The 115,343-nt window shown below is 31.2% G+C and carries 119 protein-coding genes, 3 rRNA genes and 1 other annotated feature (1 of these 123 running past the window's edge); of the genes, 111 read left to right on the forward strand and 11 right to left on the reverse strand.

Going from position 1 to position 115,343, the window contains the following annotated elements; genetic code table 11:
* The first annotated feature begins 156 nt into the window (after positions 1-156).
* From KQI41_RS03590 to KQI41_RS03600, 3 genes are all read left to right on the forward strand, one after another.
* Positions 157-936 carry a short-chain-enoyl-CoA hydratase gene (locus tag KQI41_RS03590; protein ID WP_154439474.1) on the forward strand — a complete coding sequence of 260 codons (780 nt, stop codon included), beginning with the start codon at positions 157-159 and terminating at the stop codon, positions 934-936.
* Between the two features lie 15 nt (positions 937-951).
* A complete protein-coding gene (locus KQI41_RS03595) occupies positions 952-1,800 on the forward strand; it encodes a 3-hydroxybutyryl-CoA dehydrogenase (protein ID WP_154439473.1) in 849 nt (282 codons plus the stop codon).
* A 134-nt stretch (positions 1,801-1,934) separates the two neighbouring features.
* A complete protein-coding gene (locus KQI41_RS03600) occupies positions 1,935-2,930 on the forward strand; it encodes an LCP family protein (RefSeq protein ID WP_216584886.1) in 996 nt (331 codons plus the stop codon).
* A gap of 86 nt (positions 2,931-3,016) precedes the next feature.
* Here KQI41_RS03600 and murC read toward each other — a convergent pair whose 3' ends face one another.
* Positions 3,017-4,420: a UDP-N-acetylmuramate--L-alanine ligase gene (gene murC, locus KQI41_RS03605; RefSeq protein WP_154439471.1), complete on the reverse strand. Its 1,404-nt coding sequence runs from the start codon at positions 4,418-4,420 to the stop codon at positions 3,017-3,019.
* A gap of 283 nt (positions 4,421-4,703) precedes the next feature.
* Between murC and spoVG the strand changes: the two genes are divergently transcribed.
* The 48 genes from spoVG (at position 4,704) to KQI41_RS03845 (ending at position 58,704) form a co-directional block, all read left to right on the forward strand.
* On the forward strand, positions 4,704-4,967 hold the full coding sequence (spoVG, locus tag KQI41_RS03610) for a septation regulator SpoVG (protein WP_154439470.1): 264 nt from the start codon (positions 4,704-4,706) through the stop codon (positions 4,965-4,967).
* A 318-nt stretch (positions 4,968-5,285) separates the two neighbouring features.
* The gene (gene glmU / locus KQI41_RS03615; protein ID WP_154439469.1) at positions 5,286-6,671 is read left to right on the forward strand and encodes a bifunctional UDP-N-acetylglucosamine diphosphorylase/glucosamine-1-phosphate N-acetyltransferase GlmU; all 1,386 of its coding nucleotides are present in this window, start codon (positions 5,286-5,288) and stop codon (positions 6,669-6,671) included.
* 19 nt (positions 6,672-6,690) lie between these two features.
* Positions 6,691-7,638, forward strand: coding sequence for a ribose-phosphate diphosphokinase (locus KQI41_RS03620; protein ID WP_154439468.1), 948 nt, complete (start codon positions 6,691-6,693; stop codon positions 7,636-7,638).
* 19 nt (positions 7,639-7,657) lie between these two features.
* A complete protein-coding gene (gene pth / locus KQI41_RS03625; RefSeq protein WP_216584887.1) occupies positions 7,658-8,239 on the forward strand; it encodes an aminoacyl-tRNA hydrolase in 582 nt (193 codons plus the stop codon).
* Positions 8,240-8,275: 36 nt separating this feature from the next.
* Complete coding sequence (mfd, locus tag KQI41_RS03630; RefSeq protein ID WP_216584888.1) at positions 8,276-11,791, forward strand: transcription-repair coupling factor; 3,516 nt, start codon at positions 8,276-8,278, stop codon at positions 11,789-11,791.
* 37 nt (positions 11,792-11,828) lie between these two features.
* Positions 11,829-12,773 (forward strand): peptidylprolyl isomerase, encoded by a 945-nt coding sequence (locus KQI41_RS03635; RefSeq protein WP_195837931.1) that lies wholly within the window; start codon positions 11,829-11,831, stop codon positions 12,771-12,773.
* A gap of 194 nt (positions 12,774-12,967) precedes the next feature.
* A complete protein-coding gene (gene spoVT, locus KQI41_RS03640; protein WP_154439464.1) occupies positions 12,968-13,519 on the forward strand; it encodes a stage V sporulation protein T in 552 nt (183 codons plus the stop codon).
* Between the two features lie 97 nt (positions 13,520-13,616).
* Entirely contained in the window at positions 13,617-15,224 is a 1,608-nt protein-coding gene (locus KQI41_RS03645; protein ID WP_154439463.1) for a putative polysaccharide biosynthesis protein, read from the forward strand.
* 25 nt (positions 15,225-15,249) lie between these two features.
* Complete coding sequence (yabN, locus tag KQI41_RS03650) at positions 15,250-16,710, forward strand: bifunctional methyltransferase/pyrophosphohydrolase YabN (RefSeq protein ID WP_154439462.1); 1,461 nt, start codon at positions 15,250-15,252, stop codon at positions 16,708-16,710.
* Between the two features lie 88 nt (positions 16,711-16,798).
* Positions 16,799-17,077 (forward strand): HU family DNA-binding protein, encoded by a 279-nt coding sequence (locus KQI41_RS03655; protein WP_154439461.1) that lies wholly within the window; start codon positions 16,799-16,801, stop codon positions 17,075-17,077.
* Between the two features lie 43 nt (positions 17,078-17,120).
* On the forward strand, positions 17,121-17,363 hold the full coding sequence (locus KQI41_RS03660) for an RNA-binding S4 domain-containing protein (RefSeq protein WP_154439460.1): 243 nt from the start codon (positions 17,121-17,123) through the stop codon (positions 17,361-17,363).
* Between the two features lie 76 nt (positions 17,364-17,439).
* On the forward strand, positions 17,440-17,718 hold the full coding sequence (gene yabP, locus KQI41_RS03665; protein WP_154439459.1) for a sporulation protein YabP: 279 nt from the start codon (positions 17,440-17,442) through the stop codon (positions 17,716-17,718).
* 17 nt (positions 17,719-17,735) lie between these two features.
* Positions 17,736-18,203 (forward strand): spore cortex biosynthesis protein YabQ, encoded by a 468-nt coding sequence (gene yabQ / locus KQI41_RS03670; RefSeq protein ID WP_154439458.1) that lies wholly within the window; start codon positions 17,736-17,738, stop codon positions 18,201-18,203.
* 48 nt (positions 18,204-18,251) lie between these two features.
* Positions 18,252-18,578, forward strand: coding sequence for an FtsB family cell division protein (locus KQI41_RS03675; RefSeq protein ID WP_229768511.1), 327 nt, complete (start codon positions 18,252-18,254; stop codon positions 18,576-18,578).
* A gap of 68 nt (positions 18,579-18,646) precedes the next feature.
* The gene (locus KQI41_RS03680; RefSeq protein WP_154439456.1) at positions 18,647-19,063 is read left to right on the forward strand and encodes a S1 RNA-binding domain-containing protein; all 417 of its coding nucleotides are present in this window, start codon (positions 18,647-18,649) and stop codon (positions 19,061-19,063) included.
* A 355-nt stretch (positions 19,064-19,418) separates the two neighbouring features.
* A complete protein-coding gene (gene spoIIE, locus KQI41_RS03685; protein WP_154439455.1) occupies positions 19,419-21,746 on the forward strand; it encodes a stage II sporulation protein E in 2,328 nt (775 codons plus the stop codon).
* Between the two features lie 139 nt (positions 21,747-21,885).
* Positions 21,886-23,262, forward strand: a complete 1,377-nt coding sequence (gene tilS / locus KQI41_RS03690) for a tRNA lysidine(34) synthetase TilS (RefSeq protein ID WP_216584889.1) — start codon at positions 21,886-21,888, stop codon at positions 23,260-23,262.
* A gap of 28 nt (positions 23,263-23,290) precedes the next feature.
* On the forward strand, positions 23,291-23,830 hold the full coding sequence (hpt, locus tag KQI41_RS03695; protein WP_216584890.1) for a hypoxanthine phosphoribosyltransferase: 540 nt from the start codon (positions 23,291-23,293) through the stop codon (positions 23,828-23,830).
* A 75-nt stretch (positions 23,831-23,905) separates the two neighbouring features.
* A complete protein-coding gene (gene ftsH, locus KQI41_RS03700; protein ID WP_244971083.1) occupies positions 23,906-25,720 on the forward strand; it encodes an ATP-dependent zinc metalloprotease FtsH in 1,815 nt (604 codons plus the stop codon).
* Between the two features lie 200 nt (positions 25,721-25,920).
* On the forward strand, positions 25,921-27,600 hold the full coding sequence (locus KQI41_RS03705; RefSeq protein WP_244971084.1) for an acyl-CoA mutase large subunit family protein: 1,680 nt from the start codon (positions 25,921-25,923) through the stop codon (positions 27,598-27,600).
* A gap of 144 nt (positions 27,601-27,744) precedes the next feature.
* Positions 27,745-28,140 (forward strand): cobalamin B12-binding domain-containing protein, encoded by a 396-nt coding sequence (locus tag KQI41_RS03710; RefSeq protein ID WP_154439450.1) that lies wholly within the window; start codon positions 27,745-27,747, stop codon positions 28,138-28,140.
* 16 nt (positions 28,141-28,156) lie between these two features.
* The gene (gene meaB, locus KQI41_RS03715) at positions 28,157-29,092 is read left to right on the forward strand and encodes a methylmalonyl Co-A mutase-associated GTPase MeaB (RefSeq protein ID WP_154439449.1); all 936 of its coding nucleotides are present in this window, start codon (positions 28,157-28,159) and stop codon (positions 29,090-29,092) included.
* Positions 29,093-29,192: 100 nt separating this feature from the next.
* Entirely contained in the window at positions 29,193-29,594 is a 402-nt protein-coding gene (mce, locus tag KQI41_RS03720; RefSeq protein WP_154439448.1) for a methylmalonyl-CoA epimerase, read from the forward strand.
* Positions 29,595-29,618: 24 nt separating this feature from the next.
* Entirely contained in the window at positions 29,619-31,163 is a 1,545-nt protein-coding gene (locus KQI41_RS03725) for an acyl-CoA carboxylase subunit beta (RefSeq protein WP_216584891.1), read from the forward strand.
* Positions 31,164-31,177: 14 nt separating this feature from the next.
* On the forward strand, positions 31,178-31,558 hold the full coding sequence (locus KQI41_RS03730) for an OadG family protein (protein ID WP_216584892.1): 381 nt from the start codon (positions 31,178-31,180) through the stop codon (positions 31,556-31,558).
* Positions 31,559-31,580: 22 nt separating this feature from the next.
* The gene (locus tag KQI41_RS03735) at positions 31,581-31,973 is read left to right on the forward strand and encodes a DUF2118 domain-containing protein (protein WP_154439445.1); all 393 of its coding nucleotides are present in this window, start codon (positions 31,581-31,583) and stop codon (positions 31,971-31,973) included.
* 27 nt (positions 31,974-32,000) lie between these two features.
* The gene (locus KQI41_RS03740) at positions 32,001-33,185 is read left to right on the forward strand and encodes a sodium ion-translocating decarboxylase subunit beta (protein ID WP_216584893.1); all 1,185 of its coding nucleotides are present in this window, start codon (positions 32,001-32,003) and stop codon (positions 33,183-33,185) included.
* A 118-nt stretch (positions 33,186-33,303) separates the two neighbouring features.
* The gene (locus tag KQI41_RS03745; RefSeq protein WP_216584894.1) at positions 33,304-34,260 is read left to right on the forward strand and encodes a P1 family peptidase; all 957 of its coding nucleotides are present in this window, start codon (positions 33,304-33,306) and stop codon (positions 34,258-34,260) included.
* 160 nt (positions 34,261-34,420) lie between these two features.
* Positions 34,421-35,170, forward strand: a complete 750-nt coding sequence (locus KQI41_RS03750) for an ECF transporter S component (protein ID WP_216584895.1) — start codon at positions 34,421-34,423, stop codon at positions 35,168-35,170.
* A 19-nt stretch (positions 35,171-35,189) separates the two neighbouring features.
* Positions 35,190-35,963, forward strand: coding sequence for a type III pantothenate kinase (locus tag KQI41_RS03755; protein WP_216584896.1), 774 nt, complete (start codon positions 35,190-35,192; stop codon positions 35,961-35,963).
* 47 nt (positions 35,964-36,010) lie between these two features.
* Entirely contained in the window at positions 36,011-36,979 is a 969-nt protein-coding gene (gene dusB / locus KQI41_RS03760; protein ID WP_154439441.1) for a tRNA dihydrouridine synthase DusB, read from the forward strand.
* A 97-nt stretch (positions 36,980-37,076) separates the two neighbouring features.
* A complete protein-coding gene (locus KQI41_RS03765; protein ID WP_154439440.1) occupies positions 37,077-37,955 on the forward strand; it encodes a hypothetical protein in 879 nt (292 codons plus the stop codon).
* Positions 37,956-38,107: 152 nt separating this feature from the next.
* Positions 38,108-38,584 (forward strand): transcription elongation factor GreA, encoded by a 477-nt coding sequence (gene greA / locus KQI41_RS03770; RefSeq protein WP_154439439.1) that lies wholly within the window; start codon positions 38,108-38,110, stop codon positions 38,582-38,584.
* A gap of 58 nt (positions 38,585-38,642) precedes the next feature.
* The gene (gene lysS, locus KQI41_RS03775) at positions 38,643-40,091 is read left to right on the forward strand and encodes a lysine--tRNA ligase (protein WP_154439531.1); all 1,449 of its coding nucleotides are present in this window, start codon (positions 38,643-38,645) and stop codon (positions 40,089-40,091) included.
* A 453-nt stretch (positions 40,092-40,544) separates the two neighbouring features.
* Positions 40,545-42,074: ribosomal RNA gene (locus tag KQI41_RS03780) — 16S ribosomal RNA — on the forward strand.
* A gap of 89 nt (positions 42,075-42,163) precedes the next feature.
* A 23S ribosomal RNA gene (locus KQI41_RS03785) occupies positions 42,164-45,057 on the forward strand.
* A 112-nt stretch (positions 45,058-45,169) separates the two neighbouring features.
* Positions 45,170-45,286: ribosomal RNA gene (rrf, locus tag KQI41_RS03790) — 5S ribosomal RNA — on the forward strand.
* The 16S, 23S and 5S rRNA genes sit together here, the layout of an rRNA operon.
* A 266-nt stretch (positions 45,287-45,552) precedes the next feature.
* Positions 45,553-46,422, forward strand: coding sequence for a radical SAM protein (locus tag KQI41_RS03795; protein ID WP_154439337.1), 870 nt, complete (start codon positions 45,553-45,555; stop codon positions 46,420-46,422).
* 245 nt (positions 46,423-46,667) lie between these two features.
* Positions 46,668-47,930 carry a uracil-xanthine permease family protein gene (locus tag KQI41_RS03800; RefSeq protein ID WP_244971085.1) on the forward strand — a complete coding sequence of 421 codons (1,263 nt, stop codon included), beginning with the start codon at positions 46,668-46,670 and terminating at the stop codon, positions 47,928-47,930.
* A 109-nt stretch (positions 47,931-48,039) separates the two neighbouring features.
* Positions 48,040-50,748 (forward strand): sigma-54-dependent transcriptional regulator, encoded by a 2,709-nt coding sequence (locus KQI41_RS03805; protein WP_154439335.1) that lies wholly within the window; start codon positions 48,040-48,042, stop codon positions 50,746-50,748.
* 173 nt (positions 50,749-50,921) lie between these two features.
* Positions 50,922-51,233 (forward strand): PTS sugar transporter subunit IIB, encoded by a 312-nt coding sequence (locus KQI41_RS03810; RefSeq protein ID WP_195837924.1) that lies wholly within the window; start codon positions 50,922-50,924, stop codon positions 51,231-51,233.
* Positions 51,234-51,269: 36 nt separating this feature from the next.
* Entirely contained in the window at positions 51,270-52,553 is a 1,284-nt protein-coding gene (locus tag KQI41_RS03815) for a PTS sugar transporter subunit IIC (RefSeq protein ID WP_154439334.1), read from the forward strand.
* A gap of 85 nt (positions 52,554-52,638) precedes the next feature.
* Positions 52,639-52,971 (forward strand): PTS sugar transporter subunit IIA, encoded by a 333-nt coding sequence (locus tag KQI41_RS03820; RefSeq protein WP_154439333.1) that lies wholly within the window; start codon positions 52,639-52,641, stop codon positions 52,969-52,971.
* The gene (locus KQI41_RS03825; protein ID WP_154439332.1) at positions 52,964-54,052 is read left to right on the forward strand and encodes a DUF871 domain-containing protein; all 1,089 of its coding nucleotides are present in this window, start codon (positions 52,964-52,966) and stop codon (positions 54,050-54,052) included. The genes KQI41_RS03820 and KQI41_RS03825 overlap by 8 nt, the downstream gene beginning before the upstream one ends.
* A gap of 20 nt (positions 54,053-54,072) precedes the next feature.
* Positions 54,073-54,336, forward strand: coding sequence for an HPr family phosphocarrier protein (locus tag KQI41_RS03830; RefSeq protein WP_154439331.1), 264 nt, complete (start codon positions 54,073-54,075; stop codon positions 54,334-54,336).
* Between the two features lie 10 nt (positions 54,337-54,346).
* Positions 54,347-56,068 (forward strand): phosphoenolpyruvate--protein phosphotransferase, encoded by a 1,722-nt coding sequence (ptsP, locus tag KQI41_RS03835; protein ID WP_154439330.1) that lies wholly within the window; start codon positions 54,347-54,349, stop codon positions 56,066-56,068.
* Positions 56,069-56,167: 99 nt separating this feature from the next.
* Positions 56,168-57,394 (forward strand): BaiN/RdsA family NAD(P)/FAD-dependent oxidoreductase, encoded by a 1,227-nt coding sequence (locus KQI41_RS03840; protein ID WP_154439329.1) that lies wholly within the window; start codon positions 56,168-56,170, stop codon positions 57,392-57,394.
* 17 nt (positions 57,395-57,411) lie between these two features.
* Positions 57,412-58,704 carry an NAD(P)H-dependent oxidoreductase gene (locus KQI41_RS03845; RefSeq protein WP_154439328.1) on the forward strand — a complete coding sequence of 431 codons (1,293 nt, stop codon included), beginning with the start codon at positions 57,412-57,414 and terminating at the stop codon, positions 58,702-58,704.
* 34 nt (positions 58,705-58,738) lie between these two features.
* On the opposite strand, the gene folK is transcribed toward KQI41_RS03845, so the two are convergent.
* The 4 genes from folK to folE are packed head-to-tail and all read right to left on the reverse strand — an operon-like array spanning position 58,739 to position 61,444.
* Entirely contained in the window at positions 58,739-59,692 is a 954-nt protein-coding gene (folK, locus tag KQI41_RS03850; RefSeq protein ID WP_216584897.1) for a 2-amino-4-hydroxy-6-hydroxymethyldihydropteridine diphosphokinase, read from the reverse strand.
* The gene (folB, locus tag KQI41_RS03855; protein ID WP_154439327.1) at positions 59,682-60,056 is read right to left on the reverse strand and encodes a dihydroneopterin aldolase; all 375 of its coding nucleotides are present in this window, start codon (positions 60,054-60,056) and stop codon (positions 59,682-59,684) included. The genes folK and folB overlap by 11 nt, the downstream gene beginning before the upstream one ends.
* A complete protein-coding gene (folP, locus tag KQI41_RS03860; protein ID WP_154439326.1) occupies positions 60,049-60,864 on the reverse strand; it encodes a dihydropteroate synthase in 816 nt (271 codons plus the stop codon). Before folP ends, folB begins: the two co-directional genes overlap by 8 nt.
* Before the next feature lie 16 nt (positions 60,865-60,880).
* Positions 60,881-61,444, reverse strand: a complete 564-nt coding sequence (gene folE, locus KQI41_RS03865; protein WP_154439325.1) for a GTP cyclohydrolase I FolE — start codon at positions 61,442-61,444, stop codon at positions 60,881-60,883.
* 348 nt (positions 61,445-61,792) lie between these two features.
* Positions 61,793-62,007, forward strand: a binding site (T-box leader).
* Between the two features lie 252 nt (positions 62,008-62,259).
* Here folE and ileS point away from each other — a divergent pair.
* From ileS to KQI41_RS03890, 5 genes are all read left to right on the forward strand, one after another.
* Positions 62,260-65,364 carry an isoleucine--tRNA ligase gene (gene ileS, locus KQI41_RS03870; RefSeq protein WP_216584898.1) on the forward strand — a complete coding sequence of 1,035 codons (3,105 nt, stop codon included), beginning with the start codon at positions 62,260-62,262 and terminating at the stop codon, positions 65,362-65,364.
* A 194-nt stretch (positions 65,365-65,558) separates the two neighbouring features.
* Positions 65,559-66,326 carry a hypothetical protein gene (locus tag KQI41_RS03875; protein ID WP_216584899.1) on the forward strand — a complete coding sequence of 256 codons (768 nt, stop codon included), beginning with the start codon at positions 65,559-65,561 and terminating at the stop codon, positions 66,324-66,326.
* Positions 66,327-66,470: 144 nt separating this feature from the next.
* On the forward strand, positions 66,471-67,286 hold the full coding sequence (locus KQI41_RS03880) for a GNAT family N-acetyltransferase (protein ID WP_216584900.1): 816 nt from the start codon (positions 66,471-66,473) through the stop codon (positions 67,284-67,286).
* Positions 67,287-67,352: 66 nt separating this feature from the next.
* Complete coding sequence (locus KQI41_RS03885) at positions 67,353-68,108, forward strand: alpha/beta hydrolase (RefSeq protein WP_216584901.1); 756 nt, start codon at positions 67,353-67,355, stop codon at positions 68,106-68,108.
* A gap of 67 nt (positions 68,109-68,175) precedes the next feature.
* Complete coding sequence (locus tag KQI41_RS03890) at positions 68,176-68,541, forward strand: RidA family protein (protein WP_154439320.1); 366 nt, start codon at positions 68,176-68,178, stop codon at positions 68,539-68,541.
* Between the two features lie 324 nt (positions 68,542-68,865).
* Here the strand turns inward: KQI41_RS03890 and KQI41_RS03895 are convergent, their stop codons facing one another.
* On the reverse strand, positions 68,866-69,342 hold the full coding sequence (locus KQI41_RS03895; RefSeq protein ID WP_154439319.1) for a GyrI-like domain-containing protein: 477 nt from the start codon (positions 69,340-69,342) through the stop codon (positions 68,866-68,868).
* A gap of 336 nt (positions 69,343-69,678) precedes the next feature.
* On the opposite strand from KQI41_RS03895, the gene KQI41_RS03900 reads away from it, so the two are divergent.
* The 20 genes from KQI41_RS03900 (at position 69,679) to KQI41_RS03995 (ending at position 86,735) form a co-directional block, all read left to right on the forward strand.
* Positions 69,679-70,158: a GNAT family N-acetyltransferase gene (locus tag KQI41_RS03900; RefSeq protein WP_216584902.1), complete on the forward strand. Its 480-nt coding sequence runs from the start codon at positions 69,679-69,681 to the stop codon at positions 70,156-70,158.
* A gap of 249 nt (positions 70,159-70,407) precedes the next feature.
* Positions 70,408-70,734 carry a hypothetical protein gene (locus tag KQI41_RS03905; protein WP_216584903.1) on the forward strand — a complete coding sequence of 109 codons (327 nt, stop codon included), beginning with the start codon at positions 70,408-70,410 and terminating at the stop codon, positions 70,732-70,734.
* Between the two features lie 142 nt (positions 70,735-70,876).
* Positions 70,877-71,341 (forward strand): GNAT family N-acetyltransferase, encoded by a 465-nt coding sequence (locus KQI41_RS03910; protein ID WP_216584904.1) that lies wholly within the window; start codon positions 70,877-70,879, stop codon positions 71,339-71,341.
* 78 nt (positions 71,342-71,419) lie between these two features.
* Positions 71,420-72,088 carry a flavodoxin family protein gene (locus tag KQI41_RS03915; RefSeq protein ID WP_216584905.1) on the forward strand — a complete coding sequence of 223 codons (669 nt, stop codon included), beginning with the start codon at positions 71,420-71,422 and terminating at the stop codon, positions 72,086-72,088.
* Between the two features lie 95 nt (positions 72,089-72,183).
* Positions 72,184-73,053 (forward strand): alpha/beta hydrolase, encoded by an 870-nt coding sequence (locus tag KQI41_RS03920; protein ID WP_216584906.1) that lies wholly within the window; start codon positions 72,184-72,186, stop codon positions 73,051-73,053.
* Positions 73,054-73,098: 45 nt separating this feature from the next.
* Positions 73,099-73,356: a hypothetical protein gene (locus KQI41_RS03925; protein ID WP_216584907.1), complete on the forward strand. Its 258-nt coding sequence runs from the start codon at positions 73,099-73,101 to the stop codon at positions 73,354-73,356.
* A 37-nt stretch (positions 73,357-73,393) separates the two neighbouring features.
* The gene (locus tag KQI41_RS03930) at positions 73,394-73,897 is read left to right on the forward strand and encodes a GNAT family N-acetyltransferase (RefSeq protein ID WP_216584908.1); all 504 of its coding nucleotides are present in this window, start codon (positions 73,394-73,396) and stop codon (positions 73,895-73,897) included.
* A gap of 97 nt (positions 73,898-73,994) precedes the next feature.
* Positions 73,995-74,987, forward strand: a complete 993-nt coding sequence (locus KQI41_RS03935) for a MerR family transcriptional regulator (protein WP_216584909.1) — start codon at positions 73,995-73,997, stop codon at positions 74,985-74,987.
* A 67-nt stretch (positions 74,988-75,054) separates the two neighbouring features.
* The gene (locus tag KQI41_RS03940; RefSeq protein WP_216584910.1) at positions 75,055-75,732 is read left to right on the forward strand and encodes a DUF1905 domain-containing protein; all 678 of its coding nucleotides are present in this window, start codon (positions 75,055-75,057) and stop codon (positions 75,730-75,732) included.
* 266 nt (positions 75,733-75,998) lie between these two features.
* Positions 75,999-76,730, forward strand: coding sequence for an N-formylglutamate amidohydrolase (locus tag KQI41_RS03945; RefSeq protein ID WP_342366208.1), 732 nt, complete (start codon positions 75,999-76,001; stop codon positions 76,728-76,730).
* A gap of 85 nt (positions 76,731-76,815) precedes the next feature.
* The gene (locus KQI41_RS03950; protein WP_216584911.1) at positions 76,816-77,754 is read left to right on the forward strand and encodes a dipeptidase; all 939 of its coding nucleotides are present in this window, start codon (positions 76,816-76,818) and stop codon (positions 77,752-77,754) included.
* A gap of 70 nt (positions 77,755-77,824) precedes the next feature.
* Positions 77,825-79,102, forward strand: a complete 1,278-nt coding sequence (locus KQI41_RS03955) for an ATP-binding protein (RefSeq protein WP_154439309.1) — start codon at positions 77,825-77,827, stop codon at positions 79,100-79,102.
* Positions 79,099-79,938, forward strand: coding sequence for a response regulator (locus KQI41_RS03960; RefSeq protein ID WP_154439308.1), 840 nt, complete (start codon positions 79,099-79,101; stop codon positions 79,936-79,938). Before KQI41_RS03955 ends, KQI41_RS03960 begins: the two co-directional genes overlap by 4 nt.
* Before the next feature lie 215 nt (positions 79,939-80,153).
* A complete protein-coding gene (locus tag KQI41_RS03965) occupies positions 80,154-81,623 on the forward strand; it encodes an alanine/glycine:cation symporter family protein (protein ID WP_154439307.1) in 1,470 nt (489 codons plus the stop codon).
* Positions 81,624-81,759: 136 nt separating this feature from the next.
* Positions 81,760-82,509, forward strand: a complete 750-nt coding sequence (locus tag KQI41_RS03970) for a copper homeostasis protein CutC (protein ID WP_154439306.1) — start codon at positions 81,760-81,762, stop codon at positions 82,507-82,509.
* A 10-nt stretch (positions 82,510-82,519) separates the two neighbouring features.
* The gene (locus KQI41_RS03975) at positions 82,520-83,443 is read left to right on the forward strand and encodes an ROK family protein (protein ID WP_154439305.1); all 924 of its coding nucleotides are present in this window, start codon (positions 82,520-82,522) and stop codon (positions 83,441-83,443) included.
* A gap of 10 nt (positions 83,444-83,453) precedes the next feature.
* Positions 83,454-84,386: a glycosylasparaginase gene (locus tag KQI41_RS03980; protein ID WP_154439304.1), complete on the forward strand. Its 933-nt coding sequence runs from the start codon at positions 83,454-83,456 to the stop codon at positions 84,384-84,386.
* 112 nt (positions 84,387-84,498) lie between these two features.
* Positions 84,499-85,380 carry an AraC family transcriptional regulator gene (locus KQI41_RS03985; RefSeq protein WP_216584912.1) on the forward strand — a complete coding sequence of 294 codons (882 nt, stop codon included), beginning with the start codon at positions 84,499-84,501 and terminating at the stop codon, positions 85,378-85,380.
* Between the two features lie 60 nt (positions 85,381-85,440).
* Positions 85,441-86,415: an NAD-dependent epimerase/dehydratase family protein gene (locus KQI41_RS03990; protein ID WP_154439302.1), complete on the forward strand. Its 975-nt coding sequence runs from the start codon at positions 85,441-85,443 to the stop codon at positions 86,413-86,415.
* 17 nt (positions 86,416-86,432) lie between these two features.
* Positions 86,433-86,735 (forward strand): hypothetical protein, encoded by a 303-nt coding sequence (locus KQI41_RS03995; RefSeq protein ID WP_154439301.1) that lies wholly within the window; start codon positions 86,433-86,435, stop codon positions 86,733-86,735.
* A 298-nt stretch (positions 86,736-87,033) separates the two neighbouring features.
* Here the strand turns inward: KQI41_RS03995 and KQI41_RS19250 are convergent, their stop codons facing one another.
* From KQI41_RS19250 to KQI41_RS04005, 3 genes are read right to left on the reverse strand one after another with little or no spacing between them, the layout of a single operon-like run.
* The gene (locus tag KQI41_RS19250) at positions 87,034-87,345 is read right to left on the reverse strand and encodes a VOC family protein (RefSeq protein ID WP_342366209.1); all 312 of its coding nucleotides are present in this window, start codon (positions 87,343-87,345) and stop codon (positions 87,034-87,036) included.
* Positions 87,346-87,360: 15 nt separating this feature from the next.
* Entirely contained in the window at positions 87,361-87,462 is a 102-nt protein-coding gene (locus KQI41_RS19375) for a VOC family protein (RefSeq protein WP_412034776.1), read from the reverse strand.
* Between the two features lie 11 nt (positions 87,463-87,473).
* Positions 87,474-88,223 (reverse strand): DUF2087 domain-containing protein, encoded by a 750-nt coding sequence (locus tag KQI41_RS04005; RefSeq protein ID WP_154439300.1) that lies wholly within the window; start codon positions 88,221-88,223, stop codon positions 87,474-87,476.
* A 495-nt stretch (positions 88,224-88,718) separates the two neighbouring features.
* Between KQI41_RS04005 and KQI41_RS04010 the strand changes: the two genes are divergently transcribed.
* The 5 genes from KQI41_RS04010 (at position 88,719) to KQI41_RS04030 (ending at position 92,071) form a co-directional block, all read left to right on the forward strand.
* Complete coding sequence (locus KQI41_RS04010) at positions 88,719-88,997, forward strand: hypothetical protein (protein ID WP_154439299.1); 279 nt, start codon at positions 88,719-88,721, stop codon at positions 88,995-88,997.
* Positions 88,998-89,048: 51 nt separating this feature from the next.
* Positions 89,049-89,612 (forward strand): histidine phosphatase family protein, encoded by a 564-nt coding sequence (locus tag KQI41_RS04015; protein WP_195837923.1) that lies wholly within the window; start codon positions 89,049-89,051, stop codon positions 89,610-89,612.
* 43 nt (positions 89,613-89,655) lie between these two features.
* Positions 89,656-90,525 carry a phosphotransferase gene (locus KQI41_RS04020; protein ID WP_154439297.1) on the forward strand — a complete coding sequence of 290 codons (870 nt, stop codon included), beginning with the start codon at positions 89,656-89,658 and terminating at the stop codon, positions 90,523-90,525.
* Positions 90,526-90,622: 97 nt separating this feature from the next.
* On the forward strand, positions 90,623-91,390 hold the full coding sequence (locus tag KQI41_RS04025) for a Nif3-like dinuclear metal center hexameric protein (protein WP_154439296.1): 768 nt from the start codon (positions 90,623-90,625) through the stop codon (positions 91,388-91,390).
* 123 nt (positions 91,391-91,513) lie between these two features.
* Complete coding sequence (locus tag KQI41_RS04030) at positions 91,514-92,071, forward strand: signal peptidase II (RefSeq protein ID WP_154439295.1); 558 nt, start codon at positions 91,514-91,516, stop codon at positions 92,069-92,071.
* A gap of 84 nt (positions 92,072-92,155) precedes the next feature.
* On the opposite strand, the gene KQI41_RS04035 is transcribed toward KQI41_RS04030, so the two are convergent.
* The gene (locus KQI41_RS04035; protein ID WP_154439294.1) at positions 92,156-93,178 is read right to left on the reverse strand and encodes an alpha-hydroxy-acid oxidizing protein; all 1,023 of its coding nucleotides are present in this window, start codon (positions 93,176-93,178) and stop codon (positions 92,156-92,158) included.
* Between the two features lie 104 nt (positions 93,179-93,282).
* Positions 93,283-93,984 carry a DNA/RNA nuclease SfsA gene (gene sfsA, locus KQI41_RS04040; RefSeq protein WP_154439293.1) on the reverse strand — a complete coding sequence of 234 codons (702 nt, stop codon included), beginning with the start codon at positions 93,982-93,984 and terminating at the stop codon, positions 93,283-93,285.
* 359 nt (positions 93,985-94,343) lie between these two features.
* Here sfsA and KQI41_RS04045 point away from each other — a divergent pair, with 359 nt between their 5' ends.
* The 30 genes from KQI41_RS04045 to KQI41_RS04190 all read left to right on the forward strand — a co-directional run.
* Positions 94,344-95,084, forward strand: coding sequence for a SagB/ThcOx family dehydrogenase (locus KQI41_RS04045; RefSeq protein ID WP_154439292.1), 741 nt, complete (start codon positions 94,344-94,346; stop codon positions 95,082-95,084).
* A 181-nt stretch (positions 95,085-95,265) separates the two neighbouring features.
* Positions 95,266-96,303: a DmpA family aminopeptidase gene (locus KQI41_RS04050; protein ID WP_154439291.1), complete on the forward strand. Its 1,038-nt coding sequence runs from the start codon at positions 95,266-95,268 to the stop codon at positions 96,301-96,303.
* Positions 96,304-96,324: 21 nt separating this feature from the next.
* Entirely contained in the window at positions 96,325-96,828 is a 504-nt protein-coding gene (locus tag KQI41_RS04055) for a GNAT family N-acetyltransferase (RefSeq protein ID WP_154439290.1), read from the forward strand.
* A gap of 77 nt (positions 96,829-96,905) precedes the next feature.
* Positions 96,906-97,454: a GNAT family N-acetyltransferase gene (locus KQI41_RS04060; protein ID WP_154439289.1), complete on the forward strand. Its 549-nt coding sequence runs from the start codon at positions 96,906-96,908 to the stop codon at positions 97,452-97,454.
* 45 nt (positions 97,455-97,499) lie between these two features.
* Positions 97,500-98,069, forward strand: a complete 570-nt coding sequence (locus KQI41_RS04065; protein ID WP_154439288.1) for a class I SAM-dependent methyltransferase — start codon at positions 97,500-97,502, stop codon at positions 98,067-98,069.
* A gap of 42 nt (positions 98,070-98,111) precedes the next feature.
* Entirely contained in the window at positions 98,112-98,450 is a 339-nt protein-coding gene (gene mtnN, locus KQI41_RS19065) for a 5'-methylthioadenosine/S-adenosylhomocysteine nucleosidase (RefSeq protein WP_216584914.1), read from the forward strand.
* Complete coding sequence (gene mtnN / locus KQI41_RS19070; protein ID WP_216584915.1) at positions 98,428-98,799, forward strand: 5'-methylthioadenosine/S-adenosylhomocysteine nucleosidase; 372 nt, start codon at positions 98,428-98,430, stop codon at positions 98,797-98,799. Before mtnN (KQI41_RS19065) ends, mtnN (KQI41_RS19070) begins: the two co-directional genes overlap by 23 nt.
* A 51-nt stretch (positions 98,800-98,850) precedes the next feature.
* A complete protein-coding gene (locus KQI41_RS04080) occupies positions 98,851-99,387 on the forward strand; it encodes a GNAT family N-acetyltransferase (RefSeq protein ID WP_154439287.1) in 537 nt (178 codons plus the stop codon).
* 69 nt (positions 99,388-99,456) lie between these two features.
* A complete protein-coding gene (locus tag KQI41_RS04085; protein WP_154439286.1) occupies positions 99,457-99,873 on the forward strand; it encodes an NUDIX hydrolase in 417 nt (138 codons plus the stop codon).
* Positions 99,874-100,032: 159 nt separating this feature from the next.
* Entirely contained in the window at positions 100,033-100,884 is an 852-nt protein-coding gene (locus KQI41_RS04090; RefSeq protein WP_154439285.1) for an MBL fold metallo-hydrolase, read from the forward strand.
* A 40-nt stretch (positions 100,885-100,924) separates the two neighbouring features.
* Positions 100,925-101,485, forward strand: coding sequence for a DEAD/DEAH box helicase family protein (locus KQI41_RS04095; RefSeq protein WP_154439284.1), 561 nt, complete (start codon positions 100,925-100,927; stop codon positions 101,483-101,485).
* A 41-nt stretch (positions 101,486-101,526) separates the two neighbouring features.
* Positions 101,527-102,066, forward strand: coding sequence for a GNAT family N-acetyltransferase (locus KQI41_RS04100; protein ID WP_216584916.1), 540 nt, complete (start codon positions 101,527-101,529; stop codon positions 102,064-102,066).
* Between the two features lie 20 nt (positions 102,067-102,086).
* Positions 102,087-102,605, forward strand: a complete 519-nt coding sequence (locus KQI41_RS04105; RefSeq protein ID WP_154439282.1) for a GNAT family N-acetyltransferase — start codon at positions 102,087-102,089, stop codon at positions 102,603-102,605.
* 113 nt (positions 102,606-102,718) lie between these two features.
* Positions 102,719-104,287: a spore germination protein gene (locus tag KQI41_RS04110; RefSeq protein WP_154439281.1), complete on the forward strand. Its 1,569-nt coding sequence runs from the start codon at positions 102,719-102,721 to the stop codon at positions 104,285-104,287.
* A gap of 26 nt (positions 104,288-104,313) precedes the next feature.
* The gene (locus KQI41_RS04115) at positions 104,314-105,486 is read left to right on the forward strand and encodes a Ger(x)C family spore germination protein (RefSeq protein WP_154439280.1); all 1,173 of its coding nucleotides are present in this window, start codon (positions 104,314-104,316) and stop codon (positions 105,484-105,486) included.
* Positions 105,487-106,593 (forward strand): GerAB/ArcD/ProY family transporter, encoded by a 1,107-nt coding sequence (locus KQI41_RS04120; RefSeq protein ID WP_154439279.1) that lies wholly within the window; start codon positions 105,487-105,489, stop codon positions 106,591-106,593.
* A complete protein-coding gene (locus KQI41_RS04125; RefSeq protein WP_154439278.1) occupies positions 106,593-106,808 on the forward strand; it encodes a hypothetical protein in 216 nt (71 codons plus the stop codon). The genes KQI41_RS04120 and KQI41_RS04125 overlap by 1 nt, the downstream gene beginning before the upstream one ends.
* Before the next feature lie 137 nt (positions 106,809-106,945).
* The gene (locus KQI41_RS04130) at positions 106,946-107,731 is read left to right on the forward strand and encodes a GNAT family N-acetyltransferase (RefSeq protein WP_154439277.1); all 786 of its coding nucleotides are present in this window, start codon (positions 106,946-106,948) and stop codon (positions 107,729-107,731) included.
* Between the two features lie 32 nt (positions 107,732-107,763).
* A complete protein-coding gene (locus tag KQI41_RS04135) occupies positions 107,764-108,657 on the forward strand; it encodes an ABC transporter ATP-binding protein (RefSeq protein WP_154439276.1) in 894 nt (297 codons plus the stop codon).
* Positions 108,654-109,463, forward strand: a complete 810-nt coding sequence (locus tag KQI41_RS04140) for an ABC transporter permease (protein ID WP_154439275.1) — start codon at positions 108,654-108,656, stop codon at positions 109,461-109,463. The genes KQI41_RS04135 and KQI41_RS04140 overlap by 4 nt, the downstream gene beginning before the upstream one ends.
* A gap of 76 nt (positions 109,464-109,539) precedes the next feature.
* Positions 109,540-110,136, forward strand: coding sequence for a DEAD/DEAH box helicase family protein (locus KQI41_RS04145; protein WP_154439274.1), 597 nt, complete (start codon positions 109,540-109,542; stop codon positions 110,134-110,136).
* A 54-nt stretch (positions 110,137-110,190) separates the two neighbouring features.
* A complete protein-coding gene (locus KQI41_RS04150) occupies positions 110,191-110,577 on the forward strand; it encodes a TIR domain-containing protein (protein ID WP_154439273.1) in 387 nt (128 codons plus the stop codon).
* 47 nt (positions 110,578-110,624) lie between these two features.
* The gene (locus tag KQI41_RS04155; RefSeq protein WP_216584917.1) at positions 110,625-111,215 is read left to right on the forward strand and encodes a class I SAM-dependent methyltransferase; all 591 of its coding nucleotides are present in this window, start codon (positions 110,625-110,627) and stop codon (positions 111,213-111,215) included.
* A gap of 11 nt (positions 111,216-111,226) precedes the next feature.
* Entirely contained in the window at positions 111,227-111,829 is a 603-nt protein-coding gene (locus KQI41_RS04160) for a histidine phosphatase family protein (RefSeq protein ID WP_154439272.1), read from the forward strand.
* Positions 111,830-111,849: 20 nt separating this feature from the next.
* Complete coding sequence (locus KQI41_RS04165; protein ID WP_154439271.1) at positions 111,850-112,218, forward strand: zinc ribbon domain-containing protein; 369 nt, start codon at positions 111,850-111,852, stop codon at positions 112,216-112,218.
* An 18-nt stretch (positions 112,219-112,236) separates the two neighbouring features.
* Positions 112,237-112,443, forward strand: coding sequence for a cysteine-rich CWC family protein (locus tag KQI41_RS04170; RefSeq protein WP_154439270.1), 207 nt, complete (start codon positions 112,237-112,239; stop codon positions 112,441-112,443).
* Positions 112,436-113,167, forward strand: a complete 732-nt coding sequence (locus KQI41_RS04175) for an NAD-dependent protein deacylase (RefSeq protein WP_326828303.1) — start codon at positions 112,436-112,438, stop codon at positions 113,165-113,167. The genes KQI41_RS04170 and KQI41_RS04175 overlap by 8 nt, the downstream gene beginning before the upstream one ends.
* 221 nt (positions 113,168-113,388) lie before the next feature.
* Positions 113,389-113,562, forward strand: a complete 174-nt coding sequence (locus KQI41_RS04180; protein WP_154439268.1) for a hypothetical protein — start codon at positions 113,389-113,391, stop codon at positions 113,560-113,562.
* Between the two features lie 106 nt (positions 113,563-113,668).
* Positions 113,669-114,841, forward strand: coding sequence for a class I SAM-dependent methyltransferase (locus KQI41_RS04185; RefSeq protein ID WP_154439267.1), 1,173 nt, complete (start codon positions 113,669-113,671; stop codon positions 114,839-114,841).
* A gap of 75 nt (positions 114,842-114,916) precedes the next feature.
* On the forward strand, positions 114,917-115,343 hold the 5' end (the start) of the coding sequence (locus KQI41_RS04190; RefSeq protein WP_154439266.1) for a methyl-accepting chemotaxis protein. Its footprint extends 1,652 nt past the window's final position; only the first 427 of its 2,079 coding nucleotides appear in the window; it begins with the start codon at positions 114,917-114,919; its stop codon lies off the right edge, out of view.

Raw genomic sequence — 115,343 nt, forward strand, 5'->3', positions numbered from 1 at the left:
ATAGACTGAATAGCTTTGGCTATTTGGTCTTTTGTTATTTAATGATGTATTAATAGAACTAGTACCTACATAATATATAAAAGGTGTTGATTTATAAAAAAGAGTTTGATATGATATTGACAATAATAGCCGTGAATTTACTAAGGGGGGATAGGTTTGAATTGGAAAAGTCTATTATTTAAGAGAGAAGGAAACATTGGAATTTTATCAATCAATAGACCCGAGGCATTAAATGCTTTGAATGAAGCAGTATTAGATGAATTAAATGAAGCAATAGACATAATTAATAATGATGAAAATATTTATATACTTATACTAACTGGTGAGGGTAGGTCTTTTGTAGCTGGAGCAGATATAGGGGAAATGAAGGATATGAACTCTATGGAAGCTAGAAAATTTGCTGAAAAGGGATTATCTGTATTCAGGAAGATAGAGTTAATGGAAAAGCCAGTAATTGCCGCAGTAAATGGATTTGCATTAGGCGGTGGCTGTGAACTTTCTATGTGTTGTGATATAAGAATAGCTTCCGAAAAAGCTAAGTTTGGACAACCAGAAGTAGGACTTGGAATTATTCCAGGATTTGCTGGCACACAAAGATTAGCTAGATTAGTTGGAATAGGCAGGGCAAAAGAACTTATATTTACTTGTGACATAATTGGTGCAGAAGAAGCGGCTAGAATTGGATTAGTTAATAAGGTAGTAGCATCAGAAGATCTAATGAATTCAGCTATGGAAATGGCAAGTAAAATTATATCTAAAGGACAGGTTGCTGTAAGATATGCTAAAACTGCAATAAATAGAGGAATAGAAACAGATTTATCTACTGGAATGGTCATAGAAAAGGATTTATTTGGTTTATGTTTTTCCACAGAAGACCAAAAAGAAGGTATGAGGGCTTTTTTAGAAAAACGTATACCTAATTATAAATTAAAATAATTTCGGAGGTGCTTTATGAAAAATATAGGTATTTTAGGTAGAGGAACTATGGCTTGTGGAATTGTACAAATTTTTGCTCAGAAGGATTACAATGTAACTATGTGGGTTAGAGCCATAGATGAGGAAAATCCAAGAGGAAGCATCAAGTCTATAGAGAAAGGATTAAATAGACTAGTAGAAAAAGAAAAGATTACAAAAGAAAACATGGAAAATATATTAAACAATATTTCCATAACTACCTCCTATGAAGACTTAAAGGACTGCGACTTAGTTATTGAAGCCATATCTGAAGATATGGAACTGAAAAAAGAGATATTTGGTAGACTAGATAAGTTATGTAAGGAAGATACAATCCTTGCTACCAATACATCTTCTTTATCAATTACTGAAATTGCTAACTCAACTAATAGACCAGATAAAGTTATAGGAATGCACTTTTTTAATCCAGTTCCAATGATGAAATTAGTTGAGGTTATAAAAGGAATTGCTACTTCAGAAGAAACAAAAAATATAATTATAGAATTATCTAAAGAACTAGGAAAAACTCCAGTGGAAGTAGAAGAAGCACCAGGTTTTGTAGTAAATAGAATACTTATTCCTATGATAAATGAGGCTGTAGGTATTTTAGCCGATGGAGTAGCTACTGCAGAGGATATAGATGAAGCTATGAAATTAGGTGCAAATCATCCAATGGGACCTTTAGCTTTAGGGGATTTAGTAGGTCTTGATGTTTGTTTAGCAATAATGGATGTTTTATATGAGGAGTTTGGAGATCCTAAATATAGAGCACATCCACTACTAAGAAAAATGGTTAGAGGTGGCTTGTTAGGAAGAAAAACTAAAAAAGGTTTCTTTGAATATTAATTTTAAATAGAATATTAATTTTAAAATACTCTTCAGTTTACTGAAGGGTATTTTTTTCTGTAATTTTAAATTTAAAATTATTTTTTTTGGTTACAATATACTAATAAGAATCCACATTAGAAAGGTGGCATTATATGAGAACTTTTTCAAAGGTTTTTATTCTATCTTTTATATGTTTTTTAATGGCAATATCCATTGGTTCTTATTCCTATGTAAAAGAAAAAGATATTAAACTTGAAACCAATATAGATAATTCCATGAAAGAACAATTAGATATAAGCAAAAAGATTATGGAAAAGCTAGAGACGGAACCAAAGGAACCAGAAGTTTATTCGACTTTAAAGGAAGCAGTAGAAAAAAGTAACAGAATAAATTTTTTAGTAATGGGACTAGAAGATGTTAGAACAGATACTATTATTTTCGCCTCTTTTTGTCCAGATACTAAAAAAATGAATTTAATGAATATACCAAGAGATACTTATATTCATAGAAAAGGATATAATACTGCAGAACAAAGAAAAATAAATAGTATATATGAAAAACATGGCGTAACTGGAGTTAAAAAGACTGTATCTTATATTTTAGATAACGTACCAATACATCATTATGTTATGCTTGATTATGAAGGTGTGGAAAAAATAGTTGATAGTTTAGGTGGAGTAGAAGTCAATGTACCTATTCATATGAAGTATAAAGACCCTACAGGAAAACCACCCTTGCAAATTGATATACAACCAGGAAATCAGATACTAGACGGAAAGAAATCATTGGAATTTCTAAGGTATAGAAAAGGAAATAACAATAAAGGGGGATATAGAGATGGCGATTTGGGAAGAATAAAGGCTCAACAAGAGTTTATGAGTTCTTTTATAAGTAAAGCTTCAGATAATATGCTTACGGTGATTACAAAGGGATTTAAACATGTTAAAACAGATATAAGTTTGGTGGACTCTTTATCTTGGGGAAGAAAAGCCATAGGAATGACAAAGGAAGATTTTGAGATGATAACATTACCTGGCAAACCAGAGTTTAGGAGAATAAATAAAAAAGTTTTATCCTATTTTATTTATGATAAAAAAGAAGCAAGAAAATTATTGGAAGAAATATATAATGTAGACTATAATCGTTAATTAAAAAAGATTCTGTTTTTTGGTTACAATAACCAAAAAACAGAATCTTTTTTAATCTCTTAAATTAGAATTCAACATTCACAATTCTATACTGCTTCTTTTTCTTTGTTTTGGCTTATTATTGAATCTCCAACCATATAAACATTTCCAGCTCCCATAGTTACTATAATATCATTCTCTTTTATATTATCTAATAAATAGTTTTCTACTTCATTAAAGGAACCTAAATAAATGGCATCAGATCCTTTATCAATAATTGCATCTACTAAATCTTTAGAATGAATAAGTCCATTATCTTTTTCTCTAGCAGCGTAAATATCTGTAATTATAACTTTATTTGCATCTGTAAATGATTCTGCGAAGTTGTTTAGTAAAAGTTTTGTTCTAGTAAATGTATGAGGTTGAAATACACAATATATATTACCTTGAGTAGATTTTTTAATTGCATTTAGTGATGCCTTAATTTCTGTTGGATGATGAGCATAATCATCAATTATTTTTATATCGTTGAAATATCCTTTTAGTTCTAATCTTCTATGAACTCCAGAATAAAGAGAAATATTATTTTGAATATCTTCTATAGGCACACCATATATATGTGCTGCGGCAATACTGGCCAAAGAATTATATACATTATGCTCTCCCATTACATTTAGATGAATAGTATATAATCCTTCTCCCTTAATTCTAAGAGTATAGGATGGATACCCTTCTGGAGAAAAGTTAATATTTTCTGCAGTATAATCCCAATCACCATTTTTACCAAAAGTAATTACCTTGGCTTTTGTTTTTTCTATAACTTTTTTTGCGTTTCCATCATCTGCATTTATCAATAATCTACTATGGCTGGAAAGGTTCTCACCATATTGCACAAAAGTATCAAGTATGTGATCCATATTCTTGAAGAAATCTAAATGGTCTGCATCAATATTTAATATAATAGCCATTGTGGGAAAATATTTCAAAATATTTCCTTTATATTCACAAGCTTCTGTAAGAATAAAATCTTTAGATCCTAGTCTTACATTGCCATTGATTTCATCTAATTGTCCTCCTAAAAGAATAGTAGGATTAAGTGTTGAACGATTTAATATAGTAGACAACATACTAGTGGTTGTAGTTTTTCCATGAGTACCAGATACTGCAATAGAATTTTTATAATTCTTCATTAATGCACCTAAAAAAGTTGCCCTATCTATTACAGGTACTCCAATGCTGAAAGCCTTTGTAAGTTCTTCATTATCTTTAGATATGGCGTCAGTATATATTATTAAATCTGCATCATTTACATTATCTTCGTTATGATTTATGTAAATTTTGGCTCCCATATCTCTAAGTTTTTCAATTATTGGACTATCTTTAGCATCTGAGCCACTTACAGAATATCCTTCACTCAATAAAATTTCTGCTAAACCACTCATAGAAATACCACCTATTCCTATGAAATGAACCTTTGAATATTCCTTACTATCTATACAAAAATTGAACATAATATTTCCTCCTATTTAGATACTATATATGTATTATTACCATTCTTATATATATTAATATTATTTTATTCTAATATTATTAAATTGTCACTGATAGATTATATCATAAACCTAAGATATTTAAACATAAATTTAATAGATTATGTAAAGTATATGGTAATTTCATATAAAAAAGTAAAAAAATAAAAAAAATTTCAAAAAAAAGAAGGAGTTTTAAAACTTTTATAGAATATATAGAATATTCAATAGTTTCATGACTTAAATAAAGGGGGCTAAATACAAAATGAAAATCACAGATGTAAGATTAAGGAAAATAACAGAAGAAGGAAAGATGAAAGCAATAGTATCAGTAACTTTTGATGAAGAATTTGTAGTTCATGACATCAAAATAATAGAAGGTCAAAATGGACTTTTTGTTGCTATGCCAAGTAGAAAAATGGCAGATGGGGAATTTAGAGATATAGCACATCCTATAAATGCTGATACTAGACAGAAAATTCAAGAAGCCATATTTGAAGAATACGAGAAATCATTAGCTACAGTATAGCCAAAGCTTCTATATAGAAGCTTTTTGGTAACTTTTGTTTAAATTAATTGAAGTAAATTGAAAATTATTGATTTGAAAAATAAAAAGTAGAATTTTTCTATTTACTATAAAAAGAGTTAGAGGCTCTTTTTTATAAGGGATAGGAATGTTCTGCTTTTTTTATATTTTTAAATTAAAACTTGTTATAGTTTCAAAAAAAGACTTCCTTATATTTATAGGAAAAATATAAATTATATTAAATTTTATATTTTTTTGTAGACTTATATTTTAAATGGGTTAAAATAATAATGATAGACAATTGAAATCGAGGTGTAAAAAATGAATATTTCTATTATATTAGCAGCTGGCGAAGGTACTAGAATGAAATCAAAACTTCCTAAGGTATTACATAAGGTATGTGGAAAACCTATTTTACAATATGTAATAGATGCTAGTAAAGGTGCAAATGTTGAAAAGAATGTAGTTGTAGTGGGTTATGGCGGAGATATAACTAAGGAATATTTTAAAGAAGAACCTATAATCTTTAAAACACAGCCTATTGGAGAAGGAATTCCTTATGGCACTGGTTATGCTGTAATGCAGGCAATAGATCACATAGATGATAATAGTACAATAACAATACTATATGGAGATACACCACTTATTACAGAATCAACTATAAATAAATTGATTAATTACCATAATAAAAGTGGATTCCAAGCTACTGTACTAACAGCTATATTTGAGGAACCTACAGGATATGGAAGGATAATAAGAGAGGACTCAGGAAATATACTTAAAATTGTTGAGCAAAAAGATGCTTCAGAAGAAGAGAAAAAAATAAAAGAGATTAATTCAGGTATATATTGCTTTGATGGAAAGCTGTTAAAATATGCTTTAAGTAAGATTGATAACAATAATGCTCAAAATGAATACTATATTACTGATGTTATAGGTATATTAAAAGAAGAAGGGCATAGAGTAGGAGCCTATATAATTGAGGACTCTACAGAAATTCATGGAGTTAATTCTAGAGTACAACTTAGTTTTAGTGAAAAGATAATGAAAGATAGAATTAACGAAAGGCATATGGAAAATGGTGTAACCATAATAGACCCTTCTAACACTTATATTGAAGATACTGTAAAAATAGGTAGAGATACTATTATTTATCCTGGAGTGAGTTTAGAAGGAAGTACGGAAATAGGAGAAGATTGTATTATAAGGAATAATTCTAGAATTGTAAATAGTATAATATCCTCTAATGTAATTATTGAATCTTCAACTATAGAAGACAGTCAAGTTGGAGAAAATACCCATATAGGTCCCTTTGCTCATCTTAGACCAAATAGCAATATTGGTGAAAATGTTAAGATAGGTAATTTTGTTGAAGTGAAAAATTCAGTTATTAAGGATAATACAAAAGCTGGACATTTAGCATATATAGGAGATGCAGATGTTGGACATGATGTTAATATTGGTTGTGGAGTTATATTTGTAAATTATAATGGAAAAGAAAAGTTTAGAACAACAGTAGGAGATAATTCTTTTATTGGAAGTAATTCTAATTTAGTAGCTCCTGTAAAGGTTGAAGCACGGGGATATGTGGCAGCAGGTTCTACAATAGTAGAAGAAGTTCCAGAAGGTGCATTGTCTATAGCAAGGGCAGCACAAGTTAATAAGATAGGTTGGGTGGAAAAGAAAGACTTAATAAAAGATAAATAAACTTAGGAGGAATATGTAAATGAATTTAGGTAGAGGTGGCATGAAGGTTTTTTCAGGCAATGCAAATAGGGAATTAGCAGAAAAGATTTGTAAAGAATTAGGTATTCCATTAGGTACTTGTGATGTCAGTCAATTTAGTGACGGAGAAATAAATGTAAATATTGATGAAACTGTAAGAGGAATAGATGTATTTATAATACAACCAACTTGTTCTCCTGTAAACGATAATTTAATGGAAACATTAATACTTATAGATGCAGTAAAGAGAGCATCTGTAGGAAGAGTAAATGCTGTAATTCCATATTATGGTTATGCTAGACAAGATAGAAAAACTAAGGCTAGAGAGCCAATTACAGCAAAACTAGTAGCAAATCTATTTACTACAGCAGGTGCAGATAGAGTAATAAGCATGGATTTACATGCTGCACAGATTCAGGGATATTTTGATATTCCAGTAGACCATCTTTCAGGTGTACCTATACTGGCAGAATACTTTAAAGATTTTATAGAAGAGGAAACAGTAATAGTTTCTCCAGATTTAGGTGGAGTAAGTAGAGCCAGAGCTTTTGCTAATCACTTGGATTTACCTATAGCAATTATTGAAAAAAGAAGACCTAAGGCAAATGTATCAGAAGTAATGAACGTTATAGGAGATATTAATGGAAAAAATGTAATCATAGTAGATGATATTATAGATACAGCAGGAACCATAGCTAAAGCGGCATCAGTTCTTAAAAACTTTGGTGCTAAAAAGGTTTATGGATGTGCAACTCATGGAGTGCTATCAGGTCCTGCCATAGAAAGAATAAGAGATTCAGAATTAGAGAAGTTTATTATTACAGATACAATACCTCTTCCATCAGATAAGAAAATAGATAAAATAGAAATAGTATCTGTTGCTCCACTATTTGCTGAGGCCATAAGAAGAATTCATGATAATGAGTCTGTAAGCAAGTTATTTGAATAAAATAATGGGAGATGATTTTTTGTTTGTTGTAGTAGGTCTTGGTAATCCAGGGAAGGATTATACAAATACAAGACATAATGTAGGATTTGATACAATAGATATATTGGCAGAAAGAAATCATATTAATATAAATAAAATTAAATTTAAATCTGTATATGGGGAAGGAAATATAGGAGGCTCCAAAGTTCTACTTGTAAAGCCACAAACATATATGAATAATAGTGGAATTACAGTCAGAGAAATATCTAGTTTTTATAAGATTCCTCCAGAGAATATTATTGTTATAGTAGATGATATTGATATTGACTTCAGTGCTGTTAGAATAAAGAGAAGAGGAAGTGCTGGTTCTCATAATGGATTAAAATCCATAATATACCACCTGCAAAAAGATGATTTTCCTAGAATAAAATTAGGAATTGGAAGGAAAAGGGAGAATCAAGATTTAGCAGATTTTGTACTAAGTAGATTTTCTAAAGAAGAAAGAAAATTAATTGAGGAATCTATTTTAATTGGAGCAGAATCAGTAGAATCTATTATAAAAGATGGTATAGAAGAAGCAATGAATAAATTCAATAATAAAGGAAACAAGGCCCAGGATTAAACCTGGGCTTGAGGTATTTACCTAAGAGGTGAAAAAATGTCAAACTTTTTAATAGATCCGTTAAATAGCTTAGACTCATATAATAAATTAAAACTAGATATAGAAAGAAAAGTTAGTCCTATAGGTACTTATGGTATAATCGATGAAAGTATAGGACATATTATCTATGCCCTAAAAGAGCATACTAAAAAACAAATATTAGTTATTACCTATAATGAAGTAAAAAGTAAAAAAATATATGAAGATATAAAAAATATAGGTAACAATAATGTAGTTTTGTTACCAAAAAGAGAATTGGTTTTCTATGAAGTAGATGCCTTTAGTTATGAAAGGAATAATGAAAGAATAGGAATAGTTTCTAAACTTATGGAAGGTGAAGACTTACTTATAGTTACCTCAATAGAAGCAATACTTCATAAGCTAATGTCTAAAGATATATTTAAATCCTACTCGAAGAATATATCCCTTGGAGATGAGATAGATTTAGACAAGTTAATAAATCTTCTCATAAATGGAGGATATGAAAGAGTTAATATGGTAGAAGGTGTGGGACAATTTAGTATCAGAGGTGGAATTATAGATTTCTTTCCTCCTTATAGTTCAAATCCAATTAGAATTGAATTATTTGATGAAGAAGTGGATTCCATAAGAACTTTTGAAATTACAAACCAGAGGTCCTTGGATATAATGGATCATACACTTATATCTCCAGTAAAGGAAACTTTAATTTTAGAAGACTATAGAGAAAATATTATTGAGAATTTAGACAAGGATTTAAATAGGGCATTATCTAAGACTAAAATCAGTGGAATAGAGAAGGAAAACTTAGAAAATAAGTTCAACAAGTATAAAGAAAGTTTGGCAGAAAAATTGTTTATTTCCAACAGAGAAATGATAATTCCCTATATACCTAAAGAGAACCTATCTTCTATAATAGAGTATTTAAAAGAAGACGCATTAATTTATATGGACGAACCTAAAAGAATAGAAGAAAGTATAAAATTTATGGAGGAGAATTTTAGGTTAAAGCTTACAGACCTTTATGAAGTAGGAGAAATTTTACCTTCTCATTCCAATGTTTTATATGATTATACAGATGTCCTAAAAGAGATAAAGGAAAAAATATGTATTACAAATAGTGCATTATTAAGTGGTACTAATAGCTTTAATCCAAAATCAATTCATGATTTTTCCATTAAAAGTACTCACTCATATCACAATAAGATGGAAATCTTAAAAGAGGATATTAATCATTTCAAATATAGAGGCTATAAAGTAATAATACTTTCTGGAACAGAAGAAAGAGGAAAAAGACTTCAACACACCTTAGTAAATATGGATATAGAGTCTAGTTTTTTAATGGATAAAAATACAGAAATCAAATCTTCTCAAGTGTTTATTACCCCTGGAAGTATTGGAGGGGGATTTGAATACCCTCTTTTAAAATTCATAGTAATAAGTGATAAAGAAATATTCGGAGCAGGAAAGAAAAAATCTCGAAAAGTAAAAAATAAGGGTACTAAACAAGTTAACTTTTCCGACTTAAATGTAGGAGACTATGTAGTACATGAAAACCATGGAATCGGTCGTTATGAAGGTGTAGAACAGTTAAATATTCAGGGTATTAAAAAAGATTATATGACCATAAGATATAGGGGAGAAGACAAGTTATATGTACCTATAGACCAAATGCACTTAATCCAGAAATACATTGGATCAGATAGTATAAAACCTAAGGTCAATAAATTGTCTAGTGCTGAATGGGCTAGAACAAAAGAAAAGGCTAGAAAAGCAGTAGAGGATATGGCCCATGATTTACTGGAACTATATGCGAAACGGGAAGCATATAGAGGATTTGAATTTTCTAAAGATGGAAACTGGCAAAGGGAGTTTGAAGATTTATTCCCCTATGAAGAAACAGATGGTCAGTTGAGAAGTATCTTGGAAATTAAGAAAGATATGGAAAAGCCTAAACCTATGGATAGGCTTCTTTGTGGAGATGTGGGATATGGAAAAACTGAAGTAGCTTTAAGAGCGGCATTTAAAGCTGTAATGGATAGTAAACAAGTTGCTATTCTAGTACCTACTACAATTTTAGCACAGCAACATTATAATACTATAGTAGAAAGGTTTTCAGGTTTTCCAATTAAAGTCGATGTACTAAGCAGATTTAGAACTAAGTCTCAGCAAAAGCTAGCCATAGACAATATTAGGAATGGAGTAATAGATATTGTAGTAGGTACTCACAGACTATTATCTAAGGATGTTTCGTTTCATGATTTAGGTCTATTGATTATAGATGAGGAGCAAAGATTTGGTGTAAAACATAAGGAATCTCTAAAGAAATTTAAGGAGACAATAGATGTACTAACTCTTACGGCCACCCCTATACCTAGGACATTACATATGTCTCTATCTGGTATTAGAGATATGTCTGTTATTGAAGACCCACCAGAAGAAAGATACCCTATACAGACCTATGTAGTTGAATTTAACGAACAAATGATTAGAGATGCTATTTTAAAAGAAATAGGGAGAGGTGGGCAGGTATATTTTTTATATAATAGAGTTGATACCATAGACAAGATAACTTCAATTCTTAGGAAGCTAGTACCTGAGGCCACCTTTGCCATAGGACATGGACAAATGTCAGAAAGAGAACTAGAAAAAGTAATGGTAAGTTTTTTAGAAAATGAAGTAGATGTTTTGGTATGTACTACTATTATTGAAACAGGGCTAGATATTCCAAATGTAAATACCATAATAATTCATGATGCAGACAAAATGGGACTTTCCCAATTATATCAATTAAGGGGAAGAGTAGGAAGATCCAATAGAATTGCCTATGGATATTTTACCTATGAAACCAATAAAGTTTTATCAGAAGTTGCAGAAAAAAGACTTAGAGCTATAAAGGAATTTACAGAATTTGGGTCAGGGTTTAAAATTGCCATGAGAGACTTGGAAATAAGAGGAGCAGGAAATCTACTGGGAGTAGAACAACATGGACAAATTGAAGCCATAGGATATGACTTATATGTAAAATTCTTAAGTGAAGCTATTAGAAAATTAAAAGGAGAAGAAGTAGAGGAAAGTATAGATACTACAGTGGACATTAAAGTAGATGGATATATTAAAGAACGATATATCGAAGATGAGGAACAAAAGATAGAGGTATATAAAAAAATTGCTTCAATTTCTAATATAGATGATTATAGGGAATTATTAGATGAGTTAATTGATAGATTTGGAGATTTACCTAAGGAAGTTGAAAATCTAATGGATATTTCCTATATTAGATACTTAGGAAGTAAAAATAATATTAAAAGTATTACTCAAATAAATAAAGAAATTCGATTAGAATTTAGTGATACAGATAAAATCTCAGTAGAACTACTTCACTATTTATCTACTGAATATGGAAAAAGACTATCATTTAATCTATCTCAAGAACCATCTTTTAATTACAAAATAAAATCTAATGTATTAGATGAATTAAAATCTTTAATTGAAAAGATTCATGGTTTTGATTATAAGGGAAACAATATTTAAAAGGCTTATTACAAATAGATAAGAAAGGATGTTACTATTGAAAAAAATAAATTATAGAAAGATTTTAGTCATGGGATTACTATTAGCAATGGTTTTTACCATAGGTGGATGTACAAAAAAAGAAGATGGATTTGTGGCTAAAGTTGACGGAGAAGGTATAACAACTGAAGAATTTGAAAGTGATTTCCAAGTATATAAGAAAATATATGAACAACGACTTGGAGAAGGAGCCATGGCAGAAGTAGGAGAAGACGGAAAAACCCTAGAAGAGAATCTTAAAAATGAAATAGTTCAAAGATTAATCATGGAAAAGATAGTATCAAAAGAAGCAAATAAAATGAATATAACCATAACAGATGAAGAAATTGAAGAGCAAACGTCAAGCTATGTTTCTATGATGGGTGGACAAGAAAAATTTGATGAATTTTTAGAGAATAATAAAATCTCACAGGAATTTTTCAAAGAAAATTTAAGAAAAGAATTATTGTTTAATAAACATAGAGAAACATTTATGGCTGAAACTGATGTAACTGAGAAAGAAGCAAAAAAATATTTTGAAGCCAATAAGGATGATTTAGTTGTAATAAAGGCAAGCCATATTTTGGTAAAGACAGAAGAAGAAGGTAAAAAGGTTTTAGAAAGATTAAATGCAGGTGAAAAATTTGATGTATTAGCCCAAGAAGTGTCTATAGATAAAGCTTCAGCCGTAGAAGGAGGAAATTTAGGATACTTTACTAAGGGCAGTATGATCTCCGAATTTGAAGAAGCTGCATTTGATTTAAATATTGGAGAAGTCAGCAACTTAGTAAAAACAGAAGTAGGATACCATATAATACATCTTGAAGATAGAAAAGATACCTTTGAGGCTTTGAAAGATGATATAATCAAACTGTTAAAGGAACAAAAATATCTGGAAGCTATTCAAGGTTTAAGGAATAGTGCTAAGGTTAAAGTATATTTAGATTTAAAGGATTCAAAATAGAGCAATTAATTAATAAAAAAGGTTAACAACTATGTTAGAGCCGTATTTTGCAAATATACTAAAATAGCGTTATTTTACCTTATATTAAAGTAGTTAATGTAAACACTTTAACATAAAGTAACAAAGATGAATAAAATTTTCCTTTTGGTTGAATAATAATTTTACTACACAATTATTGTTTAAGGAGGAAAATAATGAAGGCCACAGGAATCGTTAGAAGAATAGATGAACTAGGCAGAGTTGTAATTCCAAAAGAAATTAGGAGAACTCTTAGAATTAGAGAAGGTGACCCTTTAGAAATATTTACTGATAGGGAAGGGCAAGTAATTCTTAAAAAGTATTCACCTATAGGAGAACTAAATGAATTTGCTCAGGAGTACTGTGACTCTCTACATGAAAGTACTAACCATACAGCTTTGATTTCAGATAGAGATTATATAATAGCAATATCTGGAGGTTCTAAAAGAGAATACTTAGAGAAAAGGATTAGCCCTGAATTGGAAAAGTTGACTGAAGGTAGAAGCACTTATACAACTAATGCCGATAATAATCCTATGAAGATAATATATGAGGACCCTAATTTAGATAAGTATTCAGCTCAAGTAATTGCACCTATAATTATGCAGGGTGACCCAATAGGTTCAGTTATACTTATATCAAAGGAACCAAATTCTATTATGGGAGAATTAGAAGTAAAGTTAACGGAAACAGCAGCAGGATTTTTGTCTAAACAAATGGAAAATTAGCAACCTACCCATATAGGGTAGGTTTTATCTTTTATTTGTATTATTTTACTAAATTAAGTGATATAATATAAAAGATTATGTTATAGGGGGAAAATTAATGACTAAGAAAAATAATTTCCTAAAAGGTGCCGTTATTTTAAGTATAGCTGGAATAATTGTAAAGATTTTAGGTGCAGTTTATAGAATACCATTATCTAATATAATTCAATCAGAAGGTATGGGATATTATTCTACAGCATATCCTTTATACTCTTTATTACTTTCTATATCTACAGCAGGTTTTCCTGTAGCAATAGCTAAGTTGGTATCAGAGAAAAGAGCAGTAAAAGATTTTAAAAGTGCAGAGCGAGTTTTTAAAGTTGCATTAACAGGGCTTTCCATAGGTGGATTACTTACATCTTTATTCTTATTTTTTACTGCTGGTAGTATGGTAGAGAAAATGGGTAATAGCAATGCCTACTATGCTCTCATTGCATTAGTACCAGCTTTATTTGTTGTTCCTATTATGGCTGTCTTTAGAGGATATTTTCAAGGACGCCAATTAATGACCCCAACTGCATTATCACAGATAATGGAACAGTTATTTAGAGTAGGGTCAGGACTTTTACTAACATATTTTTTATTAGATAAAGGAATTCCCATGGCAGCAGGAGGGGCATCCCTTGGTGGCTCCATAGGTGCTATAATGGGAACCCTTACTATGATATTCATTTACTTTTATGGTCGAAAAGAAGCAAAAAAAGAGTTGGAAAATAGTATATATACTGAAGAGTACAAAATAGGCACTATAATAAAAGACCTTCTTATAATAGCAATTCCTATTACTTTAGGTTCAGCCATTGTTCCAATAATGGACACCATAGATGTGGCAGTTGTATTAAAAAGATTACAATCCATAGGATATTTAGAATCAGAAGCCAATGGATTATATGGTAATCTAAAAGGAATGGCTCAAACGGTAATTAATTTACCTCAAGTTTTCTCCTTGGCGATTTCCATGAGTTTAGTGCCAGTTATTTCAGATGCCAATGCAAGAAGAAAAAAGAAAGAAATAGAAGCTATCTCTGCCTCTGGTATTAGAATGACACTATTAATCGGGTTACCTTGTGCATTTGGTTTATTTGTATTGGCAAGACCAATAATTGGATTATTGTATTATAAAAATGATTTAGAAACCATAATTAATATAGGGAATTTACTATCAATTTTATCCTTTGGTGTAATATTTTTAACTTTAGTTCAAACTTTGTCTGCAATCCTCCAAGGTTTAGGTAAACCAATAGTTCCAGCTATAAATTTATTTATAGGAGCCATAATTAAAGTAATACTTTCATATACTTTAACTGCTGTACCCAGTATAAATATTTATGGTGCTGCTATCTCAACTGTAGTAGCCTTTGGTATTGCAGCAATTTTAGACTTAATAAGTGTGAGGACTTTAGCTAAGGTAAAGCTAAGTTTTAAAGATATATTTATTAAACCTTTCATTTCATCCTTATCTATGGCCATAGCAGCTTTTCTTTCTTATTTATTTTTAATGGATATAATTGGAGAAAAGTTGGCTACAATAGTTGCAGTATTAGTTGGAGTACTTGTATATGGGGTATTTTTAATTATAACAGGAGCTATTACAGAAGATGACTTTAACCTACTGCCTAATGGTGTTAAAATAGGTAAAAAACTAAGTAAATTTAAATTATTTTAATAGAAGTATACAAAGGAGAAAGACTATGGGAAAGATATATATAATAGGATTAGGACCTGGAAGCGTAGATTCCCTTACATTAGGGGCGGTCGATAGAATAAATTCAGGAGATAAAAATTTTTTAAGGACTGAAAAACATCCTACTGTTGAATATTTTATAAATAAGAATATACCTTATAAATCTTATGACTTCTTATATGATAAGGAAGATGATTTTAAAGATGTATATGAAAAAATTGCTATGGATTTAATAGAGGAATCTAAAAAGAATTCTCAAATAAATTATTTTGTACCGGGAAATCCTTTAGTAGCTGAAAAAACTGTAGAAATTCTAATGAATGAGAATATAGATATAGAGATAGTATCTGGTATGAGCTTTATAGAACCTATGATAGAATTAGTGGGGATAGATCCTATAAATGGACTTAAAATAGTAGATGGAGTAGGATTTAATAGCTTGATAGTAGATATAAATTCGGACACTATAATTACTCAGGTATATAACCATAGAATATTATCTGAGGTTAAGCTTATATTATCAGAAATATACGGTGATGAATATGAAATATATTTAATCCATAGTGCTGGAATAAAAAAAGATGAAAAAAAGTACTTTATACCTATTTATGAATTGGATAGAGTTGAAGAAATAGGAGCATTAACTAGTATATATGTGCCTAAAATGGTAAAAATAGATAAGAAAGTATTTGACTTCAACGATTTATTAGGTATAATGAAAATATTAAGATCTGAAAATGGTTGCCCTTGGGATATAGAACAGACTCACGAAAGTATAAGGCAATGTTTAATTGAAGAAGCCTATGAAGTAGTAAATGCCATTGATGAAAATGATATTGATGGACTGGTGGAAGAATTGGGAGATTTATTACTTCAAATTATCTTTCATGGAGAAATTGCCTCTGAAGAAGGAGAGTTTACTCTATATGATATAACGTCAACTCTTGCTCAGAAATTAATTTATAGACATCCTCATGTTTTTTTAGAAAAAAGTGTGGAAAATAGCCAAGAAGTAGTATATAATTGGAATATGCTAAAGTATGCCAAGAGAGATATTCATAGCTTTACTGATAAATTGAAAAATATACCTAAGTTGCCGGCTTTAATGACTAGTTTTAAGATTCAAGAAAAAGCAGCAGAGATTGGATTTGACTGGGAAGACATAAAAGGGGCATTGGATAAGGTAATGGAAGAATATCAAGAAGTAATAGAAGCTATGGAACAATTCGGAGGTGGTGGCGAAGAAACAGAGGACGAAATAGGAGACCTACTTTTTGCTGTAGTCAATCTTTCTAGATTTTTAAATGTAAATCCAGAAATAGCTCTAAACAGGACCATTAATAAATTTATTAATAGATTTGAATTTATTGAGGATGGATTAAAGAAAGTGGGCAAAAGTATTGAGAATGCAAATTTAGATGAAATGGATAGATTATGGAATGAGGCAAAGATACATAAAATCCATTAAAATGCTAACAATTATATAATATAAAGAATGGTTTTAAATTTGCAAAGAATTATTATTTAAATAATAAAACTACGAGGAGGAATTAATTATGAACAAAGCTGAATTAGTATCAAGTATAGCAGAGAAAAGTAATTTAACTAAGAAGGACGCAGAAAGCGCACTTAACGCATTTATGAAGACAGTAGAGGAAACATTAGCAGGTGGAGATAAAGTTCAACTTGTTGGATTTGGAACATTTGAAGTAAGAGAAAGAAAAGCTAGAGAAGGTAGAAACCCAAGAAACCCAGAAGAAATAATTAAAATAGCAGCATCTAAAGCTCCAGTATTTAAAGCTGGAAAGGCTTTAAAAGAAACAGTAAATAAATAATAAAATCAGGTCTTTGACCTGATTTTTTTGTAGGAGTGGTTTTATGAGAATTGATAAGTTTTTGAAAAATGCCAGAATCATAAAAAGAAGAACTATTGCCAAGGAAGCTTGTGAACAAGGTAGAGTATCCATAAACGGAAAAGTGGCCAAGCCTGGGGACGAGGTTAAAGTTGGAGATAGAGTTCAAATTGCTTTTGGAACTGAGCCAATGAATTTTGAAATATTAAATATATCGGATAATGTAAAAAAAGATGATGCTCTAGGGCTATATAAGAAGATAGAATAAAAAAGACTTTGTAATAAAAGTCTTTTTTTATTCATAAATATTAGTGTATGACTATATAAGAAATAGGAGGGATATAATGACTGAAAATAAAATTAGATTTAAAAATCAAAATATAATGGTTGAAGATAGGGATAAAATGACTGTAACAGGAGTAGAGCAGGTAGAAAGTTTCAATGACAATACAATTATATTGACAACGATTAAAGGTGGTATGATAATAAAAGGAGAAGGGTTAAATATATCTAAACTTAACTTAGATGATGGTGGAGTAAAAATAGATGGAAGAATCAATGGACTACATTATACAGATAAGGACCCAAACCCAAAGAATATAATGAGTAAGCTATTTAAATAATTTATAAGGAGAAAAAAATGGATACTTCACTAATATTAGAAATACATATTTTTCTTACAGTTATTTATAGTGGCTTAATGGCAGGATTTATTTATGACTTATATAAAGCCATAAGGTATTTTTTAAGGCCTAATAAAATTATAACTTATTTAGGGGACTTATTGTTTTGGACAGCTATAGCTTCCATATTTTTTTACACTATAATAAAGACCAATTGGGGTGAAATAAGAGGATATATTTTACTTGGTTTTTTTCTAGGAATAATTATATATTATAAATTATTTAGCAAATATATCTATGGACTATGTATTAAAGTTGGAAAAGTCATAAGTACATTTATTAAGGGAATCATTTCTCCAATTTTATATCCTTTTAAACTTCTAAAGAAGAAATCATTGCCAACACTTAGACGAATAAAAAGAATTCCGACGGAAATCATTCAACAAACAAAGAAATACAAAAAAATAATTTCTTCAAAAAAATAGAGGAGTTTTTTGATTTTTGTAGAATAAGTATATATGGGTGGTGAAATAATGCAAAAGAAAAAGAATAAAAAAAGACTTAGTTTATTAAATCTTATTATTGGTTTTTTACTTATATATGTAGGACTTACACTGTGGAATCAAAGGAGCTTAATGAAGAACCTAGAAGCGAAGCGGAAAGAAGTCCAAAAAGAAGTACAAACTCTAGAGAAGGAAATAAATGTCCTAAGTAAAGAAATAGAGGATAGTGACTCTTTGCAATTTGTAGAGAAAGTAGCAAGGGATGAACTAGGAATGGTAAAACCAAGGGAAATTATATATATAGATAAAAATAAAAATAAAAATCCTTTTTTAAATCCTATAAAAAATGAGAACTAATTGACATTAAAAGAGTTCTAATATATACTAAATTAAGAAAACTATTTTTAAGGAGGAATCATTAATTTATGCCAGTATCTGTGGGAGCAGTAGTTGATGGTACTGTTACAGGAATAACAAACTTTGGTGCCTTTATTCAGCTACCAGAAGGTAAAAGTGGACTTGTTCATATTTCGGAAATATCACATGATTATGTAGAAAAGGTAACTGATCATCTGAAAAAAGATCAAAAAGTAAAAGTAAAAGTTTTATCAATTTCAAATGAAGGAAAGATTAGCCTTTCCATCAGACAGGCAAAGCCAAAAACTACTAAACCAGTAGAAATTGAATGGAATAAGCCTGATGATAAAATGAAGCATATGTCTTTTGAAGACAAAATCAGTAAATTTTTAAAAGATAGTAATGAAAAGCAAGACCAATTAAAGACTAGAGATAGTAGTAGAAGAAGTACAAAGCCCAAGAAAATGAGTGGTATGGATGTATAAAACCGGTTTATCCGGTTTTTTTTATTTTGAACCTTTTATGACTGAATGAAGTTTAAAAAAAGACTTTCTTAAAAATAATTTTATAAAAAACTTTTTTATTTTATTCTTTAACTCTAAAAACTACAATTTTCTACATTAACTATGAAATTAGCCACATGAAGCTCTAACTCTTTGAAATCCTCTGTTTTAAAGTTAAAGTAAATTATATTAAGTTCTCCTTATGAAAAGTTAAGGTTATGGGAAATACAAATGATTTATGTCTTAAAATTCTTCAGTTTAAGTCCTTAGATTTGACAAATTACTATGACCTCTTTTGTTAATATGTATCTAAATACAAATAACAGGAGTGATTTTTATGATGAGAACGGATTCTTTAAGGACTCAAGGTCATTGGTATGGAGTAAATCTCAAAATGGATAAGACAACAATAATAACTATAATTATTGGATTTTTCTTAGGAAGGGCAAATTTATTAAATAAACTTACTCCCTTTGGATTTGCATTTTTAACTGCATACATTATAATGAAGAGTTTAAATGTGCCTATGTTATTATCCATTATTATTGGAACTCTAACTTTTCAAGGAGCCAAGGGAATAGGCTATGTTTTATCTTATTTATTGATTTATGGATTTTTCTCTCTATTTAAGGAAGAAAAGACTTATTCGTTAATAAAAGCATCATTAGTATCTTCTATTATATTTACAATTTGTAGGGGAGTAACTGTCCTGATAAGCAAACAACTATTTATTTATGATTTGTTTATGGTGCTATTTGAAGGTATTATTGTTTTTACAATGATTTATATATTTTCTTTTAGTTTACCTATTGAAAAAATAGGTAGTGCAAGTTTTAATAATGAAAAGACGATTTGTTCCTTTATTACGTTGGCATTAGTTTTAGCAGGGGTTAAAGATATAATTATATTGGGAGTTGGAATTAAAAATTTAATTAGTGTAATAATTATTCTATACTTATCCTATAGTTATGGAGCATTTATTGGTGGAACAACTGGAATAATATTAGGAATGGTAGGATATATATCTCAGCCAGAGATGCCTTTTATTATAGGAATACTTGGTATCTCAGGACTTTTAGCAGGTATATTTAAAGACATAGGAAAATCTGGTTCAGCCTTAGGATTCATACTTGGAAATGGAATTATTTCCTTTTATGTCAATGGATTAGGAACTAGTTTCTTAGGAGTGAAAGAAATTGCAGTTGGAATAATATTGTTTTTAATAAGTGCAAATAAAGTAAATGAAAAGTTCTCTGAAAGCTTTGTTTTTGATTTAGATACAAAAAAGGATTACAATCAAAAAAGAGATGATATTATTATTAAAAAGTTAAATAGAATGACAGAACTTTTTAATAATTTAAGTACTACCTTTAAAGAATCAGCAGCGGAAAGAGATTTTCATTCTACAGGTGAGGTATATAGCATGGTAGATAGTATTGCCAATGGAATATGTACAAATTGTCCTAAATATCAAGAATGTTGGGAAGAAAACTACTATAGCACATACCAAAACTTTTTTAATTTAGTTGGTATGGTGGAAATGAAGACGTCAGATAATGAAATCGTTTATGAAGAAGCCAAAAAGTTTTGTATTAAAAGTAGTAGCACTATAGAATTAATTGATAGAGCAGTAGAAAAACTTAATATAGACCATAACTGGAAGCTAAAACTAAGAGAGAATAGACTTCTACTGTCAGAACAACTAGAAGAAATAGGAAAAGTAATACAAAACATGACTAATGAAATATATGTAAATCCAAAATTTAATGAAGAAATAGAACAAAATCTTTATAAAGACTTAAAAAATAATAGATTAGATATAAAGGATATATCTGTAGTACAAATAGGAGAAGAAGAGTTTGAAATATTTGTAGATTTAAATACACCTATAAATTCAGAGGGAAAACTAAAAAGAGCAATAGCACAAAGTTTAGGACACGAGGTAGTAGGTGACACTAATTTTAATAGTATATCTAACAAGAGTCAGAGATTTAAGCTTTTAAGGACAAATCGGTTTAGTGCTATGACCAAGGTGGCCACTATGCCTAACTCAGAAGAAAAAATATCAGGAGATAGTTTTACCTTTGGAGAAATGGAAAACACCCACTTTTCAGCATTAAGCGATGGGATGGGAATTGGAAGAAAGGCTAATGAAGAAAGTAAGGTTGCTATTTCTCTATTGGAAAGACTTATGGAAGCAAATGCAGATAAAGATATAATTTTAAAGACTATTAATTCAGTGCTTAGAGTAAAATCCAATGAAGAAATGTTTGCTACCTTAGATCTTGCATTTATAGATTTATATGCAGGGAAGCTGCAAATGATAAAAACAGGAGCACCAGCAACTTTTATAAAGAAAAAAGATAGAGTAGATATGATTAGTGACGGAACTTTACCTGTGGGAATACTAAGAGATGTGGATTTCAATCTTTACGAAGAGTATATTGAAGATGGTGATATTATCATTATGATGTCAGATGGGGTATTAGATGCAAATAGATATATATATGATTCAGAGGATTGGATGAAAAATATAATAATGAACATAAACAGTATAAATCCTCAAGTTATAGCCAATGAAATACTGGCTACAGTTAGAGGAGTTGCATCTATTGATACTGATGATATGACAGTTCTAGTAACAAAGGTTTGGAAAAATCTTTAAAAGGGAAATACTTAATAGTAAATAGTTGCTTGTAGGCTAGCTTTGCTAGCCTAAACTTTTGTCTTAAATTTAAAATTAGTTGACAATTAGGTTATAATAAGGATATAGTTCATATATAAATAAAATTTAAGGTGATTTGATGAAAGAAAAGGTATTGGCTGCAATTAAAGAGTATAATTTAATTGAAGAAAATGATAATATAATAGTAGGGGTTTCAGGGGGACCAGATTCCATGGCCTTATTATATAGTTTATTGGAAGTTCAAAACTCTATTCCATTTAATGTACATATTGCTCATGTAAATCATGGTGTAAGAGGAGATGACGCTGAGTCAGATCAACTATTTGTAGAAAGAATTGCAAAAGAGTTGAACTTACCCTATTATACAAAAAATGTAGATATGGTAGGGTATGGGAAAGAAAAGGGTATATCTTCAGAGGAAGCAGGACGGGAATTAAGATACGGATTTTTTAGGGATATTCTCTTAAAAGTAGGTAAAGGGAAAATAGCAGTAGCCCATAATAAGAATGACCAAGCTGAAACTTTAGTTATGAGATTTTTAAGAGGTACAGGGATAGATGGCTTGAAAGGGATGGAATTTAGAGTCGAAGATATAATTCGCCCTATACTGGGTATAGATAGAAGGGAAATTGAAAGTTACATAGAAAAAAACAAGATAGAAACTGTATTAGATAAGACAAATTTAGAACCTATATATAGTAGAAATAAAGTAAGATTGGAATTGATACCATATATAGAAGAAAATTTCAATCCTAATATAATAAATACACTGTGGAGAATGTCTAATATAGCTGCAACAGATGGCAGATTTCTCGAAGAATATTCTAAAGAAAGATTTAATATTATAGTGAAAAATAAAGATAAACATAGTATAATTTTAGAGAGTGGTAAATTCTTGAAGGAACATAAATCTATTCAACAACGAATTATACGAGTGGCTATAGAGAATCTAAATGGAACTTTACAAGGAATTACTGAAACACAGATTAATATAGTATTACGCCTTTTTTTGGCCTTAGAAACAGGGAAGGAAGTTCATTTATCAAATAATATAGTAGCCAAAACCAGATATAATGATTTAATTATTGCAAAAGACCATGAAAGAGATGTAGTTAAATATTTTTATAAGCTAGGTATAGGAGAGACTAACTTAGAAGGTATAGAATATTCTTTTAAAGTTCGTGTATTTCCAAAAGAAAAGAATCTTATATTAAACAAATCAAAGAATACTAGATATTTTGACTTTGATATGGTCAAAGGAAGTCTAGGAGTACGAAATAGACTTGATGGTGATAGAATAAGACCCTTTGGAATGAAGGGTACTAAAAAGCTTAAAGACTATTTTATAGATGAAAAAATACCAAAGGAATTAAGAGATAGGATTCCACTAATTGTAGATGAAGAAAATATTATATGGGTAGTAGGATATAGAACCAATGATTTATATAAAATAACAGAGAATACAAAGAAAATCCTATCAATATCATATAATTAATTATATAATACATAAAAGGAGGATTATAATGGAGAAAATAATTAAGACTGTATTAGTCAGTGAAGAAGATATTGAAAAAAGAGTAAAAGAACTTGGAAAACAAATTACTGAAGATTATAAGGATAAGGATTTGATTTTAGTAGGCATATTAAAAGGTGCCGTTATTTTTATGTCTGACCTGGCTAGAAATGTAAATATGCAGATAGGATTAGATTTCATGGCTGTATCTAGCTATGGCAGATCATCTACATCTACTGGAGAAGTTAGAATAATAAAGGATTTAGACTTTAGTGTAGAAAATAAGGATATACTTATTATAGAGGATATTATAGACACTGGATATACACTTGCATATTTAACAGATAATTTAAAGAAAAGAGGAGCTAGATCAGTTAAGGTTTGTACTCTTTTAGATAAACCTGAAAGAAGAAAGGTAGATGTTCCAGTGGATTATTTGGGATTTGCTATTCCAGATGAATTTGTAGTGGGATATGGATTGGATTATGCTGAAATAGGCAGAAATTTACCTTATGTAGCAGCTCTTAAGGAAGAAGTATATAGCAAGTAGAAGGTTGAAAAAACCATGTAATTGTGTTATAATGTGTAGATATTATCTGCTCATAAAGAGGAGGGAGGACTTGTATTGAAAAGATTTTTCAAAGGTATTAGTATGTATTTACTAATAGTAATCATTATAATGTTTCTAGTAACAACTCTTGGAAATGACGTGGAACAGATCAAAACAATAGATGTAACTGAATTAGTAGAACATTTAAATAGCAATAAAGTGGAAAGTATCAAAATTGTAGGCAGAGAGGTCACAGGAAAACTAAGGGATAAGACACAGTTTACGACTATTTTGCCTGTTCAAATGCAAGATACATTCTTTGATAATTATTTAAAAGATAAAGTGGATAATAAGGAAATTGCTTTAAGTTCTGATTTAGAGCCAACGCAACCATTTTGGATAAGTGCAATTCCAACTATATTGATGATTTTAGTCATTGGAGTTTTTTGGTTTGTATTTATGCAGCAATCCCAAGGTGGAGGTGGCGGCAAGGTAATGTCTTTTGGTAAGTCTAAAGCAAGACTTCATAACCAAGAAGATGGTAAGATTATTACTTTTGCTGATGTAGCTGGATTAGAGGAAGAAAAAGAGGAATTAAAGGAAATCGTAGATTTTCTAAGATCTCCTAGAAAGTATATTGAAATTGGAGCAAGGATACCTACAGGAGTTCTAATGGTTGGTCCTCCAGGAACAGGTAAAACGTATTTAAGTAAAGCAGTAGCAGGAGAAGCAGGAGTTCCATTTTTCAGTATATCAGGTTCAGACTTTGTGGAAATGTTTGTAGGTGTAGGTGCAAGTAGAGTTAGAGATTTATTTGAACAAGCAAAGAAAAATGCACCTTGTATAGTTTTTATAGATGAGATTGATGCTGTAGGTAGAAGAAGAGGAGCAGGTCTTGGTGGTGGCCATGATGAAAGAGAGCAGACTCTAAATCAACTTCTAGTAGAAATGGATGGATTTGCTACTAATGAAGGTATTATCGTTATGGCGGCAACCAATAGAGCTGATATACTTGACCCTGCATTACTTAGACCAGGTAGGTTTGACAGAACTGTTTATGTTGGGGTACCTGATGTAAGAGGTAGAGAAGCAATACTAAATGTTCATACAAAAAATAAGCCTTTAGATTCAGATGTTGATTTAGGAGTAGTTGCTAAGAGAACTGTAGGATTTACACCAGCTGACTTAGAAAACTTAGTAAACGAAGCTGCAATTCTTTCAGCTAGATACGGTTTAAAAACAATACCTATGCATTTAATAGAAGAAGCGTCTATAAAGGTTCAAGCTGGTCCTGAGAAAAAGTCTAAAGTTGTAAGTGAGAAGGAAAGAAGACTTACTGCATATCATGAGGCAGGTCATGCTCTTACTTCTAGACTTACTCCAGATACAGATCCAGTACACATGGTAACTATTATTCCAAGGGGAATGGCTGGTGGATTTACGGCTTATATACCAGAAGAAGATAGAAGTTTTCTAACTAAAAAGCAAATGGAGGCTAGATTAGTTACTCTTCTAGGCGGAAGAGTGGCAGAGGCATTAGTTTTAGGAGATATAAGTACAGGAGCACAGAACGATATTGAAAGAGCTACTAAAATTGCTAGATCCATGGTTACGCACTATGGTATGAGCCAGAAACTTGGACCTATGACTTATGGTACTGATGATGAAGAGGTATTTGTAGGCAGAGATTTTGGCAGAGCTAGAAATTACAGTGAAGATGTGGCAGCTGCCATAGATAAAGAGATGAGAGAGTTAATAGATACAGCTTATAATCAAGCAGAGAAACTGTTAGCAGAAAATATGGATAAACTTCATAAAATAGCAGAAGTTTTACTAGAAAAAGAAACGATAGATGGCAAAGAATTTGAAGAAATATTTATAGGTTCATAAGGAAAGTAGGAGAATTTCTCCTGCTTTTTTTTATGAATAAAAAGAAATAAGGGAAAGATTTATATGAAAATATGCAATATAACATTCATTTTTAAAATATATTGAAATATATGTTGCAAAAAACATCCAATTGTTACTATAATAGGGTAGGTAGAACTTTTTATAAAGATTAGAAATTACCATAAATAGGAGGCAAGAAAATGTTTGATGATAAAAAGATCAATGAAATCAAATCATCAGTTGATCAATGGGAAAAAGAAGTGGTGGAGAAGTCCATATCAAGATTTCCAGAAAGGAAAGAAAAATTCACAACAGGATCAAATATAGAAGTTAATAGACTATATACTCCTGTTGATATAAATGAGCTGAACTATAATGAAGATTTAGGCCTTCCGGGGGAATATCCATTTACCAGAGGTGTTCAATCTACTATGTATAGAGGTAGACTTTGGACAATGAGACAATATGCTGGATTTGCATCAGCTGAGGAGTCAAATGGAAGATATAAATATCTTTTGGAACAAGGACAAACTGGGCTTAGTGTTGCCTTTGATTTACCTACACAGATAGGATACGATTCAGATGACGGTTTATCTGAAGGTGAAGTTGGTAAAGTTGGAGTAGCCATAGACTCATTAAAGGATATGGAAACTTTATTTGATGGAATACCTTTAGATAAGGTAAGTACATCTATGACCATAAATGCACCTGCATCTGTTTTACTTGCCATGTATATTGCTGTTGCAGAAAAACAAGGTGTATCAAAGGAAAAACTAAGAGGAACTATTCAAAATGACATTTTAAAGGAATACATAGCAAGGGGTACTTATATATTTCCGCCAGAGCCATCTATGAGATTAATTACTAATATATTTGAATATTGCTCAAAAGAAGTTCCAGGATGGAATACCATAAGTATTAGTGGATATCACATAAGAGAAGCAGGTTCTACTGCGTCACAAGAAGTTGCATTTACATTGGCTGATGGTATAGCCTATGTTGAAGCTGCTATTAAAGCAGGACTTGATGTAGATGATTTTGCACCAAGATTATCATTCTTCTTTAACGCTCATAACGATTTACTAGAAGAAGTAGCGAAATATAGAGCAGCCAGAAGACTATGGGCTAAGATAATGAAGGAAAGATTTAATGCAAAAAATTCAAAGTCAATGCAGCTAAAGTTCCATACACAAACAGCAGGTTCTACTTTAACAGCACAACAACCGGATAATAATATAATAAGAGTTACAATCCAAACTTTAGCAGCAGTTCTAGGAGGAACTCAATCTCTTCATACGAATTCAAGGGATGAAGCATTAGCACTACCTACTGAAGATTCAGTTAGGATTGCCCTAAGAACACAGCAGATAGTAGCTCACGAATCAGGAGTAACAGAAACAATAGATCCGTTAGCGGGATCATATTATATAGAAAACTTGACTAATAAAATAGAAGAAGAAGCTTTAAGATATATAGAAAGTATAGATGAACTAGGTGGAGCACCTAAAGCTATTGAAAAAGGATATATTCAAAAAGAAATTCAAAATGCTGCTTACAGATATCAAATGGAAGTGGAATCTTTAGATAGAATTGTTGTAGGAGTAAATAAATTTAAAATCGAAGAAACAGATAAAAAAGAGTTATTAAAAGTAGATAAGACAGTAGAAATAAGTCAAAAAGAAAAATTAAAAGTATTAAGATCAGAGAGAAATAATGAAGATGTAGAAAAAGCATTAAATACATTGAAAGAAAAGGCAAATACTCAAGAAAATCTAATGCCATTTATCCTAGATGCAGTAAAGACATATGCAACTTTAGGTGAGATATGTAATGTATTAAGGGAAGTATTTGGAGAATATCAACAATCAGTAATACTATAGTCAAGGGAGGCTTGACTAACTGTGAATATTGAATTGTGAATTAAAACCATGAATAGAATTGGGATTCTGAATTTCACTTTAATTCGACATTCAAAATTTAAAATTCAAAATTCGTGAGTTGTACTCACGCTGGGAGGTATATATATGGATAAACCAATTAGGGTTTTAGTTGCAAAGCCTGGATTAGATGGACATGATAGAGGTGCTAAGGTAATAGCAAGAGCTTTAAGGGATGCAGGAATGGAAGTAATATATACTGGACTTAGACAAACTCCAGAACAAATAGTAGCTGCTGCAATCCAAGAGGACGTAGATGCCATAGGTATGAGTATATTATCAGGAGCACATAATCACTTGTTTCCAAAGGTGGTGAACCTACTAAAAGAACAAGGAGTAGATGATGTGTTAATAGTAGGTGGCGGAGTTATTCCAGAGGACGATATTCCTTTTCTAATAGAATCAGGTGTAGAAGCAGTATTTACTCCGGGAACACCAACAAAGGATGTAGTGGATTTTATCACAAATAACCTAAAAAGGTAAATAGGTGGTGCTTTATTTGGATATTCGTGAAAGAATTTTAAAGGGAGATAAGAGAGCCTGTGCCAGACTCATTACAATGATAGAAAATAACAATGAGGAAGCAATAGATATTTTAAAAGAGTTATATAAAAATACAGGCAATGCTTATGTCGTCGGTATAACTGGACCTCCAGGAGCGGGAAAGTCTACTTTAACAGATAAATTGACTAAGGAACTTAGAAAGCTTAATAAAAAGGTAGGAATAGTAGCAATAGACCCTACTAGCCCCTTCAGTGGTGGTGCAATATTAGGAGATAGGATTAGGATGAATGACCTTTCCTTAGATAAAGATGTATTTATAAGAAGTATGGGAACTCGTGGTTCATTAGGTGGTATGTCAAATTCCACTTGGGGTGCAGTAAAAGTATTAGATATATTTGGTTGCGACTATATTTTCATAGAAACAGTAGGCGTAGGTCAATCGGAGGTAGATATAGTAAAGACAGCAGATACAGTACTTATGGTTATGGTACCTAATCTAGGTGATGATATTCAAGCCATAAAGGCGGGAATAATGGAAATTGCAGATGTATTTTCCATAAATAAATCAGACCTTGATGGTGCAGATAAAACTAAGGTGGAAATAGAAATGAACTTAGATTTAAATGAGCAGAAGGACTATAGACCACCAGTAGTTAAGGTATCAGCTGGACAAAATAAAGGTATAGATACTCTGTTGGAAAAAATTCTAGAGCATAGAGACTATCTAGAGCGAACAGATAAGCTAAAAGAAATAAGAACAAGAAATAATAAATTAGAGTTGTTAAAGATGGTAGAGGAAGATTTAATGAAAATAATATTAGATAAGGCAGTAAAAGAAGATTTACTAGAAAATTTAGGAAAGAAAATTACATCAAAAGAAACGGACCCATATAGTGCTAAAGATGAAATAATTGCACTGATTAGAAAATAGTAATTCACAATTTACAATTCACAATTAAAGTAATTTCAAAAACTTGCTTATCATCAGTGTATTGTGAACTGTACATTGTATGATGAAAGGAGAAAATATAATGGTAGGTAAAGTGGACCATATAGGAATTGCAGTAAAGAATTTAGATGAAACTCTTAAGTTTTATGAAGACATATTGGGCATGAAATGTGTAGATAAAGAAGTAGTAGAAGAGCAAAAGGTAAAAGTTGCTTTTTTACCTATAGGAGATACTGAAGTAGAATTACTTGAATCAACAGAAGAAGACGGTCCTATAGCTAAGTTTATTGAGAAAAAAGGTGAAGGAATCCAACATATTGCCTATAAAGTAGATGACATAGAAAAATCAATAGAGGAATTAAAGGCAAAAGGTATTAAGATGATAGATGAAAAGCCAAGATATGGTGCTGGTGGTGCTAAAATTGCGTTCTTACATCCAAAGTCAACCTTTGGAGTTCTTATAGAACTTTGTCAAAGAGATTAGGCATTTTAAAAAAGGAGGGTAAATATGAAGGAAAAAATTGAAAGGCTCCTGGAAACTACTAAGAAAATAGAACTTGGTGGCGGGGAGCAAAGAATTGAAAAACATCATAAGTCAGGGAAACTTACTGCTAGGGAAAGAATCAACCTATTATTTGATGAAGGTAGTTTTGTTGAGGTTGATAAGTTTGTAGAGCATAGATGTACAAACTTTGGTATGGAAAAAGTAGAAGCAGCTTCTGATGGAGTAGTAACTGGATATGGTACAGTAGAGGGAAGACTTGTATTTACTTATGCTCAGGATTTTACAGTGGTGGGAGGTTCTCTTGGAGAGATGCACGCTGCGAAAATTTGTAAGGTTCAAGATATGGCATTAAAAATGGGTGCACCAATTGTAGGATTTAATGATTCTGGTGGAGCAAGAATTCAAGAAGGTGTAGACGCCTTATCAGGATATGGAAAAATATTTTATAGAAATACTATTTCCTCTGGAGTAATACCTCAAATATCAGTTATAATGGGACCATCAGCAGGTGGAGCAGTTTATTCACCTGCACTTACAGACTTTATATTCATGGTAGATAAAACTAGTATGATGTTCATAACAGGACCACAGGTAATTAAATCTGTTACTGGAGAAGAAGTAACTCAAGAGGAACTAGGTGGTGCAAGTACACATAGTAAAATATCTGGTGTCGCCCACTTTATGGATAACACAGAAGCAGAATGTATAGAACGAATAAAGGAGTTACTATCACTTTTACCTTCCAATAATCTAGAAGAAGCACCAGTTTATACAATGGAAGATGAAATCAATAGAATAGAAGAACAACTAAACGAGATAGTTCCAGTCAATCCTAATAAACCTTATGATATGAAGGAAGTTATAAAACTTATAGCGGATGGAGGATATTTCTTTGAAGTTCAGGAGAAGTTTGCTCAAAATATATTAACTGGATATATAAGATTAAATGGAAAAACCATAGGAGTAGTTGCTAATCAGCCAAAAGTATTAGCAGGATGTTTAGATATTAATGCCTCAGATAAAGCTGGAAGATTTATAAGAACTTGTGATGCTTTTAACATTCCTTTACTTAACTTAGTAGATGTTCCAGGATTTTTGCCAGGGGCAACTCAGGAATATGGTGGAATAATAAGACATGGTGCAAAGATGCTTTATGCTTATAGTGAAGCGACTGTACCAAAGGTTACACTAATAGTCAGAAAGGCTTATGGCGGAGCCTATCTTGCAATGTGCTCTAAAGATTTAGGGGCAGACCAAGTATTTGCATGGCCAAATGCAGAAATAGCAGTTATGGGACCAGATGGAGCTGCAAATATTATATTTAAAAAGGATATTGAAAACTCTGATGACCCAATAGCAACTAGACAAGAAAAAATAGCTGAATATAGGGATACTGTAGCTAATCCATATATAGCTGCTCAAAGAGGATTTGTAGATGATGTAATAGTTCCAAGTATTACCAGACCAAGACTTATTTCTGCCTTTGATATGTTAGAATCAAAGAGAGAAAATAGACCTGCTAAAAAACATGGTAATTTACCAGTATAAAAGAGGTGAGATAATTGGGTGAATATGTTAGTTTTGGGGAAAGTATAGTAATTACAATATTTAGTATGGTAGTAGTATTTGTAGGATTAATTGTACTTGCAATGCTAATATCTGTATTAAAGGCAGTAGGAAACAAAGCAGATAAGGGTGAAGTTGCTAAAGAAGCAGTGACAGCAGATAGGGTTGAAAAAACTGTAGTAAAGGAAAATATAAATAAAGCAGAAAAAGATATTGTAAATAATGAAGAAATAGTTGCAGTTATAGCAGCTGCTATAGCAGCAAGTTTAGGTATTAGTGTACCAGAAGTAAATATAAAAAGTATTAAGAGAGTACCACAAAAGAACTTAGCTTGGTCTACAGCTAGTAGACAGGAACAGATAAACGGAAAACTATAAAAATTATTAAGGGGGAGAAGTCATGAGAAAGTTTATGATAAATGTTAATGGTAATTCTTATGAAGTTGAAGTTGAAGAAGTAGGAGTAAGTGGGACGTCACAAAGGTCAGTAGTATCAGCACCGTCAACACCAGCACCAACACCATCAGCTCCTAAAGCAGCTCCAAAAGAAGAAAAGAAAGAAGTTGTAGTATCAGCAGGGCAAGAAGTAGTAGAAGCACCCATGCCAGGAAATATTTGGAAGATAGATGTTAAAGAAGGAGATACAGTTAAAGCGGGAGATATATTATTGATACTTGAAGCAATGAAAATGGAAAATGAAATTTTGGCTCCAAGAGATGGAGTAGTTGCAAGTATAAATACTACACAAGGAGCAGCTGTAAATACAGGAGATAAATTAGTAGTATTAGACTAATTCCATTAAGAAAGGAAGGTAAATTTCATGAACTTAGGACAGATATTGCTGGAATTTTTCCAGAGCACAGGAATTGCAGCCATAACCTGGGGACAGGCTTTGATGCTTTTGGTATCCTGTATACTGTTATACTTAGCAATTGCTAAAGGATTTGAGCCTCTATTACTTATTCCCATTGCTTTTGGTATGTTATTGGCGAATTTACCAGAAGCGGGATTAATGGCTCCGCCAGTTGTACAGATTGCCCCAGACACTATAACTGGAGAACTAGTTTCCACTACCATAGAAAATGGAGGACTTCTATATTATCTATACCAAGGTGTTAAATTAGGTATATATCCACCACTTATATTCCTTGGAGTAGGAGCGATGACAGACTTTGGACCATTAATAGCAAATCCAAAGAGTATATTACTTGGTGCAGCAGCACAATTAGGTATTTTTATTACATTTATAGGAGCTACCTTATTAGGATTTACAGGACCAGAAGCAGCTAGTATTGGTATCATAGGTGGAGCAGATGGACCTACGGCATTATTTTTAACATCTAAACTAGCACCACATTTATTAGGACCAATAGCAGTAGCAGCATATTCATACATGGCTTTAGTGCCAATTATTCAGCCACCAATTATGAAGGCATTAACAACTAAAGCCGAAAGAGAAGTAGTAATGGGACAGTTAAGACCAGTGTCTAAAAAAGAAAAAATTATTTTTCCTATTTTAGTTACATTGTTGGTTTCTTTATTATTACCATCAGCAGCAGCCTTAGTAGGTATGCTAATGTTCGGTAATCTATTTAGGGAGTCATTAGTAGTAGATAGATTGTCAGAAACAGCACAAAATGAGCTGGTAAATATAGTTACAATATTCTTAGGAACTACTGTAGGAGCAACGGCAAATGCAGAAACTTTCCTTACAGTAAGAACTCTAAGTATAATAGCCTTAGGACTTATAGCATTTTCCATAGGAACAGCAGGTGGAGTATTATTTGGTAAGATAATGTATAAGACTTCAGGTGGAAAAGTTAATCCTCTTATAGGTTCAGCAGGAGTATCAGCAGTACCAATGGCAGCTAGAGTATCACAAAAAGTGGGACAAGAAGCTAATCCAAGAAATTTCTTATTGATGCACGCTATGGGACCCAATGTAGCAGGAGTAATAGGTTCAGCCATAGCAGCAGGGTTATTGCTGAATTTCTTTGGAGGATAGAATTTGGTGTACATCCCTTAGTTTATTTATCTAGTGAATAGTGAATAGTTAAAGAAATATCTTTTAAAACTATTCACTATTCATTTTTCACTATTCACTGTTTTTAGGAGATGATTATATGTATGAAGGTTATATAACTGATGTAGAGGGCATTAAAGTTGGTCACCACCAATCTGAAGAAGGTATGACAGGATGTACTGTAATTATTTGTGAAAAAGGTGCCACTGGAGGAGTGGATGTAAGAGGCTCAGCTCCAGGAACTCGTGAGACAGATTTATTTAAAGCTGAAAAAATGGTTGATAAAGTTCATGCAGTAGTTTTATCAGGCGGTTCTGCCTTTGGTTTAGATGCAGCAGCAGGTGTTATGAAATATTTAGAAGAACAAGGGATAGGGTTTGATGTTTCTGTAACTAAAGTTCCCATAGTGGCATCAGCAGTGATATTTGATTTACATATTGGAGATTATAGAATAAGGCCTGATTTTGAAATGGGTTATAGAGCAGCGAAAAATGCCAATGAATATACTAAGCTACAAGGTAACATAGGATGTGGCATGGGAGCAACCATAGGAAAAATATTAGGACCACAAAATTCTATGAAATCAGGACTTGGTTCTGCCACTGTAAAATCAGGGGAGTTAATAGTATCTGCCTTAGTCTCTGTAAATAGCTTTGGTGATATATATGATTTTACAACTAATGAACAAATAGCAGGTGTTTATGATTATAAAAACAATAAACTTCTTAGTACTATAGACATAATGAAGAATATAAATAAGGACTTAGGTTTTAGCATAAGTAATACAACAATAGGGGTAATAGCCACTAATGGAATTTTAACTAAAGCCCAGGGCAATAAAATAGCAGAAATGGCTCACAATGGTTTTGCAAGGTCTATTAATCCAATTCATACTATGTTAGATGGAGATACAATATTTACCATGGCAACAAATGAAGTAAAGACTGATATAAATCTTTTAGGGACTTTAGCAGCTGAAGCCATGAGTAAAGCCATAACTAATGCTATAATATTTGCAGAAGGTTCCAATGGATTAAAAGCTTATAAAAATATTTAAAGAATTAATAATTAATTTTTATTGAATTAATATGAAAATACAATTATAATAATTGTATCAATTAGCCAATATCAAAATTGAGTTGGACTGGATAAAAGTTAAATTGAATATTAAATCGACTGGTATCCAAAATAATAGGAACTAGAGCGGAGGGATTTTAATGGAAAAAGAAAAGAGATTTACTGTAAGGAAAATGACTATTATAGGAGTATTAGGCGCTATATCAGCAGTGCTTGGAATGACTCCCTTAGGGTTTATTCCAGTAGGACCTACTAGGGCAACCATAATGCATATACCTGTAATCATAGGAGCATTAATGGAAGGACCTGTAGTAGGAGGTTTTGTTGGGCTTATATTTGGTATATTTAGCATTTTTCAAGCTATAACCAATCCAACACCAGTATCATTTGTATTTTTAAACCCAATAGTATCAATATTACCAAGGGTATTAATAGGTATAGTATCTTCTTATGTATATAATAGGCTGAAGAAAATGGGAAAAGAAAAGACAAAGATATTATTATATCTGATTTTAATAGGAATTATATCCTATTTGTCCTACGGAATATATATAAATATTAAAAATCAAAGCAGTATATGGTTAAGTCTAATGAATATAGGACTGATAGCTTTAACCTTAATAATAATTTACTTTACTGCAACTAAGCTTAAAGATAGAGCATTAGACATTATTATATCCACTACCATAGGTACACTGACTAATACAGTTGGAGTTTTAACTATGATATATATTTTCTATGCTGAGAGATTTGTAGGTGCCATAGGCGGTGATATAAATACAGCAAGAAAGGTTATAATGGGAATAGGAGTGGCTAATGGTTTACCAGAGACTATTATAGGAATTATAATAGTAACTTCAGTAGTGGGAGCTTTAAAGAGCAGAAGATAAGGATGGAAGGTGAAAATCATTGTTATTAGTTATAGATGTTGGAAATACAAATGTAGTATTTGGAGTATATCAAGAAGATAAGCTATTATATGACTGGAGAATAGCCACAGAAAAAGATAGAACCTCTGACGAATATGGGCTTTTATTTGAACAGATTTTTAGGTATCATGGATTGGATCCAAAAGAAGTAAAAAATGTTATTATCTCATCTGTAGTACCACCACTTATGCATACTTTACCTGCCATGAGTATAAAATATTTTGGAATAGACCCTATTGTAATTGGTCCAGGAGTAAAAACTGGAATGAATATAAAGTATGATAACCCAAAGGAAGTAGGAGCAGATAGAATAGTAAATGCTGTAGCGGCCTATGAAAAATATGGAGGGCCCTTGATAATAGTAGATTTTGGTACTGCCATTACATTTTGTGCTGTATCAAAAAATGGAGATTATTTAGGAGGTGCTATTACTCCAGGAATTAAGATTTCATCAGAAGCATTATTTATGAGAACTGCTAAGCTTCCTAAAGTAGAAATTGCAAGACCAGAAAAAGTAATAGCAAAGAATACAACAAATAGTATCCAATCTGGTTTGGTATATGGATATATAGGAATGGTAGATTATATAATATCAAAGATGATAGAAGAAATGGAAGAAGATGAAAGAACAGTAAAAATAGTGGCTACTGGTGGATTTTCAAGTTTAATTGCTTCAGAAAGCAAATATATAAATAGAATAGATAAATTGTTGACTCTTGATGGACTCCGAATAATATTTGAACGAAATAAGTAAGTAGCTTAATAGCTACTTACTTTTGTAATGTGTATTGAGGTGAATATATGAAAATAGGAAATATAGAATTGGAAAACAATATATTCTTGGCTCCAATGGCGGGAGTTACAGATTTAGCCTTTAGAATACTATGTAAGGAAATGGGTGCTGGATTAGTTGTATCAGAAATGGTAAGCAGCAAAGGAATGTACTATGAAGATCCAGGTACCAAAACTTTGTTGCAAGTAAATCCTAAAGAACGACCAATAGCCATACAAATCTTTGGTTCTGATTCAAAGATTATGTCAAATATAGTTGAAGAGTATCTAAATCCGAGGAAAGACATAGATATTATAGATATAAACATGGGCTGTCCAGCACCTAAAATAGTTAAAAATGGTGATGGAAGTGCCTTAATGAAGGAACCCAAATTAGTAAGGCAAATATTGAGGGAAGTAATAAGAGTATCTCAAAAACCTGTTACCTTAAAGATAAGAATGGGCTGGGATGAAAGTAGTATAAATGGAATAGATATTGCTAAAATAGCAGATGAAGAAGGAGTTGCTGCTCTTACTGTTCATGCAAGAACTAGGGATATGTTTTACTCAGGAAAGGCAAATTGGGAATTTATAAAAGAGGTAAAAGAAAATGTTAGTATTCCTATAATAGGAAATGGAGATATATTTGGACCACAAGATGCAGTAGAAATGTTTAAACTAACTAACTGTGATGGAGTTGCCATAGGTCGAGGATCCCAAGGAAATCCTTGGATATTTAAGAGAATAAGAGATATAATGGTAGGGAAGGAAGATAGGCCTCCAACAAATGAAGAAATAATACAAATGTGTATTAGGCATTTGGAACTCCTTTGCTCTATAAAGGGTGAAAGAGTAGGAGTAAGAGAAATGCGAAAACATACTGCCTGGTATTTAAAGGGTTTGAGAAACTCCAATGAAATAAAAAATTTAATATATACTATTGTTAGTAAAGAAGAAATAAAGAAAGTTTTATATGAATATATTGCTTCTAATCCATAGAGTTGTAATAATAATAAACTCTCCTCATATAATAAAGTAAAAATTATATAGGAGGGATAGTATAGGACTTATATATATATTAAGTAATGAAAGATATTTGGAGTTTTATAAAAAAGGATTTTCAAAGTATATACCTGAATTTCTATTGCCCAAAATTAAGCCTAAAATAATAGAAGACATTTTAAAGGAAGATAAAGTAATTGGTAAAATAGTAGGAATAAATTTAAAGCCTATGGATTTGAATAATCAAGAAAATCTAGAAAAATTTCTAGAAGCCTTATTAGAACTTAAAGACGAAGACAGCAATACACTATTTATTGAAGGCTATGAGAACTTAAGCTCATTAACATTGGAATCTATACAGGATATTACTAAAATGAAAATTTTTAATGGAGAATATACTAGATTATCTAATATTTTAGTAGTCATTAGAAAAATATTTAGTATTCTAAAGGAAGATTTAGAGGATAAGGAAATTTTAGTTGTTTGTGATGAAAAAGAAATAGCAAAGAGAATAATAAAGGAAATTTCAAAAGGTTTTAGGTTTATAACTTCCATAGGTTGTGAGGAATATAATGATGAAATCTATGAATATATACTAGATGAAACTGGTTTATCTTTATTTTATCCTATAAGTATTCATAAGATTTTAAGTAGATATAGTGTAATAATTAATTATACAGAGAAATTGGAATTTGATATTTCAAAGGTTAAGAGAAATGCCATAGTATTTAATTTCAGTAAGATAGACTTGAAAGACAATAAAAATAGAACACATTTTATAGAGGATTATGGCTTTGATTTTAAAGAATTAGGTATAAAAACTGAATGGATAAACCATAAAATTACTTCAAGTTTATTTGAATCTTTATTAGGAATGGAAAATCATAGCATAAACTATTTAATATCAGGAAATAATTATTATTCATTAAAAGATTATGTTAATTTATTTATAAAGGTAAAAGGAAGATTCTAAGACTTGACATTATAGACTCACTTGATTATAATATCTTGCATACAATAAGGAATTATACTTTTATTTTATTGATTTCATAGCTTATATATAGAAATAATATTACTATACAACTTAAATTACTAATATTTGTTAGTCAAAGGAGAGAGATGTAAATGCCAGAAAAAGATGTTTTTTTAACAGAAGAGGGATTGAAGAGATTAGAGGATGAATTAGACGAATTAAAAAGTGTTAGAAGAAAAGAGGTAGCTGAAAAAATAAAACAGGCTTTAAGCTTTGGTGATATAAGTGAAAACTCAGAATATGATCAAGCCAAGAATGAACAGGCACAACTAGAAGAAAGAATTGCAAAATTAGAAACTATGTTGAGAAACGCAAGAATAATAGATGAAGATGATATTACAACAGATGTTGTAGGTATAGGCTCTAAAGTCTTAGTAAAGGATTTAGAATATGATGAAGATATGGAGTTTATAATAGTAGGTTCAGCAGAGGCGGACCCATATAACGGTAAAATATCAAATGAATCACCAGTAGGCTCAGCACTTCTAGGATGTAAATCAGGAGATACTGTAGAAGTAGTGGTACCAGATGGAAAAATAGAATATCAAATAGTAAATATCACAAGATAGAGCTAGAACAAACTAAGGAGGGAATGCAGTGGGAGATACTGAATTAAATTTAAATGAAATGCTGATGATGAGGAGAGAAAAACTTAAAGAATTAATAGAAAAAGGAAAAGATCCATTTGTAGTTGAAAAGTTTGACTATACTCATCATAGTTCTACTATTAAAGATAAATTTGAAGAATTAAACGGACAAAAAGTAGCTGTTGCAGGAAGAGTAATGTCAAGACGCGGACACGGTAAAGTTAGCTTTATTGATCTTCAGGACAGTGAAGGACGTATTCAGATATTTGCTAAACAAGATGTAATGGGAGAAGAGCAATATAAGGATTTAAGCCTGTTAGACCTTGGAGATATTATTGGAGTTAATGGAGAAGTATTTAAAACACAAGCTGGTGAAATATCCATAAGAGCTGAAGAAATACTTATAATGAGTAAGTCATTACAAATCTTACCAGAGAAGTTCCATGGATTAAAGGACCAAGATTTAAGATATAGGCAGAGATATGTAGACTTAATAGTAAATCCTGAAGTAAAAGAAACTTTTATTCTTAGAACGAAAATAATCAAGGCTGTTAGAGAGTATTTAGATGACAGAGGTTTCCTAGAGGTAGAGACTCCAATTCTAAGCCCTATAGCAGGTGGCGCAAATGCAAGGCCTTTTGCAACACATCATAACACCCTAGATATAGATATGTATTTAAGAATAGCAAATGAATTGTACTTAAAGAGATTAATAGTAGGTGGATTTGAAAAGGTTTATGAAATGGGCAGAATGTTTAGAAATGAAGGGATGAGTCCAAAACATAACCCTGAGTTTACCAATATTGAACTTTATCAAGCTTATGTAGATTATGAAGAAATGATGAGATTAACAGAAAACCTATTTGCATATGTTGCAGAAAAGGCATTGGGAACTACAAAAATAAACTATCAAGGCACAGAATTAGAACTAGCTCCACCTTGGAGAAGATTAGATATGGCAGATGCAGTAAAAGAATTTACAGGAGTAGATTTTTCTACAATAAATACTGATGCAGAAGCCATAGTAGTGGCTAAAGAAAAAGGAATAGAAGTTAAACCTGGTATGACTAGAGGACATATTATATCAGAAATGTTTGAAGAATTCTGTGAAGAACACTTAATTCAACCTACATTTATTACAGGACATCCTGTTGAAATATCACCTCTTGCTAAGAGAAATCCTGAAGATCCAAGAAAGACAAATAGATTTGAAGCTTTTATTAATACTTGGGAATTGGCAAATGCCTTTTCAGAGTTAAATGACCCTATAGATCAAAGACAAAGATTTGAAGATCAAGTTAAGCAAAAAGATTTAGGTGATGATGAAGCTCATCCAATGGATTATGATTTCATCAACTCTATTGAAGTAGGTCTTCCACCTACAGGTGGTCTTGGTATTGGAATTGATAGAATGATTATACTTCTTACAAACCAACCAAGCATTAGAGATATACTTTTATTCCCAACTATGAAACCATTAGATGAATAAGATATAAAGATACGGCAGGATATAGTCCTGCCTTTTTCATATCTATATAGGTATAAAATAAGATAATATGGAAAAAATTATATAAAAGTTAAGAAAGGTGTTGACTTTTATTTGGAAAAGGTGTATTATAGTAAAAGTCAGCTACGACAAATAACTTCATAAATCAACAAATGATTTAAAAAAAGTTTTTAAAAAGTAGTTGACAGCAAATGAAAAATTTGCTATACTGAATAAGTTGCCTCGAGAGAGACAACGTTATGACCTAACACAATGAGCGTAGCGAGTTGATGTAGGTCAAACGCAATGAACACCAAATTTATACGAGCGTAGCGAGTAAATAAATTTGAGTTGTGAAACTGCGATGAACCTAGAAAACTAAACAGTGTGAGAAACTTTGAATTATAAAAAGTAACACATGAAACAACAGTCAGCAAATTTGAGCTAATCAGACTTTTAAATGAGAGTTTGATCCTGGCTCAGGACGAACGCTGGCGGCGTGCCTAACACATGCAAGTCGAGCGAAGTTTTCAAAGCAGATTTCTTCGGAATGAAACTTTGATTATCTTAGCGGCGGACGGGTGAGTAACGCGTGAGAAACCTGCCTTTCACAAAGGGATAGCCTCGGGAAACTGGGATTAATACCTTATGACACTTAAGAGTCGCATGACTTTTAAGTCAAAGCGTAAAGCGGTGAAAGATGGTCTCGCGTCCCATTAGTTAGTTGGTGAGGTAATGGCTCACCAAGACCGCGATGGGTAGCCGGCCTGAGAGGGTGAACGGCCACACTGGAACTGAGACACGGTCCAGACTCCTACGGGAGGCAGCAGTGGGGAATATTGCACAATGGAGGAAACTCTGATGCAGCGACGCCGCGTGAACGATGAAGGCTTTCGGGTCGTAAAGTTCTGTCCTTGGGGACGATAATGACGGTACCCAAGGAGGAAGCCCCGGCTAACTACGTGCCAGCAGCCGCGGTAATACGTAGGGGGCAAGCGTTGTCCGGATTTATTGGGCGTAAAGGGTGCGTAGGCGGCCATTTAAGTCAGATGTGAAAGATCACGGCTCAACCGTGGTAAGCATTTGAAACTGAAAGGCTTGAGTTAAGGAGAGGAAAGTGGAATTCCTAGTGTAGCGGTGAAATGCGTAGATATTAGGAGGAATACCAGTGGCGAAGGCGACTTTCTGGACTTATACTGACGCTGAGGCACGAAAGCGTGGGGAGCGAACAGGATTAGATACCCTGGTAGTCCACGCCGTAAACGATGAGTGCTAGGTGTTGGGGGTCAAACCTCGGTGCCGCAGCTAACGCATTAAGCACTCCGCCTGGGGAGTACGTACGCAAGTATGAAACTCAAAGGAATTGACGGGGACCCGCACAAGCAGCGGAGCATGTGGTTTAATTCGAAGCAACGCGAAGAACCTTACCAGGGCTTGACATGCCCCTGACCGTCCTAGAGATAGGACTTTACCTTCGGGTACAGGGGACACAGGTGGTGCATGGTTGTCGTCAGCTCGTGTCGTGAGATGTTGGGTTAAGTCCCGCAACGAGCGCAACCCTTGCCTTTAGTTGCTACCATTAAGTTGAGCACTCTAGAGGGACTGCCGATGACAAATCGGAGGAAGGTGGGGATGACGTCAAATCATCATGCCCTTTATGTCCTGGGCTACACACGTGCTACAATGGTCGGTACAGCGAGCAGCGACTTAGTGATAAGGAGCAAATCTCTTAAAGCCGATCCCAGTTCGGATTGTAGGCTGCAACTCGCCTACATGAAGTCGGAGTTGCTAGTAATCGTGAATCAGAATGTCGCGGTGAATGCGTTCCCGGGTCTTGTACACACCGCCCGTCACACCATGGGAGTTGGCAATACCCGAAGCCAGTGAGCTAACCTTTGGAGGCAGCTGTCGAAGGTAGGGTCAATAACTAGGGTGAAGTCGTAACAAGGTAGCCGTATCGGAAGGTGCGGCTGGATCACCTCCTTTCTAAGGAGTTCAAAAGGACTCGCACTGATTTTGTTTAGGTTTACACTGAACATTGAAAACTAAAGAATGCAATATAAATAAGTAATTAAGGTCAAGTTATTAAGGGCGTAGGGCGAATGCCTTGGCACCAAGAGCCGATGAAGGACGGGATAAGCACCGATATGCTTCGGGGAGCAGCAAATATGCATCGATCCGGAGATTTCCGAATGGGGAAACCTACTTGAGCAACCCTCAAGTATCATGCACTGAATACATAGGTGTATGAAGGAAGACCAGGGGAACTGAAACATCTAAGTACCCTGAGGAGAAGAAAGAAAAATCGATTTCCTAAGTAGCGGCGAGCGAACGGGAAACAGCCCAAACCAGATTTATCTGGGGTTAAGGACCAGCATAACGGAATAATGAATCTAATAGAAGAGGATTGGAAAATCCCACCAAAGACGGTGATAGTCCGGTATATGAAAGATGAGTTTACCAGCTGGTATCCAGAGTACCACGGGACACGAGAAATCCAGTGGGAAGTAGGGAGGACCACCTCCCAAGGCTAAATACTCCTTGGTGACCGATAGAGAATAGTACCGTGAGGGAAAGGTGAAAAGAACCCCGGAAGGGGAGTGAAATAGAATCTGAAACCCTACGCCTACAAGCAGTGGAAGCACATTATTAGTGTAACCACGTACTTTTTGTAGAACGGGCCAGCGAGTTATGGTAGTGAGCAAGGTTAATGACTTAAGGTCAGGAGCCGTAGGGAAACCAAGTCTTAATAGGGCGAAATAGTTCCCTGCCATAGACCCGAAACCGGGTGACCTATCCATGGGCAGAGTGAAGTTGAAGTAAAATTCAATGGAGGCTCGAACCCGTTAGCGTTTAAAAGCTATGGGATGACCTGTGGATAGGGGTGAAAAGCCAATCGAACTCGGAGATAGCTGGTTCTCCTCGAAATAGCTTTAGGGCTAGCCTCAAGGAAGAGTGAAATGGAGGTAGAGCACTGAATGGTCTAGGGGCGCATAGCGTTACCAAAACCTATCAAACTCCGAATGCCATAATCATACCCTTGGGAGTCAGACTATGTGGGATAAGCTTCATAGTCGAAAGGGAAAGAGCCCAGATCACCAGCTAAGGTCCCTAAATCCAGATTAAGTGGTAAAGGATGTGAGGTTTCACAGACAACCAGGATGTTGGCTTAGAAGCAGCCATACATTTAAAGAGTGCGTAATAGCTCACTGGTCGAGAGACCTTGCGCCGAAGATTTCCGGGGCTTAAATCTGGTACCGAAGCTGTGGGATTCGAAAGAATCGGTAGAGGAGCATTGTGTGTGGGTAGAAGGTATACCGAAAGGAGTGCTGGACTGCACACAAGAGAGAATGCTGGCATAAGTAGCGAGAGGTGAGTGAGAATCTCACCCGTCGAAAGCCTAAGGTTTCCTGAGGAAGGTTCGTCCACTCAGGGTAAGTCGGGACCTAAGCTGAGGCTGAAAAGCGTAGGCGATGGACAACAGGTTGAAATTCCTGTACTAGTTACAAGCGTTTGAGAGATGGAGTGACGCAGGAGGATAAGCTAAGCGTGCCGTTGGTTGAGCACGTCCAAGCTTTTAGGGAGTTGAGATAGGCAAATCCGTTTCAACAATCCTGAGAAGTGATGGGGATCGAAAAACAAGTAGAGAAGTAGCTGACTCCACACTGCCAAGAAAAGCTTCTATCGAGTAAGTAACTACCCGTACCGCAAACCGACACAGGTAGGCGAGGAGAGAATCCTAAGACGAGCGGAAGAACCATTGTTAAGGAACTCGGCAAAATAGCCCCGTAACTTAGGGAGAAGGGGTGCCAGGGAAACCTGGCCGCAGTGAATAGGCCCAAGCGACTGTTTACCAAAAACACAAGTATCTGCTAAGTCGAAAGACGAAGTATAGGTGCTGACACCTGCCCGGTGCTGGAAGGTTAAGGGGAAGAGTTAGGGAAACCGAAGCTTAGAACTTAAGCCCCAGTAAACGGCGGCCGTAACTATAACGGTCCTAAGGTAGCGAAATTCCTTGTCGGGTAAGTTCCGACCCGCACGAAAGGTGTAACGATTTGGGCACTGTCTCAACAATGGATCCGGTGAAATTGTAGTATACGTGAAGATGCGTATTACCCGCGACAGGACGGAAAGACCCCGTGGAGCTTTACTGCAGGCTGACATTGGATTTTGGCATTGCATGTACAGGATAGGTGGGAGGCTTTGAAGCCAGGGCGCCAGCTTTGGTGGAGTCAACCTTGGGATACCACTCTTGTAATGCTGAAATTCTAACCTGGTACCATGATCTGGTATAGGGACACTGTCAGTTGGGCAGTTTGACTGGGGCGGTCGCCTCCTAAAGAGTAACGGAGGCGCTCAAAGGTTCCCTCAGCACGGTCGGAAATCGTGCGAAGAGTGTAAAGGCAAAAGGGAGCTTAACTGTGACACCAACAAGTGGAGCAGAAACGAAAGTTGGACTTAGTGATCCGGTGGTTCCGAGTGGAAGGGCCATCGCTCAACGGATAAAAGCTACCCCGGGGATAACAGGCTTATCTCCCCCAAGAGTCCACATCGACGGGGAGGTTTGGCACCTCGATGTCGGCTCGTCTCATCCTGGGGCTGGAGTAGGTCCCAAGGGTTGGGCTGTTCGCCCATTAAAGAGGCACGCGAGCTGGGTTCAGAACGTCGTGAGACAGTTCGGTCCCTATCCGTCGTGGGCGTAGGAAATTTGAGAGGAGCTGTCCTTAGTACGAGAGGACCGGGATGGACAGACCGCTGGTGTATCAGTTGTCATGCCAATGGCACGGCTGAGTAGCTAAGTCTGGAAGGGATAAGTGCTGAAGGCATCTAAGCACGAAGCCCCCCTCAAGATAAGATTTCCCACTTTTAAAGATAAGACTCCAAGAAGACCACTTGGTAGATAGGTCTCAGGTGTAAGAGTAGTAATACTTTAAGCTAAGAGATACTAATAAGTCGAGGACTTGACCTTTATGACCTAACACAATGAAACTTTGTTGAGTTGATGTAGGTCAAACGCAATGAGTACCAAATCTAATAGATTTGAGTTACGAAACTGTGTATATTGCATTTAATAGTTTTCGTCTGGTGACGATAGCAAGATGGACACACCTGTACCCATACCGAACACAGAAGTTAAGCATCTTAACGCCGATGGTACTTGGTTGGAAACGACCTGGGAGAGTAGGAAGTTGCCGGGCTACATATATATATAGAAGGCTCTATTACGTTGGTCGTAGTAGGGCTTTCTTTTTTTTATGACCTAACCCAATTTGTTCACGTTGTTCACAAATTGATGGTAGGTCAAACGCACCTACGCTGTCCGTTTTGTCTACAATTCGCTATGCTCATTGGACAAAAAGGCTAAGACTTATTCTATTATAAACTAATAAAAGTCATATTGTATTACTAATCTATATAATATATAATTGAAAATAGACAGTTTTGGAAAATATGAGGTGATAAAATGAGATATGAAGGTTCACTATATAGGCCACCTAGTGAAGCCTATAGTTTAATTGTTCAGGCAACCATAGGATGTACTCACAATAAATGTACTTTTTGTTCCATGTATAAAGATAAGCAATTTAGAGTAAGAAAATTAGATGAAATAATAGAAGATTTTAAAGTTGCTAGAAGAAAATATAAAAGTGTAAAAAGAATATTTATTGCAGATGGAGATGCTTTGGCAATTAGAAATGAGGAATTAATAGAAATATTTTCTTTTATAAAAGAAAATTTTCCAGAATGTGAACGTATAGGTATTTATGGCTCGCCAAAGTCTATATTATCTAAAAATCAAGAGGATTTAAAAAGATTAAAGTCATTGGGATTAGGAATTATATATCTTGGAGTGGAATCAGGATCAGAAATAATCCTTAGAAATATAAATAAAGGTGTAACTAGAGAAGAAATGATTCAGGCAGGAAAAAAAGTAGTAGAGTCAGGTATAAAACTTTCTATAACCCTTATTTCTGGTATAGGAGGAAAAGAGAATTCTTTAGAACATTCTCTAGAATCAGCTAGAATAATAAACGAAATAAATCCCAGTTATGTAGGACTTCTAACTTTAATTGTTGAAGACGGAACTCCCCTATATGATGATGTACACTTAAATAAGTTCAATCTTTTAAGTCCACGAGAAATTCTTTTGGAAACAAAGAAAATGGTGGAAAATATAGATGTAGATAGTTGTATTTTTAGATCCAATCATGCTTCAAATTATATTTCTTTAAAGGGAACTTTGCCTCAAGACAAAGATTTAATTTTATCTCAAATAGAAGAAGGTCTTGAATTATCTAATTTAGAAGAAAAAGATTTATTTAGAAGGCTTTAGAAGGCCTTCCTTTTTTTGTAAGAAATATTCTGCAAAAAAACATTGTACAAATTATTAAATGGTGATATAATATTTTGGATGACGGATGAGCCGTCGCAGTTTCGCAACACAAATCTATTTACTCGCTTTGCTCGTATAGATTTGGTGCTCATTGCGTTTGACCTACATCAACTCACTAGCGTTCGTTGTGTTAGGTCATAAAAACTTTTAAATCAGTCCTGTGAGGCTGGAAAGGGGAGAAAATAATGATTAATAATGTAATCAAAAAGTCAGTCATGTCAAAATCAGAAGAAATATCTTTATTAGGTAGCTCAAAAAAGGTAATATTAGCTCTTCAACATCTTATCGCCATGTTTGGTGCAACTGTTTTAGTTCCCATATTAACTGGATTAGACCCATCTATAGCTTTATTTTCAGCAGGTATAGGTACTCTTATATTCCATGCTTGCACTAAAGGAAAAGTTCCTGCATTCTTAGGCTCATCTTTCGCATTTATCCCAGTAATTATATCAGTAAAAGAACTATATGGTGATTTAGCCTATGCCCAAGGCGGTATAGTAGTAGCAGGATTAATTTATGTAATTATATCCTTTATGATTAAGAAAATTGGAATGGAGAGAATAGAAAAGTATCTTGCACCTCAAGTAGTGGGGCCTATGATTATAGTAATAGGAATGAATATGATACCAACAGCTTTTGGAATGGCTAAGGAAAATCTTTTAATTGCAGCAATAACCTTAGGTACAGCACTACTTATAAACTTCAAAGGAAAAGGATTTATAAAACAATTATCAATCTTAATAGCAGTTATTGTAGGATATGTGATTTCTTATAAATTTGGATTAGTAAACACACAAGCAATAAAGGAAGCTTCAATAATAGCAATACCAAACTTTAGATTACCTAAATTTGATTTAGGAGCTATAGCAATTATTTCACCAGTAGTATTAGCAGTATTTATGGAGCATTTAGGAGATATAACTACTAACGGTCAAGTGGTAGGTAAAAACTTTATAGAAGATCCAGGTTTAAATAGAACCTTATTAGGCGACGGCTTAGCATCTACAGTAGCAGCACTAATAGGAGGACCTGCAAATACCACTTATGGAGAGAATACTGGGGTATTGGCTATAACTAAAAACTATGACCCATCAATCCTTAGACTAGCAGCAATTTTTGCAGTGTGTTTAGGATTTGTGGCAAAAATAGGAGCTTCACTGTCTACTATACCACATGCTGTAATGGGTGGAATATCATTGATGTTATTTAGTATGATTTCTTTAATCGGTGTAAAAACCATAAAAAATCAAGAAGTTAAATTTAACTGGAAAAATATTATCATAATGGGTACAATCTTAGTTTTAGGTTTAGGTGGAGAATATCTGTCAAAGATACTAGGATTTACAGTAGGAATTTCCATAAACGAATCAGTTAAAATATCAGGACTGAGCTTTGCAGCTTTAGTAGGTATAATAGTAAATGCGGTACTAAATAGAAAAACAAATTAATAATATATAAATAATATATAAATAAACAAAGCCTATCAGATATAATCTGGTAGGCTTTTATGTATCTTTTTTATTTGGTATAATATAGTTATCTAAAGGGGTGGAAGAGATGAGAAAAATAGATGAAGTTTATAGGGCAGCTCTAAAACTACAGGAAGTAAATCCATTAGGTGTATCAGCTATGGAAGTGGCTAAAATGATAAAATTGGATAGGTCTAATGTTAGCAGATATTTAAATACTCTATATAAAGATAACAAGCTTATGAAAATAGATGGTAGACCTGTTCTATATAAACCCATATCTTTCCAAAGCTTAAACGAAGATATAAAAGAATATAATTTGAATAGCTTAGATAAGTTAGCAGGTGCAAAGCAAAGTTTAAGTGTGCCTATTGAAAAAGCAAAGGCTGCCATAATATATCCTCCAAAGGGACTTCACTCCTTAATTTTAGGTAGTACAGGTGTAGGGAAGTCTTTATTTGCCGAGCAGATGTATGAATATGCAAAAGAAATAAATATACTAAGTCCAGATTCACCATTTATCAGATTTAATTGTGCTGACTATGCAGATAACCCAAATCTATTGACTTCTCAAATATTTGGAGTAAAAAAGGGAGCATATACTGGTGCAGACAGAGATAAAGAAGGGTTGTTAAAACAAGCTAATAAGGGGATATTATTTTTAGATGAAGTTCATAGACTGTCGCCCCAAGGTCAAGAGATGTTATTTACATATATAGATAAGGGGTTCTATAGACCTTTAGGTGAGACCGAGAATCTAACTTATGTTGATGTAAGAATAATTGCTGCTACAACGGAAAATCCATCATCTTACTTGTTGCAGACATTTTCTAGACGTATTCCTATGGTAATATCATTACCAGATTTATCAGAAAGGACTTTATCAGAAAGATATTCTCTAGTAGAAACTTTTGTAAAAGAAGAATCTCATAGAATAGGAAAAAGTATATATATAAATAAAAACTCTATTATTTCTTTTTTACTCTACAACTGTTCCAATAATATAGGTCAGTTAAAATCCGATATTCAATTGGCTTGTGCTAAAGCTTTTTTAAACTATAAAGCCAATGATCAAAAGTATTTGGTTATAAATCAAAGAGATTTACCTAACCATGTTAGAAAAGGAATGCTACATATTAAGGAATATAGAAAAGAAATAGATGAGTTATTAAACTCAGCAGAAGATATTCTTAAATATAGTAAAGATGATGAGCCTTTTTTACAATTGGTCCATGAAGAAGAAATAATAGGAGAAGATTTTTATAGCATTATAGAGGAAAAAATAGATTCTCTTAAAGTATTGGGCATGGAGGATAATGATATAAATGAAATATTAAATTTAGATATAGAGTCTCATTTTGAAAAATACATAGGAGAAATTAGTAAAAGATTTAGGAAAGATGAGATACAAAATATAGTAGATAATCAAATTTTAGATATTACAGAAGAGATACTAATGCTAGGAAAGACAAACTTAAATAGAGATTTTGATGAAAAGATATATTTTGGTTTAGCACTGCATTTAGAAAGAAGTATAGAGAGAATTAAAAAAGGAGATAAGATATATAATCCAAAACTAAATTTTATTAGAATTAATTATGAGGATGAATTTCTCTTTGCAATGAAAATAGCAAAATTAATAGATAATAGATTTAGTATTGAAATTCCAGTTGATGAAATAGGCTATCTATCTATGTTTTTTACTAAAGAATCATCTCAAGTTCAAAAAGAAAAAATTCCTCAAATAGGAATAATAGTGGCTATGCACGGAAGAAGCACTGCTAGTTCCATGGCTGAAGTGGTAAATGATTTAATCGGAATAGAATATATAGTACCAATAGACATGCCATTATCTATGAAACCAGAAAGTATTTACAATATAGTAAAAGAAAAAGTTAAAGATATAGATAAGGGATACGGAGTTATATTAATGGTGGATATGGGTTCTCTTACAAATTTTGGAGCTATGATTTCAGAAGAAACGGGAATTAATATAGGAACAATAGATATGGTAAGTACACTTTCAGTTTTAGAAGTAGCAAGAAAAGCAATGATGAACTATGAAATAAATGAAATAATTCATTCTATATATAGTGGACCATCTATTCATAATATGAAGGTAGATAAGAAAGGTAAAAAAAATATTATCCTTACTGCCTGCTACACAGGTGATGGTTCTGCAAAGATAATTGGAAATATAATCAATAAACGGATTCAAAACAAAAATATAGAAGTTAAATATATAAATATAGTTGACGAGAGAAACTTGAAAGATAGAATTAGTGAAATAAAAGAGGATTATAATATTTGGGCAATAGTAAGTATGATAGATTGTAATATAGAGAGTATTCCATTTATATCTGCCCTTGAATTATTTAATAAAGATGGAGAAAACATATTGGACAAAATAATTCAATATGGAGAGATATGTGATAAAATAAGTGACTCTATGGAAGAAAACTTAATTAATATTAATGGAAAAAAAGTATTAGACCATACTAGAAATATTATAATAAGGGCAGAAAAGGAATTAAAATTAGAAATACCTTGTGAAGTAAAGATTGGGCTGACTTTACACATTTGTTCTCTAATAGACAATCTTGTATCTAGAGGAAATTCAAAAAAATTTCCTGAATTAGTAGATTTCATGAATAATAATATGGAGGATATAAATATAGTTAGAAAGCTATTTAAAGATATAGAAGAAGAATACAAAGTAAAACTTAGAGATGACGATATTGCTTTTATAGTGAAATCTCTTAAGGGGAATCAAATACTGTGTAATACTGTGCAATAATATTACACAGTATTTTTGCTTTATATAGTTATTTTACACATTAAAATTACACTTATTCCTTTATGAAGGTGTAAAATACTTACTTAAATAAAATGAAAAATTTAAAGTACTTGGCATGAATATTGCTTCATATAATAGTACACTGGTACTAAGATAAGAAAGGGGGGATTAAATTGTATAGTATTTTACTAGTATGTTCTGGAGGTATGTCTACTAGTCTATTAGTAACAAAAATGGAAAAGGCAGCAGAAGAACAGGGAATAGAAGTAAAGGTAAAGGCTATAGCAGAAACTGACTTACAAAATAACTTAGATGGAGTTCAGGCTGTATTACTGGGGCCTCAAGTAAGGTATATGCTTACGAAGATAAAAGCAGCAACGGAACCTAAGGGAATACCTGTAGATGTTATTTCCAGTGTGGATTATGGAATGATGAAGGGAGAAAATGTATTAAAACAGGCCATATCTATGATCGAAAGTAAATAATTAGTTTTCTAAATTAATTAAGTGAGGGGGATAAGTATGAGTGGCTTTATGAAATGGATGGAAGAAAAGTTTGTTCCAGTAGCAGGAAAGATTGGTTCACAAAGACATTTAGCAGCGATTAGAGATGGATTTTTTGGTATTATGCCTATTGTTTTAGCAGGATCTTTTTCAGTTTTACTGAATAATACCCTAGGTGCTTGGGTAGAGCCCATAGGAAAAATATTGACTCCTATAAATGGTAATGTGTGGTGGGGAACTTTTGGAATGCTTGCTTTATTGGCTACGTTTTCCATTGCATATAATCTAGGGAAAAGTTATGGAGAAGATGGATTAGCAGCAGCATTAGTTTCTATGGCATCATTTTTAATTACTTTACCACAAGCTCATGGAGATGCAGGATGGGGATACTTACACTGGGGATATTTAGATGCTAGGGGACTTTTTACGGGAATTATAGTAGCATTAATTGCAACAGAAATATTTGTAAAACTTACTAAAAAAGGATTAACTATAAAAATGCCTGATAATGTACCACCAGCAGTAGGTAAAGCCTTTGCCTCAGTAGTTCCAGGATTTATAACACTATTTGTATTTGGTGCAATAACTTATGTAATCAGTATTTTGGGATGGGGAAGTTTATACGATATAATATTTAATGTAATTCAAAAACCTCTTATGGGACTTGGTCAAGGTATGATTTCAGTAATCTTAATTCCTGTGTTAATAAATCTATGTTGGTTCTTTGGTATCCATGGTGGAAACATATTTGAGCCAATTATGCAGAGTATTTATTTACCAGCTTTAACTGAGAATTATGATGCTATAATGAATGGATTACCAGCGCCACATCTTATTACAAAATCATTTTACGACTCCTTTGTACACTTAGGTGGTGCAGGAGCAACTTTAGCACTTATAGTTGCTGTTCTAATTGTAAACAAAAAGAAAAAAGAATATAGAGAAGTAGCAAAGCTATCTTTAGCACCGGGAATTTTCAATATAAATGAATCAGTTATGTATGGTCTTCCTTTAGTATTAAATCCAATATTGGTTATTCCATTTATATTGATACCGGGAATACTGTCTGTTATATCCTATGTGGCTACAGTAGTTGGAATTGTTCCAGTTACTTATGTTGCAGCACCATGGATTACCCCTGTAGGTATAGGAGCATTTATGGCAACTGGAGCTAAAGGAATTGGAAGTGTAATGGCTGCACTTTTAGCTGTAATCAACTTCATAATAGCAGTCTTAATCTATCTTCCATTTGTTAGGATTGCTGAAAAACAAGCAATTGAAAGAGAAAAGGTAAAAGGTTAAAATATGGAAGGGTTATCCCTTCCATATTTCTACATATAAGATTTATTTTATAATAAAATACTTGCATAAAATAAGGAGTGATAACATGGATTTAGAATTAATAATAATGAATATAATTAATTATAGTGGAGAAGCTAGAAGCCTTTGTATGGAAGCCATTGAATATGCTAAGGATGGAGAGTTTCAAAGAGCAAAAGATTCTATAAAGGAAGCAAATGAAAGACTATCTGAAGTCCATAAAATTCAAACAGAGTTAATACAAGAAGAAGCTAGAGGAGAAGGAAAATCAGTATCTCTATTGTTAGTTCATGCTCAAGATCATTTAATGAACGCTATTACCGTAAGAGATATGGCAAATGAATTTATAAATTTATATGAGGTTCTTATGGAATTAAAAGGGGAGAAAAGATATGACTAAATTAGGGGTTTCTATCTATCCACAAAAATCTAATTTAGAAGATAATAAAAATTATTTAAAATCAGCATCGAAATATGGGTTTAGTAGAGTGTTTCTAAACTTTTTAACTGTGGAAAATAAAGAGGATTTAGATAATTTTAAATCTATCGTTAGCTATGCCAATAAATTAAATATGGAGGTTATAGCAGATGTTGCACCTGTAGTATTTAAGGATTTAGGTATAAATTATAATGATTTAAAAGTATTTCATGATATAGGACTTGCAGGAATTAGATTAGATATGGGGTTTAGTGGTAATGAAGAAAGTATAATGTCATTTAACCCCTATGACTTAAAAATAGAATTAAATATCAGTAGTGGAACTAAATCTTTAGATAATATTATGAGTTATCTACCAAATAAAGATAATATAATTGGTTGTCACAATTTTTATCCCCATAGATATACAGGTTTATCTAGGGAACATTTTATAAGAACAACAGAAGAATTTAAAGAATATGGACTTAGAACTGCTGCTTTTATTTCATCAAATAATGCAAGTTTTGGACCTTGGGATGTAAACGAAGGTTTACCAACTTTAGAAGAACATAGAGATTTACTTATAGAAGTTCAAGCTAAAGATTTACTAAATACAGGTTTAATAGATGATATTATAATATCCAATTGTTTTCCATCAGAAGAAGAGCTTAAAGCTTTAGGCAGGATGAATAAGGATATATTAGAATTAAATATAGAAATAAATAAGGATATTTCCAATATGGAAAAAGATATATTATTAAAAGAAATTCACTTCAATAGAGGTGATGTTTCAGAGTATATGATTAGGTCAACACAATCTAGAGTCAAATATAAGGGACAGGAATTTAAATTAATAGACCCCAAAGATATAACAAAGGGAGATATTATTATAGAGTCCAGCCTATATGCTCATTATGCCGGGGAAATGCAATTAGCTTTAAAGAGTATGAAAAATAGTGGAAAATCTTCAGTTGTAGGAAGAATTGTAGATGAGGAAATATTTTTGCTTGACTATATAAAACCATGGCAAAAATTTAAGTTAAAGTTAAAGTTAAAGGAATAAAATATAGAGGAGGTAATAGTATGATTACAAAGGAGATAGTACTGTTAAATGAGTCTGGATTACATGCTAGACCAGCTTCCATGTTTGTAAAAGAGGCTTCTAAGTATAAATGTGATATAAAGGTTATAAAGGATGGAAAGGAATATAATCCTAAAAGTATAATGAGTATATTAAGTATGGGGGCAGGAAAAGGAGATAGTATCATAATACAGGCTGAAGGAGAAAATGAAGAAAATGTAGTTAATGAATTAGCCAATTTCATTCAGAATAAGATAAAAGATTAGGAGGAACCTTATGGAAGGATTAGGAACTTCAGTTGGTATTGGTATAGGGAAGGTTTTAATATATAAAGAACCTAAGATGGATATAGTTAAAGAGAATATTTTAGACTTGGAATTGGAAATGAGTAGGCTAGAAAATGCCCTTAAAAAGGCTATAAAAGAAATAGAGCATATATATAATACCACATTAACTACAGTAGGAGAAAAAGAAGCGGAAATATTTACGGCCCATAAAATGATTCTTGAAGACCCAGAATATATAGGTAGTATAAAAGAAAAGATAAGAACTGAAAATATAAATAGTGAATGGGCAATTAAAGAAGTGACTAATTTTTATATAGAGATTTTTAATAATATAGAAGATGAATATATAAAAGAAAGAGTTCAAGATATAAAGGATGTGTCCAATAGAATTCTTAAAATTTTATTGAATATAGAAGCTAAAGATTTAACATCAATCACTGAAAAAACCATAATTGTAGCCCATGATTTAACTCCTTCTGATACAGCTCAAATAAATAAGGAAATGGTAGTTGGTATAGTAACAGAAATAGGAGGTAGAACATCTCATACATCTATTATGGCTAGAACTATGAATATTCCAGCCATAAGTGGAGTGGAAAACATTATTAATATGGTGGAAGATAATGATGTAATGATTGTAGATGGTAGTACAGGGGATATATTAGTAAATCCCATTGATGAAGATATAATTATTTATGAAAGTAAGCAGAAGGAATTTATAGAATTAAGAAAAAGATTAGAAGAAATGAAGGGAAAAGAAAGCATATCTAAAGATGGCTATAAAGTTGAAATTGCAGGAAACATAGGCACATTAGAGGATATAGACAAAGTAATTGAAAATGATGGAGAAGGTGTTGGGCTATATAGAACTGAATTCCTTTATATGTATAGAGATAGACTTCCCACTGAGGAGGAACAATTTGAAGCGTATAAGGTAGTTGCTGAAAAACTAGGACAAAAACCTTTAGTTATAAGAACTTTAGATGTAGGTGGGGATAAGGAAATTCCTTATTTAAATATTCCAAAGGAAATGAACCCATTTTTAGGATATAGAGCCATTAGATATTGCTTAGAGAATGCAGAAATATTTAGGACTCAATTAAGAGCCATATTGCGAGCCAGTGCCTATGGAAATATAAAAATAATGTTTCCGATGATTTCTGATATAAAGGAAGTAAGGGAAGGAAAGAAAATAATTAAAGGAGTTATGGAGGAGTTAAGAAAGGAAAATATATTATTTAATGAAAATATAGAAATAGGAATAATGGTTGAAATACCTGCTGTAGCAGTACATTCTAGAGTATTTGCAAAGGAAGTAGACTTTTTTAGTATAGGTACAAATGACTTGATACAATATTCCTTAGCAGTAGATAGGGGTAACCAACATATATCTCACTTATACAATCAATTTCATCCGGCAGTATTATCTTTAATCAAAATGACCATAGATAATGGACATAAGGAAGGTATTTGGGTAGGAATGTGTGGAGAAGTAGCAGGAGATGAGAAGTTAATTCCATTGCTTTTAGCCATGGGATTAGATGAATTTAGTATGAACTCTTCATCAATTTTAAAAGCAAGACATTTAATTAGAAATATTTCAAAGGAAGAAATGGAAAGTATACTAGATGAAATATTATCTTTACCTACAGCAGAAGATGTAGAAAAATTTATTGATGAAAATATAATGATTAATATACTTCCTATATAGAGAAACTAAGAGAAATCTTAGTTTCTTTTTGTATAAAATAGACAAAACTATGTAAAAGAGATAAAATATAGTTAAGTAAATTTTATAAAGGAGTTTATTATGAGTAATAGAATAATAGTTATAGGTGGTGGAGCTGCAGGAATGATGGCAGCACTAGCTGCAAAAGAACATGGCAGTGAAGTTTTAATTCTAGAGAGAAATGATAGAGTAGGAAAAAAACTTTTAGCTACAGGAAATGGAAGATGTAATTATACAAATATAAATTTAAATATAAATAACTATCATGGAAATAATCCTAAGTTTTCTTATGTTGGGTTATCTGAATTTAATGTGGATAAAACAATAGAATTTTTTGAGAAATTGGGCATAACTCCAGCCATAGAGGAAAATGGAAAAGTATTTCCACTATCTTTTCAGGCATCATCTGTATTAGATGTATTGAGATATGAAATAGAGGATAGGGGAATTGAGTTAATAACAGAAGCACAAGTATCAGAGATAAAAAGGAAAAATGGATTTAGTGTAATATTAAAGGATAAGACCACATTTATAGGTGATAAGGTAATTATAGCCACAGGAGGTATGGCATTACCTTCCAGTGGTTCAGATGGCAGTGGCTATACAATATGTAAAAAGCTAGGACATACAATTACTGATATATTTCCTGGATTGGTTCAATTAAAGCTTGAAAGCAATTTTCTTAGGTCTTTAGATGGAGTAAAGTTTTTTGGAATAGCAGGTATTTATATAGATAATAAATTGGTTCTAGAAGACAAGGGAGATATTTTATTTACGTCATATGGTATATCAGGACCACCGGTTCTTCAATTAAGCAGAATAGCCTTAGACTATTTAAATAAGGGGAAAAATGTAGAGTTAAAGGTCTCGATAATTCATACTAAAACTGAAGAAGAGTTATTTGAATATCTATTAAATAGATTCAGCTTCATGCCTAAAAAAGCCATAGAAGCTGGACTAATAGGATTGATAAATAAAAGATTGATTATTCCAATTCTTAAAGAAATCAATATAGATAAAGAAAAAGTAATATCATCACTATCTAAAGAAGAAATAAGAAAATTAACTAATATACTTATATCTTGGAAATTTAAAGTTGTAGGCAGTCAGTCATGGGGTAATGCTCAAATAACAGCAGGTGGTGTAAATACTGATGAAGTAGATAATAAAACTATGGAATCCAAAATAGTTAAAGGAATATATATAGTAGGAGAACTACTTGATATAGATGGAGATTGTGGTGGATTTAACCTTCAATGGGCTTGGTCATCAGGATATATAGCTGGATCAAATGCAGCTAGAAACTAAAGATAATGGGGGACAATATGATAGGTTTAAATAATAAATTAAATAAGCTTCAAGAAGATAATAGAAATATAAAGGTCTCAATCATTGGTGCAGGACTAATGGGGAAAGGTTTAGTAAGTCAAATGATGCTAGTAAAGGGTATGATTCCTTCTTTAGTAGTCAGCAACAAAGTATCCGATGCCATTGAAGCCTATACCTTGGCAGGAGTATCTAAAGATGATATTGTAGTAGCAAAAACTCTAAATGAAATAAATATAGCCATGGAAAAGAATAAATATGTGGCAACAGACATAACAGAATATGGAACTAAGGGAAATTTAGTAGATGTAGTAGTAGATGCTACAGGAGTACCTAATACTGGTGCAAAAATAGCCATGGATGCAATAAGTAATAAAAAACATATTGTAATGTTAAATGTGGAAGCAGATATAGTAGTAGGACCAATACTTAATAAATTGGCTAAAGAATCAGGAGTGGTATATACAGGTACAGCAGGAGATGAACCAGGATCAGTTAAGGAGATTTTTGATTTTGCAGAAGCCACTGGATTTGAAGTATTAGCCATAGGAAAAGGCAAAAATAATCCTATAGATTATAATGCTACTCCTGATAGTGTAAGGGAAAACGCCTTAAAATCTAAGCTTAATCCAAAAAAGTTAGCATCATTTGTAGATGGAACAAATACAATGGTGGAGATGGCAGCCATGGCAAATTCTACAGGATTTATTCCCGATATAAGAGGGGGATATGGACCAACAACAACTGTAGATGATTTGCCTACAGTATATAGTTTAAAGGAAAATGGAGGACTATTAGATAAGTATAAAATAGTGGATTATGCTCATGGTATAGCTCCCGGAGTATTTGTGGTTGTAACCACGTCTTTACCTCAAGTACATCATGAAATGCAGTTTCTAAAAATGGGAACAGGACCAAATTATGTACTTTATAGACCATACCATTTAACAAGCTTAGAAACACCAATTTCCATTGCAAGGGCATATCTATATAATGAACCTACTATAGCACCGAAATATAACAAGCTAGTAGCAGAAGTAATTACAATGGCTAAGAAAGATCTAAAGGCTGGAGAAAGACTGGATGGTATGGGAGAATATACAATTCTAGGAAGTATAGATACTTATGAAGTAGCAAAAAAAGAGAATTTAGTTCCCATAGGACTTATAGATAACAATACTATAGTTAAGAAAGATATTAAAAAAGGTGAGTTTATTACCTATGATATGGTAGAATTAGACACTACAACGGAGATATATAAGTTAAGACAAATGCAGGAAGAAAACAGCTAAAAAGGAGCATTTTCATATGCTCCTTTTAAATATTCTAATATAATAATTTAGGTTTTTCACCGTCTTTGAACCTTTTGCATTTATCTATTGCAGCACAATTAAAACAAGGTCGTGATAATTTGTCAGCAGTATAAATTATCCTACTTATATTATCAGTATTTTCTTTAGAACGATGATTTCTAATGGCAGTTAATATCATGTGCTTTTGTTTTTCAGTAAATTCATATTTATTTAAAATGTTTTCTGCTAAATCTGCACTGGCAATTTCATGGTTTATGTTCATTTCATATTCTTGCCATCTTCCAATATCATGAAGAAGAGATGCGGCATATACTACTTCCTTATCTAAGTTTAAATTTTCTTCTAAATTTAGTATCCAAGCAATTCTTGAAACATCTAAGAAATGAGTTATATCATGATGACAAAAAATCCTGCATTCTTCATTATTTTTATTTTTTTCTAAATATGAAATATATTCTTCATCTGAGAGAATAGAATTAATCTTTTCCATATCATTGACTACCTTATATACTTTTTCGTCATTTATGTCAAAAAGGATATCCTTAATAGGTTTTCCATTAATAATCATATCTGGAGCAATTTCACTAAGAGGAACTATAACAAAAGCCCTTTCAAACATTCTAGGATGCGGAATAGTCAATTCTTTAGATATTATTTCAATATTAGAATATAAAAGAATATCTATATCAATAATACGAGGTCCATTTATTATGGTTTTAACTCGTTTCATTTTCATCTCTATACTTTGCGTAAAATCTAATAGTTCTTGTGGTGAAAGATGTGTTTCTCCTTCAATTACCATATTTAAAAACCAGTCTTGTTCTTTATATCCTACAGGTTCTGTTTTATAATAGGATGATTTATTGGTCATATGGATTTTTTCTTGAAGAAAAACTAAAGCATTATTCATATTTTGCATTGTATCTCCAATATTACTTCCTAAACCCAGAAACACTTTACTCTTCATAATCAGACCTCTTTCTATCTACTGATACAGCAAAGTAATCAAAAATACCTGAAACAGGTGCTTCTGGTTTACAGACTTCCAGTTGAATTCTATGGATTTTATTAAAATTGTTAAAAATGGTGATACAAATTTTTTCTGACAAAGCTTCTAATAATTTAAAGTTTTCTTTTTCAACTATGAATTTTATAATTTCATAGATTTCTCCATAATTAACAGAAGAATTTAAATCATCGTTTATACCTGCTTCCTTGAGATCCAAATATAATATAGCAGTAATAAAGAATTTTTGACCCAATTTTTTTTCCTCAGGAAATACGCCATGGTATCCATAGAAAGCCATGTTTTTCATGATAATTTTATCCATTGTAATTACTCCTAACTATGGCATCAGCTACTTTAGCAGCTCTAAGATTTTCTTTGACATCATGTACTCTGACAATATCTATACCTTGATTTATTCCCAAGACTGTTGTTGCTATAGTTCCTTCTACTCTTTCATTGGGAGGTAAATCTAATATTTTACCTATAGTAGACTTTTTAGACGTACCTAATAATATAGGATACTTTAATTTCTTAAATTCTTGGAGCCTGCTTAATACTTCAATATTTTGTTCAACAGTTTTTCCAAATCCAATTCCAGGGTCTAAAATAATATTGTCACTATTAATTCCTGCATCAATGGCTATTTTGATGGACTTTTTAAAGAAATCTATCATTTCTAAAATTATATCCATCTTATAGTCTGTTCCATTTTGATTGTGCATAATAATAATAGGAACATTATATTTAGCAGCCACCTTAGCCATTTCAGGATCCCCTTGTAATCCCCAAATATCATTTAATATATTTACTCCATTTTTTATACCTTCTTCTGCTACTTCTCCATTTCTTGTATCTAAAGAGATAATAGCATCAGTTTTGTTTCTAAGATTTCTGATTATAGGGATTACCCTTGATAGTTCTTCATCTATGGAAATTTGAGTATGACCAGGTCTTGAAGATTCTCCACCAATATCAATAATATCAGCACCTTCTGCTAACATATTTAGGGCATGGGAAATGGCAGCATCAGTATATACATATTCTCCCCCATCTGAAAATGAATCAGGAGTAATATTTAATATTCCCATAATATATGTTCTGCTTCCAAAATGAAAAAGGTTATTTAGCATTTTAGTCCTCCTATTATTAACAATTATTTATCATAGATAAAACTTCTGCCCGTGATTTTGCATCTGTTTCAAATACACCTCTAACAGCAGATGTTATGGTCTTAGAACCTGCTTTTTTAACGCCTCTCATTGTCATACACATATGTTCCGCTTCTATTATAACGATTACACCAAAAGGCTCTAAAGTGTCCATTATTGTATTAGCAACAGTAGAAGTGATTCTCTCCTGTAGCTGAGGTCTTTTAGATACTGTTTCTACTACTCTGGCTAATTTACTTAGACCAGTTAATTTTCCATCCTTTGGTAAATATCCTACATGGGCCTTTCCAAAGAAAGGAACTAAATGATGTTCACATATTGAATAAAAAGGAATATCTTTTACTAAAACTAATTCTTCATGTTTTTCTTCTTGGAAGTAAATTTTTAGATGCTCTGTAGGGTCTTGATTTAATCCAGAAAAAATTTCTTCATACATTCTTGCAATTCTACTAGGTGTATCAATTAAACCCTCTCTATCTGGATTTTCTCCTATGGCAAATAGAATTTCTCGTATGGCTTTCTCTATTCTTTCTTTATCCATTTTGTATCCCTCCATAAAATGACTTTTGGTAAATGCTGTTATTACTTGAAATATACGTTATATTTTATATGAAATAAAACTTAATATCAAGTTAAAGAGGTGCTTATATTAATAGGTAAGATAGAAATATTTAGTCTATATATAGATAAAGAAAAATCTAAAAGATATAGGAGGAATTCAAACCAGAATATGCAGATAGTTGTATAATATATGATAAAACTTATTTTGTGAGAAATATGAATATAATTATGGACGGTCAAGATATAAATACATTGAGAAAAGAGGATAAAATGAAATTTTATCCTTGACAAATAATTGTAAATAAAGTATATTATTATACAAGTAAAAATGTATGCTTTGATAAGGACAGTAACAAAGTAAATTTATTAAAGAGAGATAATCATTTGGTGGAAGATTATTATAAATTATTTTGCGAAAATCACCTTTGAGCATAATACCTGAAAAAAGTAAGGTATTACGTGAAGACGTTATACTTATTAAGTGACAAGAAATATTTATATTTCTTGTAATTTGGGTGGTACCACGGAAATTTCGTCCCTAAGTCTTTTTTAGACTTAGGGAATTTTTTATGACCTAACCCGATTTGTGTTTTTTGCAAATCGATGGTAGGTCAAACGCAATGAAAACCCAATCTATACGAGCGTAGCGAGTAAATAGATTGGTGTTTGAAACTGCGTAACACAACCGAGGTTCAAAATCAATTTAAATAACAAGATGGTAGGTCAAACGCAACGAGTAAATAGCTTTGAGTTACGAAACTGAGATTGAAATTTTATATTGAGAGGATGAGAAAAGTGAAAAGATTTAATGAGTTATCAAATGAATCCGTAAAAGTGCGTGAGCATAATATAAGCCAGTACTGGGAAGAAATAGATTTGCTTCATAGATCTGTAACTACAAGAGATGAAAATAAACCTTATGTATTCTTTGAAGGGCCTCCTACAGCCAATGGAAAACCAGGAATACACCATGTAATGTCTAGAACTTTAAAGGACCTAACTTGTAGATATAAGACTATGCAGGGATACCAAGTAAAAAGAAAAGCAGGATGGGATACCCATGGACTTCCAGTAGAAATTGAAGTAGAGAAAAAGTTGAATTTAAAGAATAAACATGATATTGAGTCCTATGGATTAGAAGCATTTAATAAACAATGTAAAGAGTCTGTTTTCCAATACGAAAAACTTTGGAGAGATATGACAGAAAGAATGGCGTATCTAATAGACTTAGATAATCCTTATATAACTTTAGACAATAATTATATTGAATCAGTATGGTGGATTTTAGATAAATTCTATAAAGAAGGCCTAGTATATGAAGGACACAAAATACTTCCATATTGTTCAAGATGCGGTACAGGGCTTGCGTCCCATGAAGTCGCACAAGGCTATGAAGAAATAAAAACTGAAACTGTAATAGCAAAGTTTAAGCTAAAGGATAAAGATGAATACTTCCTAGCTTGGACAACAACACCTTGGACATTGCCTTCCAATGTTGCTTTAACAGTAAATCCAGAAGTAGACTATCTAAAGGTAAAACAAAATGATGAAGTTTATTATGTAGGTAAGGATTTAGCAAATAAGGTATTAGGTGAAGACTATGAAGTATTGGAAGAAATGAAGGGTAAAGACTTAGAATTAATAGAATATGAACAATTGATTCCATTTATAAAAGTAGATGGAAAAGCATTCTTTGTAACTTGTGCTGACTATGTAACCACAGAAGACGGAACAGGAATAGTTCACTCTGCTCCAGCCTTTGGTGAAGATGACTACAATATTGGAATGAAATATGGACTATCAGTTATTCAACCAGTATCTGAAGATGGTAAATTCACTGAAACACCATGGGAAGGTAAATTTGTAATGGACGCTGACCCAGATATAATCCTTTGGTTAAGAGAAAATTGGAAGTTATACAAAAAGGAAAAAGTAGCCCATAATTATCCACATTGTTGGAGATGTAAGACTCCCCTTCTATACTATGCAAAACCTTCTTGGTATATAGAAACAACTAAATTAAAAGATAAATTAATAGAAAATAATAATGGGGTAAACTGGTATCCGGATTTTGTTGGAGAGAGAAGATTTGGAAACTGGCTAGACAATTTAAATGACTGGGCAATTTCAAGAAGCAGATATTGGGGTACGCCTCTACCAATTTGGAGATGTAATGACTGTAGTCACACTACTTCCATAGGTTCAAGAGCTGAACTTGCAGAAAAAGCCATTGAAGATATAGACGAAACTATAGAGCTTCATAGACCATATGTAGATGATGTTCATTTAAAATGTGAAAAATGTAATAGTACAATGACTAGAGAAAAAGATGTAATAGACGTTTGGTTTGATAGTGGTGCTATGCCATTTGCACAACATCATTATCCATTTGAGCATAAAGATGATTTTGATTCACTATTTCCAGCAGACTTTATCTGTGAAGGAATCGACCAAACTAGAGGATGGTTCTATTCACTACTTGCTATATCAACATTTGTAACAGGTAAAGCGCCATATAAAAATGTATTGGTTAATGATTTGGTATTAGATAAAGAAGGAAAGAAAATGTCTAAATCAAAGGGAAATACTGTAGATCCATTTGATTTATTCGATAGATATGGTGCCGATGTTCTAAGATGGTATGTAATCTATGTATCTCCGCCATGGACACCAACGAAATTTGATGAAGATGGACTTAGAGAAGTGGAAAGTAAATTCTTTAGATCCATAAGAAATGTATATAATTTCTTCTCATTATATGCAAATACAGATGGTGTAAATCCAAGAGAATTCTTCATTGAATATAAAGATAGACCAGAAATCGACAGATGGATATTGTCAAAATATAATAGTTTATTAAAAGAAGTAAAGGCAAATATGGACATCTTTGAATTAACAAAAGTAGTAAGAGATATTCAAGACTTTGTAATAGAAGATTTATCTAATTGGTATATTAGAAGAAATAGAAGAAGATTCTGGTCTACTGAATTAGATGACGATAAAAAAGCTGTATATAATACAACTTACGAAATACTTGTAGGAATATGTAAAATGGTAGCTCCATTTGTACCATTTATTTCCGAGGAAATATATCAAAATCTGACAGAAGATGAATCAGTACATTTAGCATATTATCCAGAAGTAAATGAAGAGTTAATAAATAGAGAAGTAGAAGAAAAGATGGATTTAGTAAGAGATTTAGTAGGGCTTGGCCGTGCATCTCGTGAATCAGTAAGAATAAAAGTACGTCAACCACTTAAAGAAGTAGTTATAGATGGAAAATATGAAAAACAAATCAAAGATTTAGTTCCGTTAATTATGGAGGAGTTAAATGTTAAAGAAGTAGTATTTGAAAGGGATTTATCTCAATTTATGAATTACTCTCTAAAACCAAACTTTAAGGTAGCTGGTTCAATACTTGGAAAGAAAATTAAATCCTTTGGAAAAGCTTTAGGAGAACTTAATGCCCATGAAACAGTAGAAAAGCTAGAATCAGGTGAGAAACTAGTATTGAACTTAGATGGGGAAGATGTAGAAATTGAAAAGGATTATGTATTAGTTACTATATCATCTAAAGAAGGCTTTGATGTTGCTATGGAAAACAATCTATTTGTAATTCTAGACACAACTCTTACTCCTGATTTAGTAAATGAAGGATATGCCAGGGAATTTGTATCCAAAATTCAACAAATGAGAAAGAATAATGGATATGAAGTTCTAGATAATATCAATATATTTTACGATGGCAGTGATGAAATTAAGGCAGCAATAGATGAATATAAGGAATTCATTAAATCTGAAACTTTAGCTAAATCTATAGAAAGAGTATCAGAAGAAGATTTAGAAAAACAGGATTTAAATGGACAAATGACAGGAATAAGATTAGAAAAAACGGAATAGAAATAAAAACAAGGTAGATAGCGAGAGTTATCTACCTTGTTTGGTATATAGATAAAAATAAACCATAGAAAAAGAAGGAATTTGGAAGGATTTGTAGAATTAGTATATAAGATAAAAAAGGATTGAGTCCATAGGTGTATGATACTAGTAACTTAGTATTTTTGATTATCTAAGATGTTTTGGAGTGTGATAATATGAGAAATAGAAGTAAAATAATATCTATAGTTATAATAATACTAATAGTAGCAATTACATTAGTATTATCCAAATACAATCAAAATCAGAAAAAATATAAAGAGTACACAAATGAAAAACTTAATCAGCACTTTTATACAGTTTGTGATTATATGATAAATTCCAATGCAATCATTGAAAATGCTATTAAAAATCAGTATATCTTTGAGAATGATTTAGAATATCTAAATCGTCGATTTTATGTATATTTACAAAGTCTAGATGAGATTAATGAAATATCAATGAAATTTAAAGAATTTAATTTTTTTAGTACGAAAAAAGAATATGATTTTAACAGGGAGTATTCTTACTTCTACTATAATATTGGTGATTTATTTAGTAAGGAACAATATGATGGCTATTCCACGAAAAAATATGAGTTAAGTGAAAGGGATTTAGATGTATTTAAACAATCTTATGAGTATACCAATAAAACTGTTAATATTATGAAAAAACATATTGAATACTACAATATGTTTGATATAGTAATTACAGAAATTGAAGGAGAAGAAAGAAGCAACCTAATGAAAATATATAAAAAAGAGTATCTTATTCCTTGGGCTGATAACCAAGCGAGTAGTGAAGTAACTATGACAACTATTGAAGATGGAACTATAACTGAAATACCAGCTAGATATGATTATCCAGAAAAGCCTTTTATGAGTATAGACAGCCAAGAGTGGATAAATATTTATAAAGATATTTATTTACTTAATATTAATAAATAAATTTGATTAGGAAATGTGATAAATACTAAGATATATAGGAGTAGTTGTCATAATCCAATGAGTTCATTATCAATAAAAATGATTTTGAATATCAGTAAAAAGTTAATTTTGGGGATGAATTATATAATTAAGGAGTGGATATAGTTGTTTAAAGTAGATAAACTTAGTTTAAAAGCTATTGAAAATTTAACATATGATGATAGTCCAAATTTTTCAGGAATTGTTGCTGGAGAATGTAAAGGTGATATGTGGGTTGATGACTTAGATAATCCTAATATTGCATTGGTGTATTCATTTGCAGCAGATAGTTTTTCAATATTAGGAGAACCTAGTAATATTCAGATATATAATAAATTTAAAGATTTTTTACTAGATAATATGTTTCACCAGTTAAAGGGTAAGGGTATTGATTATTTTGAGTTTTCTGTTGAATCAGAAAAAACAAAACCATATATTTTGCACATATTTAATAATCAAGTTATTCAGAGTGAAGATGAATATATACTTCGAAAGACTGATAAATATAATGGAAATAATATTGTTCCAGATGGATATGAGATATTTAAAGTTGATTATGAATTTTTAAAGAAGTTAGAAAGTGGTCTATTTGAAAATAAGGATTTTTTAGCTGAAAGATTATTAGAGTCTTGGGGTACTTATGATAATTTTTTAAATAAAAGTATAGGGTATGTAGCAGTTAATCAAAATGAAATAGTTGCTGTTATTCTTGGAACAGCTAGGTTTAAAAATATAATACCAATTGATATTGAAACTGAAAATAGTCATAGAAAGAAAGGATTAGCATTTGCCTTAGCATGTTATTTCGTAAATGAATGTATAGATAATGGAGTTATAGCACAATGGGATTGTATGGATTCTAACATAGCTTCAAGAAAAACAGCTGAAAGAGTTGGATTTCAGTTCTTTAAAAAAAATAAAGTTTATTGGTTTGACATTTAAATGAAGTATGATAAACTATTTAAATTAAATTGGAGATAGAAGATAGATTGTTGAGGAGGAACCATAATGGAACGAGTTACATTTAGGAATTCAAGGAACTTAAACTTAGTTGGGGACCTATACCCATCTACTTCTGAATCAATAATTATAATGTGCCATGGCTTTATGTCGAATAAACATTCAAAGGGACGATTTGAAAGACTTGCTACAGCATTTAATAAATCAGGTTACAACGCTTTACTTTTTGATTTTAGTGGATGTGGAGAAAGTGATGATGATATTTTGACTGTTGAAAAAGAAGCAGATGATCTGAAGTCTGCAATTCAATTTGTAAAGTCAAAAGGATATAAAAAAATTGCACTGTATGGTCATAGTCTTGGAACTCTTATTTGTTTAAAAAATTATACTCCTGAAATAATAACAATGGTGTTATCAGGTGCTGCAACCGATTCGATGAAGTATAACTGGTATGAATTTTTTACAAAAGAACAAATGGAAGAACTGGAGGAAAAAGGATATTTGACACAGTATACACCACAAGAACAGAGAAAGAAGACTATAATTGACGAAAGAATTCTAAAAGATTTTGAGTTGATTAATCAGAGGGAGCTATTAAAGGATGTTAATTGTCCAGTTCTAATAATCCATGGAAATAATGATGAGGAAGAAAAGTTACTCTATGATAGGTCCAAATCAGCAATGGCATTGCTTTCAAAGGACTCAAAATTAGAAGTTATTGATGGAGCAGATCATAGTTTCCTTGAGCATTTTCATATAGTAATAAAATTAGCTACGGAATGGTTTACAAAACATCTTGGTTAATATTGTTATAATGATGGAGTAGTTAAATGACTTTAAAATTAAACTAGTCAATAAGGAGGAAAATTATATGAGAGAAATTGTCAGAAGTGATATAAACCAAGACTGGGTACATTCAGGAATAGTTGAAGCTGGTGATTTTGCTTTTATAAATTATTGTGTTGGCAATATTGGACAACCCATAGAAAATCAGATTAATGGTGCATTTGACCATTTGGAGGAAAGATTGAAATCAATTGGTTTGACATTAGAATCAGTTGTAAAAATTGATTGTATGTTTAGAGATATTTGGAATATACCAGTGTTAGAAAAGGTAATAAAAGAAAGATTTAATGGAAAATATCCTGCTCGAAAATCAATACAAACAGAATTTGCTCATGGCGGTGGAAAGGATGGACTTCAATTTCAACTTGATGCTATAGCATTTAAGGGATAATCATGGGATCTGATGTAAGAGTTTATATATAAAAAAGTGAGATTAATATACGAGGATATTATATGAATTTTGCTTAATCTTTGATAAAACAAGGCAAAGAGATAATACTATTTGCCTTGTTTTTGATTTAAGATAGTATTGAAAACGTTATATTTTAAATGGAAGTCATTTTTGACTTCCATTTATTTATATCTTATGGATTATACTAAGTTGTCGAGATAAATAGAGTATCTATGGTGTAAGTATTTTTTATCTCTAAACAACTCATAGCTTGAATCCGATAAAATCAATCTAAGGTTTTCTACAAGTGACTATTACAAGATTTTAATTATCTTTTAACTTAATTGGAATAAAGGCTTCCATTTGAGCCCAGCCTTGAGCTTCAATAACTTCAGGAGGAGTAATAATATGTCCCATGGAATAATGATTTGGTCTTATGTCTAGTTCAAAGACCTCGGATTCTTCAATATATTTTAAAGCTTCATTATAGAGTTTTGTCCTAATATCGTCATCGCCATCTTTGTATGCGTATGTCAGGTACAAACCTCCGTCAAAATCAATTACTTCATTTCCACCACTATCTATATCTTCGCTAAGTGCAAATATCCATATAAGTCCCTGTTTTTCTTCATCAAAGCATAAGAAATCTCGTGGCAAAAAACTATCCCTATCAGATGGTTTGATGATAGAAAAATAGTCATTGAATTTTCCCAAAATACCTGATGGAGAAAAATCAAAATTTTTATCCACACCTGATGAAGCTGCTTTAAATGCTGGCAATGATATAATCCTAAACTTCATACTATAACCCCCTATTTTAATGGTAATTAAAAGTTTAAATTCTTGTTTTAGCCATCATACCATATTTTCAGAATATTGTCACCAGTTTTATATAAGCGTTATTTAGACCATATTTTATATAAATGAGAGATATTATTTGCTTTGTTTTTTATTGAAAAGGATTTAATGATAAAAGAAGGAGTTTAGAAAAAATTGTAGAATATTATATTGTTAGAAATCTTGTAGGAAAGTCAGATAATAGATTGAATTTTAATATTGCGTATTAAGTGAATTGTGATATTATACTGACCTTTAGATAGGTACTATATGAAAAACTTAATATAAGGAGAGATGTTTATGGATGATTATACCCTTATGGAGTTATCAGAGGAACAAGCTAAAGAGATTTGTAGTTGGAAATATGAAGAAAAATATTCAATATATAATTTTTCAGACTGGGAAACTGTAGTAAAGAATAGATGGGAACTGTCAATAGAAGAGAAAAGGAAATCAGAATTTGTTTCTATAGTTTTAAATAGTAAATTGATTTCTTATGGTAGAATAAGCCTAAAAGATGATAAGGTATATATAGGAATTGGACTAAAACCATGTTGTTGTGGAAAAGGATATGGAAAAGATATTATGAAATTGTTAATCGAAGAATGTAAAAGAAAGTTTCCTAATAATAGGATAGCACTTGAAGTAAGAAGTTTTAATAAAAGGGCAATTAATTGTTATATAAATGTTGGTTTTAAAATTAAAGATAAATATATAAAAAAGACTTTTGATGACTCAGAAGATGAATTTTATTATATGGAATATATTGGACAATATTAGTTGGTATCTTAGATTTATTTGAAAAAATAAAGGCTAAAGACGATGAAATTAGGCAACTAGATGAAGAAATTAAGAAACTTAAAGAAGATAAGTAAAACTTAATTATTCAGTCAGTTGAAATGGAAGAACTTAAAGATGAAAACAAAATATTAAAAGAGCAACTAGGAAAATTAAAAAGTATTAAATAAGTCGCAATAGTAAATCTTAGCGTCACATCAGTAAAATAATGCAAATTAAATGGAGGATATTATGGTAGGAAAGTATAAAGTAATAACTTTGTGTGGGAGTACGAGGTTTAAAGATGAGTTTTTGAAAGTACAAAAACAATTAACTCTAGAAGGGAATATAGTTATTTCAGTAGGATTGTTTGGACATGCAGATGGTGAGTTTGAAAATGTCATAACTCCTGAAATTAAAGTAATGCTTGACGATATACATAAAAGAAAAATTGATATGTCGGATGAAATTTATGTGATTAACAAAAATGGATATATAGGCGAAAGTACAAAAGGTGAAATAGAATACGCTATAAAGACTGGAAAAAGGGTTGATTATTTAGAGTGCCATAATGCTTAGTCTGTTTCGCAATATTCTTATATGAGAATTATTAATAAATTTATTAACATGTTATATACAGAAAATAGTATAAAAAGAATGGAGGCAAGCTTTAGTAAGGATACTTATTATACACTCCCTTACTAAAAAATAGACTATGAAAATGGAAGAATTAAAATATAATATTTATAAATTAGATGATAAAGACCTTATACCCTTTGAATTATTATTATTAGCTGATCCTTCTAAAAATGTTATAGAGGATTATTTATATAGGGGAAATTGCTTTGTATATAAAACAGATGAAATAGTTGGAGTCTATGTATTAATAAAGACTAGACCAAATACTATGGAACTTGTGAATGTTGCAGTAAGGGAAAATATGCAGGGAAAGGGAATTGGAAAAAAATTAGTTTTACATGCAATATTTATGGCTAGGAAGGAAGGGGCGAATACATTAGAAATTGGAACAGGAAATTCAAGTTTGCAGCAACTTGGATTATATCAAAAATGTGGGTTTCGTATAATAGGTGTGGATAAGGACTTTTTTACGAAACATTATGAAGAAGAAATTATGGAAAATGGAATTGTTTGCAGAGATATGATTCGATTAAGTATGGATTTATAGTTTGCTTGAGGAGCATTGGAATTAGTACATTACTTAATGGGTATATTGACCATGATTCTAATATAGGGAGGAATAGTGGTGATAGTTTGTTTATCAGCTTCAAATATAAAACATGTAGGTAAAAATAGTACATCTTTAAAGATTTGTGAACTAATCAAGGAGATGGTTCAAAGAAAAAATAATGAAGATATTGTTGTAGAAATAGTTTCACTTGTTGAAAATGAACTTACACCGTGTATAGGCTGTGGTAGGTGTTTTGATGAAGAAAAATGTATTTTAGATGAAGGCTTTAATAGGATATATAAGAAACTTATAAAAGCAGAAGCTTTATTTATAGTCTCTGCTCATTATGCTCCAATACCATCTAAACTAGCCATATTACTTGAGAAAATGGAACAATTAGCATTTTTAAAAAGGTTTAATGATGAATTATACCGTTCTCCTTTATATAAAAAGCCAGTTGGGATTATAGGACATGGAGGAGGAACAGCGGAAATCATCAAATATTATAAGGGACCAGTAATAGATTCAATATGTAATGCCTTATCTTACCCTATAGAGATGAATATAGTGAGTGGAAATGATGAACAGGTAAGAGGAGTTTTGTTACCGGTGAAAGCTGTCAGGAAGGTGAAAAACTCAATATTTCCATTACAAGAATATGATTGGAATGATATAGAAGATAGGCTGAATCCATTAGTTAACAATGTCTTAAAGGAAATCAGAATGACTAAAAATAATAAGTAATAGTAATATCCACTGCCATGATGACTTTCACTCTAGTAATATATTTATATCCATTAGATTCACTAAGTAATTAAGATGTAGATAGGAGGACAAGAATGGAGAGTATAAATCATGAATATAAAGTTGTTGGTAAAGGGAATACAATACTTGTCATAGATGTAGGAATAGGTAATTCATTTTATGATTTGTATCCACTTATTGAAGAGATAAAGGATTATTTTACAGTTATTATTTATCATAGACAAGGATATGGTAAGAGTAGCCTTCCAAAATCCCCCAGAACAACAAGAAATATAGCATACGAATTAAATACAATGCTTAAAGAAATTGGAATCAAAGAAAAATATATTTTAATGGGACATTCTTTCGGTGGACTATGTGTACAACAATATGCAAAAATGTATCCCAATGAAATTAAAGCTATAGTACTATTGGACTCAACTTCATATAACTTGGCACAATTAGATAACCTAGATACTCCAATAATAAATTCTCATACCTCAATAAATAAGATGGCTGATTTATTTAATGAATTATCTTTGGAATCCAGAGAAGAGCTTATTAGTCAAAATACAGATATGGTCTCTAAATATGAGAAGTATGTAGGTAGTGAAGAGTTACAAGATGTTGTGGAGTTTTTTGGCAACCCAAATCTTTATAAGACAGTGGCAGATGAATTTGCAAATTGGATACATGATGGAGAAGATATTAAAAGCATGGATACATTCCCAGATGTTCCTTTAAGAGTAATTGCTAGGGATAAGATGGCATCTGTTAGAGATTGGATGAAATATGATATTCCAGAGGAAGAAGCAGTTAGACATGAAAATAAATGGCGTGAATTACAAGAAGAATTGACACTATTATCTAATCAAGGGGAATTGATAATAGCTTCGGATAGTGATCATCTAATATATATAGATAGGCCAGATATAGTAATTGAGTGTTTAAAGTCCTTAATTTAAAAACGTAAGACAGAAAAAGAAATATTGTTATTTATAGGAGGATTTATGAAAAGAGACAAGCTAGTTGAAATTGCCAAATTAGAAGCACAAAAGTGTTTTCATGGAAATGTTATGGGGCTTGAGTCCAACATTGAGCCAATAATTAATTTATTTTCTAAATGGACGTCGCTGGAAAATTATGATAGCTATATAGTAGTCGCTGAAGGAAATATCAATAATGTATCTGGAACTGTAAAAAGGAATAAGAATAAAAATATAAGGGGATATATCAGAATACCTGATGACTATAACTTTATAAAATAATCAAAGCCAGAAAATTATTCTAAGTGAGGTGATTTTATTGAAATATGAGATTAGAAGAGCTGTGATAGATGACGCTGAATCTCTAGCAAATATTATCGTCGAAAGTTGGAAATCAGCTTATTCTAGTATTATACCTGCTGATGAGATGGTTAAGTTTTTAGATAAACAAAGAAGACAACAGCAGTTTGAAAAATTGATTCAAGATAGACAAATTATTTTGATTGGAATTTGCCGGGGGACACCTTGTGGTTTAATATTTGCAAATAAAGATAATGATGAGCAATTAGAAGAGTGTGGTTCTATTTATTCAATGTATTTCCTTGAAGAATACTGGGGAAAAGGATTAGCCGTTAAGTTAATGAATAAAGCTATAAGTATATTAAAAGATGAGGGTTGCAGAAGAATTTTACTATGGGTTTATGAAGAGAATGAGAGAGCAATAGGATTTTATGAAAGGTACGGTTTTATATTTGATGGCACTAAAAAGCATAGTCAGTTTTCCAATAAACCAATTGAACTAAGATATATATTGGATATATGAGAAGAATGATAATTAAATGTATATTTTTTACAAAACTCTATTGACTTTGACGTCGTGTTGTACATTATACTTACTTTTAAGTAAGGAGGAATTTATTATGGAATTAAAAACAATTAGTCAAGTTTCAAATGCTTTTAAAATTTCTACAAGAACACTTCGATATTACGAAGAAATAGGGCTTTTAGCCAGTTCCAAAAAAGAGGGATATGCCTATCGCAGCTATGATGAGAATGCAATTTTACGGTTGCAACAAATTGTCATTTTGAGAAAGCTACGTATTCCATTAAAACAAATTGGTGACATATTGAATAATGAAGATGTTGTTCAAGCCATTGAGGTACTTAAACAAAATATAACTAATTTAGAAAACGAAATAGCGGCATTATCAACAATCAAAGTGATTCTAAACCGTCTTATTGAAACTTTGCAGAAGAAAGTAAATCTTAAATTGAAACTTGACATATTAGGTGATGATTATATACTTGATGCAATTGATTCCTTATCCTTACAAAAAATTAGTTTTAAGGAGGAAAAGTCAATGGAAGATTTAAACAAGGCAACAGAAAGCTTATCAACACTTAAAAATGTCAGAATTGTTCATTTACCACCATTTACAGTAGCTGCAAGTCATTATATCGGAGCAAATCCTGAGGAAAGTGCAGAAAAACAATTAGAACACTTTATAAAAACAACTAATTTATATGAAATTAAACCAGATGCTCGTGTATTTGGATTTAATCATCCATGTCCATCTAATGATAGAACTGATTATGGGTATGAATTTTGGATTACAATTCCTGAAGATATGGAAGTGCCAGCCCCTCTTGAGAAAAAATATTTTAATGGAGGACTATATGCTGCTCATATGATTACCTTTGGAAACTTTCATGAGTGGGAGTGGCTATCAAGTTGGGTTAATGTCAACAATCCTAAATATGAGGCAAACTACGCTGATGATGGTGGAGAATGTATGGCAGGTCTGCTAGAGGAATCACTTAATTACCTATATCGTTATAATCGCAATTGGTCAGAAAATGATGAACATCAACTTGATTTATTGTTTCCAATAAAATTGAAAGAACAAAAATAGGATATGAGGGATGTGGATACTCCCTTTTATGCTATTTATATTTAAAATAAATCTTAGGGGGATAAAGATGAAAAATTTGTTTAATATGACGATGCCAGATTATGATAAAAATAGTAGAGTTTTTATTGAATTACCTTTCAATGTATGGAACTTATTCAACAAAAAAGGTGCAATAAGAGTTAAAGGGAGTATAAATGAAGTGAAGTATGAATGTGCTCTTATTCCAAGGGGAAATGGTGTTTATTTACTTCCCATAAGTAAAAAGATAATTGAAAAATCGAGAATAAGTACTGGGGATACTTTAAACATATATATGGAATTAGTTGATAATAATGAAAAAAACAAACCAAAAATCAATGAACTAATTGAATATAGAAAGATAGAAACGATAAACTATATTGAACAGCCTAATCCTAGAGCCTGTGGACAAGCATGTATAGCTATGCTTGCAGGAGTGGACGTGGAAGAGGTAATGAAGGCTATGAATACTAAAGGGTCAACAAGTATTGGACAATTAATCGAAGCTTTAGATTTTTATAAAATAAAACATTCTGGCACTAACAAGAGAATTTCTAAGAAAAATCCAGATTATTCAGAAGTATGTATTTTAACTGTTCATATGCCAAATTATAGTCATTGGGTTTTGCATTTCAAAGGTAAGTTTTATGATCCAGAATTTGGAGTTCTTGAAGGGTGCCATCCAGATGGAAAAATAACATCATATTTGGAGATATATACGGAGTGAAAGTTTAACGAATGACATTCGTATCTTTAGAATTTTCTATATAGAATATTATAGGTTTTGCTAGTGGTTAAAAGGGGTTGCAGAAAGCTTTTTTCAATTGTAAATGATAGATGTCCAGCCAATAGATTAGATGATAAAACTATAATTGTTGTACAGGTTTAAGGACTATTTCAGTATATTTATGTTAAAATATAGTAGAGATTTAAGGAAGGAGTGGTAATATAGAATCAGTAAATATAGAAAGACCAGAAATATTATCATCTGTAATCGCTAGTATTCCTCATGGTTCATCTTGTATTACGTCTGAAATGGAAAATAGCATGATACAAAATGTATTACTTACAAATAATGATTGGTTTTTAAATGACCTTTATGATTTTTTATATAAACTAAATATCACAAAAATATCGGCTAACTATAGTAGATATGTAGTCGATGTTAATAGAAATATTAGTAAAAAACATATGGAAGAAGACTATACAAAATCTTTAATTTATCATAAAACTACATTTGGTAAACATATTTATGAAAACTCTTTACCTAATAAAGTGATTGAAAGTAGGATAAAAGTATTCTACGAACCATATCATACTTGTTTATTAAATGAAATAAACAATATCTTAAAAGAAAGAAACAAAGTTTATTTACTTGATTTACATAGTTTTTATGTACAATCCACAGCTGATATTGTACTAGGAACATGTGGTGGAAGTACATGTTCCCAGGAATTTTTGAATATTGTCTATAAAGTTTTTGTTGATGAAGGCTTTACTGTAAAGGTTGACGAAAAAGGTCTTAAAGGAGGATATATAGTATCACATTATAGTTCAATAGAAAATATTGAAGCTATACAAATTGAGATACGATATACTACTTACATAGAGGATAGATATTTTGGAGAAGAAGAAATACACCATAGAGATGATATATTATTTAATAGAACTAAAGAGCGTTTAGAGAGAGTTTTTAAAAACATTGTGAAAATGGTGGACAACTAATAATTAAATAGAAAATAGTTTCAAATAAAGATATATTAGATGTAGTATATAATAAAGGATTAAATTATTTATAGAGGTGAAAAGAATGAAAACAATTGATATGCACTGTGATACAGTTTTAAGAATGATGGAAGATAAGGAAAATATAGGATTATATGAGAATGACTTTAGTATAGATATTAAGAAGTTGAAGAAAGGAAATTCATTAGCTCAATTCTTTGCTATGTGGGTAGATTTAGAAAAAGCTGTAAATTCATTGGAAGTATGTTTTGAAATGATTGATAAGTTTTATATAGAACTTGAAAAAAACGCCAATAATATTTCTCTAGCAACCAATTATGAAGATATAATAAAAAATCATGAGGAAGGTAAGATTTCTGCCGTACTTGCCATAGAAGAAGGGGGAACTATTAAAGGAGAAATACATAATTTAAGAAATTTCCATAGAATAGGAGTAAGAGCCATAACTCTTACATGGAATACAGCTAATGAAATAGGTTATCCTAATATAAAGGAAGACTATAGAGGTAAGGGTCTAACTAGTTTTGGTGAGGAAGTTGTATATGAAATGAATAGATTAGGTATGCTTATAGATGTTTCTCATCTTTCGGATAAAGGGTTTTATGATGTATCTAGATTAAGCTCTAAGCCATTTATAGCATCTCACTCGAATTCAAGGGTAATGAAGGATCACTCTAGGAACCTTACAGATAATATGATAAGGATTTTATCAGAAAAAGGTGGAACTATGGGTATATGTTTTGAAAGAGATTTTTTAGGTGAAAGTAAAAATGCAAGGATAGAGGATATGGTAAGGCATATTAAGCATATTAAAAATATAGGCGGAATAGATGTAATAGCATTAGGTTCTGATTATGATGGGTCTCATCCAAATTGTGAAATAGACAATATAGGTGAAATAGAAAAGTTAGCATTTGCATTAAAGGACAATAAATTTTCAGAAGATGAAATAGATAAGATATTTTATAAAAATGCTTTGAGAGTAATTAAGGATGTATTATAATTTGTTATAAAGATGAATATTTGTGATTGTAAAAACAAGTTTTGCTTATATTCATATAGAGGTGAATTGATTGAAAGATTATAAAAAGATGATTTTTGTTTCTTTAGTAGTTGCAGTAGCGTCTCAGGTGGGGCTTGGACTTATTAGTAGTGACTTTATAGTCTCTGCAGGAATAATATCTTTCATGCTATTTCTTTTTTATTATGAAGATTTAAAGCCTATTCCAACAGGAATATTATCAGGGATAATGGTATATCTTCTTAGAGTACTAGTTCATTACTTAGGAAAAGGAAATATTATGGATGCCATAACATCCTATCAGCAAGAAATACTATTTTATATGTTTTACTCTATTATATACTCTCTATTAATAAGGAAGGGAAATAAAAATAATATAAATTTTTTATTTTTTACTATGGTAATTAGTGATTTTGGTGCTAACTTTATAGAGGTATATGTAAGAACTTCTATAGATGTTTTTTCTTCTCTTAAAGAAGTGGGAGGTACTTTACTTGTAGTAAGTATAATTCGTTCAGCTATCCTGTGGCTAGTATTAAATGCTTTAAAATATTATAGGATGTTTCTTATGAAGGAAGAGCATGAAAGAAGATATAAAAGATTATTGTGGCTAACTTCCCAATTAAAGACAGAGATGTATTGGATTGAAAAGAATATGGATCATATTGAAAAAGTTATGTCTGAGTCGTATAAGCTATTTGAAAAAATAAATCTTAATATAGATAATGAAACTTGGGCTAATCTAGCATTGTCTATTGCTAGAGATGTACATGAAATAAAGAAGGAAAATGGATTAGTAATTCGTGGAATAAAAGAGATTACAGAGAATCAACTTAATGATAAGGGTATGGATTTTAAAGATATTATCAATATACTTTCTGAAACCATGAAGAGAGAAATAAAAAGAGTAAATAAAGATATAAACCTTACATTTAATACAGGGAAGAATTTCTATACATCTAAGCACTATTATCTCATGTCCATATTTCGCAATCTTATAATGAATAGTATGGATGCTATGCCAGAGGATAAAAAAGATGGGGTAATAATTGTGATCCATGAAGTAGATAAAAATAATCATAGATTTACAATAGCCGATAATGGAACTGGTATTGATGAAGAAGGCTTAAATCATATATTTTCACCTGGGTTTTCAACGAAGATAAATTATAGTACAGGTGAAATAAATAGAGGGCTAGGATTAAGTATAGTGAAGTATATAGTTGAGGAACAATTAAATGGGAATATAAGTGCTAGTTCTAAAAAAGGAGAAGGAACTGACTTTTATATATCTATTCCCAAAGAATCATTGGAGGAAGAAGTAGAATGAGAATATATATAGTTGAAGATGATGAAAATATTATTAGAATTCTTGAAAGAATTATTATAGATAAAAGTTTAGGTGATGTAATAGGAAAATCAGGCAATGGAAATAGTGGCATAAATGAGATAGAAAGATTGAAACCAGATATTGTATTAGTTGATTTACTTATGCCGGGGAAAGATGGTATCAGTTTAGTAAGAGAGGCAAAAATGATTTATCCGGATGTACAATATATTATGATCTCTCAAGTATCTTCTAAGGACATGATTTCAAAGGCTTATCAAAGTGGTGTAGAATACTATATTTCAAAGCCAATAGATGCCATAGAAGTTCAGACTGTTATTAATAAAGTAAAAGAGAAAATTAATATGAATAAGAAATTATCTCAAATCCAAAGCTTATTTTCAGGTGAAGAAAAAGATACTAAAAAGGTGTCTAATAAGTCTCAAGATATAGAAGGGGTAAAAAGAGTTATGCAAAGAATAGGATTAATAGGTGAACTGGGAAGTCAAGATATACTTGATGTGACTAAATATTTAATAGATACAAGTAAAAGTATGTCTGATTTCACAGTAAAAGAACTTTGTAGCAAGTTCACTGATAATCCTAAAACTATGGAGCAAAGAATCAGAAGAACAGCAACAGTGGGAATGATTAATTTAGCCAATATTGGAATTGAGGATTATATGAACGAAATATTTACTGAGTATTCCAATGGATTATATAATTTTGAACAATTAAAAATAGAGATGGATTTCATTAGAGGAAAAACAAAAAAAAGAGGAAAAGTAAATATTAAAAAGTTTATAGATGGAATGGTATATTACGGAAAGCTACAATAACATAAAAATCTGCATAAGATATTATCTTATGCAGATTTTTTATTGCTACAAGATCAACTATAGAAAAATTTAATAAAATTTTATTTGAATTTGAAACTTTTAATAACTATTTGAAGTTCATAGTTTATAATGAGTTTGTGAATTAGAAAACTAATTTGCATTGTGTGAGTATTAAAATTAATAGCAAAATTACTTAATAACAGGAGGTTATATTAATGGAAGTAGTAAAAACTATAGTTGGTTTTGTAAACACTATACTATGGGACTATGTATTAATATTTGGTCTAATAGGTGTTGGAATTTATATGACAGTGAGACTTAAATTCCCACAGTTCACAAGATTATTTCCAGCATTAAAAGAAATGGTAGCAGGTATAGTTAATAAAGAAGAAGTTGAAGAAGGAAAGATGACACCTTTTCAAGCTTTGTCAACAGCAGTTGCTGCACAAGTTGGGACAGGTAATATAGTAGGGGTAGCCACAGCCATAGCGGCTGGAGGACCAGGAGCAGCATTTTGGATGTTAATATCAGCATTCTTTGGAATGGCTACAATTTTTAGTGAATCAGTTTTAGCTCAGAAATATAGAGAAACAAAAGACGGAGAACTAGTAGGTGGACCTGCATATTATATAAAGAATGGTTTAAAATCTAAAGGTTTAGCAATATTTTTCTCTGTAACTGCAATTATTGCATTAGGTATTGTTGGTATAATGGTACAATCCAATTCAGTGGCAGGATCTGTAAGTCAAGCTTTTGGAGTACCAGTAATCGCAGTTACCATTGGACTTGCAATAGTAGTAGCACTTATATTGATGGGTGGAATGGGAAGAATAGCATCCTTTGCAGAGACAGTAGTGCCAATTATGGCAGGTGCTTATATATTAGGTAGTTTAGCAATTATAGTAATGAATTATGCTAATTTTATTCCAGCAGTAAAGAGTATATTTATAGGAGCATTTTCACCTGGAGCAATTGGCGGAGGTGTACTAGGTATAACTGTTCAGCAAACGGTAAGATTTGGTCTAGCTAGAGGACTTTTCTCAAACGAAGCTGGGATGGGTTCAACGCCACATTCCCATGCCGTGGCAGATACGAAACATCCAGCTGAACAAGGATTTACAGCAATGATAGGAGTATTTATATCAACATTTTTAATTTGTACATCAACAGTAATGGTAAATATTGCATCAGGAGCATATAACATAGGTATATCGGCAGCTGAAATGACTCAAGGAGCAACTGTAATGACTCAGAATGGATTTGCAGCAGGATTTGGATCATTTGGAGGAATGTTTTTATCAATCTGTTTATCATTCTTCTCACTTACTACAATAGTAGGATGGTACTTCTTTGCAGAATCAAACGTTAAGATGGTACTAAATGCTAAGCCTGTAACTATAAATGCTTTTAAAGGTATTGTTCTTACTGCATTAGTAATAGGAACAGTAATAGATCCAACATTTGTATGGGAGTTAGCAGATATGTTTATGGGTATAATGGCTGTACCAAATATCATCGCTTTATTCTTATTATCTAAAGAAGTTAAATATATATTAGATGACTATGACTCAAAAGTAGCAGTTGGAAAGCTTCACTGGGAATATGAATATCAAAATATTGAAGAAAAGAAAAATAATAAAAAATCAGTATTAAGAAAAGGTTTAAGTACAACAATAATAAAGTAATAATCCTCAAAATTGATGTAATAAATTTTATGACACAGGGATAATATCCTAAAGTAAAAAGGTAGACAGCAAAAGCTGTCTACCTTATTTATGTTTTTGGAATTAAATGTTACAATCCTATTAGGAGGTGTTAGATTTGAAAAATAAAATAATTACGGAAATTTGTGTAGATTCTATAGAATCGGCTTTAGCAGCTGAAAGAGGAGGAGCAAATAGAATAGAGCTTTGTGATAATTTAATAGGCGGTGGAACTACGCCGAGTTTGGGAATGATGGAATTGGTTAGAAAGTATTTAGCCATTGATATTAATATAATGATTCGACCAAGAAGTGGTGATTTCTGTTATTCTTCTTTTGAATTTGAGGTAATGAAGAAAGATATTGAACATGCTAAACAATGTGGAATGAATGGTATAGTAGTTGGTATCTTAAATCAAAATGGTGAAATAGATATGGAAAAAATGGGGGAATTAATAGAATTATCTAAACCTCTTAAAGTTACATTTCATAGAGCTTTTGATATGGTTAAAGACCCTTTTAAGACTTTAGATATATTAATTGAACTTGGTGTAGAGCGAATACTAACATCTGGACAAGAAAATAAAGCCATAGATGGAATAAACTTAATTAAAGAATTAGTCAATAGGGCAGATGGAAAGATAATTATTATGCCAGGGGCAGGAATTAATAAAAATAATATAAATACAATAATTGAAACCACAGGGGTAAAAGAAGTCCATTTATCTGCGAAAAAAAAGGTAGAAAGTGTTATGAAATATAGAAATCAAAGTGTAAATATGGGAGGAAGCATAGCAATTCCCGAATATGATAATTACTTTACCTGTGAAGATACTGTAAAGACTATAATTGAAATTTTAAATCCATAGGAGGAATAAAATGAAAAATATAGCGTGTTTTGATATAGGGGGAACTTTCATAAAATATGGTATATTAGATATAAATGGCAGTATCTTATTTAAAGAAAAGTTTCCTTCGCCTAAAAGAGATTGTAAAAAGGAAATCCCCTTAGAGATAGGCAAAAAGATAGAAGAACTCAAGAATGATTATACTATACAAGCTATTGGAATAAGTACTGCAGGTAAGATAAATAGTAATAAAGGTGAGATTATATTTGCAAGTCATAATTTGCCAGGATATACTGGGGCAAAACTATCAAAGGATATAAAGGAATTAACAGGATTAGAAACTTTTATAGAAAATGATGTTAATGCAGCAGCCTTGGGAGAGTATTGGAAAGGTGCTGGACAAGGCATAGAAAACTTTGTATGTATGACTATTGGAACGGGAATAGGATCAGCAATAGTGATTGATGGAAAACTACATAGAGGAGTTGGTGAGGGTTCGGGAGAATTAGGTCATACAATTATTAATGAAGATGGGGTAAATTGTAACTGTGGCAGTAATGGATGTTATGAAAGATACGCCTCCACTTCTTCTCTTGTTAGAGAATATGAAAGAAAAGCCAATCTTTTAAGTGGTTCAATTACTGGAAAAGATATAATGAATAAGGTTAAGGATAAAGAGATTTTAGCAGTAGAAGTTTATAATAAATTTTTAAACCATGTAGTGACTGGACTAGTGAATATCACTCATATATTGGATTTAGGATTAATTATAGTTGGTGGTGGTATTTCAGAGTCGGGGGATTTGTTTTTTGAAGAGATAAATAATATTTTTTCAAAAAAAGTAATGCCTTCCTATAGTGAATATACTAAAATTGTACAGGCGAAGTTAGGAAATGATGCAGGTTTAGTAGGCGTTTGTTATAGTGTATTAAAAAAATTAAATTATATAAAATAGGAGGTATATAATGAGCTGGGGAATAATAGGTACTTGGAGAATGGCTTTAGAAGGAATAGTAGAGGCAGAAAAACTTTTAAAAGATGGACAAACATCAATAGATGCTATTGAACTGGCAGTAAAGATGGTAGAGGATCATCCAGAATATAGGTCAGTAGGCTATGGAGGATTGCCAAATCAAGATTGTGAAGTTGAACTTGATGCAGCTTTTATGGATGGAGATACCCTCTCTATTGGGGCAGTAGGAAGTATTAAGGATTTTAAAAATCCAATTTCAATAGCAAGAAAACTAATGGATGAAAAATATAATATATTTTTAGTAGGGCAAGGTGCTGAAAAATATGCACATACCATGGGATTTGAAAGAGTAAATATGCTTACAGATTACTCAAAGAAGGAATGGGAAAAAAAGAAAAGTCAGGTGAAATTAGATAAACTTAAAGCATATGATGGACATGATACTGTTGGAGTAGTTGGACTAGATAAAAATGGGAAGATAGTTGCTGCCACATCTACCAGTGGGCTTTTTATGAAAAGACCTGGAAGAATTGGAGACTCACCATTATCAGGTTCAGGATTTTATGCAGACAGCGAAATAGGAGCTGCCAGTGCCACTGGAGTAGGTGAAGATATAATGAAAGGTTGTATCTCATATGAGATAGTACGTCTTATGGAAGAAGGACTTCATCCACAGGATGCTGCAGAAAAAGCTGTAAATAAATTAAATAAAAAATTGATTTCAAAAAGAGGAAAAGCAAAAGATATTTCTGTAGTATGTATGAACAATAAAGGACAATGGGGTGTAGCAACAAATATAAGTAAGTTTTCTTTTGTTGTAGCAACTGAAACTGAAAAGCCTACAGTATATATTGCATCTTTTAACGAAGGCAAAACCACTTATGTGAAGGCAACCCAAGAATGGATTGATACTCATACAGAGTAGAATAATAAAGAAATCATTATATAAATTTAAAATCGATAAATTGGGGCAAGAAAAATCGAGATTATTTTTTATGATTAGTATATTATATAGTCTAAAGGAGGAAATAAGTACAGTGGAATGGATTGAACGTGTTAATAATGTTGTCAATTATATAGAAGAAAATATTGATAAAGAAATTTCCTATGATGAAATTGCAAAACTTGCAGTATGTTCTGTATATAATTTCCAAAGGATGTTTTCCTATATTGCAAATCAATCTTTAAGTGAGTATATTAGAAACAGAAGACTTACACTAGCAGCTTTTGATATTCTAAATACCAGAGAAAATATAATTGACATAGCATTAAAGTATGGATATAATTCTCAAGATGCTTTCACCAGAGCATTTAGAAGGTTTCATGGTGTGCTTCCATCTAAAGTACGGACAGAAGTGGTCAGTCTCAGAACATGTCCGAAGATTTCCTTCCAAATAACTATTACAGGAGGTAATCATATGAATTATCAAATTGAACAATGGGCAGCATTTACTATTTCAGGAATAAGAAAAAGAATTGAAACAGAAAAAGCATTTCAAGTAGTTCCTAAGATTTGGCAAACAGCAGGGAATGATGGTACAATGAACCGATTATTTGAACTTTTGAGTCAAGCAGATATGCGTCCAGTAGGACTCCTTGGAGTCAGTGCAGGAGGACAATGGGGAGATTCAGAGGAAATGGATTATTATCTAGGGGTGACGACTTATGTGGATGTACCTGAATGTACTAAAGTAATTACTCCTGAAGATATGGATGAATTACAATTACCTAAAGCTACATGGGTAATAATTGAGGCTAATGGAGAATTGCCAGATTCTATTCAAAATGTGTATAAAAACTTTTATACAGAATGGCTGCCTAACTCAGGTTATGATTTAGATGATTTGCCTGTAATAGAATGTTATTTACAAGATAATAGACAAGAAGTATGGATAGCAATTAAACCAATCTGTAAATAAGTTGGGTCAAATAAAATATAGAAAGATGTTTTAATTTCTTTAGAGGAAAGGAAGTCATATATGAAAAAGAAAGTTTTAATAATGGGTGGAAGTTATTTCATAGGTAAGAAAATAGTAGATGTTTTTTGTGAAAATAAATATGATGTTTTTACTCTAAATCGTGGAACTAAAGTTAAGGATTTAGATAATGTGCATAACCTAATATGTGATAGAAATGATATGAAACAAATGGAAAATATCCTTTCCCAATATAAGTTCAATATTGTTATAGATGTATCTGGTTTAAATAAAGAACAGGGAGAAATCCTATATAAATCTCTAAATAAACAAGAACTAGAATCCTTTATATTTATTAGTTCAAGTGCTGTATATGATGTAGATATCTTGGAGTTTCCTTTTAAAGAAAGTGATTTGTTAAAAGAAAATACTTATTGGACATCCTATGGAAAAAATAAAATAGAAGCTGAAGATTATTATATTGAAAATTTCAGAGATTCCTCTATAGATCTTATTATTTTACGACCACCTTACGTTTATGGAGAAAATAATTATGCTCAAAGGGAAAGTTTTATCTTTGATCATATTTGCAAAGATAGACCGATTATTATCCCAAATCCAAATACTTATCTGCAATTTATTTATACAACAGATTTGGCTAATATTATTATAGAATTGCTTAAAGCCAAAAAAGAAAAAGTATCTATATTCAACGTTGGGAATAAGAAGCCCGTTACTATTAAAGAATGGATCGAATATTGTGCAGAAGTAGTTGGTAAAGAGGCTAAAATAATTGAGTATGATTATAAGTCTAAAGGACGTAAAGAAAGGGACTTTTTCCCCTTTTATGATTATAGCAATGTATTAGATGTAGATAAAATCAATTATATCTATAGTGAAGAAACAGATTTTATAATGGGATTAAAGAATAGTTATAACTGGTATTTAACAAATAAAGACAGCATATCTTTTAAAGAAGATATTATTTGTGTTGAAGAAGAGATTTTTAAGGAATTAGGAATTAATACTAATAAATAAAATTGGAGGTAAAAAACATGAGTAAAGTTTTATCTAAAAAATTCAAATTATCTATTTTAATTATATTAGTATTATTAGTTTCAACAGGTTGTATGCCAGGAGATGGGTCGTATAATTCACAAAAACCTGCTAATTTCTTATCAGGTATATGGCATGGATGGATAGCGCCGATTTCATTGATATTTTCAATAGGTAAAAGTAATATTAGAATATATGAAACAATAAATACTGGATTTGGGTATGATTTAGGGTTTTATATAGCCATAATAAGTGGATTTGGTGGATTATCTTTATCTAGGAAAAAAAGAAAAGGAAATTAAAAATTAGATAAGATAAAAAAGATAGATGGAATAACCCATCTATCTTTTTTATATATAAACAAAGTATAAATTTCTGATTATCTTTTTATATATTCTTATATGCTGGCATAGCTTTATTCTAAGACTTTTCGAGCATTTTTACTATCTGTAGATACTTCACATTTCCTTTATATATTTTCTTATGTCTTGGCTGTCAAAAGTGGTAAACAAGTAGGAAATTCAATTATTACTACTAAGCGACAAGTTGTTACTGTTACTTACTTCGTTCCATATATATCACCTCGAGCTTTTATATAGTTTAGACGGGTTTGTTGTGAACAATCTCATATTTTATCCCATCTAAATCCTTGAAAAAAGTCGCATAATAGTTTGGTCCATGTTCAAGAAATATTTGGGGGGGATATACTATGTTTGCTCCAATAGCTTCAATTTTTTGATACAGTTCATCAACTTCTTTTCTTGAATCAGCTCTAAAACCCAAATGATGAAATGCTCCAGGTTTACGTCTGTGAACAGTATCGTTTATATAAGCTGTTCGCGGAGAGCAGATTGCAAAATCTATATTTTCGTGCCAATACTCTATAACATATAGATCATGTTCTTCAATTATGGCACTTACTTTTTTTTAAAGGTCAAATCCTAAAATTGGCATAAGCTTATCATAAAATTGTTCTGCCTGTTTGATATTTTTCACTGTTATTTGAATATGGTCTATGATAGGTTGCATAATTACCTCCTTTATTTTGTTAACCAGTATTTTGAGCCATCCTGTGTACGTTCCATAAAACCATACATAATTAAATAGCGTCTAATGCTTATATAATCCTCAAAAATTGGTTTTAAGATTTGATTAACTTCTTTTTCACTATAATTTTTACCTTTTTCAAATTGCTCAGCTATCTTAGTAAGAATAACAACCTTTTTCTTTTCTTTGGGCGAAAAAGCTTTCAGAACAAGGGGGGATAGACTACTGAAAAATGTATCTAAAATATTCTGTTTTTCTTGCTCTGTAATTAAATAACGATCATCTACATATATAGCATTATTATGAATAGGAACTATAGCATTTTCTACAGGTGTTTTTGTTTCAAAAACTTGCTCATATATAGATAAATATAATTTTGCCTGTTTTGCTTTTTCTCGGAACGTAAAGCGTTGCCTTCTAATAGTTGCCTCTGTAATCCCTAATTTTTTTGCCATATCCTTATCAGACATTCCAGAGCTAAAGAGAGTTAGCAATTCTTTTTGATTCTGGGTTAAAGTGTTGTATTTTGTTTCGGAAGTAATTAATTGTGATAAATTACTTCCATGGGTGGCTTTTATGTGTTTAGCAGCAGCGTGTTCGGCCACATAAAAATTGTTGTCAATTGAAAAAATCTGTCCAACTTCAAAGCGTTGCTCACAATAGTTGCAAATATAGGTATCACTTTCTTTATTATACCTATAACCTTTCTTCAACTCATCTAATGTAAGTTTTCCGTAATCCATATCTATGGTTCTCCTTTTACATTTATAAACATATTGTAATATTGTTTATAAATATTGTCAACAATTAATTTCATCGTAACGTAATATGAGGAAGATATTATGAAACTTTCACTACCTATTTTTAATAGATAAATACTTTATTACAGTGTAGATAAGTCATATGCTCAATAACTTATCTACACTATTGGCTATATCATTTAATTATTTTTCAGTTACCTTCACTATTTCTAGCACCCAATCAAATTGTGATACTTGCGTTGCTTTGGTCTGCTAGTCGAAATACTTCACTGCTAGCAAAGCTCATTCATAAGTAGTAAATTAGTAGTCAATTGAGAGGTTTTGACCTTGATAAAATGTGATAAGTCCAGTGCTTATTCGGATAATTAGATTTTTATACTATTTTTAAATAAAAAAATTCTATAAAAAGAAGGAATTTAATAAGAGTTATAGAATAAAGTAATAGATAGATTTTCTATAGAAGCTTTTACTAAATGTATGAATATTGGATATGAAGATAGTGGCATTACATTTCATATAATGCATCCACCTTTGACTGATACAAAGTCATCTTCGCCATTTCCAATTCCGAAAGAATTTAAAGCATCTTCTGAGAAAGTAGGAAAAGGGTTTATTAAAAATATAGACAGCAAGAAATTTATCATTACTCCTTCATTTGCTGATAAAATATCAGTAAGATTTAGTTATGCTTTTTCATTACCAATGGGAAAAATTCTTGTGAAAATGACGAAGAAAGCAACAGTGGATTTAAAGTAAAAAGTTAGATAATATATTATACCAAGAGATCAAGAGAAAGGAAGTATGTTAATGACAAAATTAATTTTTGTTAGGCATGGAGAACCAGACTATTCAAAGGTAAGTAAACGGAAATATATAGGACATGGAAGAGATTTATCAGAACTAACTTTACTTGGAAAAGAACAAGCTAGAAAAGCAGCTAGAGATAGGTTATTAGATGGTTCAGAATTGATAGTTTCTTCTCCATATACAAGAGCTTTACAAACAGCAGCAATTATTTCTAAAGAACGAAACTTAGACATTGAGATAGAGCTAGATTTACATGAATGGCTGCCGGATTTAACATTTACATTTGATTCAGATGAATTTGCAATAAATGCCAGTAGACAGTGTGCAGTTCATAAAGGTATATGTCCTGAGAATATAGAAAAGAAGTGGGAGAATCTAGAGAATTTGTTTATTAGAGCTAATCATAGTTTAAAGAAATATTTAGAGTATAATAAAATTATTGTTGTAAGTCATGGGATGTTAATGAGACAGTTTAAATTTGAAAGACAGATACCTTATTGTGGAATTATTGAAGTAGAATATGATGAAAATTTTAAATGGTGTGGTTTTATAGAGGATAATTAATATATTAGGATAAAATGATGGCAGTAAAAAAGGAAGTGTTTATTTGAATGTATTAAAACATATTTATCAAGAATTGTCATTACTAGGACTATCTCATGATAAAATAGATAATTTGAAAGAGATTAGAAATCAAAATGGAGTTTATCTCTATAGGATAAAATATAAGAATAAAGATTTAGTGATTAAGTATTTTGAAAAAGATGAATTTAGAAGGGAAATTAAGTATTATGAAATCTTAAAAAGTCTAGATATACCTATAATAGAAGTAATGGGATATACGGAAAATACTTTATTAATGGAAGATTTGGATAAAAGTCTACATTATCGCCTAGGGATTGAATCTGATCTTTCAGACATAGAGGTAGCAAAAGCTTTGGCATCATGGTATAAAAAATTGCATTATGAAGGGGTAAAGTTTTTAAAAAACAATGATAGGAGGTTCTATAAGGAGATTGATTATATAACAAAAGAGAATCTAGAATTGATTATGAATAAAACAAATACTAGAGATAATAAAGTATGGCAGCTTTTAATCGAACATTTAGATTTAATATTTCTAAAGATTGAGGAATTTGAGGAAACTTTTACTTATAATGATTTTTATTGGACTAATCTAGTGGTTAGAAAAGATAAGAAAGAGGCATTTATGTTTGACTATAATATGTTGGGAGTAGGATTTAGATATAGTGATATAAGAAATGTCTGCTCTTCTTTATCTGATGAGGCTGGTAACATATTTATAAGTGAATACGGAGAAATAAATCAAAATGAAAAGAAGATAGATGAGGTTATTTCAATTTTGGTTAGTTTAATACAAGCCTGCAAGAGAGATATATTTCCAAATTGGGCAAATGAGGCATTAGATAAAGTTGACAATGGGGAATTGTATAAGGGGATATTAAATATACTTTAATTTATAGAGATAATTCTAGAGTAAGAATAGAAATGTATAAGAACATAGTATCTGAGAAGATCTAAATGAATAGTAAAAAATTTAAAGGAGGATAAACATGAAATTAAAAGAAATAGAACAATATATATTAGGATTATTTACTACTGGAGACAATGAAAACTTTCATGAAGAAAGTGGGATAACAGTAAGAGGTACAGAAGATATAAAAAGAGTTGGGTATTGTACAAATTTAACACTTGAAACCATTGAAGAAGCAAGAAAGAATAATGTTGATTTAATAGTAACTCATCATGATGCCTGGGAATTTATATATGGGCTGAAAGAATCCTGCAAAGAAAAGCTTTTAGAATATAGTATCTCACATTATTTTAACCATCTTCCATTAGATGATTCCGACTTTGGAACGAATAATTCTTTAATTGAAAAGTTAGGATTAGAAATTATTGAAAAGACTCATAAAGAAGAAGGATTTTTCTGCGGAAGAGTTGCTGAATTTAGAGAACCTATCAATTTTAAAGACTTAGTTGAGAGGATAGAAATCGTATTAGAAGAACCAGTACAATCATGGCAATTTAATGATAGAGAAATAAAAAGAGTAGGTTTAGTTTGTGGTGGTGGAGGCTTTACTACAGATGTACGAGAAGCAGTAGAAAGAAATTGTGATGTTTATATAACCGGTGAAAAAGTATTATATACAATTGAATATGCAAAATTCGTAGGGATAAATTTAATAGTAGGAAGTCATACTTTTACTGAAGTATTTGGAATCCAAAGTCTTGCTAAGAAGATTAAGGATAAATATAAGGATATTGAAATAGTTAGATTAAAAGAAGAACACTTAGAAACAACCCAAAATTCAATATAGGTATAATAAGAAAATATATATTTCAAGTAAATTATGAAGTATCTAGAAATAGAAAAGACGAATGGAATCCAGTAGCAAAAATTAGAAAATAGGTTCAAAGAATAAACGGGTTAGGAGATAAGTATGAAGAAGATAATAAAAAGTAAGAATGAATTTACTAAAATCATGATTCTATCTTTAATTATACTGGAGCAGGGGATTAAGATAATAGTCAAAGCTTACTATGGTGTGAAAGCTCCAATAATAGAAAATATATTATACTTTGCACCTGTTTTAAATGACAACTATTCATATATAAACTCATTATTTAATTTGGGTTGGGGTAGGATTTTTCATATACTTCTTGTAATATTTGTTTTGTTTTTTAGTTACTATGCTTTTAAATATTTAGAAGCTAAAGGTACAAAGAATTCAATGATTAATACAATGAAGATATTTTTATTTGCAGGGACTATATGCTCATTAATAGACAAAGTTTTTTGGAATGGGAGTCTAGACTATATATTATTAAAAGGATTCTTTGTATTTGACCTAAAGGATTGTTATTTAACTATTTTTGAAGTATTAGTAATTATACTAATAGTAAAAGATAGGAAAAAGGCTTCTAAAATCAATGATAAAGAACTGTTAAAGGATTATATTAAATTTATTAAAAATGATTTTCTAACAAGAGGAGAATAGTTAAAAAAGTTGTAGAAAAAACTCCTACAACTTTTTTAACTAATTAAGATTATTTTTTAGTATAATAGACTAACATTTCATATTTTACCATTCAATGGAGATCATGGATTTATTGATGGAAGTTAAGTCTTTTGCACCAGTTAATATCATAGTTTGAAGAAGTTGGTTTCTCATATCTTGAATTGTCAAAGAAACACCTTCCCTATAGCCACCGAAAGCACCAATAACAATAGGTCTGCCTATTAAAATTCCATCTGCACCTAAGGCAATCATTTTAAACACATCTACTCCTGTACGGATTCCTCCATCTACAAGAATCATTATCTTCCCTTTAACAGCTTCAGCTATTTCAGGTAAAACTTTAGCTGTAGACTGTGCATGATCCAATACTCTACCTCCATGATTTGATACTACTATTGCCTTTGCACCAACTTCCACAGCTAATAGAGCTTCTTCTTTTGTCATTATACCTTTTAATATAAAAGGCAAATTAGTAGAGGATATAATTTCTTTTAATTCTTCTACAGTTTTAGGTCCAACTGGAGTACCTTTTAAAGCCATAGTAACAAGTCCAGCACCATCAATATCCATTCCAGCTGCAATGGCATTGATATTTTCTGCTTTCCTTAATGCTTCTATAACAACTTCATTTTTTTTAGGTTTTATAATAGCAACACCTTTACCATGAACTTTTCTAAGAGCGTCAATGCCAGAATCATATAACTCTGGAACAGCAGAATCTCCAATCATGGCTATAGTACCAGCAGTTAAACTGCCATTTACTACACTATCTATATACTCATCCTCACTTAAAGCACCACCCATATTAAATTCAGTACCAGTTATTGGAGCACTGATTATTGGCGCATCAAGTTTTATATCAAAGAAATTAAAATCTAAGTTAGGTTCTTTGGCCTCATGAATAGTTTTAAGCCTTACTTTAACCTTATTTAAATCCTCTATATTAGATTTGAAAGCAGAGCCTGTCAGTGAACCTCCCATTCCTGGAACTTCTCCTGCACAAGCAACACCATTACATACAGGACATACTCTACAATATCCCTTCATTTTTTCTTTTGCAATTTTTCTAACTTCATTTATATTCAAATTCAACCCCTCCTATTAGTTATAATTAATATAATAACAATTGTATTATACAGAAGATATACAAAACTTTAAAGTTTGTTTAAAAACAATAAAATATTATAAAGTTAAGGTCTAGTAATAAGGTCAAGCTCAATAGGCTTACCTATTTCAATGCTATTATCTTTTACAATGGAATCATATATAAGTACTTCAACTCCATTTTCTTTAGCAAGTTTTAAAGCTTCAGAAAATTTACTATCCATCTCCCAATGAGGTCTAAATAAATCGGGACCTTTCATTTGCACTAGAAAAAATATTATTCCTCTATAGCCTTCCTTTGTTGCTAAAATCATTTCTAATATATGTTTAGTCCCTCTTTCAGTAGGTGCATCTGGAAACATAGAAATACCTTGATGTTCTAAAGTAACTCCTTTTACCTCAATAAATCCTTTTTGATTTTCAGATTCAAAATATATATCAAACCTAGAATTGCCAAAACTAACTTCTCTTCTGACTTTGCTTAAATCTGTAATTTCAGGGATTTTATTTTCTTTAAGGGCTTGATAAACAACTGCATTAGGAACTTGAGAATCCATATTTACTAACATATCTCCTTTCCAAACAGATATAAGAGAGTATTTAGTTTTTCTATTTGGATTATCACTGCAATCCTCCAGTATAACTTTTGCCCTTGGTAAAAGTAATTCTCTACATCTTCCAGTATTTTTAACATGAACAGTTTCTTCTTTTCCATCTATTAAAACCTTAGCTACAAACCTATTAGGTCTTTCTAAAAATATTCCTTTTAAGATTTTTTTATACTTCATATTTTCTCCTTTTACAACTAGTATTTAATATATTGATTTTATCATCATAGACTATATATATCAAATTTTCCATTTTAAGTACTCATGAAGATATAGATAAAGATATTGAAATCAACAGCAATTATTTCTAGAAAATAAAAATTAGGTATTGAGATAATATAAATTTAAAAAGGTTGCCAGTACAGTAGGTTCATATTTCTCGAATCCCTTAAAACATACAGAAAGATTAAAGAAAATAAAGAAATATTCAATAAACTACTAAAGTTGATGAAAGGAAAATCCTATAGAAGAAAAGAAGGAATTTTGAAACAAATATAGAATATTATAATATATTATATTTTTTATAAAGGAGAATTCTAATGAAAAGATTTGAAGAAAACAGAAATTTTATGAAATCAGGTTTTATGGAAGATATTTTGTCTGACCAGAAAAAGCAACTTCCCCAACCACCACTTCAAAAACCTTATGATAATGATTCCGAAATAATTGATTTACCAGAAATAAATAGAGAAATTATATCTAAGAAAGATATACACAATTGTATTGCAGATAGGAAAAGTCATCGTGAATATACAACTGAAGCTTTAACTATAGATGAATTGTCATATCTTTTATGGGCTACTCAAGGAGTAAAGGAAATTAGAGGAGATAATTATGCAACAGTAAGACCAGTGGCATCAGCTGGAGCAAGACATCCTTTTGAAACTTATTTGGCTATTCAAAATGTACATGGGCTTAAAGAAGGAATCTATAGATACCTTTCATTGGAACATAAACTTTTATTTTTATATGAAGAAAAAAATATAAAAGATAAAATAACAGATGGAACTTTGGGACAGAAATTTGCTGGAAGTGCTGCAGTAAATTTTATATGGAGTTGTATACCATATAGAGGAGAGTGGAGATACGATAAACGTTCTCATAAGGTAATGTTAATAGATGCAGGACATGTGTGTCATGCCTTATATATTGCTTGTGAAGTGCTAGGATTAGGTACTTGTGCCATAGCAGCATATGACCAAAATCTTATGGATAAAATGATAGATGTAGATGGAGAAGATGAGTTTGTAATTTACATGGCTCCTGTAAGTAAAATTTAATTGTTTATAAACATTATTAAGTCATTACATAGCCTCAAGTAAGGAAAACTTGAGGCTATATAAATTTAAATTATTATAATTATTTTAAATAATGAAAGGTTTTGAGAAAAAATCTTGATTTCATCAGTATATATATGGTATCATAAGACAATTTACTTTTGAAACTTATGAGGTGATATTTATGGTAAATAAAAAGATAAGAGATTATGGAATAAATATAGGTACTTTCTCAATAGGTAAAAATAACTCTATTACTGATGTAAAGGGAGTAAAGGTAGGACATACAACTTTAGATAATGGGGACATAAAAACTGGAGTAACAGTGATACTACCCCATGATGGGAATATATTTAGAAAAAAGCTAATAGCTGCCAGTCATATTATAAATGGATTTGGAAAATCTACTGGTCTTGTTCAGATTGAAGAACTTGGTACTATAGAAACACCTATAGTCTTAACTAATACCCTTAGTGTAGGAGTTGCACATGAAACCTTAATAAGATATATGCTAAAGCAAAATGAAGATATTGGAGATACAACAGGTACTGTAAATCCTATTATATGTGAATGTAATGATGGTGTAATAAATGATATTAGAGGTCTTCATATAAAACAAGATCATATCTTTGATGCCATAGAGAAATGTGATGTTGAATTTGCTGAGGGAAATGTTGGAGCTGGTACAGGTATGATTTGTTATGGTTTAAAAGGTGGTATTGGTTCATCATCTAGGATTATTGAATTAGGAGATAAAAAATATACAGTGGGAATATTGGTTTTAAGTAATTTTGGCTCATTAGAAGATTTTATTTTAAATGGAGAACATATAGGACCTAAACTTGTTGAAAAGATTAATCAAAAAAATTCAACAGAAGAAAAAGGGTCTATAATTATACTATTGGCTACAGATATTCCCCTATCTTCAAGACAGCTTAAAAGAATTATAAAGAGGGTATATCCTGGTATATCAAGGACTGGTAGTTATACAGGCAATGGAAGTGGGGAGATAGTCATAGGATTTTCAACAGCTAATATAATTAAGCATTATGAAGAAGATAATGTAGTTGATATTAAGGTAATTAATGAAAATAAGATAAATAAAGTTTTTAAAGCTATAGTTGAAGCCACTGAAGAGGCAATATTGAATTCATTAATATGTTCCACTAGTTCTGTTGGTAGAGATGGGAAGAAAGTATATTCATTAAATGAATTGATATAACTATAGAAAGGATGAATCAGTATGAATATAAATATAAGAAAAGCAGAAGAGAAGGATTTTGAAGATATATGGAATATATTTAAAGATGTTGTAGTGAAAGGGGACACCTATGTATTCTCTCCAAATTCTAGTGAAGAAGTAGCATATGACTATTGGTTTGGAAATAAGGTTATATCCTATGTTGCAGAATGTGATGGAAAGATTCTTGGAATGTATAAATTAATTGCTAATCAACCTGATTTAGGCTCTCATGTATCAAACGCATCATTTATGGTTTCGTCTGAATCTCGAGGAAAAGGACTAGGCAGACTAATGGGAGAACATTGTTTAAAGGAGGCTAAAAAAGCAGGATTTAAGGCAATGCAGTTTAACTTTGTAATTTCTACTAATACTAAAGCTGTAAATTTATGGAAGGGTTTGGGATTTGAAATTGTAGGTACACTTCCTAAAGCATATAGACATTTAGAATTGGGATATGTAGATGTATATGTTATGTTTAGGGATTTAGATGATATAGAGGTATAGTTTTATTCAAGTCTTTATTTAAGGAAAAATTCATGTAATGTAAGTGCTTATTATATGAACATAAGGAGGAGAGTTTGTTGTACTACGGAGATAAAGTAAAATTAAGAGCATATAAAAAAGAAGATATTAAGTTGGCTTATGAATATATGAATGACAGTGAGGTAAAGAAGTTATTAGTAAATAAAATACCCTATCCCATGATACTTGAGGAGGAAGAAAAATGGTTTGAAAGTCTTTTGAATTCTAAAGATACTTATAATTTTGCCATAGAAGATTTAGAAACGGGAAAATATATTGGAGGCTGTGGAATAAACAATGTTAATTGGTTAAACAGAGTAGCCATAATAGGAATATATATTGGAGATAAAAACTATTGGAGTAAAGGATATGGTACAGATTCAATAAGGACTTTAAATAAGTTTATATTTGAACAAATGAATATAAATAAGATTAAATTAAATGTATTTGCATTTAATGAAAGGGCAAAAAAATGTTATGAGAAATGTGGATTTAAAGTTGAAGGAATTTTAAAGCAAGAACTCTTTAGAGATGGTAAATATTGGGACGAGTATTCCATGGCTATACTTTTTGAAGAATGGAGGAATCTTGAATTGAGTAACTTATAATAATAGTGTTAAAAACATATTCCAACTAATAAGGGGTGAAGTAAATTGAATCAAGAGGAAAGAATGTATGTTGTTGGAAATCAGAAAATAAAAGTAGAAAGAGAACTGACGGGACAATGGATTTTAGATATTGGCGGAGGTGGAGAAGGGATAATAGGATTATGCTATGGTAATAGGGTAATTTCCATTGACCCAAGGATAGATGAGTTGGAAGAAGCTCCTGAAGAACCCCTAAAAATAGTTATGGATGCAAAAGAATTGTCTTTTTTAGATAATACATTTGATTCTGTAACATCCTTTTTTACATTAATGTATATAGATAATAATTATCACGAAAAGGTTTTTAAAGAGATATATAGAGTATTAAAGGATAATGGAGAATTTGTTTTGTGGGATGCCATGATACCAGAATATGATGGTGGTATAAAAGATATTTTTGTAATCCAGCTTGAAATAGAAACTCCTATTAGATTAATTAAAACTGGCTATGGGATTTCAAGAAAAGATAAAGTTCAGGATATTGAATATTTTATTGACATTGGAGAAAGTATTGGATTCAACGTAATAAAAGAGGAAGTAAGAGATAAGGTGTTTAAAATAATATTTAAAAAATAAATCGCAATCATTTAAGTAATATATATTTAAGAGGTGAAAATCATGAAAAAAATTGGAATTATAGGTGCTATGGCTCCAGAAATTGAGTTATTAAAAAATAAGATTAATATTAATAAAGAAGATAATATTGCTGGATTTGATTTCTTTTTAGGTTCTATAGATGATAAAGAGGTTATCATAACCCGCTGTGGTGAAGGTAAAGTAAATGCAGCCTCATGTACACAAATTTTAATCGACAGATTTCAAGTAGACAGTATTATAAATACAGGAATTGCTGGAGGATTACATGAATCAGTTAAAATATGCGATGTAGTAATATCTAACAATGTAACACATCATGATGTAAGAAAGGGCTCAGATGGAAAATTGTTTTCCCTATAGAGATTGTTTTGAATCTGATAAAAAATTAATTGAAATTGCTGTCAACGCATGTAAATCACATTATAGTGAAAATTGGAATTATCATATTGGAAGAATAATAAGCGGAGAAAGCTTTATTCAAGATAGCAAAATAAAGAAAAATCTACTTAGAGACTACTCACCACATTGTGTTGAAATGGAAGGATCTGCAATAGGACATGTTGCTTATATAAATAATATACCTTTTGTGGTCATCAGAAGTATATCAGATAATGCTGATGATGAGGCTACAATTAGTTATAATGATTTTGAAACTATTGCGGCTAATAAATCAGCAGAAATCGTTTTGAGTATGCTGCAAATGTTGTAATATTATATAGTTAAGGAATATTCTAAGGAATAATGATTGGAGTGAGATATAATGAAACAATTAAAGTTGAAAAATGGACAAAATCTAACTATTAGGACAGCAAAAAAAGAAGATGCCTTAAATCTAATAAGATATGTAAATAAAATAGGTGGAGAATCAGATTTTCTTACATTTGGGGACAATGAATTTAACATAACCATTGAAAAGGAAGAAGCTATACTTGAAAGTCATATAGGTGTAGAAAATAAAATATATCTTATAGCTGAGATTGAAAATGAAATAGCTGGAAGCTTAAATTATAGTGGACGGGCTAGACAAAGAACTAAACATACAGGAGAATTTGGCATTAGTGTTGCTAAAAGATACTGGGGGCTAGGAATAGGAAAAGAGTTAATTAAATATATGATAGACTGGGCAGAAAAAGGGAATGTAGTAAGGAAAATCAATTTAAGAGTAAGGGAGGATAATGAAACAGCTATAAATCTATATACAAAACTAGGCTTTAAAAAAGAAGGAATTATATCTAGAGAATTTTATATTGATGGTAAGTATTATAGTTCCATATTTATGGGATTAGAAATTAATTAGACATGAGAGATTAGAGTGAGTTAGCGGTTTTTTATATAATTTTTGAATTGTAAAATGGGGGAGATTATCATGGGTAAGAGAATAGATATTGGAGTTAAGGCATTAATCTTCAAGGAAGGAAAATTCTTAGTGATGCACAATAAAGGAGTAGAAGAAAACCTGTGGGAACTACCAGGTGGACGAATGGAATTTGGTGAAACAGCAGAAGAAACTTTAAAGCGTGAAATGATTGAAGAGACAGGGCTAGTTGTTAAACCAATAAAATTATTAGATACATGGAATTTAATTAGAGAGGATTATCAAATAACAGGGATTATATACTTATGTGAATTTGAAGAAGGCGAAGTAAGATTATCAGATGAACATGATGGATTTCAATGGATAGACACAGACGAAAAGTCATTGCAAATGATGTACGAAGTATTTAGAGTAAAAATGATGAAATGGAATTGGGATGACATCAAAAGTAGTTGCAATAAAATATAAGGAATATATATGTATATAGGCTTTAGAGAGATAAACCAGGATAACTGGATTTGAAGATACTGATAGAATTATTGATGATGAAATTGTATATAGCTTATCTGTTAGGTAGTAGTAGACGAATAAAGAATAGAAAGAATTTATAATAAAGGGGGTTAATTTATGTTACATAAACTGTCTGATAAAATCTTTTATATGGAACATAAAGATGAAACTGATAGACCTATATTAGGGGTAATATCAGGTAAAAAATATAGTATGATTATTGATTCTGGAAATTCTCCAAATCATGCAAAGGAATTTTTGAAAGAACTGGAACAAGTTGATATAGCACCTATTAAGTATTTAGTTTTAACTCATCATCATTGGGATCATGTGTTAGGAATAAAAGAGATGAATTTAATAACTATTGCACATGAGAATACAAAAGAAGAAATTGATAAAATGAGAGATTTAAAGTGGGACGATGAGTCCTTGGAAGAGCATATTGAAAATGGAATATTATCTAAGTTTTCTGTTGAATGTATAAAAAAAGAAATTGAGGATAGAGAAGACATTGAAATAGGGGAAATTGATATTACCTATAAGGACAGTTTAGAGCTTGATTTAGGTGGAGTGAATTGTATTATTAAAGCAATAGGAGGGCCTCATACAGATGACTCTACTATGATATATATTCCAGAAGAGAAAACCATGTTTTTAGGAGACTCCATATATGGTAGAAGATATGATAGTTTATATGGATATGATAAAGACAAATTATTTAATATGATAGACCTTATAGAGGGATATAATGGTGTAGAGTATTATATAGCATCTCATGAGTCCCTATGTGATAGAAAAGAAATCACTGATTTTTGGAATGATTTAAGAGTGGCTAGTGAAATAGTGGGAAATAACAAATCTAATGAAGATGGAATAAAGAAATTCATTGATAAATTTAACAGAGAACCTTCTGAAAATGAAATTTTCTTTATTAATTGTTTTGCTGATATGAATAAAGTTAAAAGATAGAATAAAATATTATTTAAGCAAAATAGGTGGGTGATAGTAAATGAAATTGGTTATAGTATTTGGACCACAGGCAGTTGGTAAAATGACTGTTGGACAGGAGTTAGCAGAAATAACTGGACTAAAGCTTTTTCATAATCATATGACCATTGAACTGGTATCTAATTTTTTTAGTTATGGTTCAAAGGAGGGAAAAAGATTAGTTAGTTTATTCCGTCAAGAAATATTTGAAGAGGTAGCAAAAAGTGACTTAAAAGGATTAATATTCACTTATGTATGGGCCTTTAATATGCAGGAAGATTGGGATTATGTAGATAGTGTTTGTAATATATTTAAGTCAAAAGGCGGAGAGATTTATTTTGTAGAGCTTGAAGCAGAATTAGAGGAAAGATTGGAACGTAACAAGAGTCCTCTTAGATTAGAGCATAAACCTACTAAGAGAAATCTGGAGTTTTCAGAAAATGAGTTAATAAGTTCTATGAAGAAATATAGATTAAATTCAATAGATGGTGAGATTAAAAATGAAAACTATATTAGAATAAATAATACAGCATTAGAGCCATTGGAAGTAGCAGAAATGATTAAAGAAAGATTTAAGCTATAATAAATATTAGAATTTGAGTGAAAGAAATGGAGAGATAATCAATGTTTAAACATATAATTGATAATGATATAGAATTAAGATTAGTTGATGTGCAATATGCTGAGGAAATATTCAAATCAATAGATTCTAGTAGAAAACATTTAAGGAAGTATTTACCATGGGTTGATACTACAAAATCTGCAATTGATACAAGAGCATTTATAGATAACAGCAAAAGGCAATATGCTGAAAATAAGGGATTTGATGCTGGAATTTGGTACAAAGGAGAATTCGCGGGAGTTATAGGTTTTCATAATATAAATCCAAGTATAAAAGGAATAAGTATTGGTTATTGGTTAAACGAAAGATTTGTAGGTAAAGGAATAATGACAAAGGCATGTAGAGTATTTGTTGATTATGCCTTCAATACTTTGGAATTAAATAGAGTAGAAATTAGATGTGCAGAAGATAATTTTAAAAGTGGAGCTATTCCAGAGAGATTAGGATTTACTAAAGAAGGTATAATTCGAGATGGAGAGTTGCTGTGCGATGGTTATGTAAATTCTTTGGTTTATGGAATACTTAAACGAGAATGGAAATGATATAGAAACTATGAAGGGAAATGATAATATTGGAAATATCCAATAATCAGGATACTCATCAACCTGAATTTATCAATATAGATAGGAATTTACGCTTAAGAAAATTTGATGGTAAATTTAATTTTGCTCTAGATTGGTATAGGGATAAGGAAACAGTAGAACTAGTTGATGGGAAAGATGCTGAATTATATACTATTGATAAACTTAAAAGAATGTATGATTATTTAAATAATAAGGGAGAACTATACTTTATTGAAATTAAGGAAGAAAACAAATATATTCCAATAGGAGATGTAACATTTTGGAAAGAGGATATGCCCATAGTAATAGGACATAAAGATTATCGTGGCAAGGGAATAGGATATAAAGTCATTAGAGCATTAATACAGCGAGCAGAACTACTTATGTTTGATAAGATATATGTCAATGAAATATATTCCTATAATATAAGCTCACAGAAGACTTTTGAAAAGGCAGGATTTAAAAAATATAAAGAAACTGAAGATGGATATTCTTATGTTTTGAGATTAAGGACATAGAATACTTAGGAGTAAAATAGATGGCAATTGCCATCTATTTTGTTATTTGTTGAATAATGTAAAAAGAAACTGTTAATAATTGTTTATAACATAATGGAAAGGCGTTGTTATGAATGCTGTTTAGTTATATTATGAAGAAGATTGTATTGTGGCAACATTATAATAAAGAAGAACACCACGATGCAGATTATTTAGAAAAAGATATATCCATGAGTTTAGCTGAAAATATAGAGTTTTTTAGACTAATCTTAGGTGATAGCAATGATATAAAAATACATGAGTTTATATTTGGCAGCAACTGTGAATTCAGCGGAGTGCTTATATATATTGATGGACTTGTAGATAATCTAGAGATTACAGAGAGCATATTAAAACCTATTATATTAAATAAGAATTTTGAAGAAAATGCAATAGAGAACTTTACCATGATGAATTTGAAGAAATCTATTATTTGTTTAGGGGATATTACAGAAAGTAGTATATATTCAAATTTATTTGAAGGATGTCTTTCTGGAAATACTATATTATTAGTAGATGGACTTTCTACAGGACTAGTTATTAGTACAAAAGGCTGGGAGAAAAGAAGTGTAACAGAACCACAGACAGAGTCTGTAGTCAGAGGTCCAAGAGAAGGATTTACGGAAGACTTTAGAACAAATACCTCTCTTATAAGAAGGAGAATTAAGAGTCCTAAACTTAAAATGGAAAATATGATAATTGGAAGAAAAACATATACTAATATATGTATTGCATATATAGAAGGAGTAGCAAAACCAGAAGTGTTGCAAACTTTAAGAAACAGGTTAAGAGCAATAGATGTAGACTCTATAATGGACTCCGGTTATATAGAACAATATATTGAAGATTATCCCTTTTCTATATTTCCTACAATAGGATATAGTGAAAAACCTGATGTTATTGCCGCAAAAATACTTGAGGGACGTATTGCAGTTGTAGTAGATGGAAGTCCTTTTGTATTAACGGTTCCCATGTTATTTGTGGAAAGTTTTCAAAGTGCAGAGGACTATTATGTAAGGCCAATATACGCCTCTCTTATTAGACTAATGAGATTTTTTGCATATTTTATTGCAATATATGCAGTTCCAGGTTTTATTGCATTAACAACTTTTCATCAAGAATTGATTCCAACGACTCTTTTGTTTACAGTAGCAAAAGCCAGAGAGGCAACTCCATTCCCTGCTATAATAGAGGCACTAATAATGGTTATATCATTTGAAATATTAAGAGAAGCAGGACTCCGACTACCACGTCCTGTAGGTCAAGCAATTAGTATAGTAGGTGCTTTAATCATGGGAGATGCAGCAGTTTCTGCTGGAATAGTAGGAGCACCTATGGTAATAACAGTTGCAATAGGTGCTGTATCTGAATTTATAATACCAGATCAAGGAGATTCTATTTCTATACTTAGGATAATTATGATGTTTCTAGCGTCTGCATTAGGTGGATTTGGATTATCTGTAGGATTTTTAGGTGTGCTTATACATTTAGCCATATTAGAGCCTTTTGGTATACCATATTTTGCCTCTGTAAAGTTTTCAAGGGATCAGCAAGACAGCTTTGTCAGATTACCCCTATGGGTTATGGAAGATAGACCAAAAGGATTATCTTATATAGATGAAAAAAGGAAAAAGACTTTTATTCCTCCAAATGGAAAAAAATAATAATATAGAAAAATAGAGGTAAATATATGGTAATTAAAAAGCTGATATTATTTAAAATTATTGTAATTATACCAATTACTTTTATTTTAACAGGATGTTGGGATAATAAGGAGTTGGATACTATTTCAATAGTAACTGGTGTTGGTATAGATGCAACAGAGGATGAGGATAAAATTGAATTTATATTACAAATAGAGAGGGTAAGTCAACATAACACTTCCCCTTTGGAAGGGGCAAATACTAATGATAGTTCAATCATTTTAGAGACAGAAGCAAAGGGAATATTATCTGCCATAGAAAAACTTCAGAAACAAGTTACTAGGGATTTGTTTATGCATCATAATCAGGCAGTTATATTTGGAAAAGAACAAGCTGAAAAAGGAATTAAACCTTATATAGATGCCTTTCTTAGACAGCAGGATATGCGTATGGAAACATTAGTTTTTGTTGCAGAAGGTAAAGCTAAGGATATTCTTCATAATAGTATGGAGCAGGATAGTGCGTTTTCTTCAGGAATTACTAGGATGGTTGATGCCACTAATAGATATAGTGAGTCTTACTCAGTAAGAGTACTGGATCTAGTTTCTATGATAATAGAAGAAACTACAGCACCTACAATCCCAATTGTAAGATTAGAGGAGCACGAAAAAGAGTTAAGATTACTTTTATCAGGACTGGCTATTTTTAATGATGGAGGACTTATTGGACAGTTAAATGAAATTGAAACTAGGGGATATACTTGGATTATGGATAAATTTAAAACCACTTTTATAGAGATTGATATAGAAGAGGGGTTTTCAAATTTAAATATAAGTAATATTAAATATAATCTAGAACCAGAAATTAATAATGAAAATAAGCTGATAATATCATTGGAAATTATTGGAGATATTGTAATTTCTGAGATACAGGGATTTGATAATATGACAGTTAAAGCAGTAACAGATACATTATTAGAAGAAGGCAAAAAAGTTATAAATAGAGAAATACAAACCTGCTTCAACAAGAGTAAAGAATTGAATGCAGATTTTTTAAGATTTGGTGAAGAGTTCCATAAGAAGTTTCCTAAACAATGGGAGGAAATAAAAAATAATTGGAACGATATGTATCAAGAAGTTGAATTATCTACTAAAATAGAATTAAATTTAATTGATACTGGTAAAATTGTAAATTCTTTAAATATGAAAGAGGAAAATTAAATGAAAATAGATAAAGGAAAAATTTCAGGGATTCAATTTATGTTTACAGTGGCTTGCTTTTTACAATCTTCATCTCTATTGACATCTTTTTTCACATCCATTACAAAACAAGATTCCTGGATAGTTACAATATTAGGTTTTATAGTTTCAATACCTTCTCTGTTAATATACACATATATTATGAAAATATTTCCAGATAAAAATTTAGTAGAAGTAAACGATATAGTTTTTGGTCCTATTATAGGAAAATTATTTTCAATAGTGTATCTATGGTTTTTTATGACACTATCATCCTTAAATATAAAAGATTTAGGAGATTTTGTACATAAGACAACTATGCAAAAAACTCCTGCCATAATTATTTTAGGAATATTCATGTTGTTATGTGCTTGGGCTGTAAGAAATGGAATAGAGGTTGTAACTAGATACAGCATGTTTTTCACATTAATTGCAATATTCATAGTTATTTCCACAAGTTTTCTAACTATGAATCAAATGAAAATAGATAATTTTTTACCTATGCTTAATCAACCGAGAATGATATATATTCAAGGAGCTCATATTATATCAACTATTCCCTTTGGTGAGGTTATGGTATTTTTAATGATTCATCCAAATTTAGAAATTGAACCTAAGCAAAGAAGAAAATATTATACTTACGGTTTTATAATAGGGGGATTGACTCTATTAACTATAGTTATTAGGGATACAGCAGTACTTGGGAATACAATAAAGATATTCGCTTTGCCTCCCTTTGAAACTCTTAGGCTCATAAGTATATATTCTGGATTAAGCAGGATAGAAGTCCTGTTTGCAGTTAGTTTGATTATGCTTATGTTTTTTAAAATTTGTATACTATACTATGTTACAGTTATGAGTATTGCATATATTTTCAATTTAAAATCCTTTAAATCCTTAGTTATAAGTGTAGGAATAATTATTATTATGTATTCCTTTAGTATATATCCTTCAATAATAGTACACATGAATTCAGCAAGCAAAACAGCACCTTTTCAATGGTTTATGTTTGAAACCATATTACCATTTATTACAATCATAGTTGCAAAAATTAGAAAGTTGCCTAAACTAAAAAAAGGGATGATTTAATGGTATATGTATTAATAGTATTTACAATAGTAGGATTAATGGATTTGGGAGATTTAATAAAAGCAAATAAAAATAAAGAACTTAAAGTAACTATATTTCTAATGATAGTAGCCTTTATTTTATCAACTTTGTATGTATTAGACTACAGACTACCAAGTATTATGCTTGCCTTAGATAAATTTGTCAGAGACGTATTAGGATTAGGATATGAGTAAATAACTATAAGATTTGATTATCAAATTTTATAGTTATTTGTTTTTTATGGTTTTTATTAAATTTTCTAACAATTATTGTTTAAATATTGTATAATTTATATAACAGTTGCTTCAGCTTATTAAGGAGGGGGTTTTTAATGAAGATACAATTACTTTCAGAGGCATTAGCTTTAGCCTATGTACATAATCCATGCAGGATTCAAGCTACTGCTTTGTGGAAAACACTTGAACAGATTAATAATTTTTATAGCGATTATACTATGGAAAAAGCTGAGCTTAAAAGTTTAAAACTTTGGAATGATAATATGTTATATACATTCTGGAATAAAGATAGGAATCATATAAATATAGATGAGGAAGATTTACAACTATTTAATATGATTATAGTCCATGAGTCTCAAATTAATGAGAGTATAAAAAAACAATTTAGGAGCAAAAAATCATATTTTAAACTAATACATAATAATAAAGATATTGTAGATATTCAGATACCAGAAGATTACTATATTAGAGATGTTGATATTAATACAGAAGTATCTATGGTTTCAGATTTAATATGTAATTGCTATGATGATATAAAACCAAATATCAATGAAGTAACTAAATGGATAAATCATGCTGTATTTCGTAAAGATTTATGGATATGGATAATAGAGAAAAAAACAGAAAAACCTGTTGCCCTTGGAATAGCCGAATTGGATATGAATATAAAGGAAGGCGCTTTGGAATGGATTCAAGTACTTCCATCTTATCATGGTAAGAAATTGGGCAAGGTATTGGTTACAGAGTTATTAAAAAGATTAGAACCTTATGCTAATTTCACTATAGTTTCAGGGGAAGTAGATAATACAACGAATCCAGAAAGATTATATAGAAGCTGTGGATTTACTGGAAATGATATTTGGCATGTTTTGAGGAAGTAATATATAAACTTATACTATTAGAGGGGGATATTATGAGTAATCTAGCAATAAAAGTAAGTAACTTTACAAAAACCTATGGAGATTTTATAGCTGTAGATGGAATAAGCTTTGAAGTAAATAAAGGGGAGATTTTTGGGATACTAGGACCTAATGGAGCAGGGAAAACAAGTACCCTAGAATGTCTTGAAGGTTTACGAATTCCTGATGGCGGAACAATTGATATTATGGGAATAGATCCGTCAAAGAATTCTAAGGAATTAAAGAATTTAATAGGGGTACAGCTTCAATCATCGGGATTACCATCAACAATAACTGTAAAAGAAGCAATGCAGTTATTTTCAGCCTATCATAATGTGCAGCCGAGATATGATTTGATAAAGAGAATGGACCTTTGGGATAAATTGAATATTCAGTATAGCCAGTTGTCTGGAGGTCAGCAGAAAAGACTATTAATAGCCTTGGCAGTATGTCACAATCCACAGATACTTATCTTAGATGAGCCTACAGCTGCATTGGACGTAGAATCTAGGGTGGAACTGCATACTTTGATGAAAGAATTAAAGAGCCAAGGAACTACTATAGTTCTAGCAACCCATGATATGGCGGAGGCTGAGAAAATGGCTGATAGAATCGCAATCTTATTGAAGGGTAAAATCATGATTATAGATACACCTAAGAAGATAGTAGCTTCTGGCTCATCGAAGACTAAGATTTCAGTCAGAACAGTGGGAACTTCCTTAGTGGACCTTACAGATATAGTTGTTGATGAATATTATGTTTTTTATTCTGATAAACCTGGTACTAAGGTAATGGAATTAATGAATGTAATAGAAGAAAAAGGAGATAGTTTAATCGATCTTAGAGTAGAAAGACCATCTCTAGAGGAAAGATTTTTAGAGATAACTTCAATAGGAGGGATACAATGAAAGCCTTTTCAATACACTTTCTATTTAATTTAAAATCGGGTTTAAGGGACAAGGAGCTACTACTTATGAATTATATATTTCCCCTTGGATTTTATTTTGTAATCGGAGCTATTATGCCAAAACTAAATCCACAGTATATTAGTATTTTAATACCATCAATGATGATATTCAACATATTGGTCAGTACAGTTTTAGGGATGCCAAATATTTTGGTAACATCAAGAAACAGTGGTATTTTTAGATCTTATAAAATCAATGGAGTATCTAAATTATCAATGCTTGCTATACCAACTGTTTCTACTATATTACATACAATAATAGTAACTGCTATAATACTAATAACAGCTCCAATCTTATATAATGCTGAATTACCAGTGAATATTTTAGGCTTGATTATAGTTTTTATAGCTTCTGCCATAACATTTTCTGGTTTAGCTCTTTTAATTGGTATTATAGCCGATAGTACATCTTTAACTGTAATTTTGGCACAGGCCTTATTTTTACCCTGTATGCTAATAGGGGGATTGATGTTTCCATCTAGTTTTTTACCAGAATCTGTAGGAAGATTTAGTAAGCTTCTTCCTACAACTTATGCAATGGATGCCTATGAAGCATTGGTAACAAAAGGGAGTTTTTCCTTTAGCCCTATAATTTCTTTAGGATTACTTATGGCTTCTGGTATAATAAGCTATTATTTATCTTGGTATTTATTTAAGTTGGATAACAACAATACATCAAAATCTAAAGGAAAGATATGGGCTGTAGGTGCAATACTTCCATTTATCTTAGGTGCAATATTTTTATAAGGATAGGAAGGCGAAATCATAATCAAAGATAACTACTGAAAAAAGGCTTAGAATATAAAAAATATGGAGGTATCCTATGATAATTTGGATTAACGGAGCATTTGGAAGTGGAAAAACAAATACAGCATATGAATTAAATAGAAGAATAGAGAATTCATATGTATACGATCCAGAGGAAGCAGGATACTTTATTCGAGATAATATACCTAATAAATTAAAGTTAAGCGATTTTCAAGATTTTACCATTTGGAGGGATTTTAATTATCAAATGCTTGAATATATGAGTATACATTATGATGGGATAATTATAGTTCCTATGACAATAACAAGTGAACTATACTATACTGAAATACTTGAAAGATTGAGGAGAAAAGATATAGACATTAAACATTTTACTTTAGTAGCTAATAAGGAGACTTTAATAAAAAGACTGAGAAAAAGAGGTGATAGCAGTAATTCATGGGCTGCTAAGCAGATTAATAGATGTATAGAAGATTTATCTAATCCTATTTTTAAAGAGTATATTGATACAAATAAAATGACAATTTATGAGGTGGTTGATTATATAGGTGAATCATGTGATATTGATTTATTACCTGATGAGAGAAATCTAGTTAAGAAAAGGCTAGATAAAACTAAAATATGGCTTAGACATATTAGAATATTGAAGTGATATTATAGATTTACTTATGAAGATTATCTGTTGAATAAGTGGAGGATAAGGCTTATGAAAGCATATATTGGAATTAAATACTATGAAGACTATAGAAACAAGGAAATTATTAATAAGATTTCATCAGCCCTTGAAAGAAATGGGTATGGAACTAGTTGTATTGTCAGAGATATACAAAATCATCAAGTTAAATATAATCCACAGGAATTAATGAAATTGACATTTAAAGAAATTGATGAATGTGATCTAGTTGTTATTGATTTAAGTGAAAAGGGGGTAGGTCTAGGGATTGAAGCAGGATATGCCTTTGCACGGAATATACCAATTATCACCATAGCAGACATAAGGGCAGACATTTCTGAAACCCTAGAAGGTATCTCTAGAAAAGTAATTTTTTATAATAATATTGAAGATATAGATAGTTTACTTAGTAAGCTTTAGAATATGAATGTAGTATATATTTTAACTAAAGCTTATGGGAGGAGAAAATGTTGGAATACATGGGAAATAAAGAATATTGGGATGAAAGATTTAAGCAAAGAAATGATAAACCCTTAAGTCCAGAAGGTGTATTGATAGACAATATTAATTGTTTTAAAAAAGGTTCTGTTTTAGATATAGCATGTGGAGATGGTAGAAATGCCTTGTTTTTTCTTGAAAATGGGTTTAAAATTACAGGTGTTGATTTTAGCCTTAATGCCCTAGAACGTTTAAAAAGATTTGCAGAAAAATCAAATCATTCTATAGAAACACGGCAAATAGATTTAAGTAAACCCAGTGGATTAAAAGATATTGGTATATTTGATAATATTGTAATTAACCACTATAGATTGAGCGAGGAAAATCTTGTAGATATTGAAAGTCATATATCAGATGATGGAATTTTATTTATATCTGGTTTTGGGTATAAACACAAGGTAGATGAAAGAATAAGAAAACAAGACTTGATTCAACCGATGGATATTGAAATGCTAAAAAAATCATTTCAATTGATAAAATATATTGAAGATGACAGTAAAAGAGGTTTTTTAGTAACTTATATTTTAAAAAAGAAAAGCAGTGAGTTTAAAACAACATAGGAGGCAGAGAAATGAAAATATATATAACTAGACATGGTGAAACTCAGTGGAATAAAGAAGGAAGAATGCAGGGATGGAAGAATTCCAATTTAACTGAAAAGGGTATTGAAGATGCGAAAAAATTGGGAGAACGATTAAAGGATGTTCAATTTGATTATATATACTCTAGTCCTTTAGAAAGAGCAGTGGATACGGCAAAATATATCAAAGAAGATGAAGAAATAATCTTAATGGATTCCCTTAAAGAGATGGGATTTGGAAAATGGGAAGGTATGGAGCATACTACAATAGAAGAACTATATCCAATAGAACATTTTAATTTTTGGAACAAGCCCCATCTATATAATTCCATTGAAGGGGAAAGTTTTGATGAATTATTCAAAAGAGTAAAAGATGTGTTAACTAAGATAGTAGACAATAAAGAGGCAGAGAATATCTTAATAGTTTCTCATGCTGTGGTTATTAAAGTCATCTATGCTATCATAAAGGGATATGCCTTAGAAGAACTATGGAGTCGAGAACCCTTTTTACATGGTACTTCACTTACAGTAGTAGAGGTAACAGATGATAAAATCAATATGATACTAGAAGGCGATATATCTCATTTAGATTAGTAGAATAGGAGAACAGAAAAATGTTTTTTGTATTTGGAATTTCCACAAAGGAAAAAAATATCGATTTTGCACAGACCATAGTTTGTACAAGTTGTGGTTCTTATGGAAGATTAGAGGTATTTATGACGTATACATTCTTTAGTTTATTCTTTATTCCAATTATTAAATGGAATAAAAAATATTATGTAAGAAGTGTATGTTGTGGTAGTTTATATACTATAGACAATGATTTAGGCAAAGCAATAGAACGAGGACAAAAAAGTAAAATTGAAGAATCTGAATTAAAACCTCTGAATGTTAATTATAGCAAAGAAAGGTTTTGTTCTAATTGTGGATATATTATAAATAATGATTTTGAATATTGTCCTAAATGTGGGAAAAAACTTTAATAGATTGGGGATACAAAAATGTGTAACAATTTAGATAAACCCTTAGCTCATACTGAGGAAACTACTTGCCCTATTTGTGGGGAAAATAATAATTGCAAGCATAATGAGAAATGTTGGTGTTTTAGTGTTACAATTCCAAAGGAGCTTTTAGAAATGATTCCAGAGGAAAAAAGAGGAAAAGCGTGTATTTGTAAATCTTGCGTTGAAAAATATAGGAGTGAATGATTTGACTATAGATAAATTAAAAAAAATTATAGATAGCAGTGACAGTATAGTATTTTTTGGTGGGGCTGGTGTATCTACAGAAAGTAATATACCAGATTTTAGGTCTGCAACAGGATTATATACTACATCTAAAAATTCAAAATATCCTCCAGAATATATGTTAAGCCATACTTGTTATAAAAGGGATACTGAAGATTTTTATGAGTTTTATAAGACTAAAATGATTTATAATAATGCAAAGCCTAATATGGCTCATATTGCCTTAGTAGAATTAGAAAAGAGAGGAAAACTTAAAGCAATTATTACACAAAATATTGATGGACTTCATCAAATAGCAGGTTCACAAAATGTATTAGAACTTCATGGTTCAGTACATAGAAATTATTGTGAGAAATGTCATAAGTTTTTCCCCTTAGAATATATACTTTCTTCATTGTCAGTTCCATTATGCGATGAATGTGGTGGAATTGTAAGGCCAGATGTAGTTCTTTATGAGGAAGGATTAGATATGGATATATTAAATAAATCCATAGAATATATAATAAATGCAGATGTTTTAATTGTAGGTGGTACATCTCTAACTGTCTATCCAGCAGCAAGTCTAATTGAGTATTATAGAAAAAATAACCTGATTTTAATCAATAAATCAGAAACACAATATGATAATAAAGCAATGCTTACATTTAATAGTAATATTGGAGAAACATTAAACAAAATATTATAAAAGGTGGAATAAATGATAAAATACATATCAAAACTATCCTGAGCTAAGAGTAATTCAATATGTAAAACCATTTTTAGAATTTAGAATAGTAATTATTTGTGAGATATAGAAGATAATATATTTATGAAATTTATCATAATTAATAAATCAAATAAATACTAAGCAATTTCCTCATATATATCTAATATAATAATTATAAATATTATATTAGGAGTGATATAATGAAATATATGTATATAGTAGACTATAAAGATGGTTCTGCCATTAAAGATAAGGTAGACACTTGGATAACTGAAAATGAAGAAAATATATTGGAGATTGTAGATATTGAATATAATCAGGAGGGAAATGTATTTTTTGCCATAGTAACATATATAGAACGAGCAAAGGATTAATCTAGACAATAATTGGACTATATAGTAAAATTTGAAATAGACGTAAAATGTATGTAATAAGCTAGTGAGTTTTCATTAGCTTATTTTAAATAATAGGAGAGATAAAATGGATGATATAAAAATTTTACTTGATGAAATTATATTGAATAATGAAATTATATATGGGGTTATTAGTAATTTAAGAAAGAAAGGTGAAGATGGCTTTACTAAGGTAACCATGAAGCCTGTTCTTATAAAAGATGATGTGAAATTACAATTTACTTATGAATATAAGACTAAGGTAATACATAAAAATCTTGAGTTGAACGAATCCATAAAAGAAATAGGAAGGCTTTTAGATGAAGAATTTAAACAAGGAATAATATTTACAAAAAAAGCAGATTATCAAATACTAATAAGCAAAAAAGGTAAAGTAAATATATTGAAGAAAAAACCCACAAAAGAAGATTTAGATTTATCCCATAATAGAAAAAAATCTTATATAATTCAAGAAGGAGAACCTGTTGATTTTCTTGTAAGACTTGGGGTTATGACTGAAAAGGGAAAGGTAGTAGCCAAGAAGTATGATAAATTTAGACAGATAAATAGGTTTTTAGAAATGGTAGCTGATGTGATTCCAAAGATGAGTAGTGAAAATACCCTTAATATTATAGATTTTGGATGTGGAAAATCTTATTTAACATTTGCACTTTACTACTATTTAGTTAATATTTTAAATTTAGATATAAATATAATAGGGCTAGATTTAAAGGAAGATGTAATTCTTTTTTGCAATCAGGTTGCTAACGATTTAAATTATAATAAATTAAAGTTTATCCATGGTGATATTAGAGACTATGAGGGGATAGACAAGGTAGATATGGTAGTAACTCTGCATGCTTGTGATACTGCCACAGATGCAGCCTTAGTCAAGGCTATAAATTGGGGAGCAGAAACTGTACTTTCAGTTCCTTGCTGTCAACATGAATTTTATAATAAGATTGAGAATGAGATATTGGAACCTATGCTGAGTCATGGAATAATAAAAGAAAAACTATCATCCTTAGTGACAGACAGCCTTAGAGCCAATATACTAGAAATTTTAGGCTATAATGTTCAATTACTGGAGTTTATAGATATGGAACATACACCTAAAAATATTTTAATAAGGGCTACTAGAACCAATGATAAAAATAAGGAAGAAGCCATAGATAAATATAGAAAGTTTAAGGAATTTTGGAATTTAAAGGACTTATATATTGAGAAAGAATTAAAGGAAAACTTGGATAAATATATCTAAAATACTAAATAAATATAATAATTTGTCGATAATAGTAATATTGTTTTGAATTAAAAATAGAAAGAGGGGAAGCCATTGAAAAAAATTAGTACAAGAATTGTAGTGACTGTTTTAATGTGTTCCATAGCTATGTCTTTAGTAGTAGGAGTCACCAGTGTATTTAAAAGTGTCAGTGTAATTCAAGAAGAGGCAAGAAAGAATCTTGTTGGTACAGCACAAATATATGCTGAAGAATTTAATAAGGACTTAATTTTATATGAGGGAACTCTAAACAGTTTACACCAATTAGTTAGTGGGACTATAGATACAAATAGATTAAATGAAGAGGACTATTTAGCTAACTATAGTGACACTATTTTAAGACCTGTTGTCAGAGGAACATCTAGGACAACTAAGAAATGTGCTGGAATATACATAGCCATAGATCCAAAATACACAGGAAAAACAGAAGGGACTTGGATTGGGATAGATGATAATGGTACTTTGGTTCAAGGGCTACCAA

Source organism: Tissierella pigra (genome assembly GCF_018917845.1).
GTDB lineage: Bacteria > Bacillota > Clostridia > Tissierellales > Tissierellaceae > Tissierella > Tissierella pigra.

What these genes read in the sequence shown, in the direction of transcription:
- KQI41_RS03595 (WP_154439473.1), top strand. Translation starts at nt 952, where the DNA reads ATGAAAAATATAGGTATTTTAGGTAGAGGAACTATGGCTTGTGGAATT.
- KQI41_RS03600 (WP_216584886.1), top strand. Translation starts at nt 1,935, where the DNA reads ATGAGAACTTTTTCAAAGGTTTTTATTCTATCTTTTATATGTTTTTTA.
- murC (WP_154439471.1), bottom strand. Translation starts at nt 4,420, where the DNA reads ATGTTCAATTTTTGTATAGATAGTAAGGAATATTCAAAGGTTCATTTC.
- spoVG (WP_154439470.1), top strand. Translation starts at nt 4,704, where the DNA reads ATGAAAATCACAGATGTAAGATTAAGGAAAATAACAGAAGAAGGAAAG.
- glmU (WP_154439469.1), top strand. Translation starts at nt 5,286, where the DNA reads ATGAATATTTCTATTATATTAGCAGCTGGCGAAGGTACTAGAATGAAA.
- KQI41_RS03620 (WP_154439468.1), top strand. Translation starts at nt 6,691, where the DNA reads ATGAATTTAGGTAGAGGTGGCATGAAGGTTTTTTCAGGCAATGCAAAT.
- mfd (WP_216584888.1), top strand. Translation starts at nt 8,276, where the DNA reads ATGTCAAACTTTTTAATAGATCCGTTAAATAGCTTAGACTCATATAAT.
- spoVT (WP_154439464.1), top strand. Translation starts at nt 12,968, where the DNA reads ATGAAGGCCACAGGAATCGTTAGAAGAATAGATGAACTAGGCAGAGTT.
- KQI41_RS03645 (WP_154439463.1), top strand. Translation starts at nt 13,617, where the DNA reads ATGACTAAGAAAAATAATTTCCTAAAAGGTGCCGTTATTTTAAGTATA.
- yabN (WP_154439462.1), top strand. Translation starts at nt 15,250, where the DNA reads ATGGGAAAGATATATATAATAGGATTAGGACCTGGAAGCGTAGATTCC.
- KQI41_RS03655 (WP_154439461.1), top strand. Translation starts at nt 16,799, where the DNA reads ATGAACAAAGCTGAATTAGTATCAAGTATAGCAGAGAAAAGTAATTTA.
- KQI41_RS03660 (WP_154439460.1), top strand. Translation starts at nt 17,121, where the DNA reads ATGAGAATTGATAAGTTTTTGAAAAATGCCAGAATCATAAAAAGAAGA.
- yabP (WP_154439459.1), top strand. Translation starts at nt 17,440, where the DNA reads ATGACTGAAAATAAAATTAGATTTAAAAATCAAAATATAATGGTTGAA.
- yabQ (WP_154439458.1), top strand. Translation starts at nt 17,736, where the DNA reads ATGGATACTTCACTAATATTAGAAATACATATTTTTCTTACAGTTATT.
- KQI41_RS03675 (WP_229768511.1), top strand. Translation starts at nt 18,252, where the DNA reads ATGCAAAAGAAAAAGAATAAAAAAAGACTTAGTTTATTAAATCTTATT.
- KQI41_RS03680 (WP_154439456.1), top strand. Translation starts at nt 18,647, where the DNA reads ATGCCAGTATCTGTGGGAGCAGTAGTTGATGGTACTGTTACAGGAATA.
- spoIIE (WP_154439455.1), top strand. Translation starts at nt 19,419, where the DNA reads ATGATGAGAACGGATTCTTTAAGGACTCAAGGTCATTGGTATGGAGTA.
- tilS (WP_216584889.1), top strand. Translation starts at nt 21,886, where the DNA reads ATGAAAGAAAAGGTATTGGCTGCAATTAAAGAGTATAATTTAATTGAA.
- hpt (WP_216584890.1), top strand. Translation starts at nt 23,291, where the DNA reads ATGGAGAAAATAATTAAGACTGTATTAGTCAGTGAAGAAGATATTGAA.
- KQI41_RS03705 (WP_244971084.1), top strand. Translation starts at nt 25,921, where the DNA reads ATGTTTGATGATAAAAAGATCAATGAAATCAAATCATCAGTTGATCAA.
- KQI41_RS03710 (WP_154439450.1), top strand. Translation starts at nt 27,745, where the DNA reads ATGGATAAACCAATTAGGGTTTTAGTTGCAAAGCCTGGATTAGATGGA.
- mce (WP_154439448.1), top strand. Translation starts at nt 29,193, where the DNA reads ATGGTAGGTAAAGTGGACCATATAGGAATTGCAGTAAAGAATTTAGAT.
- KQI41_RS03725 (WP_216584891.1), top strand. Translation starts at nt 29,619, where the DNA reads ATGAAGGAAAAAATTGAAAGGCTCCTGGAAACTACTAAGAAAATAGAA.
- KQI41_RS03735 (WP_154439445.1), top strand. Translation starts at nt 31,581, where the DNA reads ATGAGAAAGTTTATGATAAATGTTAATGGTAATTCTTATGAAGTTGAA.
- KQI41_RS03740 (WP_216584893.1), top strand. Translation starts at nt 32,001, where the DNA reads ATGAACTTAGGACAGATATTGCTGGAATTTTTCCAGAGCACAGGAATT.
- KQI41_RS03745 (WP_216584894.1), top strand. Translation starts at nt 33,304, where the DNA reads ATGTATGAAGGTTATATAACTGATGTAGAGGGCATTAAAGTTGGTCAC.
- KQI41_RS03750 (WP_216584895.1), top strand. Translation starts at nt 34,421, where the DNA reads ATGGAAAAAGAAAAGAGATTTACTGTAAGGAAAATGACTATTATAGGA.
- dusB (WP_154439441.1), top strand. Translation starts at nt 36,011, where the DNA reads ATGAAAATAGGAAATATAGAATTGGAAAACAATATATTCTTGGCTCCA.
- greA (WP_154439439.1), top strand. Translation starts at nt 38,108, where the DNA reads ATGCCAGAAAAAGATGTTTTTTTAACAGAAGAGGGATTGAAGAGATTA.
- lysS (WP_154439531.1), top strand. Translation starts at nt 38,643, where the DNA reads ATGCTGATGATGAGGAGAGAAAAACTTAAAGAATTAATAGAAAAAGGA.
- KQI41_RS03795 (WP_154439337.1), top strand. Translation starts at nt 45,553, where the DNA reads ATGAGATATGAAGGTTCACTATATAGGCCACCTAGTGAAGCCTATAGT.
- KQI41_RS03800 (WP_244971085.1), top strand. Translation starts at nt 46,668, where the DNA reads ATGATTAATAATGTAATCAAAAAGTCAGTCATGTCAAAATCAGAAGAA.
- KQI41_RS03805 (WP_154439335.1), top strand. Translation starts at nt 48,040, where the DNA reads ATGAGAAAAATAGATGAAGTTTATAGGGCAGCTCTAAAACTACAGGAA.
- KQI41_RS03815 (WP_154439334.1), top strand. Translation starts at nt 51,270, where the DNA reads ATGAGTGGCTTTATGAAATGGATGGAAGAAAAGTTTGTTCCAGTAGCA.
- KQI41_RS03820 (WP_154439333.1), top strand. Translation starts at nt 52,639, where the DNA reads ATGGATTTAGAATTAATAATAATGAATATAATTAATTATAGTGGAGAA.
- KQI41_RS03825 (WP_154439332.1), top strand. Translation starts at nt 52,964, where the DNA reads ATGACTAAATTAGGGGTTTCTATCTATCCACAAAAATCTAATTTAGAA.
- KQI41_RS03830 (WP_154439331.1), top strand. Translation starts at nt 54,073, where the DNA reads ATGATTACAAAGGAGATAGTACTGTTAAATGAGTCTGGATTACATGCT.
- ptsP (WP_154439330.1), top strand. Translation starts at nt 54,347, where the DNA reads ATGGAAGGATTAGGAACTTCAGTTGGTATTGGTATAGGGAAGGTTTTA.
- KQI41_RS03840 (WP_154439329.1), top strand. Translation starts at nt 56,168, where the DNA reads ATGAGTAATAGAATAATAGTTATAGGTGGTGGAGCTGCAGGAATGATG.
- KQI41_RS03845 (WP_154439328.1), top strand. Translation starts at nt 57,412, where the DNA reads ATGATAGGTTTAAATAATAAATTAAATAAGCTTCAAGAAGATAATAGA.
- folK (WP_216584897.1), bottom strand. Translation starts at nt 59,692, where the DNA reads ATGAAGAGTAAAGTGTTTCTGGGTTTAGGAAGTAATATTGGAGATACA.
- folB (WP_154439327.1), bottom strand. Translation starts at nt 60,056, where the DNA reads ATGGATAAAATTATCATGAAAAACATGGCTTTCTATGGATACCATGGC.
- folP (WP_154439326.1), bottom strand. Translation starts at nt 60,864, where the DNA reads ATGCTAAATAACCTTTTTCATTTTGGAAGCAGAACATATATTATGGGA.
- folE (WP_154439325.1), bottom strand. Translation starts at nt 61,444, where the DNA reads ATGGATAAAGAAAGAATAGAGAAAGCCATACGAGAAATTCTATTTGCC.
- KQI41_RS03875 (WP_216584899.1), top strand. Translation starts at nt 65,559, where the DNA reads ATGAGAAATAGAAGTAAAATAATATCTATAGTTATAATAATACTAATA.
- KQI41_RS03885 (WP_216584901.1), top strand. Translation starts at nt 67,353, where the DNA reads ATGGAACGAGTTACATTTAGGAATTCAAGGAACTTAAACTTAGTTGGG.
- KQI41_RS03890 (WP_154439320.1), top strand. Translation starts at nt 68,176, where the DNA reads ATGAGAGAAATTGTCAGAAGTGATATAAACCAAGACTGGGTACATTCA.
- KQI41_RS03895 (WP_154439319.1), bottom strand. Translation starts at nt 69,342, where the DNA reads ATGAAGTTTAGGATTATATCATTGCCAGCATTTAAAGCAGCTTCATCA.
- KQI41_RS03900 (WP_216584902.1), top strand. Translation starts at nt 69,679, where the DNA reads ATGGATGATTATACCCTTATGGAGTTATCAGAGGAACAAGCTAAAGAG.
- KQI41_RS03905 (WP_216584903.1), top strand. Translation starts at nt 70,408, where the DNA reads ATGGTAGGAAAGTATAAAGTAATAACTTTGTGTGGGAGTACGAGGTTT.
- KQI41_RS03910 (WP_216584904.1), top strand. Translation starts at nt 70,877, where the DNA reads ATGGAAGAATTAAAATATAATATTTATAAATTAGATGATAAAGACCTT.
- KQI41_RS03920 (WP_216584906.1), top strand. Translation starts at nt 72,184, where the DNA reads ATGGAGAGTATAAATCATGAATATAAAGTTGTTGGTAAAGGGAATACA.
- KQI41_RS03925 (WP_216584907.1), top strand. Translation starts at nt 73,099, where the DNA reads ATGAAAAGAGACAAGCTAGTTGAAATTGCCAAATTAGAAGCACAAAAG.
- KQI41_RS03935 (WP_216584909.1), top strand. Translation starts at nt 73,995, where the DNA reads ATGGAATTAAAAACAATTAGTCAAGTTTCAAATGCTTTTAAAATTTCT.
- KQI41_RS03940 (WP_216584910.1), top strand. Translation starts at nt 75,055, where the DNA reads ATGAAAAATTTGTTTAATATGACGATGCCAGATTATGATAAAAATAGT.
- KQI41_RS03950 (WP_216584911.1), top strand. Translation starts at nt 76,816, where the DNA reads ATGAAAACAATTGATATGCACTGTGATACAGTTTTAAGAATGATGGAA.
- KQI41_RS03960 (WP_154439308.1), top strand. Translation starts at nt 79,099, where the DNA reads ATGAGAATATATATAGTTGAAGATGATGAAAATATTATTAGAATTCTT.
- KQI41_RS03965 (WP_154439307.1), top strand. Translation starts at nt 80,154, where the DNA reads ATGGAAGTAGTAAAAACTATAGTTGGTTTTGTAAACACTATACTATGG.
- KQI41_RS03975 (WP_154439305.1), top strand. Translation starts at nt 82,520, where the DNA reads ATGAAAAATATAGCGTGTTTTGATATAGGGGGAACTTTCATAAAATAT.
- KQI41_RS03980 (WP_154439304.1), top strand. Translation starts at nt 83,454, where the DNA reads ATGAGCTGGGGAATAATAGGTACTTGGAGAATGGCTTTAGAAGGAATA.
- KQI41_RS03990 (WP_154439302.1), top strand. Translation starts at nt 85,441, where the DNA reads ATGAAAAAGAAAGTTTTAATAATGGGTGGAAGTTATTTCATAGGTAAG.
- KQI41_RS03995 (WP_154439301.1), top strand. Translation starts at nt 86,433, where the DNA reads ATGAGTAAAGTTTTATCTAAAAAATTCAAATTATCTATTTTAATTATA.
- KQI41_RS19375 (WP_412034776.1), bottom strand. Translation starts at nt 87,462, where the DNA reads ATGCAACCTATCATAGACCATATTCAAATAACAGTGAAAAATATCAAA.
- KQI41_RS04005 (WP_154439300.1), bottom strand. Translation starts at nt 88,223, where the DNA reads ATGGATTACGGAAAACTTACATTAGATGAGTTGAAGAAAGGTTATAGG.
- KQI41_RS04010 (WP_154439299.1), top strand. Translation starts at nt 88,719, where the DNA reads ATGAATATTGGATATGAAGATAGTGGCATTACATTTCATATAATGCAT.
- KQI41_RS04015 (WP_195837923.1), top strand. Translation starts at nt 89,049, where the DNA reads ATGACAAAATTAATTTTTGTTAGGCATGGAGAACCAGACTATTCAAAG.
- KQI41_RS04025 (WP_154439296.1), top strand. Translation starts at nt 90,623, where the DNA reads ATGAAATTAAAAGAAATAGAACAATATATATTAGGATTATTTACTACT.
- KQI41_RS04030 (WP_154439295.1), top strand. Translation starts at nt 91,514, where the DNA reads ATGAAGAAGATAATAAAAAGTAAGAATGAATTTACTAAAATCATGATT.
- sfsA (WP_154439293.1), bottom strand. Translation starts at nt 93,984, where the DNA reads ATGAAGTATAAAAAAATCTTAAAAGGAATATTTTTAGAAAGACCTAAT.
- KQI41_RS04045 (WP_154439292.1), top strand. Translation starts at nt 94,344, where the DNA reads ATGAAAAGATTTGAAGAAAACAGAAATTTTATGAAATCAGGTTTTATG.
- KQI41_RS04050 (WP_154439291.1), top strand. Translation starts at nt 95,266, where the DNA reads ATGGTAAATAAAAAGATAAGAGATTATGGAATAAATATAGGTACTTTC.
- KQI41_RS04055 (WP_154439290.1), top strand. Translation starts at nt 96,325, where the DNA reads ATGAATATAAATATAAGAAAAGCAGAAGAGAAGGATTTTGAAGATATA.
- mtnN (WP_216584914.1), top strand. Translation starts at nt 98,112, where the DNA reads ATGAAAAAAATTGGAATTATAGGTGCTATGGCTCCAGAAATTGAGTTA.
- mtnN (WP_216584915.1), top strand. Translation starts at nt 98,428, where the DNA reads ATGGAAAATTGTTTTCCCTATAGAGATTGTTTTGAATCTGATAAAAAA.
- KQI41_RS04080 (WP_154439287.1), top strand. Translation starts at nt 98,851, where the DNA reads ATGAAACAATTAAAGTTGAAAAATGGACAAAATCTAACTATTAGGACA.
- KQI41_RS04085 (WP_154439286.1), top strand. Translation starts at nt 99,457, where the DNA reads ATGGGTAAGAGAATAGATATTGGAGTTAAGGCATTAATCTTCAAGGAA.
- KQI41_RS04090 (WP_154439285.1), top strand. Translation starts at nt 100,033, where the DNA reads ATGTTACATAAACTGTCTGATAAAATCTTTTATATGGAACATAAAGAT.
- KQI41_RS04095 (WP_154439284.1), top strand. Translation starts at nt 100,925, where the DNA reads ATGAAATTGGTTATAGTATTTGGACCACAGGCAGTTGGTAAAATGACT.
- KQI41_RS04100 (WP_216584916.1), top strand. Translation starts at nt 101,527, where the DNA reads ATGTTTAAACATATAATTGATAATGATATAGAATTAAGATTAGTTGAT.
- KQI41_RS04105 (WP_154439282.1), top strand. Translation starts at nt 102,087, where the DNA reads ATGATAATATTGGAAATATCCAATAATCAGGATACTCATCAACCTGAA.
- KQI41_RS04110 (WP_154439281.1), top strand. Translation starts at nt 102,719, where the DNA reads ATGCTGTTTAGTTATATTATGAAGAAGATTGTATTGTGGCAACATTAT.
- KQI41_RS04115 (WP_154439280.1), top strand. Translation starts at nt 104,314, where the DNA reads ATGGTAATTAAAAAGCTGATATTATTTAAAATTATTGTAATTATACCA.
- KQI41_RS04120 (WP_154439279.1), top strand. Translation starts at nt 105,487, where the DNA reads ATGAAAATAGATAAAGGAAAAATTTCAGGGATTCAATTTATGTTTACA.
- KQI41_RS04125 (WP_154439278.1), top strand. Translation starts at nt 106,593, where the DNA reads ATGGTATATGTATTAATAGTATTTACAATAGTAGGATTAATGGATTTG.
- KQI41_RS04130 (WP_154439277.1), top strand. Translation starts at nt 106,946, where the DNA reads ATGAAGATACAATTACTTTCAGAGGCATTAGCTTTAGCCTATGTACAT.
- KQI41_RS04135 (WP_154439276.1), top strand. Translation starts at nt 107,764, where the DNA reads ATGAGTAATCTAGCAATAAAAGTAAGTAACTTTACAAAAACCTATGGA.
- KQI41_RS04140 (WP_154439275.1), top strand. Translation starts at nt 108,654, where the DNA reads ATGAAAGCCTTTTCAATACACTTTCTATTTAATTTAAAATCGGGTTTA.
- KQI41_RS04145 (WP_154439274.1), top strand. Translation starts at nt 109,540, where the DNA reads ATGATAATTTGGATTAACGGAGCATTTGGAAGTGGAAAAACAAATACA.
- KQI41_RS04150 (WP_154439273.1), top strand. Translation starts at nt 110,191, where the DNA reads ATGAAAGCATATATTGGAATTAAATACTATGAAGACTATAGAAACAAG.
- KQI41_RS04155 (WP_216584917.1), top strand. Translation starts at nt 110,625, where the DNA reads ATGTTGGAATACATGGGAAATAAAGAATATTGGGATGAAAGATTTAAG.
- KQI41_RS04160 (WP_154439272.1), top strand. Translation starts at nt 111,227, where the DNA reads ATGAAAATATATATAACTAGACATGGTGAAACTCAGTGGAATAAAGAA.
- KQI41_RS04165 (WP_154439271.1), top strand. Translation starts at nt 111,850, where the DNA reads ATGTTTTTTGTATTTGGAATTTCCACAAAGGAAAAAAATATCGATTTT.
- KQI41_RS04170 (WP_154439270.1), top strand. Translation starts at nt 112,237, where the DNA reads ATGTGTAACAATTTAGATAAACCCTTAGCTCATACTGAGGAAACTACT.
- KQI41_RS04180 (WP_154439268.1), top strand. Translation starts at nt 113,389, where the DNA reads ATGAAATATATGTATATAGTAGACTATAAAGATGGTTCTGCCATTAAA.
- KQI41_RS04185 (WP_154439267.1), top strand. Translation starts at nt 113,669, where the DNA reads ATGGATGATATAAAAATTTTACTTGATGAAATTATATTGAATAATGAA.